This window comes from Alicyclobacillus shizuokensis NBRC 103103, from assembly GCF_001552255.1.
Classification (GTDB): domain Bacteria; phylum Bacillota; class Bacilli; order Alicyclobacillales; family Alicyclobacillaceae; genus Alicyclobacillus_G; species Alicyclobacillus_G shizuokensis.
In genome coordinates, this window is the sequence record NZ_BCQV01000013.1 from 1 (window position 1) to 115343 (window position 115343).

General features: G+C 61.0%; 112 protein-coding genes, 2 pseudogenes and 1 riboswitch. Of the genes and pseudogenes, 40 read left to right on the forward strand and 74 right to left on the reverse strand.

Features of this window, described 5'->3' with window-relative positions; genetic code table 11:
* Positions 1 to 163 precede the first annotated feature (163 nt).
* The 5 genes from ASH01S_RS06520 to ASH01S_RS06535 form a co-directional block, all read right to left on the reverse strand.
* Complete coding sequence (locus ASH01S_RS06520; protein WP_067925407.1) at positions 164 to 361, reverse strand: hypothetical protein; 198 nt, start codon at positions 359 to 361, stop codon at positions 164 to 166.
* Positions 362 to 863: 502 nt separating this feature from the next.
* Positions 864 to 1001 (reverse strand): hypothetical protein, encoded by a 138-nt coding sequence (locus tag ASH01S_RS18450; protein ID WP_157067028.1) that lies wholly within the window; start codon positions 999 to 1001, stop codon positions 864 to 866.
* Between the two features lie 93 nt (positions 1002 to 1094).
* Positions 1095 to 2462: an NCS2 family permease gene (locus ASH01S_RS06525; RefSeq protein WP_067925410.1), complete on the reverse strand. Its 1368-nt coding sequence runs from the start codon at positions 2460 to 2462 to the stop codon at positions 1095 to 1097.
* An 8-nt stretch (positions 2463 to 2470) separates the two neighbouring features.
* Positions 2471 to 4006, reverse strand: a complete 1536-nt coding sequence (guaA, locus tag ASH01S_RS06530) for a glutamine-hydrolyzing GMP synthase (protein ID WP_067925413.1) — start codon at positions 4004 to 4006, stop codon at positions 2471 to 2473.
* A 290-nt stretch (positions 4007 to 4296) separates the two neighbouring features.
* Positions 4297 to 4397, reverse strand: a riboswitch (purine riboswitch).
* A gap of 87 nt (positions 4398 to 4484) precedes the next feature.
* Complete coding sequence (locus ASH01S_RS06535; protein WP_067925416.1) at positions 4485 to 5285, reverse strand: class I SAM-dependent methyltransferase; 801 nt, start codon at positions 5283 to 5285, stop codon at positions 4485 to 4487.
* Between the two features lie 266 nt (positions 5286 to 5551).
* Between ASH01S_RS06535 and ASH01S_RS06540 the strand changes: the two genes are divergently transcribed.
* A complete protein-coding gene (locus ASH01S_RS06540; RefSeq protein WP_245628958.1) occupies positions 5552 to 6385 on the forward strand; it encodes a DUF2935 domain-containing protein in 834 nt (277 codons plus the stop codon).
* Positions 6386 to 7078: 693 nt separating this feature from the next.
* Here ASH01S_RS06540 and ASH01S_RS19485 read toward each other — a convergent pair.
* Together ASH01S_RS19485 and ASH01S_RS06545 are read right to left on the reverse strand one after the other, a co-directional pair.
* Positions 7079 to 7207 (reverse strand): hypothetical protein, encoded by a 129-nt coding sequence (locus ASH01S_RS19485; protein WP_281178202.1) that lies wholly within the window; start codon positions 7205 to 7207, stop codon positions 7079 to 7081.
* Positions 7208 to 7358: 151 nt separating this feature from the next.
* Positions 7359 to 8744 (reverse strand): amino acid permease, encoded by a 1386-nt coding sequence (locus ASH01S_RS06545; RefSeq protein WP_067925419.1) that lies wholly within the window; start codon positions 8742 to 8744, stop codon positions 7359 to 7361.
* Between the two features lie 545 nt (positions 8745 to 9289).
* On the opposite strand from ASH01S_RS06545, the gene ASH01S_RS06550 reads away from it, so the two are divergent.
* Positions 9290 to 10591, forward strand: a complete 1302-nt coding sequence (locus ASH01S_RS06550) for an Nramp family divalent metal transporter (protein ID WP_067925422.1) — start codon at positions 9290 to 9292, stop codon at positions 10589 to 10591.
* Positions 10592 to 10916: 325 nt separating this feature from the next.
* On the opposite strand, the gene ASH01S_RS06555 is transcribed toward ASH01S_RS06550, so the two are convergent.
* The 17 genes and pseudogenes from ASH01S_RS06555 to ASH01S_RS06630 form a co-directional block, all read right to left on the reverse strand.
* A complete protein-coding gene (locus ASH01S_RS06555; protein ID WP_067925425.1) occupies positions 10917 to 13340 on the reverse strand; it encodes a transglutaminaseTgpA domain-containing protein in 2424 nt (807 codons plus the stop codon).
* Entirely contained in the window at positions 13324 to 14559 is a 1236-nt protein-coding gene (locus ASH01S_RS06560) for a DUF58 domain-containing protein (protein WP_067925428.1), read from the reverse strand. Before ASH01S_RS06560 ends, ASH01S_RS06555 begins: the two co-directional genes overlap by 17 nt.
* A complete protein-coding gene (locus ASH01S_RS06565) occupies positions 14556 to 15542 on the reverse strand; it encodes an AAA family ATPase (protein WP_245628959.1) in 987 nt (328 codons plus the stop codon). Before ASH01S_RS06565 ends, ASH01S_RS06560 begins: the two co-directional genes overlap by 4 nt.
* A 105-nt stretch (positions 15543 to 15647) precedes the next feature.
* Positions 15648 to 16934, reverse strand: a complete 1287-nt coding sequence (locus tag ASH01S_RS06570) for a murein hydrolase activator EnvC family protein (protein ID WP_067925431.1) — start codon at positions 16932 to 16934, stop codon at positions 15648 to 15650.
* Positions 16935 to 18162: 1228 nt separating this feature from the next.
* Positions 18163 to 18525, reverse strand: a complete 363-nt coding sequence (locus ASH01S_RS06575) for a phage head closure protein (RefSeq protein WP_067925434.1) — start codon at positions 18523 to 18525, stop codon at positions 18163 to 18165.
* Between the two features lie 15 nt (positions 18526 to 18540).
* Positions 18541 to 20181 (reverse strand): terminase large subunit, encoded by a 1641-nt coding sequence (locus ASH01S_RS06580; protein WP_067925437.1) that lies wholly within the window; start codon positions 20179 to 20181, stop codon positions 18541 to 18543.
* The gene (locus tag ASH01S_RS06585) at positions 20178 to 20522 is read right to left on the reverse strand and encodes a hypothetical protein (RefSeq protein WP_245628960.1); all 345 of its coding nucleotides are present in this window, start codon (positions 20520 to 20522) and stop codon (positions 20178 to 20180) included. The genes ASH01S_RS06580 and ASH01S_RS06585 overlap by 4 nt, the downstream gene beginning before the upstream one ends.
* Positions 20523 to 20564: 42 nt before the next feature.
* Positions 20565 to 20903 (reverse strand): HNH endonuclease, encoded by a 339-nt coding sequence (locus tag ASH01S_RS17865; RefSeq protein WP_083516880.1) that lies wholly within the window; start codon positions 20901 to 20903, stop codon positions 20565 to 20567.
* A 1-nt stretch (position 20904) separates the two neighbouring features.
* Positions 20905 to 21186, reverse strand: coding sequence for a head-tail connector protein (locus ASH01S_RS06590; protein WP_067925721.1), 282 nt, complete (start codon positions 21184 to 21186; stop codon positions 20905 to 20907).
* Between the two features lie 68 nt (positions 21187 to 21254).
* The gene (locus tag ASH01S_RS06595) at positions 21255 to 22478 is read right to left on the reverse strand and encodes a phage major capsid protein (RefSeq protein ID WP_067925443.1); all 1224 of its coding nucleotides are present in this window, start codon (positions 22476 to 22478) and stop codon (positions 21255 to 21257) included.
* Complete coding sequence (locus ASH01S_RS06600; RefSeq protein WP_067925445.1) at positions 22478 to 23059, reverse strand: HK97 family phage prohead protease; 582 nt, start codon at positions 23057 to 23059, stop codon at positions 22478 to 22480. The genes ASH01S_RS06595 and ASH01S_RS06600 overlap by 1 nt, the downstream gene beginning before the upstream one ends.
* The gene (locus ASH01S_RS19490; protein WP_281178203.1) at positions 23046 to 23726 is read right to left on the reverse strand and encodes a phage portal protein; all 681 of its coding nucleotides are present in this window, start codon (positions 23724 to 23726) and stop codon (positions 23046 to 23048) included. Before ASH01S_RS19490 ends, ASH01S_RS06600 begins: the two co-directional genes overlap by 14 nt.
* A gap of 55 nt (positions 23727 to 23781) precedes the next feature.
* Positions 23782 to 24246 (reverse strand): annotated as a pseudogene (locus ASH01S_RS19495) (phage portal protein); the annotation flags it as partial.
* A gap of 487 nt (positions 24247 to 24733) precedes the next feature.
* Positions 24734 to 27301 (reverse strand): phage NrS-1 polymerase family protein, encoded by a 2568-nt coding sequence (locus ASH01S_RS06610; RefSeq protein WP_067925448.1) that lies wholly within the window; start codon positions 27299 to 27301, stop codon positions 24734 to 24736.
* A 589-nt stretch (positions 27302 to 27890) separates the two neighbouring features.
* Positions 27891 to 28205 (reverse strand): FliH/SctL family protein, encoded by a 315-nt coding sequence (locus ASH01S_RS06620; RefSeq protein WP_169794192.1) that lies wholly within the window; start codon positions 28203 to 28205, stop codon positions 27891 to 27893.
* The gene (locus ASH01S_RS06625; RefSeq protein ID WP_067925457.1) at positions 28178 to 28483 is read right to left on the reverse strand and encodes an excisionase family DNA-binding protein; all 306 of its coding nucleotides are present in this window, start codon (positions 28481 to 28483) and stop codon (positions 28178 to 28180) included. Before ASH01S_RS06625 ends, ASH01S_RS06620 begins: the two co-directional genes overlap by 28 nt.
* Positions 28476 to 28667 carry a helix-turn-helix domain-containing protein gene (locus tag ASH01S_RS06630; RefSeq protein WP_067925460.1) on the reverse strand — a complete coding sequence of 64 codons (192 nt, stop codon included), beginning with the start codon at positions 28665 to 28667 and terminating at the stop codon, positions 28476 to 28478. The genes ASH01S_RS06625 and ASH01S_RS06630 overlap by 8 nt, the downstream gene beginning before the upstream one ends.
* Positions 28668 to 28799: 132 nt before the next feature.
* Here ASH01S_RS06630 and ASH01S_RS06635 point away from each other — a divergent pair, with 132 nt between their 5' ends.
* Together ASH01S_RS06635 and ASH01S_RS06640 are read left to right on the forward strand one after the other, a co-directional pair.
* Positions 28800 to 29363, forward strand: coding sequence for a helix-turn-helix domain-containing protein (locus ASH01S_RS06635; RefSeq protein WP_067925463.1), 564 nt, complete (start codon positions 28800 to 28802; stop codon positions 29361 to 29363).
* A 3-nt stretch (positions 29364 to 29366) separates the two neighbouring features.
* Positions 29367 to 30539, forward strand: a complete 1173-nt coding sequence (locus tag ASH01S_RS06640; protein WP_067925466.1) for a site-specific integrase — start codon at positions 29367 to 29369, stop codon at positions 30537 to 30539.
* A 76-nt stretch (positions 30540 to 30615) separates the two neighbouring features.
* On the opposite strand, the gene groL is transcribed toward ASH01S_RS06640, so the two are convergent.
* The 6 genes from groL to ASH01S_RS06670 all read right to left on the reverse strand — a co-directional run bounded on the left by groL (position 30616) and on the right by ASH01S_RS06670 (position 36152).
* The gene (gene groL, locus ASH01S_RS06645) at positions 30616 to 32241 is read right to left on the reverse strand and encodes a chaperonin GroEL (RefSeq protein WP_067925469.1); all 1626 of its coding nucleotides are present in this window, start codon (positions 32239 to 32241) and stop codon (positions 30616 to 30618) included.
* Positions 32242 to 32287: 46 nt separating this feature from the next.
* On the reverse strand, positions 32288 to 32572 hold the full coding sequence (gene groES, locus ASH01S_RS06650) for a co-chaperone GroES (protein WP_067925472.1): 285 nt from the start codon (positions 32570 to 32572) through the stop codon (positions 32288 to 32290).
* A gap of 287 nt (positions 32573 to 32859) precedes the next feature.
* Positions 32860 to 33720: a DUF421 domain-containing protein gene (locus tag ASH01S_RS06655; RefSeq protein ID WP_067925475.1), complete on the reverse strand. Its 861-nt coding sequence runs from the start codon at positions 33718 to 33720 to the stop codon at positions 32860 to 32862.
* 103 nt (positions 33721 to 33823) lie between these two features.
* The gene (tatC, locus tag ASH01S_RS06660) at positions 33824 to 34555 is read right to left on the reverse strand and encodes a twin-arginine translocase subunit TatC (protein ID WP_067925724.1); all 732 of its coding nucleotides are present in this window, start codon (positions 34553 to 34555) and stop codon (positions 33824 to 33826) included.
* A gap of 71 nt (positions 34556 to 34626) precedes the next feature.
* On the reverse strand, positions 34627 to 34938 hold the full coding sequence (gene tatA, locus ASH01S_RS17870) for a twin-arginine translocase TatA/TatE family subunit (RefSeq protein ID WP_083516881.1): 312 nt from the start codon (positions 34936 to 34938) through the stop codon (positions 34627 to 34629).
* A 179-nt stretch (positions 34939 to 35117) separates the two neighbouring features.
* Positions 35118 to 36152 carry a sigma-54 interaction domain-containing protein gene (locus tag ASH01S_RS06670; protein ID WP_067925478.1) on the reverse strand — a complete coding sequence of 345 codons (1035 nt, stop codon included), beginning with the start codon at positions 36150 to 36152 and terminating at the stop codon, positions 35118 to 35120.
* A gap of 330 nt (positions 36153 to 36482) precedes the next feature.
* Here ASH01S_RS06670 and ASH01S_RS06675 point away from each other — a divergent pair, with 330 nt between their 5' ends.
* The 3 genes from ASH01S_RS06675 (at position 36483) to ASH01S_RS06685 (ending at position 40231) form a co-directional block, all read left to right on the forward strand.
* Complete coding sequence (locus ASH01S_RS06675; RefSeq protein WP_067925481.1) at positions 36483 to 37853, forward strand: glutamine synthetase family protein; 1371 nt, start codon at positions 36483 to 36485, stop codon at positions 37851 to 37853.
* A gap of 13 nt (positions 37854 to 37866) precedes the next feature.
* Complete coding sequence (locus tag ASH01S_RS06680; protein WP_067925483.1) at positions 37867 to 39246, forward strand: APC family permease; 1380 nt, start codon at positions 37867 to 37869, stop codon at positions 39244 to 39246.
* 118 nt (positions 39247 to 39364) lie between these two features.
* Positions 39365 to 40231: an acetamidase/formamidase family protein gene (locus ASH01S_RS06685; RefSeq protein ID WP_067925727.1), complete on the forward strand. Its 867-nt coding sequence runs from the start codon at positions 39365 to 39367 to the stop codon at positions 40229 to 40231.
* 9 nt (positions 40232 to 40240) lie between these two features.
* Here ASH01S_RS06685 and ASH01S_RS06690 read toward each other — a convergent pair whose 3' ends face one another.
* Genes ASH01S_RS06690 through ASH01S_RS06700 form a run of 3 tightly spaced genes read right to left on the reverse strand, consistent with a single transcriptional unit; the run spans position 40241 to position 42581 of the window.
* The gene (locus ASH01S_RS06690) at positions 40241 to 41230 is read right to left on the reverse strand and encodes a molybdopterin-binding protein (protein ID WP_067925486.1); all 990 of its coding nucleotides are present in this window, start codon (positions 41228 to 41230) and stop codon (positions 40241 to 40243) included.
* Complete coding sequence (gene mobA, locus ASH01S_RS06695; protein ID WP_067925490.1) at positions 41227 to 41979, reverse strand: molybdenum cofactor guanylyltransferase; 753 nt, start codon at positions 41977 to 41979, stop codon at positions 41227 to 41229. Before mobA ends, ASH01S_RS06690 begins: the two co-directional genes overlap by 4 nt.
* Positions 41955 to 42581, reverse strand: coding sequence for a 5-formyltetrahydrofolate cyclo-ligase (locus ASH01S_RS06700; RefSeq protein WP_067925493.1), 627 nt, complete (start codon positions 42579 to 42581; stop codon positions 41955 to 41957). Before ASH01S_RS06700 ends, mobA begins: the two co-directional genes overlap by 25 nt.
* Before the next feature lie 102 nt (positions 42582 to 42683).
* Here ASH01S_RS06700 and ASH01S_RS06705 point away from each other — a divergent pair, with 102 nt between their 5' ends.
* Positions 42684 to 44783: an ABC-F family ATP-binding cassette domain-containing protein gene (locus ASH01S_RS06705; protein ID WP_245628961.1), complete on the forward strand. Its 2100-nt coding sequence runs from the start codon at positions 42684 to 42686 to the stop codon at positions 44781 to 44783.
* Between the two features lie 355 nt (positions 44784 to 45138).
* Here ASH01S_RS06705 and tsaD read toward each other — a convergent pair whose 3' ends face one another.
* Genes tsaD through ASH01S_RS06735 form a run of 6 tightly spaced genes read right to left on the reverse strand, consistent with a single transcriptional unit; the run spans position 45139 to position 50719 of the window.
* Positions 45139 to 46176 carry a tRNA (adenosine(37)-N6)-threonylcarbamoyltransferase complex transferase subunit TsaD gene (gene tsaD, locus ASH01S_RS06710; RefSeq protein ID WP_067925734.1) on the reverse strand — a complete coding sequence of 346 codons (1038 nt, stop codon included), beginning with the start codon at positions 46174 to 46176 and terminating at the stop codon, positions 45139 to 45141.
* A gap of 5 nt (positions 46177 to 46181) precedes the next feature.
* Complete coding sequence (rimI, locus tag ASH01S_RS06715) at positions 46182 to 46688, reverse strand: ribosomal protein S18-alanine N-acetyltransferase (protein ID WP_067925737.1); 507 nt, start codon at positions 46686 to 46688, stop codon at positions 46182 to 46184.
* Complete coding sequence (gene tsaB, locus ASH01S_RS06720; protein ID WP_083516883.1) at positions 46675 to 47451, reverse strand: tRNA (adenosine(37)-N6)-threonylcarbamoyltransferase complex dimerization subunit type 1 TsaB; 777 nt, start codon at positions 47449 to 47451, stop codon at positions 46675 to 46677. The genes rimI and tsaB overlap by 14 nt, the downstream gene beginning before the upstream one ends.
* Positions 47439 to 47939, reverse strand: coding sequence for a tRNA (adenosine(37)-N6)-threonylcarbamoyltransferase complex ATPase subunit type 1 TsaE (tsaE, locus tag ASH01S_RS06725; RefSeq protein WP_067925500.1), 501 nt, complete (start codon positions 47937 to 47939; stop codon positions 47439 to 47441). The genes tsaB and tsaE overlap by 13 nt, the downstream gene beginning before the upstream one ends.
* Before the next feature lie 45 nt (positions 47940 to 47984).
* Positions 47985 to 49073 (reverse strand): thiamine-phosphate kinase, encoded by a 1089-nt coding sequence (gene thiL / locus ASH01S_RS06730; RefSeq protein ID WP_067925503.1) that lies wholly within the window; start codon positions 49071 to 49073, stop codon positions 47985 to 47987.
* A complete protein-coding gene (locus ASH01S_RS06735; protein ID WP_067925506.1) occupies positions 49070 to 50719 on the reverse strand; it encodes an amidohydrolase in 1650 nt (549 codons plus the stop codon). Before ASH01S_RS06735 ends, thiL begins: the two co-directional genes overlap by 4 nt.
* A gap of 81 nt (positions 50720 to 50800) precedes the next feature.
* Between ASH01S_RS06735 and ASH01S_RS06740 the strand changes: the two genes are divergently transcribed.
* From ASH01S_RS06740 to ASH01S_RS06755, 4 genes are all read left to right on the forward strand, one after another.
* On the forward strand, positions 50801 to 51487 hold the full coding sequence (locus ASH01S_RS06740; protein WP_157067030.1) for a DedA family protein: 687 nt from the start codon (positions 50801 to 50803) through the stop codon (positions 51485 to 51487).
* On the forward strand, positions 51484 to 51768 hold the full coding sequence (locus ASH01S_RS06745) for a DUF1450 domain-containing protein (protein WP_067925512.1): 285 nt from the start codon (positions 51484 to 51486) through the stop codon (positions 51766 to 51768). The genes ASH01S_RS06740 and ASH01S_RS06745 overlap by 4 nt, the downstream gene beginning before the upstream one ends.
* A gap of 169 nt (positions 51769 to 51937) precedes the next feature.
* Complete coding sequence (locus ASH01S_RS06750) at positions 51938 to 52165, forward strand: DUF1659 domain-containing protein (RefSeq protein ID WP_067925515.1); 228 nt, start codon at positions 51938 to 51940, stop codon at positions 52163 to 52165.
* Positions 52166 to 52203: 38 nt separating this feature from the next.
* The gene (locus tag ASH01S_RS06755) at positions 52204 to 52425 is read left to right on the forward strand and encodes a DUF2922 domain-containing protein (RefSeq protein WP_067925518.1); all 222 of its coding nucleotides are present in this window, start codon (positions 52204 to 52206) and stop codon (positions 52423 to 52425) included.
* Between the two features lie 78 nt (positions 52426 to 52503).
* Here the strand turns inward: ASH01S_RS06755 and ASH01S_RS06760 are convergent, their stop codons facing one another.
* A complete protein-coding gene (locus ASH01S_RS06760) occupies positions 52504 to 52827 on the reverse strand; it encodes a helix-turn-helix transcriptional regulator (RefSeq protein ID WP_067925521.1) in 324 nt (107 codons plus the stop codon).
* A 407-nt stretch (positions 52828 to 53234) separates the two neighbouring features.
* On the opposite strand from ASH01S_RS06760, the gene ASH01S_RS06770 reads away from it, so the two are divergent.
* Together ASH01S_RS06770 and ASH01S_RS06775 are read left to right on the forward strand one after the other, a co-directional pair.
* On the forward strand, positions 53235 to 53774 hold the full coding sequence (locus ASH01S_RS06770; protein WP_067925527.1) for a hypothetical protein: 540 nt from the start codon (positions 53235 to 53237) through the stop codon (positions 53772 to 53774).
* Between the two features lie 147 nt (positions 53775 to 53921).
* The gene (locus ASH01S_RS06775; protein WP_067925530.1) at positions 53922 to 55046 is read left to right on the forward strand and encodes a molybdopterin-dependent oxidoreductase; all 1125 of its coding nucleotides are present in this window, start codon (positions 53922 to 53924) and stop codon (positions 55044 to 55046) included.
* Between the two features lie 70 nt (positions 55047 to 55116).
* Here the strand turns inward: ASH01S_RS06775 and ASH01S_RS06780 are convergent, their stop codons facing one another.
* The 3 genes from ASH01S_RS06780 to ASH01S_RS06790 all read right to left on the reverse strand — a co-directional run bounded on the left by ASH01S_RS06780 (position 55117) and on the right by ASH01S_RS06790 (position 58571).
* On the reverse strand, positions 55117 to 56538 hold the full coding sequence (locus ASH01S_RS06780; protein WP_067925533.1) for an amino acid permease: 1422 nt from the start codon (positions 56536 to 56538) through the stop codon (positions 55117 to 55119).
* Positions 56539 to 56779: 241 nt separating this feature from the next.
* Positions 56780 to 58360 carry a sigma-54 interaction domain-containing protein gene (locus tag ASH01S_RS06785; protein WP_067925536.1) on the reverse strand — a complete coding sequence of 527 codons (1581 nt, stop codon included), beginning with the start codon at positions 58358 to 58360 and terminating at the stop codon, positions 56780 to 56782.
* Positions 58347 to 58571 carry a hypothetical protein gene (locus ASH01S_RS06790; protein ID WP_067925539.1) on the reverse strand — a complete coding sequence of 75 codons (225 nt, stop codon included), beginning with the start codon at positions 58569 to 58571 and terminating at the stop codon, positions 58347 to 58349. Before ASH01S_RS06790 ends, ASH01S_RS06785 begins: the two co-directional genes overlap by 14 nt.
* A 227-nt stretch (positions 58572 to 58798) precedes the next feature.
* Here ASH01S_RS06790 and pruA point away from each other — a divergent pair, with 227 nt between their 5' ends.
* The 4 genes from pruA (at position 58799) to rocF (ending at position 63976) form a co-directional block, all read left to right on the forward strand.
* Positions 58799 to 60349, forward strand: a complete 1551-nt coding sequence (gene pruA, locus ASH01S_RS06795) for an L-glutamate gamma-semialdehyde dehydrogenase (protein ID WP_067925542.1) — start codon at positions 58799 to 58801, stop codon at positions 60347 to 60349.
* Between the two features lie 166 nt (positions 60350 to 60515).
* Positions 60516 to 61727 (forward strand): ornithine--oxo-acid transaminase, encoded by a 1212-nt coding sequence (locus ASH01S_RS06800; protein ID WP_067925545.1) that lies wholly within the window; start codon positions 60516 to 60518, stop codon positions 61725 to 61727.
* On the forward strand, positions 61724 to 62995 hold the full coding sequence (locus tag ASH01S_RS06805) for a Glu/Leu/Phe/Val family dehydrogenase (RefSeq protein ID WP_067925548.1): 1272 nt from the start codon (positions 61724 to 61726) through the stop codon (positions 62993 to 62995). Before ASH01S_RS06800 ends, ASH01S_RS06805 begins: the two co-directional genes overlap by 4 nt.
* Before the next feature lie 84 nt (positions 62996 to 63079).
* The gene (rocF, locus tag ASH01S_RS06810; RefSeq protein ID WP_067925550.1) at positions 63080 to 63976 is read left to right on the forward strand and encodes an arginase; all 897 of its coding nucleotides are present in this window, start codon (positions 63080 to 63082) and stop codon (positions 63974 to 63976) included.
* Between the two features lie 31 nt (positions 63977 to 64007).
* Here rocF and ASH01S_RS18460 read toward each other — a convergent pair whose 3' ends face one another.
* From ASH01S_RS18460 to ASH01S_RS06825, 5 genes and pseudogenes are all read right to left on the reverse strand, one after another.
* A complete protein-coding gene (locus ASH01S_RS18460) occupies positions 64008 to 64157 on the reverse strand; it encodes a hypothetical protein (RefSeq protein ID WP_157067031.1) in 150 nt (49 codons plus the stop codon).
* A gap of 11 nt (positions 64158 to 64168) precedes the next feature.
* Positions 64169 to 65074 (reverse strand): N-acetylmuramic acid 6-phosphate etherase, encoded by a 906-nt coding sequence (gene murQ, locus ASH01S_RS06815; protein ID WP_067925553.1) that lies wholly within the window; start codon positions 65072 to 65074, stop codon positions 64169 to 64171.
* 159 nt (positions 65075 to 65233) lie between these two features.
* Positions 65234 to 65443: pseudogene (locus ASH01S_RS19655) on the reverse strand (ACT domain-containing protein); the annotation flags it as partial.
* Positions 65444 to 65495: 52 nt separating this feature from the next.
* On the reverse strand, positions 65496 to 67142 hold the full coding sequence (locus ASH01S_RS06820; protein ID WP_067925556.1) for a CocE/NonD family hydrolase: 1647 nt from the start codon (positions 67140 to 67142) through the stop codon (positions 65496 to 65498).
* 4 nt (positions 67143 to 67146) lie between these two features.
* Positions 67147 to 68406 carry a C40 family peptidase gene (locus ASH01S_RS06825; RefSeq protein ID WP_169794193.1) on the reverse strand — a complete coding sequence of 420 codons (1260 nt, stop codon included), beginning with the start codon at positions 68404 to 68406 and terminating at the stop codon, positions 67147 to 67149.
* 185 nt (positions 68407 to 68591) lie between these two features.
* Here ASH01S_RS06825 and ASH01S_RS06830 point away from each other — a divergent pair, with 185 nt between their 5' ends.
* A complete protein-coding gene (locus ASH01S_RS06830; RefSeq protein WP_067925563.1) occupies positions 68592 to 69200 on the forward strand; it encodes an exo-beta-N-acetylmuramidase NamZ domain-containing protein in 609 nt (202 codons plus the stop codon).
* Positions 69201 to 69227: 27 nt separating this feature from the next.
* Complete coding sequence (locus ASH01S_RS06835) at positions 69228 to 70283, forward strand: serine hydrolase domain-containing protein (protein WP_067925567.1); 1056 nt, start codon at positions 69228 to 69230, stop codon at positions 70281 to 70283.
* Between the two features lie 74 nt (positions 70284 to 70357).
* Here the strand turns inward: ASH01S_RS06835 and ASH01S_RS06840 are convergent, their stop codons facing one another.
* Entirely contained in the window at positions 70358 to 71365 is a 1008-nt protein-coding gene (locus tag ASH01S_RS06840) for an N-acetylglucosamine kinase (RefSeq protein WP_067925570.1), read from the reverse strand.
* Between the two features lie 168 nt (positions 71366 to 71533).
* Between ASH01S_RS06840 and ASH01S_RS06845 the strand changes: the two genes are divergently transcribed.
* On the forward strand, positions 71534 to 72388 hold the full coding sequence (locus ASH01S_RS06845) for a MurR/RpiR family transcriptional regulator (RefSeq protein WP_067925573.1): 855 nt from the start codon (positions 71534 to 71536) through the stop codon (positions 72386 to 72388).
* 90 nt (positions 72389 to 72478) lie between these two features.
* Here ASH01S_RS06845 and ASH01S_RS06850 read toward each other — a convergent pair whose 3' ends face one another.
* The 8 genes from ASH01S_RS06850 to ASH01S_RS06885 form a co-directional block, all read right to left on the reverse strand.
* The gene (locus ASH01S_RS06850; RefSeq protein ID WP_067925575.1) at positions 72479 to 73936 is read right to left on the reverse strand and encodes an amino acid permease; all 1458 of its coding nucleotides are present in this window, start codon (positions 73934 to 73936) and stop codon (positions 72479 to 72481) included.
* Between the two features lie 120 nt (positions 73937 to 74056).
* On the reverse strand, positions 74057 to 74833 hold the full coding sequence (locus ASH01S_RS06855; RefSeq protein WP_067925578.1) for an IclR family transcriptional regulator: 777 nt from the start codon (positions 74831 to 74833) through the stop codon (positions 74057 to 74059).
* Between the two features lie 137 nt (positions 74834 to 74970).
* Positions 74971 to 76326 (reverse strand): MFS transporter, encoded by a 1356-nt coding sequence (locus ASH01S_RS06860; RefSeq protein ID WP_067925581.1) that lies wholly within the window; start codon positions 76324 to 76326, stop codon positions 74971 to 74973.
* 138 nt (positions 76327 to 76464) lie between these two features.
* Complete coding sequence (locus ASH01S_RS06865; protein ID WP_067925584.1) at positions 76465 to 77724, reverse strand: FAD-dependent oxidoreductase; 1260 nt, start codon at positions 77722 to 77724, stop codon at positions 76465 to 76467.
* Positions 77725 to 77817: 93 nt separating this feature from the next.
* Positions 77818 to 78930 carry a cupin domain-containing protein gene (locus ASH01S_RS06870; protein ID WP_245628963.1) on the reverse strand — a complete coding sequence of 371 codons (1113 nt, stop codon included), beginning with the start codon at positions 78928 to 78930 and terminating at the stop codon, positions 77818 to 77820.
* A gap of 39 nt (positions 78931 to 78969) precedes the next feature.
* Entirely contained in the window at positions 78970 to 79821 is an 852-nt protein-coding gene (locus tag ASH01S_RS06875) for a fumarylacetoacetate hydrolase family protein (RefSeq protein WP_067925587.1), read from the reverse strand.
* Between the two features lie 82 nt (positions 79822 to 79903).
* Positions 79904 to 80701 (reverse strand): gamma-glutamyl-gamma-aminobutyrate hydrolase family protein, encoded by a 798-nt coding sequence (locus ASH01S_RS06880; protein ID WP_067925590.1) that lies wholly within the window; start codon positions 80699 to 80701, stop codon positions 79904 to 79906.
* Between the two features lie 46 nt (positions 80702 to 80747).
* Positions 80748 to 82004 (reverse strand): adenosylhomocysteinase, encoded by a 1257-nt coding sequence (locus tag ASH01S_RS06885; RefSeq protein WP_067925594.1) that lies wholly within the window; start codon positions 82002 to 82004, stop codon positions 80748 to 80750.
* A 188-nt stretch (positions 82005 to 82192) separates the two neighbouring features.
* Here ASH01S_RS06885 and ASH01S_RS06890 point away from each other — a divergent pair, with 188 nt between their 5' ends.
* Positions 82193 to 82687, forward strand: coding sequence for a nitroreductase family protein (locus tag ASH01S_RS06890; protein WP_067925597.1), 495 nt, complete (start codon positions 82193 to 82195; stop codon positions 82685 to 82687).
* Between the two features lie 65 nt (positions 82688 to 82752).
* On the forward strand, positions 82753 to 82905 hold the full coding sequence (locus ASH01S_RS18465) for a hypothetical protein (RefSeq protein ID WP_157067033.1): 153 nt from the start codon (positions 82753 to 82755) through the stop codon (positions 82903 to 82905).
* Here the strand turns inward: ASH01S_RS18465 and ASH01S_RS06895 are convergent.
* From ASH01S_RS06895 to acpS, 8 genes are all read right to left on the reverse strand, one after another.
* Complete coding sequence (locus tag ASH01S_RS06895) at positions 82902 to 83270, reverse strand: type II toxin-antitoxin system PemK/MazF family toxin (RefSeq protein WP_067925600.1); 369 nt, start codon at positions 83268 to 83270, stop codon at positions 82902 to 82904. The genes ASH01S_RS18465 and ASH01S_RS06895 overlap by 4 nt on opposite strands.
* A 4-nt stretch (positions 83271 to 83274) precedes the next feature.
* Positions 83275 to 83547 (reverse strand): CopG family ribbon-helix-helix protein, encoded by a 273-nt coding sequence (locus tag ASH01S_RS06900; protein WP_067925602.1) that lies wholly within the window; start codon positions 83545 to 83547, stop codon positions 83275 to 83277.
* 56 nt (positions 83548 to 83603) lie between these two features.
* Complete coding sequence (gene alr, locus ASH01S_RS06905; protein WP_169794194.1) at positions 83604 to 84821, reverse strand: alanine racemase; 1218 nt, start codon at positions 84819 to 84821, stop codon at positions 83604 to 83606.
* A gap of 107 nt (positions 84822 to 84928) precedes the next feature.
* Positions 84929 to 85141: a hypothetical protein gene (locus tag ASH01S_RS06910; RefSeq protein WP_067925608.1), complete on the reverse strand. Its 213-nt coding sequence runs from the start codon at positions 85139 to 85141 to the stop codon at positions 84929 to 84931.
* Between the two features lie 8 nt (positions 85142 to 85149).
* Positions 85150 to 86088 (reverse strand): Rpn/YhgA-type helix-turn-helix domain-containing protein, encoded by a 939-nt coding sequence (locus tag ASH01S_RS06915; protein ID WP_067925610.1) that lies wholly within the window; start codon positions 86086 to 86088, stop codon positions 85150 to 85152.
* Positions 86089 to 86563: 475 nt separating this feature from the next.
* Positions 86564 to 87568 (reverse strand): LolA family protein, encoded by a 1005-nt coding sequence (locus ASH01S_RS06920; RefSeq protein ID WP_067925613.1) that lies wholly within the window; start codon positions 87566 to 87568, stop codon positions 86564 to 86566.
* A 51-nt stretch (positions 87569 to 87619) separates the two neighbouring features.
* On the reverse strand, positions 87620 to 89134 hold the full coding sequence (locus tag ASH01S_RS06925; protein ID WP_083516893.1) for an NAD(P)H-hydrate dehydratase: 1515 nt from the start codon (positions 89132 to 89134) through the stop codon (positions 87620 to 87622).
* Positions 89135 to 89184: 50 nt separating this feature from the next.
* Positions 89185 to 89574 (reverse strand): holo-ACP synthase, encoded by a 390-nt coding sequence (gene acpS / locus ASH01S_RS06930; RefSeq protein WP_067925616.1) that lies wholly within the window; start codon positions 89572 to 89574, stop codon positions 89185 to 89187.
* A 118-nt stretch (positions 89575 to 89692) separates the two neighbouring features.
* Between acpS and ASH01S_RS06935 the strand changes: the two genes are divergently transcribed.
* Positions 89693 to 90481, forward strand: coding sequence for a hypothetical protein (locus tag ASH01S_RS06935; RefSeq protein ID WP_067925619.1), 789 nt, complete (start codon positions 89693 to 89695; stop codon positions 90479 to 90481).
* Positions 90482 to 90523: 42 nt separating this feature from the next.
* Here ASH01S_RS06935 and ASH01S_RS06940 read toward each other — a convergent pair whose 3' ends face one another.
* A complete protein-coding gene (locus ASH01S_RS06940) occupies positions 90524 to 91219 on the reverse strand; it encodes a DUF190 domain-containing protein (protein ID WP_067925622.1) in 696 nt (231 codons plus the stop codon).
* Between the two features lie 85 nt (positions 91220 to 91304).
* Between ASH01S_RS06940 and ASH01S_RS18815 the strand changes: the two genes are divergently transcribed.
* Positions 91305 to 91520 (forward strand): hypothetical protein, encoded by a 216-nt coding sequence (locus tag ASH01S_RS18815; protein WP_067925625.1) that lies wholly within the window; start codon positions 91305 to 91307, stop codon positions 91518 to 91520.
* A 19-nt stretch (positions 91521 to 91539) separates the two neighbouring features.
* Here the strand turns inward: ASH01S_RS18815 and ASH01S_RS06950 are convergent, their stop codons facing one another.
* Positions 91540 to 93132, reverse strand: coding sequence for a gamma-glutamyltransferase family protein (locus ASH01S_RS06950; protein ID WP_067925746.1), 1593 nt, complete (start codon positions 93130 to 93132; stop codon positions 91540 to 91542).
* Positions 93133 to 93379: 247 nt separating this feature from the next.
* Here ASH01S_RS06950 and ASH01S_RS06955 point away from each other — a divergent pair, with 247 nt between their 5' ends.
* From ASH01S_RS06955 to map, 3 genes are all read left to right on the forward strand, one after another.
* Positions 93380 to 93874, forward strand: a complete 495-nt coding sequence (locus ASH01S_RS06955; RefSeq protein WP_067925627.1) for an Lrp/AsnC family transcriptional regulator — start codon at positions 93380 to 93382, stop codon at positions 93872 to 93874.
* Positions 93871 to 95037, forward strand: coding sequence for an aminotransferase class I/II-fold pyridoxal phosphate-dependent enzyme (locus ASH01S_RS06960; RefSeq protein WP_067925630.1), 1167 nt, complete (start codon positions 93871 to 93873; stop codon positions 95035 to 95037). The genes ASH01S_RS06955 and ASH01S_RS06960 overlap by 4 nt, the downstream gene beginning before the upstream one ends.
* 116 nt (positions 95038 to 95153) lie before the next feature.
* Complete coding sequence (map, locus tag ASH01S_RS06965; protein ID WP_083516895.1) at positions 95154 to 95900, forward strand: type I methionyl aminopeptidase; 747 nt, start codon at positions 95154 to 95156, stop codon at positions 95898 to 95900.
* Positions 95901 to 95962: 62 nt separating this feature from the next.
* Here the strand turns inward: map and ASH01S_RS19220 are convergent, their stop codons facing one another.
* Positions 95963 to 97117, reverse strand: a complete 1155-nt coding sequence (locus tag ASH01S_RS19220; RefSeq protein ID WP_245628964.1) for a VIT1/CCC1 transporter family protein — start codon at positions 97115 to 97117, stop codon at positions 95963 to 95965.
* Positions 97118 to 97189: 72 nt separating this feature from the next.
* Between ASH01S_RS19220 and ASH01S_RS18470 the strand changes: the two genes are divergently transcribed.
* Entirely contained in the window at positions 97190 to 97444 is a 255-nt protein-coding gene (locus ASH01S_RS18470; RefSeq protein WP_157067034.1) for a DUF488 family protein, N3 subclade, read from the forward strand.
* Positions 97445 to 97546: 102 nt separating this feature from the next.
* On the opposite strand, the gene ASH01S_RS06975 is transcribed toward ASH01S_RS18470, so the two are convergent.
* Positions 97547 to 97909, reverse strand: a complete 363-nt coding sequence (locus ASH01S_RS06975; RefSeq protein WP_373278549.1) for a toprim domain-containing protein — start codon at positions 97907 to 97909, stop codon at positions 97547 to 97549.
* Between the two features lie 225 nt (positions 97910 to 98134).
* Here ASH01S_RS06975 and ASH01S_RS06980 point away from each other — a divergent pair, with 225 nt between their 5' ends.
* From ASH01S_RS06980 to panC, 6 genes are all read left to right on the forward strand, one after another.
* The gene (locus ASH01S_RS06980) at positions 98135 to 98599 is read left to right on the forward strand and encodes a Rieske 2Fe-2S domain-containing protein (protein WP_067925635.1); all 465 of its coding nucleotides are present in this window, start codon (positions 98135 to 98137) and stop codon (positions 98597 to 98599) included.
* Positions 98600 to 98654: 55 nt separating this feature from the next.
* Positions 98655 to 99245, forward strand: coding sequence for a hypothetical protein (locus ASH01S_RS06985; protein ID WP_067925637.1), 591 nt, complete (start codon positions 98655 to 98657; stop codon positions 99243 to 99245).
* Positions 99246 to 99413: 168 nt separating this feature from the next.
* Positions 99414 to 99797, forward strand: coding sequence for a hypothetical protein (locus ASH01S_RS18475; protein ID WP_157067035.1), 384 nt, complete (start codon positions 99414 to 99416; stop codon positions 99795 to 99797).
* Between the two features lie 114 nt (positions 99798 to 99911).
* Complete coding sequence (locus ASH01S_RS06995) at positions 99912 to 100919, forward strand: DUF2520 domain-containing protein (protein WP_157067036.1); 1008 nt, start codon at positions 99912 to 99914, stop codon at positions 100917 to 100919.
* Positions 100916 to 101779, forward strand: a complete 864-nt coding sequence (gene panB / locus ASH01S_RS07000; RefSeq protein ID WP_067925646.1) for a 3-methyl-2-oxobutanoate hydroxymethyltransferase — start codon at positions 100916 to 100918, stop codon at positions 101777 to 101779. Before ASH01S_RS06995 ends, panB begins: the two co-directional genes overlap by 4 nt.
* A gap of 58 nt (positions 101780 to 101837) precedes the next feature.
* Complete coding sequence (panC, locus tag ASH01S_RS07005) at positions 101838 to 102707, forward strand: pantoate--beta-alanine ligase (RefSeq protein ID WP_067925649.1); 870 nt, start codon at positions 101838 to 101840, stop codon at positions 102705 to 102707.
* A 76-nt stretch (positions 102708 to 102783) separates the two neighbouring features.
* Here the strand turns inward: panC and ASH01S_RS07010 are convergent, their stop codons facing one another.
* Together ASH01S_RS07010 and ASH01S_RS07015 are read right to left on the reverse strand one after the other, a co-directional pair.
* Positions 102784 to 103035, reverse strand: a complete 252-nt coding sequence (locus tag ASH01S_RS07010) for a hypothetical protein (protein ID WP_067925652.1) — start codon at positions 103033 to 103035, stop codon at positions 102784 to 102786.
* A gap of 212 nt (positions 103036 to 103247) precedes the next feature.
* Positions 103248 to 104456: a M20 family metallopeptidase gene (locus tag ASH01S_RS07015; protein ID WP_067925755.1), complete on the reverse strand. Its 1209-nt coding sequence runs from the start codon at positions 104454 to 104456 to the stop codon at positions 103248 to 103250.
* Between the two features lie 228 nt (positions 104457 to 104684).
* On the opposite strand from ASH01S_RS07015, the gene ASH01S_RS07020 reads away from it, so the two are divergent.
* The 3 genes from ASH01S_RS07020 (at position 104685) to ASH01S_RS07030 (ending at position 110261) form a co-directional block, all read left to right on the forward strand.
* Complete coding sequence (locus tag ASH01S_RS07020; protein ID WP_067925655.1) at positions 104685 to 105611, forward strand: tyrosine-protein phosphatase; 927 nt, start codon at positions 104685 to 104687, stop codon at positions 105609 to 105611.
* Positions 105612 to 105746: 135 nt separating this feature from the next.
* Complete coding sequence (gene mrdA / locus ASH01S_RS07025; protein ID WP_067925658.1) at positions 105747 to 107903, forward strand: penicillin-binding protein 2; 2157 nt, start codon at positions 105747 to 105749, stop codon at positions 107901 to 107903.
* 153 nt (positions 107904 to 108056) lie between these two features.
* Positions 108057 to 110261 (forward strand): penicillin-binding transpeptidase domain-containing protein, encoded by a 2205-nt coding sequence (locus ASH01S_RS07030; RefSeq protein ID WP_169794195.1) that lies wholly within the window; start codon positions 108057 to 108059, stop codon positions 110259 to 110261.
* A 107-nt stretch (positions 110262 to 110368) separates the two neighbouring features.
* Here ASH01S_RS07030 and ASH01S_RS07035 read toward each other — a convergent pair whose 3' ends face one another.
* On the reverse strand, positions 110369 to 111304 hold the full coding sequence (locus ASH01S_RS07035) for an NAD-dependent epimerase/dehydratase family protein (RefSeq protein WP_245628965.1): 936 nt from the start codon (positions 111302 to 111304) through the stop codon (positions 110369 to 110371).
* A 272-nt stretch (positions 111305 to 111576) separates the two neighbouring features.
* Between ASH01S_RS07035 and coaA the strand changes: the two genes are divergently transcribed.
* Positions 111577 to 112533, forward strand: coding sequence for a type I pantothenate kinase (coaA, locus tag ASH01S_RS07040; protein ID WP_067925761.1), 957 nt, complete (start codon positions 111577 to 111579; stop codon positions 112531 to 112533).
* 24 nt (positions 112534 to 112557) lie between these two features.
* Here the strand turns inward: coaA and ASH01S_RS07045 are convergent, their stop codons facing one another.
* On the reverse strand, positions 112558 to 112911 hold the full coding sequence (locus ASH01S_RS07045) for a hypothetical protein (RefSeq protein WP_067925664.1): 354 nt from the start codon (positions 112909 to 112911) through the stop codon (positions 112558 to 112560).
* 327 nt (positions 112912 to 113238) lie between these two features.
* Here ASH01S_RS07045 and ASH01S_RS07050 point away from each other — a divergent pair, with 327 nt between their 5' ends.
* The gene (locus ASH01S_RS07050; protein WP_067925763.1) at positions 113239 to 114789 is read left to right on the forward strand and encodes an MDR family MFS transporter; all 1551 of its coding nucleotides are present in this window, start codon (positions 113239 to 113241) and stop codon (positions 114787 to 114789) included.
* Positions 114790 to 114797: 8 nt separating this feature from the next.
* Here the strand turns inward: ASH01S_RS07050 and ASH01S_RS17875 are convergent, their stop codons facing one another.
* A complete protein-coding gene (locus ASH01S_RS17875) occupies positions 114798 to 115160 on the reverse strand; it encodes a cupredoxin domain-containing protein (protein ID WP_067925667.1) in 363 nt (120 codons plus the stop codon).
* Positions 115161 to 115343 lie beyond the last annotated feature (183 nt).

Below are 115343 nucleotides of genomic sequence, written 5' to 3' on the forward strand. Positions count from 1 at the left end.
CTCTGTACCATCTCAGAACTAATGTTCGCGTTTTTAGTATACACCTGAGGTATGTGCATAACCAGAACATCGGTTCTACATGCCAGCGCCCCTGCCACATAGGACAAATGATTGGGTCACGACCTCTTACGACGAAATTTGCGTCTTCTCTATACTTCGATTTTCAGCGATATTTTAAGACAACAATCGCGATAATGACCAGAATCATGACGATACCCAATACCTTCCCAAAGGGTGTGGCAAAATTAATGGTGAAACCGAACCCCATGGTTCGCCTGACAAAGGTTTTTCGATTCTCTGGGTCATAATGAATGATTCCGCGCAACCACCGTCGGCTCTTGTTTCGCTCGTCGTCTGCCATTCAGCATCCTCCTACAATACCTTCAAAAAGTTGTCTATCTTTCAAGCATGACCTCTGCCCGAAACCATCGCCCGCATGAGCAAAACCTCAACATGAACGGAACCTCCACTCAGAGCACGGGGGCTTATTTATATATATGATATATAACTAATATTATATTTGGATCAAATCACTTTCAAGCCAGCCAGATAGCGGCTGATCTCGGTGTTATCCTGCAGTCATCTTCAGGTTTGTGCGAGAAGCTGTCACAAACGACATGGAGCGGCTATGATACGAGAAGAGTTTGGAGATTTTTGGCGGCCAACGTGCCGTATGCGTGCCATAGAGAATATATGGGGATACACAGAGATGCGTACGGTACGCTGCATGTTCACGACAATGTTCATGTCGAAACCAACAAGTGATTCCCAACAGCCACGGGCATCCCGAGATGCAACAAAGACCACGAACGGCCGCCCAACGGGCTATACCGCCCAGAGCGGCCGTCCTTGTCCACAGCTGGTCAGGACCGGTACCTATCGTCCGACTGCTGAAAGCGAATCAACGTTGTGACAATCCAGCCAATCACGCCGAAGACGACCACAGCCAGTGGAAAACTGACCGCCAATCGTTCGGCCGCTGGCGTCTTCCCCCGTGGCATCCTGAATCCCCCCAACATCAACCCTCTCGTCCCTCAGTATGAGCCATGAAGGAGGATTGTATGAGAGCGTGCCATCCGATCCTGCAAAGCGCCTTAGACGTAGAAAATATACCGCCACAAAGCGAGAATGACGATGATGATCATCAGCCAATGGATGCGCGTATACTCCTGGCGCCGGAACAGCCACAGAATCGCGTTGATGATGACAAACGCGGTAAAGCCGACGGCGATGCCGTTGGAGATGCTGTAGGTCAAGGGCATCGTCACGATGGTCAGGAAAGCCGGAATGGCGATGCCCATGTTCTCCCAGTCAATCTCCCGCACTGCCTGCATCATCAGCACGCCGACAATCACCAACGCCGGGGCGGTGGCCTGGGACGGGATGATGAGCGCAATCGGCGCGATGAACAGCGAGAGCAAGAACAGTACGCCGGTCGTCACCCCGGTCAGGCCGGTGCGTCCCCCCGCCGCGATGCCAGATCCGCTCTCGACAAAGGCGGTGATGGTGCTGGTTCCGAACAACGCGCCCAGGCTGACACCGGTGGCATCGACAAGCATGGCGCGTCCGAGCCGCTTCTCGCCTTCCTCACCTTCGAGCAGGCCCGCCTTGTTTGCGGTCCCGACCAAAGTGCCAAAGGTGTCAAACAACTCCACAAACGTGAACGTGAACAACGCGCTGATGAGACCGTAGTGAAACACCGACGCCAAATCGAACGCGGCGAAATTCATCTGCGAGAAGTCGGGTACCCAGGAGGCCTTGCCGAGCCCCGATACATCGGTCACGCCCATGGGAATGCCGATGAGGGTGGTGACCAGGATACCGATGATGATGGCGCCCGGCACGCGTAGGGCCATCAGCACCGCAATCAGGAGCAGGCCGATAAACGTCAGGTCCACGCCCGGATCGCGCAGGGAGCCCAGCCCAGGCAGCCAGTCGGAGTTGTTGATGAACACGCCTGGATTGAACTTGCCCGGGGCCGAACCGACAAACTGCATCGTCATGATGCCGCCGTCCTTCAACCCGATGATGGTGATGAACAGTCCGATGCCGACCGTGATGGCCAGCTTCAGCGAATCGGGCACCGCCACCACCAGGAGCTGGCGGATCTTCGTGATAGTCAGGATGATAAACACGATGCCGGAGATGAACACGCAACCGAGCGCCGTCTGCCAACTCATCTGGCCGCCGTGCGACGCAGCCACGGTGGCGAAGTAGGCGTTCAGGCCCATGCCGGGGGCGAGGGCAATCGGATAATTGACAAAAAGGCCCATGAGCAGCGTGACGATGCCCGCCCCCAGCGCGGTCGCCAGGAACACCGCCTGCTCGTTCATCCCGGTGCCGCTTAAAATCTGCGGATTGACGAAAAGAATGTACGCCATCGTGACAAAGGTGGTGATGCCTGCCACAATCTCGCGGCCCACCGTGGTCTGGTGCCGCGTCAAGCGAAACAGAGTTTCCATATCCCCCATTACTCCCATTCAATCGTCGCCGGAGGCTTCGATGTGATATCGTACACGATCCGGTTGATGCCCGGGACCTCGTTGACGATGCGCGTCGACACTCGCTCCAGCACATCGTAGGGCACGCGCGCCCAGTCGGCCGTCATCCCTTCCTCGGAGACCACGGCGCGAATCGCTATAGCGTTTGAATAGGTGCGCTCATCCCCCATCACGCCGACACTCTGGATGTTGGTCAAGACGGCGAAGTACTGCCATATCTCCTTGTCCAGCCCGGCCTTTGCCACTTCCTCGCGCAGGATGGCGTCGGCCTCGCGCACCTTCGCCAGCTTGTCCTCCGTCACCTCGCCGAGGATGCGGATCGCCAAACCTGGACCTGGGAACGGCTGCCGCCAGACCAGTTCCCGCGGCAGGCCCAACGCCTCGCCGAGTGAGCGCACCTCGTCCTTAAACAGCTCGCGCAGCGGCTCAATCACCTCAAACTGCATATCCTCAGGCAGGCCGCCGACGTTGTGGTGCGACTTGATGGTCTGCGCCGTCGCGGTCCCGCTCTCGATGACGTCGGTGTACAGCGTCCCCTGCGCCAGGTACGCAAACGGTCCCAGCTCCTCGGACGCCGCCTCGAACACGCGGATGAACTCCTCGCCGATAATCTTGCGCTTGCGCTCCGGATCGACCACGCCTTGAAGCCGGCCGAGGAATCGATCCGCTGCGTCAATGCGCACCACGTCGACGCCGAGCCGGGCCTTGAGGCTGTCCATCACCGCGTCGCTCTCGCCTTTGCGCAGGAGTCCGTGATCGACAAACACCGCTGTCAGCTGCGATCCGATGGCGCGATGCATCAGCGCGGCGGTCACGGAGGAATCCACCCCGCCGGAAAGCGCGCAGAGCACCCGTTCCCGGCCGACCTGCTGACGGATGCGAGACACCGCCTCGTCAATCAGCGAGTCCATCGTCCAGTCGCCCCGGCAGCCACAGACCTGAAACAGGAAATTGGCGATGAGCTCCTGTCCGTACTCGCTGTGCCGCACCTCGGGATGGTGCTGCACCGCGTACAGGCGACGGCTGGCATCGCTCATCGCGGCAATCGTCCCGTCCGGGGTCACCGCGTCGGCCGAAAACCCGGCCGGAACCTCCACCACCGCGTCGCTGTGGCTCATCCACACGGTCTGCTGCTGCGGCTGCCCGGCGAACAGTGGGTGGTCAGCCCTTGTCACCTCAAGGCTCGCCCGCCCATACTCGCGCACATGGCCTCGCTCCACCTTGGCGCCGAAGCGCTTGGCCAACAGCTGCATACCGTAGCAGATGCCGAGCACCGGCACGCCCAGCTCGAAGATGGCCGGGTCTACATCCGGCGCCCCGGGCTGAAACACGCTGTTGGGTCCGCCGCTGAAGACGATGCCTTTGAGGTTTCTGCGCCGGAGTTCCGCCGCCGGCGTGCTGTGCGGCACCAGTTCGGAGTAGACATGCTGCTCGCGAATGCGCCGGGCTATCAATTGGTTATACTGGCTGCCGAAATCGAGCACCACCACAGTCTCGTGTTGCAACGCCCCACACCCCTTTGTCCACCTAGTATTCAACCGGGCCGACCATTTGAATCGAAGCCGCTCTTTGTCCAAGCTGACATCCCCCTCGGGGGATTGTCTGAGTGGCCCTGAGCCGCGGGACCACGGGGGCCGATTGGACGGACGGCCGCCCATTGGACAAAAAGAAAAATCCCGCCGCCTCACAAACACTCAACTGACGGAACCTAGTGCACCGACTCCGCCTGATTGTGAGGCTGACGGGACAAACAAGCCAAGCGGGTGCGCCAGCATGGCGGGCGCATCCGTACGGCGAGTTTACGCATCGGCCTCGTAGTCGGACAATTTCCGGTTGTCCGGTAGAGACTGCCGAGCCCATTCCCGGCATTATACGAGACAGCAAGACGAACTCCGACACAATTCTACTCATGGAATCGGATGAGGTCAATGATAGAATAAGCAGCTTCACGGACACGTACGTCAACGAAGGAGCGAGCATTGTTCAACCGATTTTGCGGAAGGTAAGGCAGTATAAGCGCCTGCCGCAGATGTCCTTAAGCCGTACGTCCGCCACGTTGTCCGGCAGCAAATCGGCGATGGATGCGCCGTTTACAGACTCGGATCGGCCGGAAAAGTAGCGCCGCATCCACGGAATCTTTTCGTAGGCGTTCTGCACGTGCTCTTCATTTTCGTCCACGACCATCACTTTGGAGCCCGGCTTCGCAACTCGGACCATCTCCCGCAGGGCCTTGCTCCTGTCATTGAAGAAATTGATGCCGCCCACATGGAACACGACATCGAACACGTTGTCGCGGAAGGGCAGGTCTTCCGCATTGCCGTGAAACAGGACGGCTTCCTTGCGCCAAGCTTTCAGGTGCCGCCGGCAGGCTCGAAGCATGCCCCACGACAAATCCAATCCGTACAGACGAACATCGCCATCAATGAAATGGAAATTGTCGCCGGTTCCACAGGAAATCTCAATCACCCGGTCCCCGTCCTCGATCTCCAGCTCGCGAAGAAACTCGTTTCGATACGCTTTCTCTCCATTCCATTTGATGGCATGGTAGGCTTTGTTGGCGAGGTTGTAAACCGGCGCGATGCGGTCGTACAATTCTTGGTACTTTTTGTTCAACCCGTGCACTTCTTCCGGCACAAACGAGAAAATCCCGTCGGTTTGCCGATATGATGCATGGGAGTTGCGGTTTCGCAATTGGAGACTTCCATCGCCGCCGAAAATTGGCTGCAGCGGCTCTTTCGTCAACGGATCGCACAGCAATTCCAGAATGACATCCAGTTCTTCCACTGTGTATCGTCCTCTCTCCGGAGCTGTCCATTCACACGTGAACGGCGCTCATCCTCGTCTCAAGATCCCGTCAGGCAGTGCGTTCAATCCGTAGTTGAACTGCTCGTCTGGCCGATTGAATTCACGCTACATACGGAAGATTGAATGAACGATGATAAGCGTACATAAGTTTGGAAAAAGGATGGAACGAACACGTGACGCGCCCGACCATCACTTGAGCGTCCACTATGGAGAGTACGGCGCCGTCTTTCAAGGGAGGAATCGTCTTGTCAACCGCCGACTTTGTGCGCGCCGCAACGTTTGAACACCGTTTCTGGTTGCAGGTACTTGGTGATCATGCCCGCTTCATCCATGAGAGCTTGTCTCCACGAGAGAACCGGGAAATCGCACGAGCGCGGCATTTCATCGAGGTCTTTGATGAACTCCTCCAGGAAGCCCGACGCCCGGATGTCGGATCCCGTCTACACCTGTTGACACAGCGCGCGAGCAACTACGCGGAACAGATTCGCGAGTTCAAGCTCCACTTGCTCCGGCGTCACCTGTTGGGTGAGGTTAGCATCCTCTTGCCGCCGACGTTCCTCAACCACACGGTCAACGAAGTCGAAGAGTACATCCGGGTTCTTCACTGTTTGCTCGCCGGCGAAGTCCCGCCACCGGTACACTCCGTTCACCACCATCTCCTTTGGCTGCCTGACGCGGCCACACACGCCGACATTATCAAAAACAGTGTTGATTTTGTGGAAAAGGACCTGATCGCTCGTAGCAAACGGTTCAGTCACCATTTTGAGGCGTATTACCTACAGGCCCTGGAACTGGCTGGGTACCTGCGTGCCAACGTCGATCAATTCCCTGCCTTAGACCGCTTCAACCATATGGTGGGCCTCGAAATGCGGTTATTCCGGGGTTTTTTGAACGAGATTCAAGAGCTGGAACTGTCTGATCAGGTGCTCGGCACACTGTCCATTCTACTCCCCGATCACATGGCCCGTGAAGAATGCTATTACCTGATCAAGCTGGCGCAGACGGCAGGCGGACCGACGCCGGATTGCGATCCGACCACGTCGCGGGCCGAAGAACGGAATCGGGACAATGAAAATTGACTTTTCGACATGTTGGCAGTACTAAAGCAGCTTGACCAGTGGCTGTGGTATGCCGTTCCTGTGCCCGTTGGGCATTCATTCTCGGTGACTGGGAAGGAAAACATCCCTGCACGAAAAGAAAAAGGCACCCATAAATGGATGCTCTTTTTCTTGCACATGTTTAGTACACAGATAGTAGTTGTTATTGCTGCTCCGTACAGGAATAAAGATAAAGAGAACAAAAATAATCAAGAATATGGTTTTACCACCAGGCCCACGGACCAAGCGCCGCGAGTGCGAGAAATGGGAAGAATAGAAATGGAAACCAGGCCTCTTGAACGTCTTCCGTGGACTGGGACATGTTCTGCAGTACATCAACGTTTGCCGGATTGACGTTCGTGTCATTCGCAAGACGAGTCGTTCCGCCACCTACCGGACGTACGTAAATTCCATCATGTGTTACGGAATGGAGAATTCCATGGTGAATTGCGCCATCTCTCGTACGAAAGACGATATGCTGTCCAATATACCGCATGCAATGATCACGTGTAATCACAGTCTCCCCCCCTTTCATTGATAAACAGACGCCCTTTAAGGGCTGTCCATCAACTCGTGAACTTGTTCTTTACCACCAAAGAGCAAATATTCAGATTGAACGGAAAGAATGGTTGTATAAGAAAATGGTGATACATGGATTCCTTTTTCTTGCACATGTTAGCACACAGTAGTAGTTGTTGTTACTGCTCCTCCATATCCGTATCCAGGCACCAACAAGAAGAACAGAACGAAGATGATGAGAAACACCACGGCCCAGCGGGTGTAGCCGCCAAAGACCCCGTACATTCAACTCCCCCCCTCCGTCGGTCGATACATTTAATGTCTTCGGGATCGTCATGTTAAAGGATATATGTCCTAGAAAATCGGCCCTTTTTCTTGTCAAGTCGCGACGTTAGTGAATGAAAGGGCTGCAGTTTTAGGTGATTGTGGGCCTCCCTCAACGGACAGATTCGTTGCGCTGGCGTGTGAACCACGGTTTCAGCGCGTAAAGGATCAGCAGCACCACAACACTCACCAAGCTGAGGACGAGCTGCGACCGATCCGTCGGGTTGAAGGCCATCGACACAATCACCACCAGCATGCCCAGTATGCACACGTAAGTTAGGTACGGATACGCCCACATGCGGACCCGCAGCTGCTCCGCCGCCTTTTGCTCTAAGTTCCGACGCATGCGAAGTTCCGATACGGCAATCAACAAGTAGATGAACAGTCCGACCGCGCCGGACGAGTTGAGCAGAAACATAAAAACGTGCTGTGGCGAGACGTAGTCCATGATGACAGACAGGTAACCGACCACCGTGCAGGTCAAGATGGCCCGCACTGGCACACCGCGGCGATTGAGTTGCAGCAGGCCTCGTGGCGCGTTACCCTGGTGTGCCAGCGCGAACAGCATCCGGGATGCCGTGTACAGCCCTGAATTCAGACAGGACAAGACGGCTGTCACCACGACCAGGTTCATAATCGTCGTCGCTCCCGGAATACCGAGCACCTTCAACGCACTGACGTACGGGCTCATCATCGCTTTCGAATCGTTCCACGGCAGGATCGTAACAACGAGGAAGATGGACAGGACGTAAAACACGAGCACGCGCCAGATTACCGAGTTCGTGGCTTTCGCGACTGCCCGGCTCGGTTCGGCCGATTCAGCCGCCGCGATAGTGACAATCTCAGACCCAAAAAAGGAGAAGATGAGCGTCGTCACACTCGCAAACAACGCGAGCACTCCGAATGGCGCAATCCCCCCATGAGCCGTGAGATTAGAGAAATTCAGCGTGGCATGCGGCCACAGTCCGAGCACATACAGCGAGCCCAGGATGATAAACACGGTGATGGCCCCGACCTTGATAGAGGCAAACCAGTATTCAAATTCGCCGTACGCGCGGACCGAGAAGACGTTCGTCGCCGTCAGCAACACCAGCAGAATCAGCGACAGCAGCCACAGTGGCACTTGCGGAAGCAGCCAGTTATGCAACGTCAGCGCACCAGCAGTTGCCTCCACCGCTACGACAATTACCCAAAAGTACCAGTACAGCCAACCTATCAGAAAACCAGCCCAATTTCCGATTGCGATCCGTCCGTACTCCGCAAACGATCCCACGGACGGATGTGCCACCGCCATCTCCCCCAGCATGCGCATGATCAAGATGACCAAAACACCGGCCAGCGCGTATGACAAGACAGCAGCCGGCCCCGTCGATTGGATGACAGCCCCACTGCCGACGAACAATCCCGCGCCGATGACGCCGCCCAGCGAGATCATGGTCATGTGGCGCATTCGCAACTCTTTGTGCAAGGATTTCTGTTGTGTGTTCTGCTCCTGCATTGAGATGTCCTCCGCTGAATAAGGTGGAAAGCGCTCCGACGCAGACAAACGACCATCCGTCCGTCCAGGCATATCATGGTCATTGTGAGAAACATCAATACACTCACGCCGTCAGCCCACAGATGCCCTTTCGCATGTACCATGCCCAGTCATCGTCTGGCAAGCGCTGTTCAACTGAAAACTGCCCGGCGCCGTAGGTCGCTGACTCGCGGCGCCAGCTTTCGGTAGCGTGACAACGCGATTTTTCCAAATTGAGAATCGAGGTCGCTCCAGAGCAAGAGCCCGTCAGGCGATTTTTGAACCTCCGTATAACCGGAAATTCACCATATAGAGTGGCCAAGAACCCTGGTGCGACAAGGGATTTACCGAAAATGTTTCCCGTAACTAAAAGTCTTTCTTAGGAGAAATTTTTTTGTGTACATACAACTTTCGCCCGTATTGTTGTATAATAACGACACAAAGGTTTCCCTAGGCTAAAATTGTTGCCTTGAAGAAACTTCTTTCTAGAGGGGAAATATTCACTATCACGAAAGGTGGTGTCAACGGTGAGTACACCGTCGTTACAGCTGCGAAAGCAAAATAAAGCCCTCATGGCTGCACGTGCGTCAATCTCTCAGCAGAGAAAGGGATTCCGTGCCCTGTTGCCATTCCTTGGACCCGCATTCATCGCTTCAGTGGCGTATATGGACCCAGGAAATTACGCAACCAACATTCAAAGTGGCTCCGAATTTGGATACAAGCTGTTGTGGGTTGTGGTCTTAGCGAACTTGATGGCGATGTTAATCCAGAACATGTCCGCCAAGTTGGGGATTGCGACGGGCAAGAACCTTCCGGAAATGTGCCGTGCTTATTGTCCTAGATGGTTGTCTTACATCATGTGGATGTTCTCTGAAGCAGCTGCAATGGCAACGGACATTGCCGAATTCCTCGGCGCAACTCTCGGGTTAAATCTGTTGTTTCACATTCCTATGCTGGTCGCGACGTTCCTGACAGGGTTGACAACTTACCTCCTGCTCACTCTTGAGCGTTTGGGTTTTCGACCGTTAGAAAAGTTCATCGCAGCCTTTGTATCGGTTATTGCCGCCTGCTATGTCGTTGAAACGGTACTTGCGAAACCGCAATTCAGCCAAATTGTATATCACAGCATTGTTCCCTGGCTGGGAAACAGTGACGCAGTCCTATTGTGTGTAGGTGTCATTGGTGCAACCGTCATGCCGCATGCGGTTTATTTGCATTCAAGCCTGACGCAAAGCCGCGTGGTCCCCCGAAATGACGCAGAAAAACGCAGCATCTTCCGATTTCACACAAAAGAAGTCGTAATCGCAATGAGTCTTGCGGGGCTGATTAACCTGTCCATGATGTTCATGGCAGCTTCCGCATTTCATGGCTCAGGTCGCACCCAAATTGCGGATATACCTTCCGCTTATCAAACTCTGACTCCTCTCCTTGGTCCAGCTTCCGCAGCCGTGTTTCTGGTTTCGCTTTTGGCTTCCGGTATCTCAAGTTCAGCAGTTGGCACGATGGCAGGACAGGTTATCATGCAAGGCTTTGTCGGCTTCACCATCCCGTTGTGGCTCAGGCGCGTACTGACGATGTTACCGACCGTGATCATTGTTGCACTCGGCATTGACCCCACCCAGACGCTGGTCATCAGCCAAGTCGTCCTGAGCTTGGTGTTGCCAATGCCAATTATTTCTCTGATCTATTTTACAAGACGACGCGATATCATGGGGGTTCTCGTCAACAAGCGAATTGTAACACTCACCGCAACACTCAGCGCCATCGTCATTCTAGCTCTAAATGTTTTGCTCCTGTACCTGTCCTTTGGTGGCTCGTTACCGTTCTGATGCTGACCGGAGACATCAGGAGCATTCCTGTAATGCAGGAATGCCGGGTTTGAGGCAATAAAAACTCCTGATGAGTTGGGGTCGTCGAAAAATAGACCACTCATCAGGAGGTCGTACAACAACATGAGTATAACGAGAACCGCAAGGTCTGCCGAATTACAGATTCAACCTTCGTTATCTTCAACCTTGGTTGTCGGTGCAGACATTGCCGGAAAGGTTCACGTTGCTCATGCGAGGAATGCGCGCGGTGTCGGGTTTGGCAAGCCCTTGTCCTTTGACAACACAGTAGACGTGCCTCGCGACATGACGCTTTGACTCCGTGCTGTTACCGCCGTTCTACCTTCCCGCCAGCGATGCCGCGGGTGCGAAGCCAGGTGGAGCCGCCAATCCTGAGGCGCCCAAACCGCGGGCGCCACCGCGCTCTCTGCCGGTAGACAGCCGTCAACCAACGCTGCCAAATCCTTCGTGCAGCCATCAACTCTTCATTCGTCGGTGTAATACCGCCGTACCAATAGGCCTCAGCCAAGCGCAGCAGGCGGTCGCTGTCTTCCCTCGGGATCTGCCAACGCTCGGCCTCATACGCCAAGTCGCGCAAGGTGCGCTGGCACCATCCCCTGTTCGTGCGGGCAACCTCCGTTGGGTGGGCGGCCAGAGAGCGAATCAAGACACGCATGGCCGGGGTGAAGCCGTCCAGCGGCGCCGACTTGGGCCAGCGCCATAACCGCCAAGCCAGCAACAGACGCCGATGCAGGACGACCATCCACACGACAACAAGGGCCCCCAGGCCCATCAGCACATCGTTTCCCCATCGCGGCCAGGTCAGCGACAGGCCGACTCTCCCGCCGCCGGTCGCTGGAGAGGTATCGGCCTGCGCCGAAGCAGTTGGCTGCTTCGGCGTCGGCACCGGCAATTGGGGACTAGTCTGATCAGGGGTCTTCGCCGGCGTGACCTTCGGCGGGGCAAACGGCATCGTGAAACCGGGCGTCGGATCAAACGGGATCCACCCGGCTTGCGGGAAATACACCTCGACCCAGGAGTGCGCATCGTCGTTGCGTATAATGTAACGCCCATCCTTGCCCGTATAGGAGGTATCGAGATCGCCGCTGGCAAACCCGGTGACAAACCGCGTCGGAATGCCAATGGTGCGCAGCATCACGGCTAAAGCAGAGGCAAAGTTGTTGCAATAGCCGCGGCGCGTGTCGAAAAGGAACTGATCCACGTAGTCGGTATGCGGTCCGGGCACGGGAATGTCGTCCGTTTGGTAGGCGTAATTGTCCTGCAAATAATTGATGATCCGCTCGACCACTTGATATTCGCGGGTCTCGCCGTGGACCACGGTTCGCGTCAGCTGGTCCACGCGCGGCGGCAGGTCCTTCGGCAGCTGTAGGCCCTCCAGCCGCACGGACATCGGCCACGTCTGTACACGCTGACTCACATCCTTGGGCAGAGGCGGAAGTTTCTTGAGCGCTGCCGTCGGATCCACCAATTCCAGGCTGGTCACACTGTACGTGTTTCCCTTGTGGTCCCACGGCCCCAGCACCGTGCCGTCGTCCGCATCAGCCGCGACGAACGCAGCCCGTTCGCTCCGGTCGCCCGAATTCACTCGCACCGTCTGATACGCGCCGAAGACGACCCCCGCGTGAAACGTACCGGACAGGATGTGCACCGTCTGCCGCACGGAACGGGTCGGAAGCGAGCTGGAGAACGACGCATCCGGCTGCAGAGGCACACCCCCGCCATCGTCCAGCGGCTCTACCGAACTCTCTCCCTTCTCCCAACCTTTCCCTGTGTACGTGTACAGCACCTGTCCGCGCAGGTAGGATGGATAGGGAGTGACAACGGAGAGCACGGGGTCGTCATTTAACACGAACGATCCGCCCAGATGCGAGCTGTCGGTCTGGTACCCGATGACCTTGGGCACGTCCCCTCTGGCTCCCTGCCCGCCGGATGTGTTGTGCTGGAACGGGTTGGCCCAGGCGGCGGCCGGTTTCGGCAATGCCAAGGCCACCAAGGTCACGGCGGCCGTCACCACGGCAAGCGGCGCTAGCCCCCCAAGGCCCTGTGTGGGCTTATCCCGCCGCCGGACCCATGGCTGGGCCAGATTCTGAGAAGCCGCCGCAGGTCCGGGAACCTGCTGCGACATGGGGAGGTGTTGCTGGTGGGCGCGGGCCGGGAGATGACCCGTAAGGGGGTGGATGGATGAAGGCAAGGCGTCCAAGCCGCCCACGAGCATCGCCAGGACGCAGAGTACAACCAGGGCACCGTCCGGGTGAACGCTCGTATTGCCGTCGATCACGGCCAGTACGCACACACCGAGCGCATTGTACAGCCACCACAGGCGCGGGCGTTTGGCCGCGTAGGCGACGAGCCAGTAGAGGACGGCCAGTGTCCACAGGAAGGCGTGGGTGACGAGCGGATCGGCCGCGGGTTGACCAGCCAACCGGGCGCGCAGCTGCACCAGGTCGGTGTGCAGCAACCAAGCCAGACCGGCCGTCCACGTGTGAACTGGGCTGAAGTAGTGGACCATGTACCAGGTCGAGGCAAGCAGAGCCGTCACCACACGAATGGTCTTCCATGGCAGACACTGGGCGAGAACCAAGGTGGCCAGGACCGGGTACAGCGTGGTCTCCCCCTGCAACAAGTGCAGCTGTGCGAATGGCGGCAGGAACATCCCCAACCAAATCCCGGCCGCCACTGCCCGTACGATATGAAGGCCGGCCGCCATCACCCATTCAGATGCCGTGCGCACGCTCCACACCTCCCCGTCCCAACCGCCCCAGGGCGTCCGGCGACGCCAGCAGGTGCACGCGCACACCGACTTGCCGCAGCAGGCGCAGCGCGCGCTGGAAGGATGCATCCAGCGTTGTCTGGGCGAGCGGGACGAACCACTCCACGGACATCCGGCCAACCAGCTCGCCCACGGCCACTGCCGACTCGGGGCCCAAGGCCGGGGAGATGACCACTATCGCGCTGCCTGCCGGCGCGCTATGGCCGATATGACGCAGCCCCTGGACAAACGGAGTGTCTCCACCCGGGTTGGCGCGCGCCAAGGCCTCGAGGCAGTGCCGGTAGTGCGCCTCATCCAGACCCTTTCCGCTGGTGGCCAAGCTGGCACCGCAAATGGCCCAGGCAAAGAAGCGCCGCATGTCGTAGGTGTGTTTGACGAGCGAAGCGGCGATTGTCATCGCCAGCTCGAAGTGGAAGGGGGCTGCGTCCGGGTAACTGCTCCGGGTCGCGTCGATACAAAACAGGATCTCGTCGCTGACGTGCCGCTCGAACTCCTTGGATTGCAGGACGCCACGCCGGGCGCTGGCGCGCCAGTGGATGCGGCTGAAGCGGTCACCGGGCGTATAGTCGCGCACCCCCAGCACGGTGGTGGAGTCCTCACTGCGCTGCCGCGTGGCCTCGCGCAGTCCCAGCGTCTCCGGCCGCAACGATAGCCAACCGCGGACGGGAACGGCCTTTGGATAGACCACGACTTCCGTCTGACCGGCCACCAAACGGTGTCTGTGCACGAGACCAAACAGGTCTAGCGAACGAATGACAGCCGGGCCGATGGTATAACATCCGCGCGCGAGCCCGGGCACTTCATAACTGAAGGTGAGGCGCCGCGTCCACAGCGGCACAAGGCGGCGCTCGGCGCCGGCGGCCGACCGCCAACGACTCGGGAGCTGGTCGGTCACCGCCAGCCAAACGAACGGCCAGGTGGAGCCGCCGGTTTGCACCGTCAGCTCGACGGACAGCGACTGGCCGGCGGCGAGACGAGTGGCGCGCACCTGGCGGGAGACCGACACCCCACGCAGCGACAGACCCCAGGTCCCCCACTCGTACAGGGCAAGCAGGATGCAAACGTAGAGCAGAAACCACGGGAAAAAGCCGCCCTGCACGCGGGCAAACACAAACAAGCCGCCCAGCGCCGCCAGGGCAGAGCCGCCCGCCGCCGCGTGCCGCCAGGGAATGCGCGTCATCGCCAGGTTGCCCCTTTCGGCATCGGCACGGGCACGCTGTCCACCAGCTCCAGGATGAGGAGCTTCGTCTGCACCCCCGACAACCGCGCGTCCGGGGTCAGCAGGATACGGTGCTCCAACACGTATGGCGCTAGGTAGCGGATGTCGTCCGGTACCACAAACGTGCGTCCGGACAACAGCGCCAACGCCTGAGCCGCCTTAAACAGGGCCAGGCTGGCGCGCGGACTGGCACCCAGGTAGACACTGTTGTGGGCACGCGTGGCCTGGACGATGCGGACCAGGTATTCCCGCAGTGCCGTCTCCACGTACACGTCCGCCCTCTGCCGCCGCCACTCCAAGACATCGTCCGGCCCAGCGATGGGCTCCAGCTGATCAATGGGGTTTTGCTTCTGTTGTCGATCCAGAATGGCCATCTCGTCGGCCAGGCTCGGATACCCCATGGACAGCTTCAGCAGAAACCGATCCAGTTGGGCTTCGGGCAGCGGAAACGTGCCTTCGAAGTCAATCGGGTTTTCCGTGGCCAGGACGAAAAACGGCTGTGGCAGTTCATGCCGCTGCCCGTCCGCCGATACCCCTTGCTCTTCCATCGCCTCCAGCAGCGCTGATTGGGTCTTCGGGGAAGTGCGGTTGATCTCGTCCGCCAAAACCACCTGACCGAAGATGGGGCCGGGACGAAATTCGAACTCTTGCGTTTTTTGGTTGTAAATGGAGGTTCCGGTGACATCGGAAGGCAGCAGATCGGGGGTGAACTGAATCCTCCGAAATTCGCAGCCAAGGGTGCGCGCAACCGCCCGCACCAAGACGGTCTTGCCGACACCCGGGACATCTTCTATCAAGCAGTGGCCCCCCGCCAAGAGCGAGACGAGCACCAGGCGGACGACCTCTTCTTTACCCACAACAGCTTTGGAGATGTTTTCATACAAGGGTAGAAAAGCCGGGTTCCATTCGAATGCATCAGTGGTCTGGGCGTACGGTTTCGCCAAGTGTGTCCCTCCATCCCCATATGCCTAACATCAGGATACTATATGTGGATATGAATGGACAGATGGCACAAGGCGGTCCCGGTTGGCGCCCAGACGTCGCTGGGGTCACGGGTGCACGTAGTTCAGCGGATTGGTCGGAACGGGCAAGCCGTCGCTGCCGACCAAATTCGTGGATACCTCGAAGTGCAGGTGCGGGCCGGTGGATTCGCCCTCGTCGCCGATGCTCGCAATCTGCTGGCCCGCGTGCACCGTCTGCCCAGGCGACACAAGAATTGACGAGGCCGTCATGTGGCCGTAGATCTCGTACAGATTGGGAGCCGACTGGACCACCACCCAGTTGCCGTATCCGCTCGCCGGACCGGCGTAACACACAGTGCCGCCGGTGGCCGCGACAATCGGCGCGCCATATGCACCAGGGATGTCGATTCCCGGATGAAAGTCCCGTACCCCGTTCAGTATACGATATCCATACCCGGAGCTGATGCTGTGACAACTGGGCACAGGCCACACCCAGCCGGAGCCCTGCGGAGCGGACGTTGCAGGCGCGGATGTGGAAGAATGGGCGGATGCGCCCGTCGGCGCCATCTGGGTGGTCGGCGAGGTGGACGACCGCGATGCCGCCTGTTCCTGCGCCTTCCGCTCTGCCTCCTCCTTCCGCTTTTGCTCCGCCTCCATCTTCTCAATCGTGGCAGTGATGACGGCCAGCGCCGACTGCTCGTCCTCTAAGTCCTGCTGCGCCGACACTTTGGAAGTGTGCACCTGCTGGAGGAGCTTTTGCTCCTGCGCCTCCTTGGTCTTCTGCTCCTGCTGTTTTTCCAGCAAGGCTTCATAGACTCGCTGCTGCGCCGATTGCTGCGCGCGCAGGTCTTCATTCTGGGCCTTCAGTTCTTCTTGACGGTCTTGAATTTGCGCCATCATCCGTTGGTTTTCCTCCGCAATCCCGGAGAGCAGCTGGAGACGGCTGATGAGTTCGGAGAAGCTGGTGGATTGAAACAGCACACTTAAATAACTGGTGTGGTCGGTCTCGTACATTACCTGCACGCGCTCTTTCAGCTGCTGGTATTGTTGCTTCAACTGCTTCTTGGTTTCGGCGATTTGACTCTCAAGTTCTTCTATCTGCTGATTCCGCTCCGCAAGGTCCTGCTGGAGACCCGCGATGTTCTCATGGAGTGAAGACAGCTGCTGTTCCACCTGGGCCAATTGCGCCCGAACGGCTCGCTCCTTGGCCGACAACTTGGCAATCTTGGCCTTTGTTTCCTGCTGTTTCTGGCTCAATCCGGCCGCTTTTTCCTTGGCGGCGGACAGGTCATCCGCTTGCACCACAGCCGGCCCGAGCAAAGCTGTGGTAATGGCAGCCGCGTTCCATATTGAGAGGTATCTACTGTGAGCCATCGCCGCGTACCCACCCTCCAGTCTAACTTGCCAGCGGACTAGCTGACGTTCCAATGACTTGGTTCGACACGCCTGTCCTTAGTTCGACGTGAACGGGTGGAATCCTGCCCGGTTCAAAAACGAAAACACCCAGGCGCGGACACATTTCCACGCCTGGGCGCAACACCAAGACGGCAACCACCGCCCTGGGAAACCTCGGTGGAATCCGAGGATTACATCATGCCGTCCATGTAATGTAGACCCCCATGAGCATGAATGAGGGCCAAAAAACCGCGCCACTAAAGGGTTTTTGATTTTGCTGACTCAGTCCGAATGAGCCATTTTGAGAAAAAACATGAGCAAAACATGAGCACTCACCCCAGTTGTGGGGCAAGGGTACTTCTATTATGAGCACCCCATGGGTGAGGGTGTGAGTTCAATTCACACCCCGATGAAGATGACCTAACCACCAGTTACCCCATCGCCCTGGGTGAGGGTGTAGGTTCAATCTACACCCCTTTCATAGGGTTGGGATTAAAGCCCGTCCCTTTGAACGCCATCATGAGCAAAATCCCTGCTGGCTGCTAAGGGTCTGCATTGAATACAGGCCCTTCTCGTCCTAGGGAGGGTTAAATTTGACCCCCCTTGCTTCAGCAGTCTGCATTGAATACAGGCCCTTCTCGTCCCCTCAAAACCCCTAATGTCAATTGAACTGACTTTTCCGTTAGACGAAGATGAAGTCATGCCCGTCAAATTGACGGGCATGAACATGAAGTCAACCGTCACTACCGACAAAAGTTCCTTCCACGGGCTAGGTTCAACCTAGACCGACGCAACACCCCGTGGACGCGCCTACCTATCTTCAAGGTATAAAACTATTGCCCCACATACAAAGGCGCCTTATAGGCGAAAATAAAGCGCTTACATTATGGTGCGGATACTTCTTATGGGAGAATGGAGGTCGGCTTGATTAGACGAAAAGGGTGTAGCTTTAACCGACACCCTGTTCTGGATACTGCCTAGGATTCATGACAGGTAACACACCCTTTTCGTCATCATCTAACCGTGATATAACGTCATGAAATGAGCCCGCGGCACCAGCCACGGGCAGAAAGGTGAATGAAGACATAGACCCGAAAGAGCGAGACCTGAGAGCGAAACTGGCGGACAAGCTGGATTCAGCCTGACAGCTAACGATTGCCTCAGCGAGGGCTCTAGGTCTCATCTCCCTCTTAGCTCCATTATACCCTTACTGACCCGTTGTGCACTCATTGCCGGTCGACTTCGCATAAATCCTCAGTGTATCCCGATAGCCTTCAAAATCGTCGATACGCGTGATGGTATATTCCTTCCCGTGAAAGCATATCCGCATAGTTTCATCAAGGTCATTCCGCCATGCTATCTCGAACATCGCATCTATCTGCACATTGACTGCGGCGGCCTCGTAAAACTCTGAAGCAGAAGTCTGCCGATAATAAGCCCACAAGGTCATTAGAGGTTCCCAGGTCTCTACCGGAAAACCATCGTCCGATGTGGACACCAATTTCAAAATCGTTATGCGCTTATCCCTCAAACGCTGTCGGGACAGATTCGTATTGCTTACGCGTTGCATCCCATCTCACCGCCTTCAGCATGCTCTCAAAAACTCTTCGTAGTGCTCAAACAGGCCGACATACGCGTCCAGCAAAGACGCCATGCCATCTATCCGCATCTTAGCCGCCTGGTTCTTCACTGGGACAATGTTCCCGTTCCGGTCGTATTGAACGCCGGTATTCGTCAGGCACCATTTGAGAATCGGGCTGTTGTTATAGACAACCTTTTTCGCCGCAAGGTCCGCGCCTAGCATCTGCATAGGCAGGCTGAGCGTTTTTGCACCCTGGATGCACCGCACCATCTTAAAGCCGTGCATCTCCATTTCTTCTACCCAGTATTTGGCAGAATAGGAATCATAGTATATCCACAGTGGGGTTATCTCGTAATCGTTCAGCATTTCGAGAAACCAGGCTGTTACGTCACCGTAGTTGATTGTATTGCCATTGCACAGTCGAAGCAGGCCGCGTTTATGCCACACGTCATAGGGAATCTTATCCAGCTTCACCCGAGTCTCGAAGTTGTCCCTGGGCAACCAGTACATTTGGTGGACATACCGCTTTTCCGTCTCGGGGTCCAGCATCAGCAAAGTCGCGCAGGTCAAGTCGTTCGTGATACTCAGGTCCGCGCCGCCAATGGCATAACAGCCCTTAAAGCGCTCAATATCGAAGGTCTCTTCGTTATTGATTGCGTCGAATGTCAGCCATGCGCGGGTTACGGTCTCCCGAATGTTGAAGTCCTTCGTGAGCAGGCCGGTTATCTCGTTCGGGTTGTTCTTCGCCCGCTCCACTTTCAGAACCAGGTCATCAACCTTCTTGATCGTCCCCAGGCCAGGGTTAGCCTTCTGCCACTTGTCCGGGTCCGTCCATTCCTCGCGGTCGTCCAGTTCATAAAGTACAGGTAAAAAACTGTCATCCTGAATCGTTCCGTCTGCAACTCCACAGGCGTAGGAATACATGTCATCGAAAATAGCTTCCCGCACCGTTCCCGCCGTGGTAATCATGATTAAAAGCGGTTGTCGACGCGCTCCCATTGCCTGGCGCATGACTTCGTACAGGTTACGGTCGGTAATCGAATGCAATTCGTCGATAATCACACAATGAGCGTTCAGGCCGTCTAGCGTATTCGAGTTTTTGCCCAGCGGTTGAAACTTACTGAATGTGGCCGGGAAGTATAGGTCACTCTTCCGCTTCTTCGTATGCCGGGATAGCTCGGGGCTCTGCTGAATCATGTGGTAGGTCTCATCAAACACAATCTTGGCCTGGTCGCGCTTTGATGCTACCGAATACACCTCAGCACCGGGCTCCCGGTCGGCAACCATCATGAATGCGGCGAGACCGGCAAGCAAGGTCGTCTTACCGTTCTTCCGTGCCACATAGAACATGGATTCCCGAAAGCGTCTCAGCCCTGTTTCTCGGTCGATGAACCCAAATAGGGCTGCGAGATAGGCCTTCTGAAATAATTCGAGCCGGACCGGTTTCCCCGCCCATTCGCCCTTGCTATGACGGCAGAACTTTTCGATGAACTCAATCGGGCGGTTTGCCTTAGTTTCGTCGAAAGCAAACTTCTCCGAGTGCTGAGTCTGTTGATATAGGGTTTCATAGACCTTCCCCACCCTCTTTGAGACCACAACCTCGCCGCGCTCAATAGCATGCCAATACTCTGCGATATGGTTCATTGCTGGATGAATTCGAGCAATTCGTCTTGCTTTTGTTTTCCATCGACGCGCGGCAGAAGGTCAATCAGTTGTTTGTAAAGCTGGCCATAGCGCTGAATCGTCGTGTTGTATGCCTTCAGCGCCGGGTGCTCCCTCAGGAATTCCTGCTTGCCCTGCTTGAACATCGAAACCGGGCCTTCCTCTTCAATCTGAGCTTTCAGGGTTTCGAGTGTCCGCGCCATGAAGACAAGCTCCTTGTAGAGACTGTTGGCAACTGCCTGCCGTTCCTGGGGGACCTCTTTCAGAAGGCGCTTAAGTTTTTTGAAGTCCGTGGAAATGTCGGTCATCTTTTTGGAACTCATCAAAATCCCTCCCATAATATGGAAATCAATGGAGAGGTTCAGTCAAGGCCCCGGGCGGTCATCCGAGCGAGCGCTCCATTTGCAGACCCGGGGGGTCTGAACTAAATTTCCATTCGTGTCAAACTTTAGTCCGTCCGCACAGATTGGCTGACTGCACATGTGCTCCGCATTATGACAGTCCTGACATAATGCTTCTAGATTATCCCAATTCAAAGTTATGGTTGGGTCGTCAATGTTTCCTGGCGTGAGATAGACCTTGTGATGAACAATCTTCGCCAGGCCGCCGCACCGCTCGCAAACGTAATGCTTGCTCTTCAGGTATGATTCCCGACAGCGCAACCAGGCTTGGCTATGGTAGAACGCACTCGCAAATTCCCTCATCCTAACTCATCGACCTACCGATATTTGTCAATGCAGTCAACAAGCTATCAATTGACTTGTCCAAGCGTGTGGTATTCGTGTCCTGAGGGAAATACCACAGTTGCAACAAAAACTTCGCTACCGTCTGCGCCAATGGATGAATCGGGTCGTCGGCATCCCAGCGTCGCCCAGTGGCAACCTCTACGTAGCTGGATATGGCGTTGAGTAGGTCCTCGATAATGGCATCGTTATCCGTGCCGTCTAACCTCAGCGCATCCCGCGCCTGCTCCATCGTCAGTAGCATCGAATCATCAACCCCTTTGCTAAGCAAGGGCATCCACAGTGTGGACACCCTCACCCAGCGCCGTTTGCTTAGGCCGTCGCTTCGCTCAGCTTCACAAACGCTTCACCGACAAGCGGCTTAGTATCGGCAATGGCCATCGCCCGATAATCAATCAACCCGCTCTTAAAGCTGGAATCCCTGGATACTTCCACCATGATGCCGTCCGGGATGTTATAGCCCATGTATTGGAAGTTCCCGAGAATGATTGTATTGTCCGGCATGTAGTCATCAACGATTACCGGTCGCCCGAGAATGAAGCCCACAGATTGGTTTTGCGCGTCATTGATAAACAGCGGGCGCCCGTTGCTGTCCTTCAAGGCATAGGCCGTGTTAAGCAACGTCGCATGGTTCATCACCCAGGCCGCGCCTGCGCTATATCCGCGCTTCAGCATGGCCAGCGCCTTGGTGTAGTCCTCCCAGGCTGGCACTCCACCAGAAGCCCAGGTGAAGGAATTCGAGGAATCCCATGTGACACCGTTGAGCACGCCCGTGCCTTGCCCTTGGCCCGTGCCGTTGACCAACGCATCGGCAATCGTCCCGAGCACGCAATTGGTCAATTCATCCACAACGTACCGCTCGAAGGCCGGGACAGACATTCGGCGAGCGGCGACAGACAGGCTAAACACCTTCAGAATCTCATAGGCTGCGAAACTCACATTGGAGACGTTCGCACTCTCGCTGTCCACCGCCGCGCCTTCCGAATGCCATGCTGCTTTGCTGCTTGGCGTTCCAATGGGCACAGACAGGTTCGCCGGGATATTGAATGCCCGGCAGGCTGAGATTACGCCGCCCATTGTCCGCGCCTTAGAGATAACCTCATTGAGCGTCTGAGTCGGCAAGACGGCGGCTGAGTTGCCGGTTGTATTGAAGCTATCCGCCCGCTTCTCCGCCTCCTGCATGGCCCGTGTAAACGCGCGGCTTTCAACCTCCGTGAGCTTCTGGCCCAGGAGATGCTTAAAGAAAGCGCTCCGATATTCCGCGCTGGCAAAAATATCGCCCTCAGGTTGTGGGCTTGCGTTGAAGCTCATCGACGCGCCAGGAACGGGCTGGAATTGGCCGCGTTGCTGCCCCGCGCGTTGCTCCAGATTGGCCTTAGCTTCTCGAAGCCCATCCAATTCGATGTTTAGAGCATTGACGTCCACAGTGGGGTCGGTGTCGACCAACTGCCGAATCTCAGCGGCCCTTTGTTCAATCTGCTCCAATGTAAAATTGCGATAATAGTTAAATGCTTCAGCGACGGTTTGGAATTTCATTACATTTCACCTCTCAGGAGAATCTGATTGATTTTGATTTTGAGTTGCTGTCGTTCAGGCGCCCTCAGCTTCGCCCAGCTTTCCTCAATCACACTCCGCGCTTCTACCGAAGTCTGCGGATAGGCAGGAAATGGAACAATAGAGACTTCATAGACCTTGGCGATACGCTTAATGGTCCGCGTGTTCGTCTTAGGGTCCCATTCGTCGCCGCCCTGGGGCACCGTAAACGCAAAGCTCATCCCGGACAAGTCGCCGCGTCCCACTGCCGTGTGAACGCTGCGCCCATCCTCGGTATTGGGCAAGCTGGCCCGCATCGTCAGCCCTGCCGGGTCAACGCTCAGGGTCAGCGTTTTAGGAGTCCGGGCCAGTGGTATGCGGTTCGTGTCGTGATTGTAGAGCAAGCGCACATCCGACAAGTCCGCTCCGTCCAACGCACCGGCCCGGATAATCTCCGTGAATTCGCCAAACGGTTCCTTAATCGTGGTCGGCTGGTCGTAGACAATCGGTCGGCCTTCTAAGATAAGCTCGTTATTGCCGTCGATATTGGTCGCTCGAATTTCGGCAATTCTAAATTCCTTCATTCGCGTTTCCCCCTTGTAGCTGATATTGGTCGGCCTTGTCCGCGTTTACCACGTTGAGCGTTTGCAAACGCCGGTCCCCGTCCTCCACAGAAGGCAAGTTGAGAATTTCCAACGCTTGGTTGACGGTAAACAAGCCAAGCGGCATCAACTCTTTAATCAGGGTCGCCTTCGTCGCCGCGCTCGCATATTGCAGGCGGTTGGATTCAAACAAAATGGCATTCCCAAAAGCCTGTTCCCGCTCCGTGAAAATCTTGTCCGTCATCTCCAAAGAGAGTTGAACAGCTAAGGGCTCAATCACACTCTCATAAAAGGCGGACCACTGTTCCTCCGTGAATGTGGCGTTCACAATGGCCTCGTTGATACCCAGATACTCATAAACCTTCGTCTTGACGGCCTGAAGTTGCTTCTCATCAATCGCCACAGGGTTCATTTGAAGCGGCTGAAACTCGGCCTTGCTATCCAGAACGGCAATCCCGCCATTGTTGGAAATATCCATGTAATCGGCAATGAAGGCATCCCGCTCTTCTTTGAGCTTGGCCGGGGCCAACGCCTGACTGAACCTCAGAATGCCCCTGAGCGTCGCGCTGGACGTGATTGCGTTCTCTAACGCCTTGCATTTGCGTGTTCGCCAGGTCAAGAGCCGGGAAAATGGCGCTGTTGTCGTCACCAAGCAGGTCATTTGAATTGAAATGCCTTCGTAGAATGAGCACATCCGAGAACGGCAGAATCACGCTTCTCGATTCCGCGAACATGAAGCGGCAATAGAGTGTTCCGGTCGGGTCCGTCACAAACTCCATATACTGCGGTCTCAAAGGCCATATGGCCTGAAGGTTCCCCCGCTCGTCCTTCTGCAAATACGCAAACGCGTTATTGAAAAGATAGTAATGTGTTACAAGTTTATACAGCCCATCATAGGCGGTCATATATGGGTTCCAGCGTGTCTGGAGAATTCGGTTTAATCCGTTGTCCCCAGGCTTGCGCTGACCTTGATTCGTGACAACATGAACGCCCCGCAGCTTGGCCGCGTTTCGGGCAATAGCATCCACAGCGGCGCGGTAAATGTCGCTGGCGTATGCGTCCCCCGAAAACGGGCTGAAATATGCAGTTGAAGCGCTTAGCACTTGTGCGCGTTCCGTGTCTTTTGGTTGTCTTATGCGCCCGAAAAGCCGGGCGAATAGTCCAGGCATTGGCTAACCCTCCCATTATTTAGAATACACTTTTTCCTAGCGAATGCAATCCTGATAGCATTTTGAATGTATGAGACTAAATTCCACAGGTGGTGATATTGACCCTAACTTCAAATGAGGGTCAGCGGTAACAGAGTAACAGGTACAGTAACAGGTCATTTGTTACCGAAAAATCCAGTCGTGGCGCGGGTTTTCGGGCTGCGGTAACAGGAGTAACAGGTTTTTTGAAACACATATATACATAGAGTTTTTTTTGCGTTGAAGAGTTAGCATTTTTCAGAAAACCGGTGACTTGAATTATAGGTATATGCTTTTACCTGTTACTCCTGTTACCCCATATAAAAAGGGGCTATAAACCCGCGTGGTTAAAGGATTTTTGCGGTAACAGGTCACCTGTTACTCTGCTGTTACTCCTGTTACCGCTACCCCTGATATTTCCATCTACAGGTAAATAAAAAGGACACCTAAAGGTGCCCCCCAGTGTGGACTAGTTTCCGAGCACTTCATCCTCAGTTTCGTCCGCGTTGAATTCTACACCTGCGGCCTTCATGTCGATGCATACGCATCTGCTCTTCTTTCCCCGAATCGACGTCAACTTTTTATTAGCACCGTCATTGCCGATGATTAGCCATCCCCGATTCCGCCAGGATTTTAAGATCCCCTCCGGTGAGAATCCGGCGTTGCTTATCATCTGCTCCCATATGTAACCAATGATTGCAATCTGGTTTTCATCAATTCTACCTAGTGTTTCGTGTCCAAGCGGGACGTGCGTTCCAACAGCGAAACAGTCGCTATTTGCCGTCACCCATCCGATTGTCGTGTCTAACGCTTGCTGCGGCCTGTCGTATTCCTTCAGCCCGCTAAGGATATCCAGCCATTCGCCATACATATGGGCAAAGTCGTAGATTCGCACGTTGAAGCATTCATCACACATCCGCCCAGCGACATCCAGCACTGCCATATGCTCAGCTAAACGCTCCGCCACCGCGCCTTGCCCCTTCGCCTGCTTTCTATACTCCGCCTTGGCTTGGCTGACTTCCTTGGCAATGACTTCTGCGCCCACGTCAGCTAGATAGGCTATCCAAGCCCTCGCGGCGTGCCCGTGGCTCTCTTCAATGGCCGATTTAATCCATTCCAGTGTTTCCGCCGTCGCTTCGCTTCGCTCTCCGAAAGGCGGGTTTTGTAGAACCAGGACACGCGCGGTCGCGCCCCCGGCTTTGCTGAGGCTCACAATCGGCTCTTCTCCCGTGGTCAATAGCACTGTCCGCCAGGTGTCCGCCTTCCGCGTCCCCTGCAAAGAGCCGCGCCCCTTGCCCATGTTCGTTGAGAATTGATAGATAAACTCGGGCAACAGGTCCTTTTTTGGCGCGGCGTTCGTCTCGTCGTAAAACATGGGCAAATGGTTCATCAGCCCTGCATACCGCTCGAAGGCCACACGCGTCGTATTCCACGACATGAGCATGCGGTCAGGGTGCCCATATAGGGACGCCGCCAGCTTCAGCACCGTGGTCTTTCCCTGGCGGGTCTCACCGGCAATGTCCACGGCAAACGAATCCGCGCCTATCATATGTAGCATGGGCGCTGCCAGGGCCGCGTATATGACTAGTTTGGCTGTCCCAAACGGGGCCAACTTCGTCAGGATTTCCGCCGTCCGGTCTGTCCCTGAAGCCCTAAGCGCTTCAGTCATCCGCTTCGCACCGTCATCCTCCGAACGAAACTCTATGTCTCCGCCAATGCACTCTTCGCCAATGAGGAAACCCGCGCCCGTGTCGCCAAACTTGTCACTGTATGTCAGCGTCGGAATAGCATCTCGGTTTGCAGCCTCGAAGGCGACAAGGTATGAGGACAACGCCCGCGCGGTCTCCGAGCCCACAGGTAGGCCCATGTCGGCAAGTTTAATCAGCTTACTAGAGTCGAAAAACACGCTCTGAGGGGCCGTCACGCCACCGCCGCGCCACTGCACGCTGAGCATGTATGTGTCCCCTCTGACATGCCGATAGCGGCCTGTAATCCACACCGGACATGTGCATACGCGTATTTTGACGTCCTCTTTCTTCCGCTTGACCAATTTGAACAGGCTCCCATTCTCGAAGAAAAACGGCTTAGGGATAACCATGCCCTCGGGCAATTCCTCAAACCTGTCACGCTGGCCGTACCAACTTTTCAAGTCTGCAATGGCCTTCTGAATGGTCCGTTCGCGGTAATCGTCGCGCTCCCACTTGTGTTCGCGATACAACCCGCTTCGCCGAAACAGGCGGTCAATCTGTTCAGGATCTTGCGAGAAGAATGCGAACATGTTGCAAAGCGCTTGGTCCGCTTCGCTTTGACTCTTGTAGTATTCTTCCCATCGTCCCTCAAATAGGTCCGCGAATTTGAACCCGTTTTTTGCCCCGTATGCCAAGCGCAGAATCGTGTCGTCGTCCATCGGCGGGCTTTTCGGTTCCACAGAAGCAGATTCCTTCTTCTCGCCACTGTCCAGGAATTCCCGATAGACTGCGTTTATCTCTTCCTGGCGCTCTTCAATCGTCGTCGGCGTCCCTTCCATGTGTTTACCCGTTACCGTGAAGAATCGCTTGCTGTCGTACATCTCTATGTTCCCGCGCCGGTGCCGTGTTCCCGGAAGTTGCGCACGGACAAAGATATGTACACCCTCACCGCTTGGGCTAAGCTCCGTATAGCTGTTCAGTCTTTCAACGATTGCCATAGCATCGTCCGTGAGCTTTCCATTTTGCGTACAGTGGTCTAAGTCCACGCCTGTATATGGGTCATCATCCGAGAAAACATAGCCGATGCCGTCATATTCCTTGCTCTTCAGCTTAAGCTCCGTCGCCGCGTTCCCGTAGGCCGTCCAAGTATTCGGGTCGTCTACGCTGGCCTTCTTACGTGTCCGGGCGTCATAGAGCACCTTTCTAGGCTTATCCTCGCCAGGCACGAGTTCGTATTTCCACAGAACCCATTGCTTGCGTTCTTTCAGTTCGTTCGGTATGCTCTCAAACATCATTTTCTCTCTGTATTCCCCCTTGATTTTCGGTTCGTAAATTGATACGTTGTTCATAGTAGTTTCACCTCGCTTCGAGCAGTCGTAGTTGAACCTCTCGCCGCACAGTTGTCATACGTCCAAGTTTTGGTATACTTGGGTTGTGGCTGAGGATTGCGCCGCCTCAGTCAAAGCTGCGTGTGGTCGTCTCCACGGAACGGCTCATTTTGAAGGCGCGGGCTTGCATAAGCCCAGGTTGGTTCATCTCCTTTCGTTCATTAAAGTGAAGTTTTCTGGCACCCCGCCGACAAGATAGTCAGCGGGGCACTTTCTTTTTTCGGCCTATCTGCGGCCTGCCTTCGCTTCTGCCAGTACGGTCTCTAACCAGCGCTGGATAGGCGCTCCTATCTCCCGTGTGGACGTGCTATACTGTTTGCGGGATGAATTTTTGTGGGAGTCTCCCCTGGCCGGGAGGCTCTTTTTTAATGCTCTGAACATGGCCGTTCCTCCTTTACGCGGCGTGCTGTCAGATATGAGATTCCGGTCCACGGGTCGGACGGTCGCAACCCGAACATTTTGCAGTACCTCCGCTTGGCGTCTCGCGAATTCTTGGCCCAAAGCCGTAACCAGTCACCGCCCGGCTTGCGCACCTCGTACAAGCTCAGCATCAGTCGTCCTCCTTGCTTTCTGAATGCCAGTCTTCATACCCATCCTCACGTCCAGCCTCATACCCATCCTCAAAACCTTCAGAGTGCCCGGCTTCAAATCCAGCCTCATACCCATCCTCAAAACCTTCAGAGTGCCCGGCTTCAAATCCAGCCTCATATCCCGCCGCAAAACCTTCAGAGTGCCCGGCTTCAAATCCCGCCTTATATCCCGCCGCAAAACCTTCCGAGCGCTTGGCCTCAAACTGTCGTTCCAGAATCTCATTCAGAATCCGCTCACGCTCTGTTGTCACTTTTCCATCCTCCTTCTGACGCATTTCAGGTTTCGTACTGGCCCATCCAGCGACGCGCAAAGCTCATCCATAAACCGGTCAATCTCGTCGCGTTTGAACAAATATTTCGTTCCGAGTCGGTAGAACGGCAATCCTCTAGGAATGAGCGTGTCCTCAATGGTTCTTTTTGACAGATTCAGGTATTTCGCCAACTCAGCAAATGTCAAAAAATACTTTTGTTTGGCCAGTTCATCCACGCGGGCCTGAATGGCCTGTTCGAGCATGGCTCGCACGGTCGCTTCGTCCACGTGGATATCAAGCATGCGGCTTCACCGCGTCCACGGTTTCACCGCGCAGCCACGCTTCAATTGCATCGCGGTGAAACATAACGCGCCTGCGAATCCGAACGTGTGGGATCTGTTTGTCCCGAACCATGTAGTAAATGGTCACAGGAGAGACGCCAAGCAACTCAGCCACTTCCTGCACCGACAGCGTGATTTTGTCCACAGTAAGTAGCACCTCCATTTCCTTGGTACAAGTAAACAATAGCACGTTCCCTAATTAATATCAAGCACACGAATTCAGTTTACTTGCTCATAATTAGTGGGTACTATAGAAAATAAAAAAGGCGGGAAACAGATGAACGATGATTTCATGGATGATTTAGACCTAGGGCCTGAGGATGTATCCGCGTCAGCGCGGCCTTTTGTTGACTCAGGACCTTTAGACGTAAAGGAATTCGGAAAATGGCTGAAGGCATTACGCGAAGAGCAGGGGCTAACGCTCACACAATTAGCAGATAAAGTCGGTTATTCAAATCCGTACCTATCTCAAATTGAAACCGGGAAAAAGAAAAATCCACCTTCGCCAGAACTCCTCGCGAAACTCGCTGAACATCTTGGCGTTCGGTATTCGGACATGCTCCGCATGGCCGGATATACGGACCTGGCGAAAGGAATAGCTCTGAAAGAAGCACAGTCGGATTTTTCTGATACAGCGGACGAATATCGGCTTCTAGAGCTAAAACAACAGGCTAGGCTGATTCAGGAGATTGCAGACCTGAAAACCTTCCTAAACCGCAAGGTTTCGCCATTCCCAAAATACAACGGGCATGTTCTCACTGAGCAGGACAAGAAACGGATATTGGATATGCTCGCCTTGCTCTTTCCACAGTATCAAGAGCCGCCGTCTGAGAGGAAATGATAAATGGCACGAGTATATAAACGAGGAAAAAAATGGGCCTATGTGGTCTACGCGGGCAAAAATCCAGTCACCGGGAAGGACAAGCAGATTACAAAGTCAGGCTTTTTGACCAAAAAGGACGCGCAGCTAGCGGCGGCAATCGTTGAGCGACAGCTTCACAATCGGGAATACCTTGAACCCTCGAACATCACCTTCGCTGACTTGTGTGGAGACTGGGAACGGCATTATCAGGCCCAGGGAGCTAAGGCAAGTAGCGTCAGGGCACGAAAAATCGCCCTAAAGCATGTCATCAATGCCATTGGACAAGTCCCAGTCCAACGGATAACGAAAAAAGCATACCAGGATATGATTGATAGCCTAGCCGACAGGTTCAGTCCAAACTACGTGTCCAGCATCCACACGTCCGCGCACATGGTCTTTACCTACGCCCAGGAAACTGGGCTTATCCGAGACGTGCCGAGTGCTGGGGTACGCCTGCCTAAAAGGCGCATGACGGTTGAAGATATTGAACAGGAAAGCGCCCTGCCGGACAAGTTTCTCGAACGGGAAGAGCTAGAGGAATTTCTGTTAGTCGCCAAACGGGAAGGGCTAGAGGGAGACTTATTGGCCTTCACCATGCTGGCCTACACCGGCCTGCGCATTGGCGAATTGGCAGCGCTGAAATGGTCGGACATTGATTTCGACAATCTCACCCTGAGAGTGGCACGCACCTACTTTAATCCGACAAACAGCACTAAAAAATTCCAAGTTCTACCGCCGAAAACGAAAAGCTCAATCCGTACCATTCCCATAGACCCGGTTTTGGTGCCCTTGCTTCGGGCACATCAGCGTGAGCAAGAACAACTGAAAAAGTCACCCTTCTACCAGGACCAAGGCTTCATTTTCACCACGAATGAAGGGTACCCGAAAACCATCAAGCACTTTCACGTCCGGTTAAAGCGCCTGTTGAAAAAGACAAGCATCACGAAAAACATCACACCGCACTCGTTCCGGCACACCCATACGTCATTGCTGATTGAGGCGAACGTGCATATCAAGGAGATTCAGGAACGCCTGGGCCACTCCGATATACAGACCACAATGGACATCTACGCCCACATGACCAAAAACATAAAAAGAGACGCCGCGCAGAAGTTTGGCGACTTCATGCGGGACGTCTCTGATAAACTGCTCTAAAACATGAGCAAAAGCATGAGCATTTTCAATGCCCGGCCCTTAAAAACCCTTGTGTATCAAGGATTTTGGGCTTTTCTTACATCATGCCGTCCATGCCGCCCATACCGCCGCCGGCCGGGTTGGCCTTCTCCTTCTCCGGCTTGTCGGCAACCACCGCCTCGGTGGTCAGGAACATGGCCGCCACACTGGCCGCGTTCTGCAGGGCAGAGCGCGTAACCTTGGCCGGATCGACAATACCAGCCTGAATCATGTCGACCCACTCGCCGGTCGCGGCGTTGTAGCCAATACCGACCGCTTCCTTCTTCAGACGCTCGACGACGACGGAACCCTCGATACCCGCGTTCTCGGCAATCTGCCGGACTGGGGCTTCCAGCGCCTTGCGGACCAGGTTGACGCCGGTCAGCTCGTCGCCCTCCGCCTTCAGGCTCTCCAGCGCCTTGATGGCGTTGATCAGAGCCGTGCCGCCGCCCGGGACAATGCCCTCCTCGACCGCTGCGCGGGTCGCGTTCAGGGCGTCCTCGATGCGCAGCTTCTTCTCCTTCAACTCCGTCTCGGTCGCCGCGCCGACCTTGATGACGGCGACGCCGCCGGCCAGCTTCGCCAAGCGCTCCTGCAGTTTCTCGCGGTCGAAATCGGACGTGGTCTCCTCAATCTGCACCTTGATCTGCTGGATGCGGGCATCGATTTCCTTCTTCTCGCCCGCCCCGTCGACGATGATGGTGTTCTCCTTGCTGACGCGCACCTGGCGAGCGCGGCCGAGTTGATCAATCGTGGTGTTCTTCAGCTCAAGGCCGAGTTCTTCGGAAATCACCTGGCCGCCGGTCAGGGTGGCGATGTCGCCGAGCATCGCCTTGCGGCGATCACCAAAGCCCGGGGCCTTGACCGCCACCGCGGTGAACGTGCCGCGCAGACGGTTGACAACCAAGGTCGCCAGCGCCTCGCCCTCGACATCCTCCGCCACAATCAGCAGCGGACGGCTGGACTGGACGACGCGCTCAAGCACCGGCAGGATCTCCTGGATGTTGCCGATCTTCTTGTCGGTAATGAGGATGTACGGGTCTTCCAGAACGGCTTCCATCTTGTCCGTATCCGTGACCATGTACGGGGAAATGTAGCCACGGTCAAACTGCATACCTTCGACGACTTCCAGTTCGGTGGTGAAGCCCTTCGACTCCTCGACCGTGACGACGCCGTCGTTGCCGACCTTCTCCATGGCGTCCGCAATCAGCGCGCCAATCTCCTCATCGCCTGCCGAAATGGCGGCCACCTGAGCGGTGTTCTCGCGGCCTTCGACCTTCTTGGAGATGCGACGGATCTCCTCGACGGAAGCGTTGACCGCCTTCTCAATGCCCTTGCGCAGGACCATCGGATTGGCTCCCGCCGCCACGTTCTTCAGTCCTTCGCGCACCATCGCTTGCGCCAAGACGGTGGCAGTGGTGGTGCCGTCGCCCGCAACGTCGTTGGTCTTGGTGGCGACCTCTTTCACCAACTGGGCGCCCATGTTCTCGTACGGATCTTCCAGCTCAATCTCCTTGGCGATGGTCACACCGTCATTGGTGATGAGCGGCGATCCGAACTTTTTCTCGAGCACCACATTGCGGCCCTTCGGGCCGAGCGTGACTTTCACTGTATCCGCCAGCACGTCGACACCGCGCAGCATGGCGCGACGGGCTTCTTCACTGAACTTGAGCTCCTTTGCCATTCGGAAAACCCTCCTGTTTGCCTATGTAAGTATCAGCCAACGCCGCTTACTTCTGTACGACAGCCAGGATGTCGCTCTCACGCAAGATGAGCAGTTCTTCGTTGTCCACCTTGACCTCGGTGCCAGCGTACTTCGAGTAAATGACGCGGTCGCCGACCTTAACCTCCAGCTCAACCCGCTTCCCGTCCTCGACTCGACCCGGGCCGACGGCGATGATTTCGCCTTCCTGCGGCTTCTCCTTGGCGGTGTCGGGCAGCACAATGCCGCTCGCGGTCTTCTCTTCCCGCTCCAGCGGGCGCACCACGACGCGATCTGCGAGTGGTTGAAGCATGTAAAACCCTCCTCGATAGTGTCATGAAGGATGCTGCGACCGGCACCCCCGTTGTGGACGAGTGGGCAGACGGGCCGGCCACATTATTAGCACTCAAGACGCACGAGTGCTAACGCCACTGATTATATTAAAGGGTCTTCACGGGGATTGCAAGCGAAGAAAAGCGAAGAAAATCGTGGGTATCCATACGGACAGGACCTGCGGGCAGCTAAGCCCCGACCTCGCGTACCAACGCGGTCGGCGTGAAGCCCACTGCCCCCCCACGTGCCCATTGCGGGCACGCCGACCTACTCGCGCAGGTACGGCGCCACCTTGTCGATCATCTCCTGCAGCGTCTTGGCCATCTCGGCGTACAGTTGCTTGGCCTCTTCGCTTTGCGTCTGGAGCGAGAACAATTCGATATCCGCCTGCATCTTTTTCAGGTTGGCGAGCACCAGCGGTTTTGCCTTCACTTGTGGCTGGGCCACCGAATCGTGGTAAAGGTCCACTACCAGATTGCCGGCCGAGTCGAACTGGGCTACGGCCACGTCACTGAAGTTGTTGGCGCCTTGTTTGCGGATCTCCGCCAGCAGCCAGTCTTTGCTGTAGCCCATGTGATGCAGGGTTTTCTCCAGCACTTTCCCATTGCGGATAACCATCTGGGGCAACGCTTGCGGTGACTTGATCATGCCGATGTCGCGCGGGGTCAATGGGTTCAGGTCGGGCTTTTTCATGACGCTCACCTTGCCGTTGTTCTCAAAGACGGCATATTCCACGTCGGATACGTCGAAGATGTCCTTTTCCCGCAACAGCAGCAGCATCTCCTCCTGAGAGAGGTTACTGCGTTTGAGGTTTTGTTCTTGTACCTGCCCGTTTTGTATCAAAACCAGCGGCTTGCCGTCCAGCAACACGCCCAGCTTGTACCATTTGCGCTGAACCACCGCGAGGAGAATCGTCAGCGCCGTCCAGACGACCAGGCTGATGATAGCGTGTTCAATCTTGGTGTCATCCAGGGAGAAGCTGGCAGCGATGTTGCCGATGGTGATGCCCGCGACATAATCGAAAAACGTGAGTTGTGCAATTTGGCGTTTGCCCATAAGGCGGGCGAGAAGGAACAGGACGATGAACGCAACGATGGATTGGACGGCGACTTCAACAACCTGTGGCATGGCTTCTCCCCCGTACGCGGACCAATTTCGCTAATAGTGTGTCCGAGCACGGAAGAAAAGATGAGGCCACACCGCTTATCGGCGACTCTCGCGCAAGCGCCCGTTACGGCAACGCTTGCTCGGCCGCCCCGGCGCGTCGGGCCTTGCGGCGCTCCACCAACCGCGAGAGAAGGATGCTGGCCTCGTACAGCGCAATCATCGGCAGCACCACCGACAGATGAGAAACCAACTCCGGCGGACTGATGAGCACGCCGATGACCGAGCAGACAAAATAGGCGTACCTGCGGATGCGGCGCAGAAACCGAGGACTAATGACGCCGATGCGGGTGAGGAACACGACCACAATCGGAAGTTCAAAGATGAACCCAAAGGGCAGACAGATGTCGGTGACAAATCCGAAATACGCCTGAGCCCGCAGCTGAACATTGAAATTGGCCTCGCTCAGGTGGATGAGGAAATGGAATATGGTGGGAAAAATCAAAAACCAGGCGAACAATACCCCAAGCACAAACATGATGAGCGCCGCCGGCAACAGACGCAGAGTGTACCGTCGCTCCGTGGGCGTGAGCCCCGGGGCGACAAACCGCCAAATGTGATACAGCGCAAACGGCAGCGTCAGCCCGACGGCGACAAGAATGCTGATGAGGAAGTAAACCGTAATCACCTCGCCCGGCGAGATGACCATCAGCCGCAGCCCCGCCTCAGCCACCGGCCGGGTGAGGTAGCGATAAATATAAGAAATGAATATCAGGCTGGCCGCAAACATCACGGCCAGCGTCACTAAAATATAGATTAGGCGCCTGCGCAGGTCGGCCAGGTGTTCGACAAACGTCATCTTTTGCAAGGTGAAAGCCTCCGGGGCTCGTACTCTCGCCGTCGTGACACACCGCTCACCGTATCCCTCGCCTATTGGCGCGGCTGCCTGTCCCCGCCAGCATCGAGCGTGTCGTCCTCCGACTCCTGAAGTTCTATGGGCTCAACGTTCCCTGCCGCGCCGTGGGCCTCCCCGTCCTTGTTGGACGCGGACGGCCTGCCCTTGCCTTTCGCGTCTTCTTTGCCTTCCTGAAACCCTTCCGCCAGGCCGCTGGTGGCGTTGCGAAACTCGCGCAGCGAACGCCCAAAGGCACGGCCAATCTCCGGCAATTTGCTGGGGCCGAATATGAGCAAAAGGGCGACCAGAATGATGACCAGCCCCGACCAACCGATGTTGGACAGCATACCGTCTCACCTCCGAGCGCCCGAAGCGCCCGACATTCTGCCCAAGACTCCATCAGAGACAGCATTCACCCCCATCATACACGGGCAACAGAAGCCCAGCAAGGCGAAGCCACCTCGTCCGGGCGCAGGCTGGGCCGCGCGCGGACGCCGAAGGAGAGGCAGCACGCTCAGCAGAACCCTCAGTGGGAGAACACGCCCTGGCTTGGCGGTCCCGATAGTCCGTGCCGCGCCATTTTCCGCAGCAATGTGGAATGGCTCAGCCCCAGCGCCGCCGCAGCCTGCCGGATGCTGGCCGCGGACGCCAGAGCCTCCATCAAGACCTGTTTTTCAGCCCTAGCCATCGCCTCCTGGAAAGAGCGCACCCCCCCACCACCGCCGGCCTGCTGGCTGGCCTCGGTGTGCGCCGGGCCGCAAGCGCCCGCTACCGCTCCCGGGGTCACCCCGGGCTCCGCGGCTGGGGAGCTTGAAGGCAACACGGCCGCCACATCCTCCGCGCCGATCCGCTCGCCATCCATGGTGACACAGAGCCTCTCCATGACGTTGCGCAACTCGCGGACGTTGCCGGGCCACGGGTACGCCACCAGGAGGCGCTCCGCCGCTCGCGACAGCCGCCGAACCAGGCCATAGGCTTGACAGAATTCGGCCAGGAACGCGTGGCAAAGCGGCACAATGTCGGCCGGGCGATGCCTCAGGGGCGGCACCCGCAGGTGCACGACCTGCAGCCGATAGTACAGGTCTTCGCGAAATCGCCCCTGCTCGACCAACGCACGCAAATCTCGGTTGGTGCAGGCGACCACCCGCACGTCCACCGCCTTCGACCAACTCCCGCCTACCCGCCGGATCTCCCGCTCCTGCAGGACGCGCAGGAGTTTGGCCTGGATGGACGGCGAAAGCTCACCGACCTCGTCCAGCAACAGGGTGCCTTGATTGGCCAGTTCAAAGAGTCCCGTATGGCCCTCGCGTTTGGCGCCCGTAAAAGCGCCCCGTTCATATCCGAACAATTCCGACTCAAACAGTTGCTCTGGAATCGACGCACAGTTCACCTTAACGAAAGGCTGGTTCCGCCGCGCACTGTGCTCGTGCACATAGTCGGCCAGCACTTCCTTGCCGCTCCCGGTTTCCCCCTCAATCAAGAGGGTGGTCGGAAACGCGGCCACTTTGCGCGCCAGTTTCAGCAACGCACGCATCTCTTCACTCTCCGCGACCGGCTCCATCCCCTGTATTCCCCTTTCCTGTACGCAGTGTGCCGCGCCTGCGGTCGCCGGACTCTGTGCATGTCCCTGCCGATGCGGTGCATTATTGCACCATTCCTTCCGCTTGTGAACCACTTGCCCCGAACTATCGCATAACCGACACGGTTTGTAAATGCCTGTCTTGTCCTGAAATCCCCCGGTCCGCAGCAGCAGACCATGGATTTCATCGTTTTCAGGGTCATTGGCACGAAACTTGCTTTGGAAACTTGCGTTAGAAGTCTTCACATCACCGGCGACCTGTCGAATTTCACGGGTGGGTCCCGGTCCTTCAGCGACAGGAGGTGAAAAGGCATGCGACCGACAGAGCCGACCACGGCGGAGGAATGGCGCAACCATGTACACGCGGTACACGCGCTGGTGCGCGAGCATCAGATTCAGGCCGTCCGCGTGTGCGTGCAGGATCTGGCCAACATAGCGCGCGCCCGTTACGTATCGACGCGCCACTTTCTCGAACAGTTGGAGGCTGACCAACTGTCCTTCCCGTCGGCGTTGTTCGGCCTGCCCGCCTCGTCCCGCCTGGTGTCCGGCCCGGAGGGGACCTCGTTTCCCGCCGGCTTCCCCAGCTGGCCGCTGCGGGCAGACCTGGGCACGTTTTCGGTGCTCCCCTATGCACCGGGCGTCGCGCGGGTCATTGCCGACATGTATAACCCCGACGGTCTTCCCCTGCCACATGCCCCGCGCGAGGTGCTCCGCCGCGCGCTCAAACGCCTGGCGGAACGGGGGTGGCGGCTGTGCGGGTCCTACGAGTACGAGTTTTACCTGCTGCGCCGGACGGACGACGGATGGGAGCCGGCGTGGAGCGGTCTACAGTGTTTCTCCGAGACCGTACAAGCGCAGCTGGAGCCTGTGCTGCTGGACATCCTGCAGACGCTGCAGGAATTGGGCGCCGGCCCCGAGGTGGCCAACACCGAGTACGGGTCGGGCCAGTTCGAGGTTTCCAATGCCCCCTTCTGGGATATCGAGATTGCCGACATGGCCTTCTACTACCGTACCAGCATCCGGGAAGTGGCGGCCAAACACGGCTATCTGGCCACGTTCATGAGCAAGCCTCGAGCCGGCATGAGCGGAAGTGGTGCACATCTGCACCACAGCCTTCACGATGCGAATGGAACCAACCTGTTTTACGACGAGAAAGCGCCGGACGGGTTGTCCGCCATCTGTCGCTGGTTCATGGCCGGACAACTCGAACACGCTTCCTCCATCGCGGCCGTGACCTGCGGAACGCTGAACGCATTCAAGCGGCTGCGCGCCCATTCCTTCGCCCCAACCCGTGTTTGTTGGGGATACGAACACCGTGGCGCGATGATCCGTGTGCCCCGGGCGCGCGGCGAACAGACCCGGTTGGAAAACCGCGTGCCAGGCGCGGACGCCGATCCGTACCTCACCCTCGCCGTCATCCTGGCCGCCGGCCTGGATGGCATAGATCGAAAGTTGGAGCCGCCCCCGCCCGTGCGGGCGGATCCCTACGAGTCGCCGGATTGGCGGCAGCTCCCCCGCACCTTCGAACAGGGGCTGCAGGTGCTGCGCACCGATGCATGGCTGCGTGAGGTGTTGGGCGATGCTACCGTAGACATGCTGGTTTCGCTGCGTGAGGCGGACTACGAATCGTTTCTGGATTCCATCACCGATTGGGAGTGGCAGACGTACCAGGACGTGTTTTGAAGGGAGGCATCTTATGAACTCGCATCAACAGGGAACGGACGACACGTTTCCATCTGTGGAACAATACGGATACAAGCAGGAATTAAAGCGGTCCCTGTCGTTTTGGGATTTGGTCGTCTACGGTCTCATCTTCATGGTCCCCATCGCACCGATGGGCATTTACGGGCAGGTCGTGCAGACCGCGAACGGGATGGTGGTATTCGCCTACTTCATCGGCCTTGTCGGCATGATTTTTACCGCCTACAGCTACGCGCGAATGTCGGAAGCGTTCCCCGTCTCCGGATCGGCCTACGCCTATGTGCAGCGGGGTTGGAACCCGTACATCGGCTTTTTTGCCGGCTGGATGATCCTGCTCGACTACATCCTGATTCCTTCGCTTTTATACCTGGTCTCCGCATCCTGGCTGGGCGAGCTGGTCCCGGATGTCCCCACCTGGGTCTGGATTGTCGTGTTTGTCGCCATCAACACCGTCATCAACGTGCTCGGCATCCAGCTCACCAGCCGCGCCAATTGGGTGATCTTGGTCTTCGAGTTGATCACCTTCGCTTTGTTCTGCATCATGGCGTTCGTGTATGTGGCGAGCGGCCAAGGCCACACCGCCTTCACGGCCGCCCCCCTCCTCAGGCCGCACGCGTTTAGCTGGAGCATGGTGGGCGCCGCCACATCCATCGCCGTGCTGAGTTTTCTGGGCTTTGACGGCATCAGCACGCTGTCCGAGGAGACCCGCGGCGGGCGACGCACGGTGGGCCGCGCCACGGTGACGGCCTTGGTCGTGGTCGCGGTGCTGTTCATGTTGCTGACCTACCTGGCCGCCTCCGCGTATCCCGACTTCAGGCACTTTCCAGATCCGGATGTCGCCTTTTACTTTGTCGCCGAACGCGTCGGGGGCACTTGGCTGAAGGTCTTATGCTTGGTGGCGACGGTCATTGCCTGGGGCATCGCCAACGCGCTGGCTGCCCAAGCCGCTATCTCTCGGCTGCTCTTCAGCATGGGCCGCGACCGCGTGCTGCCGAGCTTTCTCGCGAAAGTCCACCCGCGCTACAAGACGCCGTACACGTCGACCTTGCTGGTGGCCGTGGTGTCGATTGCGGTCAGTGTCTCCAGCTCCATCGGCCAGCTCAGCTCACTGGTCAACTTCGGCGCCCTGACCACATTCCTGCTGCTCAATCTGACCGTGATGATCTATCATTTCATCAAGCGCCGATCCGGACGTTGGTTCGCCCACCTGGTCATGCCGCTGCTCGGGTTTGCCGTACTGCTGTACGTGTGGCTCAACTTCGACCGCTTTACGCTGCGCCTCGGCGCCGCCTGGGCCATCGTCGGCGTCATCGTGCTGGCCATCAGCAGCCGCGGTTTCCGCCGGGCGCCCCAGGCCATGCGGCTGGAAGAGTGAACCTTTTCCTCTCTTCGCCCGTGCCGGGTGTGCCCGGCGCGGCGCAGGATACACCCGACCATGCGGAGGAGGATGCCCTGTGACAACCCGCTTGTCCAACGCACACCTGATTTACGCCATGGCTCCAGACAACCCGCCGGTGTTGCGGGTGGCGAATGGGGCGATTGTGGAAATCGCGACCTGTGACTGCTTCGAGAACCAGATCACCGACGAACACCAGGATTTCGGGACCCTCGACTGGGAGCGCATCAATCCCGCCACCGGTCCCATTTACGTGGAGGGAGCCGAGCCGGGCGACCTGTTGGTGGTGCACATCCAGGATATTCGCCTCGCGGAGCGCGGCGTGATGACCACCGGCCCCGACCTGGGGGTGTTTGGCGACGAACTCCATTCCAACGTCATCCGCATGATCCCCATCCGCGACGGAAAGGCCGTCTTCTCCGACCGCGTGCAGCTGCCCCTGCGCCCGATGATTGGCGTCATTGGCACAGCCCCCGCCGAAGGCCGGGTGGCCTGCGGGACACCGGGAGAGCACGGCGGCAACATGGATTGCACCCGCATCACCACGGGTGCCCGTCTGATTCTCCCGGTCAACGTTCCCGGCGCCCTGTTGGCGCTGGGCGACCTGCACGCCGCGATGGGCGACGGCGAGGTGGCCGTATGCGGCGTCGAGATTGCGGGAACGGTGCAGGTTAAGCTGCATGTGCTCAAGGAACGTCCATGGCCGGTACCGATGCTCGTCGACGATGAGGCCGTGATGACGATTGCGTCGGCCGAGCTGCTCGACGATGCGGCGACGCTGGCGGCCAAGCGCATGGTACACTGGCTGGAGCAGGAATTGGGCCTGGAGCGGGCGGAGGCCGCGCTCCTGCTCAGCGCGGCCGGACAACTGCGCATCTGCCAGGTGGTGGACCCGCGCAAGACGGTGCGCATGGAAGTCCCCCGCAGCGTGCTCCAACCGCTCGGATTCATGTTCCCGTACTGAGCGCGGGGTCTATGGATTCAACCACCCGCCTACCCCCAAGCGGGCGATGTCGTCCTCAGTGATGCGCATGCCAGCGAGCACCCGCGGCAGGAGCACGTCGAATCCCGTCTTCGCGTCGTGGATGACCGCACCGGGCAGGCCGAAGATGGCGGTCTGCCCGCGATACGCCAGCATTGTCATGGAACCGGGCAGGAGCGGCATGCCGTAGCGGATGACCGTGTCCGCCGCCCGGCGGATGGCGCCGGGGGAGCGGTCGTCCGGATCGACCGACATGCCGCCGGTCACACAGACGATGCTGGCGCCGTGTTGGCATGCCTCGACAATGGCCGTCACAATCGCCTCCACCTCGTCGCCGGGAAACACCTGGCTTATCACCTCGACGCCAAAGCGGGCAAACTTCTCGCGCAAAACCGGCCCCGACCTGTCGGCGACACGGCCGCTTTGAATCTCGGTGCCGGTGGTGACGATGGCCGCCCGGTGTGGCTGGTACGGGAGTACGTCGATGACCCCTCTGTCACCGGCGCCCGCTGCCAGCGCCTCCACCCGCTCCACTTTTGCCCGCTCCACCAGCAGCGGGATGGGCCGCACCGCGCCAATCGACGCCCCTTCGGCGACGTCGACAAGGGGCGTGCGGGTGATGACCGCGATGTCGGGAATGCGGTTCATCTCGGTGACCGTCTTCACGTCCACCCACAACAGGCCGTGCGCCGCCGCGTACAGGATCACTTTGCCCTCGTGCACCTCGCTCAACCGCACCCCGGGACCCGCCACCGCCTTCGCCATGCGCAGAGCCCCCTCGTTTTCGTGCAGTTCATCTTCATCTGGCTCCAGCACATAAATGTGGCGCTTGCCCATGTCCAGCAGCCGGGGGATGTCCTCCTCGCGGATGACGTGCCCCAGCTTGAACGCGACGCCCTTGAACTGACCGGGGATAATCTGCGTCAGGTCGTGCGCCAGCACCATGCCGACGGCCTGCTCCACCGGTACCTCCCGCTTCATGTCGCCCCACCTCCATGCATCCTCGTGTACTCGCGCCAAGCTGCCAGATCTGCCAGGGTGTGCAGCGGCCGCGTCCACCAAGACGGCCAGCCTTGCGCATCCGCGTCCACGCCGGCCAGACGCAAACCGTTCAACGCCCGCATCAGCCGCGTCTCGCCGCTCGCCACTGCCGCCCGCCAAATCCGGCCCGCGGCCGCACTGTAGCACCCGATGAGCGGCTGCCAGCGCCCGTCCCGCATCACCAGCACCGCATCGCACGCACGCTGCTCCGACAACACCTGGTAACGCTGCCATAGAACCTCCAACACGCGTGGCACCAAGCCCGGCAGGTCCCCCGCCAAGAGGAACACCGGATGCTCGGCCGCCAACGGTCCGCCTCCGTAGAGTGCGGCACCGCAGGGTCCGGTGGCGGCTGCGGGACGGACGCCGCCCGCCCGTTCGGCCCCTGGGCCTTCTCCTTCCAGCTGCGGCCACACAGCCGCCAGGGCGGCGAGCGGTCCTTGGTGCGGGCGCGCATCCAGGTGCACGCGAACATCGGCCATCCCCGCCAAACGCGCCTGGCGGATGACAGCCTGCACGTCCGCCCCAGGCGCCGCCAGCACCGCCGCCTCGCGCGCCACCGGGCGCACCGCCGCCAACACCGCCCCGAGAACCGTGAGCTGACTTCCCGGCCGCCAGGGCAGCGCCAGTTTGTCCACGCCCATCCGGCGGCTGCCTCCGCCCGCTAAGATGAGCGCGCGCGGCTGCATCCCACAACCCCATCCTCCGTGATGAGGATATCGACAGGCTGGTCGAACGGATCGACCGGCCAGGCGGCCGACGCCGTCACCTGAACGGAAAACGCCACACCGACGCGCAGCGCCCGCACGCCCGGCTGGGCCAAGTAGGTGTCGTAATAGCCGCCGCCGTAGCCCAGGCGATAGCCCGATTGGGTGTAGGCCACGGCGGGGATGACCAGGATCGACAGCTGCGCCGGCGGCACCACCGGCGCGTCCGCTGGTGGTTCCAAAATATGAAACGCCCCGGGCGTGAGCTCCCACTCGTCGGCCACGCGATGAAACGCCATTTGGCGGGGCCCCTCCACGCGCGGGTACGCGACGAGACCGCCCAGTGCGCGCCAGGCTGCCGCCGCGGGAGCCACCTCCGGCTCCCCGCGAATGGCGGCGAAAAGGCCGGCTGTGCCCACGTCCTGGCGAGTGGACCACGCCTGTGCCATCACGCCTGCCAAATACTCCTGAATGGCGTGTTCCGCGCGGGCCCGCTCGTCCACGGGCAGGGTCCGCCGCAATTGCAGAAAGTGCCGCCGGGCCGCCGCCTTATCCGACTGCATGGGAGTTCGCGCCGCCTGCATCCCTGTTCACCCCGCAAAGCTTGTGCATCCATTGTACCGCAAACCGGCTTCGCCTTGTCCGGCCGCACGAAAACTGGTTAAGTAGAGGAGAACGCCGGTCGCGTGCCCGCGTTGCGGCGCGCCGGCGAGACCAAAGGTGGGAACGCAACGATGATTGTCCTGCAGGCGAATCAAATCGAAAAACAATACGACGGACACCCTGTGCTGCGGGGAGCCAATCTCGTCCTGCAAGAGCGGGACAGGGCAGCTGTGATTGGCAAGAACGGCGCCGGCAAGACCACCTTGCTGCGCATTCTCGTCGGCCTGGAGCCGTGCGACGCCGGCAGCGTCAGCCTCGGCCGCGGGGTCTCCATCGGTTATGTAGCGCAATATGTGGAGGCGGACGGCAAACAGACGGTGTTTGACTTCGTCGCCGGCGCCTTTGCCAGGCTACGGCGAATGGAGGCCGAGATGCGGGCGGCGGAAGCGCAAATGGCCGATCCGTCCGTCTACGCGGACCCGCTGCGCCTGGAGGCTGTCAGCCAGCGCTACGCGCGCCTGCAACAGGAGTTTGAGGAGGCGGGCGGGTACGCGGTCGAGGCGCGGGTGCGCCGGGTGCTGGACGGCCTGGCGTTTCCCGCCGCGATGCACGGCCAGAGCGTGCAGAGCCTGAGCGGCGGACAGAAGACGAGGCTGTCGCTGGCGCGCCTGTTGGCGATGGAGCCGGACATCCTTGTGCTCGACGAGCCGACCAACTACCTCGATACGGAGCGCTTGTCCTGGCTCGAATCGTACCTGACCGGGTACCCCGGCGCAGTGCTGGTGGTCTCGCATGATCGCTACTTTCTGGACCAGGTGGCCACTGTCACGTATGAACTGGCGGACGGTCGCACAACACGGTACGAAGGAAACTACTCCCGCTACATGGAGCAGCGGGCGGACAGGATGGAGCAGGCGCAGAAGCGATACGAGGCCCAGCAGCAAGAGATTGCCCGCATGGAGACGTTCATCCAGAAGAACATCGCCCGTGCGTCCACGACCAGACGGGCGCAGAGCCGACGCAAGCTTCTGGAGCGGATGGAGCGGTTGGAACCGCCGCGAGCCGACGACAGGCGGATGGGGCTGCGGTTTTCGGCGGCCCGCGCCAGTGGGCGCGATGTGCTGAGATTGGAGGACGTGGCGGTGGGATTCCCGCATCGGCCGCTGGCAGGGCCCATCAACCTGCACCTGCTGCGCGGACAGCGCCTGGCCATCGTGGGGCCCAACGGGATCGGCAAGTCGACGCTGCTGAAAACCCTGGTCGGGCAAGTTCGGCCGCTGGCGGGCCACATCCACTGGGGACAACATACCCACATCGGGTACTACGACCAGGAGCAGGAGGACCTGGACGAGAGCAAGACCGTCTTGGCGCACATTCACGACGAGTTTCCAAGCCTTGACCTGACCAGCGTACGCACGGCGTTGGGGCGGTTTCTGTTTCGCGGCGAGGACGTCCAGCGGCCGGTCGCCGGACTCAGCGGCGGTGAGCGCAGCCGGCTTGCCCTGTGCCGGTTGATGCTGCGTCGGCCCAACGTGCTGCTGTTGGATGAACCGACCAACCACCTCGACCTGGACAGCCGGGAAGCCCTCGAGGATGCCTTGGCTGACTATGACGGCACGATTCTCTTCGTTTCGCACGACCGCTACTTCATCGACGGTCTCGCCACCCACGTCCTGCACATGGACGCCGATGGGGTGCGGTTATACCTGGGCAATTACAGCGAGTATATGCACAAGAGGGACGAGGAGCAAAGGTGGGCGGCGGAGCCTGTAGCGACACCCGCTGCGACGCCCGCCGCAAAGACGTCCGGGCCCGGCGCGAGGAGGGATAGCACGGACCGATTGGCCCCCACGCAGGCGGCGGGCGGAGATCCGGAAACAGCCGCCGAGGCATCGGGGCCAGCGGCCACTGCGCCGGGTCCTGTGCGGGTGCGCTCGGCCGACCTGCGCAAACTGCGGACCCGCGTATCGGAATTGGAACAGCAGATAACGACCATTGAGGAGCGAATGCAAACCGTGAACGAAGACCTGGTGCGAGCCGCGCAGGACCAAGACTACGAAACCGGGCAACGACTGCAGGCCGAACATGAGCAGCTGCAGGACCAGCACCAGCAGCTGCTGGCCGACTGGGAACAGGCCGCGGGTGAGTTGGAGGCGCTGGAGCAACAGGCGCAGCAGCCCTGACCGGAGCACTCCGGCGGCGGTGTAGAGTGGCGGCGCGAATCTTGGCTACTCGGACACTCCGCCCACTTGGCGGCTCCGGCCCATCGGCCCCCGGCCCTGTGGAAAACCGTTATCCACCGATTTATCCACAATATCCACACGGTTATCCACAGGCCGAGAGCCCACCCCGGTTGACCTGAGCCCAGTTGTGCACACCGTCCACAGGGATGCCCATCCACAGTATGCACAGGTTATCCACAGGGCTGTCCCCAGCTTCCCCCCAGGCCGTACCCGAGCCGGACATCCCCGTCTTCCGGCCAGAGCCAGCGTGGGCGGTCGACCCTCACGCGCGCTCCACCCGGCCGCTGCGCAGCGTTCACACCACCCGGCCGCACTGCCAATCGGCCAGCGACACGGTGGCATGCGCGTTCAGGCGCAGGTCGTGGCGCAGCCCGCGGCGCATGGCGAAGTACCCGGCGGCGGCAATCATCGCCGCGTTGTCTGTGCACAGCCTGAGCGGTGGAAACACCACTGTGAATCCGTCCTCCGCCGCCCGCTCCGTAAGCGCCCGGCGCAGCCCTTGGTTGGCGGCGACCCCCCCGGCCACAACGACGCGGTGCAGTCCGGTCGCAGCTACCGCGCGCGCGGTCTTTTCCACAAGCACGTCGCACACCGCCTGTTGAAAACTCGCCGCCACATCCGCAATATCCACAGCCTCTCCCTTTTGCCGCCGCCGGTTCAACTCGTTGGCCACTGCGGTTTTGAGGCCGCTGAAGCTGAAATCGAAGTTCGCCGCATCTATCAACGACCGCGGGAAGGTATAGGCCTCTGGATTGCCCGTCAGAGCCAACTGATCCAGCTTGGGTCCGCCGGGATAGGCAAGCCCGAGCAGGCGCGCCACCTTGTCGTAGGCTTCGCCGGCAGCGTCGTCGATGGTGCCGCCCAACCGGGTGAAGCCGAACCGCTCGTCCACCTGTAGGATCTCCGTATGCCCGCCGGATACGACCAGGGCCAGGGCGGGCAGCCGCGCGCCCGCATCCGCCTCGTCCGCCAACAGGGCGGCGGCCACATGGCCGGCGATGTGGTGAACCCCCACCAACGGCAACCCGCTGGCCAGGGCCATGCCCTTGGCGGCAGACACGCCGACCAACAGCGCCCCAAGCAGGCCGGGTCCATAGGTGACGGCAATCCCGTCCAAATCGGCAAAGACCAGGCCGGCTTGGGACAGCGTGTCCGCCACCACGCGCGTGACCACGGCCACATGCCGGCGCGAGGCCACCTCCGGCACCACGCCGCCGAATCGTGCGTGCACATCCATCTGCGAAGCAATGTTTTGTGCTAAAACAACGCGACCGTCGCGGACTATCGCCGCGGCGGTCTCGTCGCAACTCGTCTCGATACCCAACAAGAGCAAGCCGTTCACCCTTTCTTGGCCGCCCCGTCCAGGCTCGAGAGCGGCGGCAGATTCGCCCACATGATGAGCGCGTCCTCGTGGTTGTCGGTGTAGTAGCCCTTGCGCACCCCGACCCCGTGAAAGCCGAATTTCTTGTACAGGTTCTGCGCCACCGCGTTCGACACTCGGACCTCCAGCGTCATGCGCAGGATGCCGTTGGCCGCGCAGATGGTCATCAGCGCGCGGAGCAGCGCTTCGCCCAAGTGGCGGCCGCGAAAGTCCGGATCGACCGCGATGTTGGTCACGTGGCCCTCATCCACCACCAACCAGACCCCGGCGTAGCCGACCACCGTGCCGTCCCGTTCCGCGACCAGGTAGCGCGCGAACTGGTTGTCCAGCAACTCGGCCAGAAACGCCTGGCGTGACCATGGGCTCGTGAACGAGCGCTGCTCCACCCGCATCACCTGACTTATGTCACGAACTGTCATCGGGCGCAGGTGAAACTCGCCGGCCTCGAACTCATACTTGGCCATGGCCACGCCCTTTCGCCTCCTCCAGTTTGACCTCAGCTTCGACAGCCAAACCATACATCGGCTCAATCTCGTGCACCTCATCCCCGCGTCTCCACGTCGCCGCCCCGGCGGCGGCAAGCCGCAGCAGCGCCGGGCCCAAGCCGCCCGCGACGGCCGCCAGCGGTGCCCGCATGTGCACAGGGGCGAGCCTTAACTCCGGCAGCACGTGGTGGGATTCGCGAAAGTCGTCGGTCACCAGGCAGAGCGGCGGCCCCTCGGGCTGAGACAGGCGGGCCGCCTGTGCGGCCATTCGGCTGGACCACTCTTCCACCGCCCGCACCCGCTCTTCCTCCAGTGTCCGCCACACACCAAACTGTTTGTGGTACAGAGCGCCGAAGGCGCGCCGACGGCGCGCGTAGACGAGCGGCATCACCAGCCAAGACGCCGCCGTTTGGTCCGGGCAGGACGCCTCCGCCAGCGCCCGCAGTGTCGACACGGGGAGCACCGGCACACCCAACACCAGTGCCATCGCCTTCGCCGTACTGACGGCCAGCCGCACGCCCGTGTACGATCCCGGTCCCACCCCAACGACGATGCCTTCAAGCTCCCTGGGCTCGATACCGGCGGTCTGGCAGACCTGCATGGCCAGCGGCTGCAGCAGCCGGGAATGGCCGCGCGGCACCAATGACGCGGCTGCGGCCGACACCTCCACCGCGCCGTCTTCAATGCGTCCGACCGCCACAGACAGCGCGTCGGTGGCCGTGTCCATGGTCAAAACAACCATCTTTTCACCCACTCATCCAGGCGCTGCCAACTGCGCGGCCCGAGCGCGCGGCACGAGAACGCCCGCTCGTCGACACGCGGCAGCGGCTGCCGGGCGATATGGACGGTCAGGGCGTCCTCCATCTCCCCCAAGACCGCCTTCGGCCACTCAATCAGCACCGCCGCCCGCCCCTCCAGGTAGTCGGAAAAACCAATCTCATCCAGCTCGGCGGCCATCGGCCCGCCTTCCTCATACAGACGATACAAGTCCATGTGCACAAACGGAATGCGGCCGTCCTCGTATTCAGCAATCAAGGTGAAGGTCGGACTCGTGACCTCCTGACCAATCCCGAGCCCCTCGGCCACCCCCTTGGCGAACGTCGTCTTGCCCGTGCCCAAATCGCCGGACAAGAGCACCACATCCGCAGGTTTGAGCAGGCGCCCCAACACGCGGCCTAACTCTTTCGTCTCTTGCGCAGATTGGGTGGTAAAGGTCATCGCATCGACCATGACCGGCTCCTTCCGCCAGGCTGTCGAACCAGGCCCTGACTGCCACTACTCTCTGAAATGATTGTAGCCCCGCGGCTCCAGGATGTCCAAACGGCCGTCCGGGTGCTCGACAATCACCCCATCGCCCGCCTCGACGCGGCCAATCTGGGTAAGCTTCACACCCTGCGCCTCCAGCTGCGCGAGCGCGCGGGCGAACGCCAACGGCGGAGCCGTGCCGACCAATTCGAAATCTTCGCCCCCGTACCAGGCCCAATCAGGCGCGGGCACCCCAAAGCGGCGCGCCGCGTTGACCGCCGCCGGGTGCAGCGGCAGTTTGTCGGCGCGCACCCGCAACCGCACTTGACTGGCCTCCGCAATCTCGTTCAACTCATTCGCCAACCCGTCGCTGATATCGTTCAACGCGTTCGATCCGCACGTGCGCAGCACCTCTCCGGCCAGCACCTGGGGCACGGGGCGGCGGTGCGCCCGCACCAGGTACTCCACCTCGTCCGGCGCCAACCCGCCAAGCCCGACCGGCCCAACGGCGGGCTCCGCTCCCTCTGTCCCGCCAATCGGCGACATTCCACCGCCCGCTTTGGCCCGCTCCAATCCAGCCAGCCGCCGCAGCACCTCCAGGCCGGCGGCCGATACGCCCACCCAGCCGGTGACAAACACCACATCCCCAGGCTGCGCCAGAGAACGCAGCCGCGCTCCCCCGGCCGGGACGGTGCCGAACACGGTACTGGTCAGCACCAGCGGCCCCGCGGTGCCGACCGTGTCGCCTCCGACGAGCGGGCAGGCGAAGGTTTGGCAGACCGCCGCCACGCCGTCGTACAAGGCGGTCAGACGCTCGACAGGCCACCTCCCCTGTTTGGGGACCGCCACGGCCAGCACCGCCCCTCGCGGCCGGCCGCCCATCGCCGCGATGTCGCTGATGGAGACCGCCAGCGCCTTCCACCCCACATCCTCCGGGCGCATTGTGGCGTCGAGAAAGTGCACCCCTTCCACCAAGGTGTCGGTGCTGACCAGCCACTGGTCACCGTCCACTCCCGCCAGCACCGCCGCGTCGTCGCCGATACCGGTCACCACCCCCGGCGCCGCCTGTCCCAATCGGTCCGCCAAGGTGCGAATCAAGGCAAACTCGTCCAGGTTCACCGCAACCTCTCCATCCTCCCATTGTGTGCATACGCCACACATCCGCCGACCACCGTCCACAGCACCCGCGCTTCCAGCAGCGCGTCCTCCGCTTCCGCCAGCACATCGCGGCTGAGTACGGTCAGGTCCGCCCATGCCCCCGGTCGAATGACCCCTTTCACCGCCTCGCGTCGGTTGGCGCGGCACGCCCCGCGTGTGAACAGGCGGATGGCCGTCTCGCGGTCCAGCACTTGCGACAGCGTAAAGCCAGGGCCCTGGGCATGCGGTGGCCGTCGCGTAACGGCCGCGTGAATCCCCAGCAGCGGGTTGATGGGTTCCACGGGCGCGTCCGATCCGCCACACAACCCAATCCCTGCCTCGGCCAGCGTCCGCCACGCGCACACTCCGTTTAGCCGTGCCGGGCCCAGCCGCTCCTTAACCCAGGGGAAGTCGCTGACCGTAAAGCGCGGCTGAATGTCGACGATGATGCGATCCCCCAAGGCTTGCATCCGTCGCACCAAGTCCGGGCGCACCAGCTCCGCATGAACGATGCGATCCGGAAGGCCGGCGCCGCCTCGTCCCTGCTCCAGGGCGGTGAGGGTCATGTCGAGCGCGGCATCCCCGATGGCGTGCACGGCGGCCGCAAACCCGAGCTCGTGGGCCGCCCGGACGCGCGCGGTCAACTCCTCGGGGCTGTACACGGGCATCCCCCGCCAACCAGGAGCGTCCGTGTAGTCCTCGGCCAGCCAGGCGGTGCGCCCGCCCAGCGCCCCGTCCGAGAACAGCTTGGCCGCCCCGACCTCCAGCCACTCGTCCGGTTTTGGCAGATCGGCCAGGGAATTCCGGCATTCCTCCAGAAATGAGCTGTCCACCAGTTCGTGCACGCGCAATGCCACCCCGTCCTGGTGAATGAGTTCATGATACAGCGTCCAGGTGGCGGCAAAGCCGCCGAACGTACGCGTGTCGTCCGTATGCACGGCCGTGATGCCGTTGACCAGAGCCGCCTCCATGCCCAGCCGCAACATCTGCTTCTCTTCCGCCCGGGAGCGCGGTGGAATGGCTCGCAAGATGGGGAAAATCGCGTTGTCGTGCACTAACCCGGCGACTTCGCCGCGCTCGTCGCGCACGAACCGGCCGTCCTTCGGATCGGGGGGCATAAGGCCCAAGCCTGCTTCCTGCAGCGCCTGGGTATTGACCAAGTACGCGTGGTGGCAGACACGCGTCAAAACCAGCGGCCGTCCCCCGGCCGCCTCGTCCAGCTCTTGTCTGCTCGGCCAACAGGCTTTATCGAAGCGGTTTTCATCCCAACCGGCGCCCAGCAACCACGCGCCGGGCGGCAGCGCCGACGCGCGTTCACGCACCTGTTGCAGCAGCTCGCACTTGGACTGGACGCCGGTCAAATCCAACTGCATCGCCTGCTCACCCACCGCGCTGACGTGCAGGTGGCTGTCCACAAATCCCGGCAGGACGGTGGCACCCTCCACGTCCAACACGGCGTCCACGCGCGCCCCCAGCTGCAGCCGCAGCTCCTGACATTGCCCAACCGCTGTGATGACCCCGTCCTCCACGATCAGCGCGTCAAAGCGCGGCTGCCTGGGATTTAAGGTGTAGCCGTTTGCTCCCACCAACATCCACACCGCCGTTTCCCCCCTCGGTCGCTCCAACATCCTCGTGCCTGCTTCCTTGTGCCTTATGATAGCAGGCGATGCCAGCCGGCGCATGACCGTCCCCAGGGGACATGTTTGCCGGTGGACGGGCGTATGTATGACAGGGGAGCAACCTGCGCGCCGCCGGCCGCGGTGCACACGCCAAACCTGGGGAGTGACCCGGTTATGCTGGCTTGGTTCAGCCACATCCTGGAAGGCGTCTTTCGCGTCGGCTACCCAGGCATCGTCCTGGCGCTCATCGTCGAGGGCCTGGGCCTGCCGTTCCCCGGGGACGCCGTAATGGCGTTCTACGGTTTCGCCGCCGCCGACGCCAACTTCCGTTTAGACGGCGTCATCGTGTGCAGTTTCATCGGCTATATGTTCGGGTCCACCCTGGCGTATGCGGCCAGCCGCCGCTTTGGCCGCGGGATGCTCGACAGGCTGGCCCGGCTGCGCTGGTTCAGCTCCGGCAGCCTGATGCGCACCTCCCGCCTGATTGACCGCTTTGGCCCGCTTCTGCTCGTTCCCGGCCGCTTCCTCCCCGGGGTCCGCTCGGTCAGCCCCTACGTGGCCGGGATGGGCGGCATGGAAATGGAACCGTTTCTGTTTTACACTGGCCTTGGCGCGGCGCTGTGGTGCACCGCCTGGGTCTGCGTGGGCTATTGGTTTGGCGAACACCTGGACTGGATTTTGCATGTCGCCCAGTCGTCGCTGGCGTACGTCACCGGATGCGCCCTGGTCATCGGCGCGGCCTATTGGCTGTGGCGCCGCCGCACCATGGGGTCATGATTGGACTGGAAAGCGGGATCGTGAGCGTGGAAAGCCGTCTCAACAGCCAACCCGTCATCGAAGTGTGCCGTGAAAACCTCGAACTGGGATCCGGCGCTGTGCTGAAGCGCCTGGAGGCCGCGGGCCCGGACCTGCAGGTCCACTGCCTCGCCTGCACGGAACAGTGTGAGCTGTGCACCCGCCGCCCGTTTCTGTGGCTGGACGACGAGCTGGTGGAGGCCCGAGACGCGGCAGACCTGTGGTCGCAACTGACCCTCCGCCTCCCCTCGCTGCATCGGTGAAGGCCTGTCCTGTTGCGCCCCGCAGGGATGTCGCGGCGCCGTCCCACTGGTTGTGCAATCGCGGCAGGGCGAAATCCCGTAATTCCCCCAGAGCCCTGTCCCCCCGAATCCTGCTGTCGCTGCATTTCCCGAGGTGCGCGACGCTTCGCGCGGAAGGGAGGAGCCAACGATGGCCAACGTCAACCCACTCTCGAGCCGGCTGCAGATTCAAGTGCAGACCGGGACGATGGCGGACGGATCGCCCAAGATTGGCACCTACAGCTTCGCCAACGTGTCGCCCCAGGCATCGGACGATGACGTTTTGGCGGTGGGCCAGGCACTGGGCGCTTTGTTCGCCGAACCGACGCTGCAGGTGGTGCGGGTGAACCAGGATGCGCTCTCCGGCGCGTCGGCCTGACCGGCAGCGGATTGAACCGAGCGAGGGGGTGAAATGGCATGGACAAAAGGGTGGTCTTGCAGCTTCTGTTTCGCACCGACCAGGATAAGACGGTGCGGATCTCCATCCGCAACCCGAAGCAGCCGGTCGATGCGACGGCGGTGACCAACGCCTTGGACCAGGTGGTCCAGCACAGCGCCGTCTTCGCCTTCAGCCAGGGCAAGATTGTCGCCAAGGCGGGCGCCAACCTGGTTGAGACGGACACCACCGCGGTGGTCTGACACACCGCCTTGTGCGAACCCGGTACGCTTGCTTGTAGCCGCCCCCGCCCGACTTGGACGGGGGCGATGGCTGCTGCATCAGGTGGATGGAGGCACCGCGCGATACTGAGACATCCTTGCGTCAAATGCAGCGACCCACTTTTGCCAGAAGGCTTGCAGGTCAAAACCATCCGGCCGCTGGAAACGTGTCTCGGTCAGCCGGACGGTTTCGATACGTGATATGCGATACGCATGAACCCCTTTGACCGTGGAACCAACCGCAGGTCCCACCATGAACCAGATGCCAGCTTTGCATACGAGTCCATACGGCTGGATGGTCAATTGCACGATGTCGCCATTTGCCGGGCGATAGACGAGCTCCACTTGTCGTTCGGTCAAAACGGCTTGCTGCACGACCTTCACAAACTCTGTTTGTCGGGAGTCTCTGGACCATGCCACCGAATCAAGATATATTCTCCCCTGTATCCACTTGGCTTCTGCCTGCTTTTGCTCTGGCAATTCTCCTTTGCCGTCAATCTGCCTTCAGTCCGCAAGCTCATGATGATGCCCAGGAGTCTATCCGCCCTCATTGCGCTCTGCTTCATCATGCTGATGACCGCGCTGGTGACCGTCACTACGGCGGAGTGGAACCACTGGTTTCCGAATGCCGCCAGGATACGCCCGTTGGTCCCATTGACAGTTGTGATTGTGATTTTTGCGCGAAGTTGGTGGTAGATAAAATACGGCACTCGAAACACGAGGCCCGACGGCGCGTGGCACACGCTTCGGTCACACTTGCGCAGACATCGGCACCAGGGAGAACTCAGGCTGTGGCGCAACTGGCCAATGTCATGAACGGAGCAGCCGTCGCGCTTGCCAGCACGATGACCTCCTACTGGTTTTCAGTCCGCTTTGACGCCCCTGAAGCACTCATCGGACTGGTGGTATCCGCATCGTACATCGCCACCGGGATGGTGGCGCTGGCCGCTGTGCGCCTGGCGGACCGTTTTGGCCCGGTTCATGTGATGCTGTACATGCAATTGTGCGGCATCTTGTTTGTGCTGGCTTTGCCTTGGGCGCGATGGTTCTGGTTGGCGGCCGTTTTGAACATGGGCTGCATGGCTTTGAACCTTGGCAGTCGGGGCAGCCGTTCGGCCATCGCGGCCGCAGGCACGCGCGGCCAGCGTTCCTGGCAGCGGAAAGTCAGCACGATGATTGTCCTGAGTCTGACGACAGGCGCTTGGCCGAGCGCTTTTGGTCGGATGCTGGAGGAAGGCGAGTATGTGCTACCGTTTTGCGTTGCCGCTTCGGCCCAACTCTTCTCGACGATGTGGTTCCGTGCTGTCTATCGACGCACGCCAAACTCGTAGGGTTCCCCCTCCCCGGCAGGACGGCGGCGTCTTCGACCCCAGCACGGGGCCGCCCGTTTGTTATCATGTGCTTGTGCTGAGTTTTTGCATTTTTCGAGCCTCAAACCCGCTTGGCCAAGCGCCACGCGCAGAGGAGGAGGCGCAGATATGGGGAAACGTTGGTTCAAACATGGGAAATGGCCGCGGTGGATGGTGTGGCTGCATTCGTACACTATTATTTCCTTTGTCCTGTTGATGCTGACCGGTGTGGCCCTGTATGCACCCGGCGTGCACAGCATGCTTATCCCTTATCTAATGATACTCTACTATGTTCACATTGGGCTCGGCATTATCTTCGGCATAACGCTGCTGGTACCGCTATTGGTACGCCTGCCCATCCGGAAACTCATTCGCCGTTTGGATTGGTTGTTCCCGCTCGTGTTCGGTGCCATGGTTGTGGCCACAGGGGTCCTCCTCTGGCTGGTGACCGTGTTTCCAACGACATGGCGCAGTCGGGCTTTCACCTGGCATGGATGGCTGTCCTACGTACTGTCCGCATGGCTGATCATCCATGCCGTCTACAAAGCGTTTGCTTATCAGCCGAACAAGGAGGGGATAAACGCCCAGGTTGACCCCTCCCGGAGAATGTTCCTGCGCTGGTTGGGCACCGGAATCGCCGGCGCCGCCGTCTTGACCGTGATTGATCCGGTAGGGACGCTCAGGCGCTCGTTCGCCTCCCTGAGCACAGAGCAGAAAAACGACGGCAACGGGGCTGACTTTGGCGCCTATTACACGGTGACAAACGGATACCCCACTCTGGACCTTGCCCGCTACCGCCTGATCGTGAACGGTTTGGTGGCCAATCCGGTGACACTCAAATGGAGCGATGTCATGAACCTGGCTGCCCAGCAGGAAAAGACAGACTTCCACTGTGTGACAGGTTGGAGCGTGGCGAACGTGCGGTGGCACGGCATGTCCATGCAAACTCTCGTGGACTTGGTGAAGCCGTCGCGGCAAGCGAAGTATGTGCACTTTTACTCGTTTGACGGCGTGTATACAGAGTCGCTCTCCTTGCCGGAAGCGCTGGATCCGACCGTTCTTTTGGCCTACAGGCTGAATGGCCAGCCCCTGCGTCAAGAGCAAGGATTTCCGTTGCGCCTGGTCGTTCCCAAGATGTACGGATATAAATCCATCAAATGGGTCAATCGGATAGAATTCGCCGACAAACCTCTGGTCGGTTATTGGGAGGCGCGAGGATATCCAAACGAGGCCTATGTGGGCCGCGGTATTTAGACCAGCCCCATCGGCGGATGAGGCTGGTCACCGCCTTTTTGTCCCTTACGCCAACTGTCACGGCAGGTGTTCAAGCGGCTCCGCCTTGACGCGTGGAACCGACTCCCCTGCGCAACATGCGCGGCCGATAAAACAGGTAGTAGCAGATCATGATGACGGCCATAATTGGCAGGCCCGCGTAAATCGCGATGCGCTGGTCCGGGATGAAGATGAGACTGACGGCAATCGCCAGGTTCAGCACCACCCCGGCCAACGGCAGCCACGGATAGAACGGCGTGCGGTAAGCCAGGTCGCGCACCTCTCCGCCCTGGCGCACATACTGGCGGCGAAACCCGATTTGCGCCATGCAGATAATCGCCCAGTCCACCACCGCCACCAAGCCGATGCCCGAGACAATCCACAGGTACAGCGTGTTCGGGGAAACCTGGTACAGCCAAAGCGAGAGCGTACCAATCAGCAGGGTGACCAACACCGACCACACCGGCACCCTCGCCCGGCTGAGGTTGGTCAGAAAGCGCGGCGCCATCCCATCCAACGCCATCGACCACAGCAGGCGCGAGGACGCGTACGTCCAGGACGATCCGGCCGACAACGCGGACGTGATGACGATGATGTCCATCACCATGCGCGCGTACGGAATGCCAGCAACTTGGAAAATGGTCGCAAACGGGCTGTCATTGACGCCCGCCTTCTGCCACGGGATGATGCCCACCAAGACGATCATCGACACCACATAGAACAGCAGAGTGCGCACGCTCGTACTGCGGATGGCGCGCGGCACCGATTTCGCCGGGTCTTTGCTTTCCCCCGCAGCGATGCCGATAAGTTCCGTACCGCTGTAGGCAAAGCACACCGGCACCAGCGCCATCGCCACCGCTCCCAGGCCGTGCGGGAACAATCCACCCTGCCCCAGGTAGTTCTTGGCGCCTATTGGCGCGTGCCCGGTCAGGCCCAAGATGGCGCCCAGCCCTACAATGCACGCCGCCACAATGCCAATCACCTTCACACTGGCAAACCAAAACTCCGACTCCCCATAAACCCCGACGGCGGTCACGTTGAGCGCCAGGTAGATGACCGCAAACAGCGCGTACCAGGCCCACAACGGCACACCGGGCAGATACTGATGGATGATGATGGTGGCCGCTATCCACTCGCCGCCGATGGTGAACGCCCCGTTCAGCCAGTACAACCAGGCGCTCAAAAACCCTACAGAAGGACTGATGAACTCCTGCGCGTACGTCTTGAACGATCCGGCCACCGGCATGGCGGTGGCCAACTCTCCGAGACACATCATGACGATGGATACAATGATGCCGCCGATGACGTACGCCAGGACCGCGCCCCCGGGCCCCGCCTGGTTGACCGTGTAGCCGGAACTGAGAAACAGGCCCGTACCAATGACGCCGCCAATCGAGATCATGAACATGTGGCGACCCTGCATGCCGCGTCGCAGTTGCGATTCCTTTTCGACGATGTCCTCCAGTTGCTGCACAAGTATCCTCCTTCAGAATCTTAGGTAGCGCTTTCATAGCCCGCCATGGCGGTCACGCTGATTCTATACGATTTTCACTAGCAAATCTTGTGCCAAAACTTGCATGCCGCGAACCGGCGCGAAATCTTTAGATCCATGACGAATTTGCCTGCAAATTTCCTTTGCACCTGCAAAACTCACTGGCACTGTGCTCCGTCACAGGGCTCGCGCCAGACCGCTTCCCGGCTCCCGCCGCTATCCCTCATCCCCGGTACCGCCCCGGCGTGATGCCCAGCTTGCGCAGCCAATACTGCAGGTTCTGGCGGCTGAGACCCAACTCCCGCGCGGTGGCGGACACGTTCCCCTGGTTGCGGACCAGCGCCTGCTCAAACACCTGACGCTGTGCCGCCTCCATCTGCGCCTTCAAAGAACTCCCCCCGCCTGCCGGCACAGGACGCGTTTCCGCCACCTGCATCCCCCCGGCACTGGATTCGTTCGCCGCCCCGACCGGCGATGCAGGTTGGACCGCGGGCCCAACAAGCGGAGCGGGATGGGCGGCGGACGCAACGGGCGGGACGGAGCCCGTCGCGGGATATGGCTCCAGTGCGCCGCGTCCACCGCCATCCTGGATTGCGCTCTCCAGGCGCCGGCGCATGGGGAACGGCAGATGCGCAAAGCCAATCACCCGCTCCTCCTGCACCAGGTTCATCGCGCCTTCGATGGTGTGCTCCAACTCACGCACGTTCCCGGGCCAGGTGTACTGCAAAAACGCCTGCATCAAGCCGGCATCCAACCGCTCGATGCGCAGACCAAACCGCTCATTGTACTTGGCGATGAAGGTGTCCACCAGGCGCGGGATGTCCTCGACGCGCTCACGCAAGGGCGGAAGATACAAAGTGACCACGCTCAGGCGATAATACAGGTCGTTGCGCAGGTGGCCCGCGCGAATCGCGTCGAGCGGGTCTTCATTGATGGCGGCGAGGATGCGCACATCAATCGCCCTGTCCTGCAGCTCGCCCACGCGGCGGACGGTCCGCTCCTGCAGCACGCGCAACAGCTTCACCTGCAGCTGCGGGCTGAGCGAGTTCAACTCATCCAGCAACAGCGTGCCCCCGTCGGCCTGCTCCAACAAACCCGGACGGTTGATGGCCCCTGTGAACGCGCCGCGCGCCGTGCCAAACAAGAGCCCTTCCATCAGCGACTCCGGCAGGGCCGCGCAGTTCTGGGAGACAAACGGCCCTTTGGCCCGCCGGCTGGCGGCGTGCAAACTCTGTGCAAACAGCTCCTTTCCGGTGCCGGTCTCACCGACAATCAGCACCGACGAATCGGTCCGCGCCGCCCGCCGTGCTTGGTCCAGCACATCGGCCATGGCGCGGCTGGTCCCGACGATGCTGTCGAACGTGTAGCGTACCCCGGATTTAGCCAAGATGTGCTTCTGCAGACGCTCGACTCGGGTGACATCGCGGGCAATCTCGACCGCCCCCAACACCCGGTCCTCGGCGAGAATCGGATACGTGTGGTTAACGGTGGTGATGGCCACCCCGCGATTATTGAAATACGTCTGTTTCACATTGTCGCTGGCGCGACGAAAGCGGATGGCCTGAAGCAGGGTGCTCCCGGACGCATCCGGGAAGGTGAACACGTCCTCAATGCTGCGGCCGAGGACATCCTGGGGCCGCATCGCTTCAATGTCGGCCATCTTCTGGTTGTAATAGACCGTCACCCCGTCCGCGTCGACCACATGCACCCCTTCTTCAAGCCCGTCCAGCACCGCCTCCAGCAGCTCCAGACGCTGCTCCGCGGCGCGGTTCTCGCCTCCGCCCGATGGGTCATGGCCCGGCATGTTGGCTGCCCCCTTCGACATATTTCCATTGTTGGCTTTCCGTTGGCCTTCCGTTGGCTTTCCGGCTCTGACCGGCACAGACCGCGCTGACATCTGTGCTGGCAGGGCCAACCTGTCCGAAGTCGCCAGCGCCCCAGCCGATAGATCCGACCACCTGCCCCAGGCCGACCGCTTCCGACATCGTTCCCGTCATCGGATGACGCGACCGCATTCGGCATGCATCGACTCCCTTCGCCAGAGTAACGGGTACGGGCGGATCGTGCAAATGCGTTTTGCAGCCTGTCTCCCGCGGTGACTGCAGGAATTCCGAGCCAAACCCCGAATTTCAAGGTTGGCATGCTTCTTGCTTGAGACTTTGCGTCAGATGTGTTGTTGGGGTGGGCGGTCCAGCCCGCGGTGTTCCGTCACCCCTCACGGCATCGGAAGGAGGATGTATTCATGACCCCATATCGCCCAGAACCATTGACCGATTTCACCGTCGCCTCCAACCGGCAGGCGTTCGACGAGGCGCTGGCCCGCGTAAGCCAGGAGTTGGGCCGGACCTATCCGCTCCTTATCGGGGGCGGGGCCATCGACACCGGCCGCTACCTCGAATCGCACAACCCGTCCGCGAAGAGCGAATTGATTGGCCGCGTGGCCAAGGCTGGCAAGGAACAGATTGAATTGGCCATCCGCACGGCGGAAGAGGCGTTCTCCACCTGGTCCGAGATGCCCGCGTTTGAGCGGGCCGGCGTCCTGTTCAAAACGGCAGCTATCCTTCGGCGGCGCAAGCATGAGTTTTCCGCCTGGATGCTGCTGGAAGCCGGCAAGAGCCGCGCGGAGGCGGACGCCGATACGGCGGAGGCTATCGACTTTCTGGAGTACTACGGCCGGCAAATGCTCGATTTGACACGACGCGGGGACGACCTGTTGACCCCGCTCGCCGGCGAAGACAACCACATGGAGTACATCCCGCTCGGGGTTGGCGCCATCATCCCGCCGTGGAACTTCCCGCTGGCGATTGTCACCGGCATGACCGTGTCGGCCGTGGTGGCCGGGAACACGGTGCTGCTCAAACCGGCCAGCCAGACGCCTGTCATTGCCTATAAGCTGGTGGAAGCGCTGACGGAAGCCGGCCTCCCGCAAGGCGTCGTCAACTTCGTCCCGGGCGATCCGGACGAAATCGGCGACTTTCTTGTCGAGCACAGGGATATCCGTTTCATTTCCTTCACAGGATCCAAGAATGTGGGGCTGCGGATGAACGAACTGGCCGCCAAGCGCATCCCCGGCCAGCGCTGGATTAAGCGGTTTGTCGCGGAGATGGGGGGCAAGGACGCGATTGTCGTCGACGCGGACGCGGACCTCGAGAATGCCGCGCGCACCATCGTCAACTCGGCGTTCGGCTTCTCCGGGCAAAAGTGCTCCGCCTGCTCCCGCGTCATCGCCCACGAAGCGATTTACGACGCCCTGCTGGACAGAGTCGCGGCCCTGACGCGGGAGCTGTCGGTCGGTGATGTGCGCGACCCCGGACACTTCACCGGACCGGTGATTGACCAGAAAGCATTTGACAAAGTCACCCGTTACATTGAAATTGGTAAGCAGGAAGGGCGCCTGGTTGTGGGGGGCGAAGCCTCGGCAAACAAAGGGTACTTCGTGCAACCCACGGTGTTTGCCGATGTGACGGCCGACGCGCGCATCATGCAGGAGGAGATCTTTGGCCCGGTGGTGGCGTTCACCAAGGTCGCCAGCTTTGCGGAGGCCATCCGGGTGGCCAACCAGACCGAGTTTGGCCTGACGGGATCCGTCTTTACCAAGAGCCGCGAGCATATCGCGCTGGCACGCCGCCAGTTCCACGTGGGCAATCTGTACTTCAACCGCAAGTGCACCGGCGCCATTGTGGGGGCACACCCGTTCGGTGGGTTCAACATGTCCGGCACTGACTCGAAGGCGGGCGGCCCCGACTACCTGCTCTTGTTCACCCAGCCGAAGGTCAGCTCCGAACTGCTGTAAGCAAGCAAAAGGCGCGGCGCGCGGCCGCGCGCCTAGGCTGCCGCTGGGCGGGCCTGTTCCTCTGCTCTTGCGGCGTCAAGAAAGAAGGCGGGGAAGGGCGGGTTGCGGCGCATCGCCCGCCCCCAGCCTATGCACATGAACTGACCGTCAGAAAGGATGAACCGATATGACCGAATCACGGCATACCTCCAATGCGTTGTGCCTGGAGGAGGAATACGGCGCGAAAAACTACCACCCCCTGCCAGTGGTGTTGGTCAAAGGCGAAGGCGTGTGGGTGTGGGACGAGGAAGGCAACCGTTACCTCGACATGCTCAGCGCCTATTCGGCGTTGAACCAAGGACACCGCCACCCGAAGGTCATCCAGGCGCTCAAAGACCAGGCGGACGCCATCACGCTGACCTCGCGGGCGTTTTGCAACGATAAACTGGGGCTGTTTTACGAACGGCTGGCCAAACTGACCCACAAGCATATGGTGCTGCCGATGAACACCGGCGCGGAGGCGGTCGAGACGGCCATCAAGGCGGTGCGCCGCTGGGCGTACGACGTCAAAGGCGTGCCGGACGACAAGGCGGAGATCATCGTCTGCAGGGGCAACTTCCACGGCCGCACCACTACCGTCATCTCGTTCTCCTCGGACGCCGAGTACCAGCGCGGGTTCGGCCCGCTGACGCCCGGCTTCCGCATCATTCCGTACGGGGACATCGAGGCGCTGAAGGCGGCCATCACCCCGAACACGGCGGCGTTTCTGGTCGAGCCCATCCAGGGCGAGGCAGGCATCATCATCCCGCCTGAAGGGTACCTGCGCCAGGCGTTTGATCTGTGCAAGAAGGAGAACGTGCTGTTTGTCGCCGATGAAATCCAGACCGGGCTGGGCCGCACCGGCAAGCTGTTCGCCTGCGACTGGGAGAACGTCATCCCGGACGTGTACATCATCGGCAAGGCGCTGGGTGGCGGGGTCTTCCCGGTGTCGGCCGTGGCCGCGGACAAGGACATCCTCGGCGTGTTTGAACCGGGATCGCATGGATCCACATTCGGCGGCAACCCGCTCGGCGCGGCGGTCGCCTTGGCGGCGCTGGATGTGATTGAAGAAGAAGGGCTGGCGGAACGCTCGCGCACGTTGGGTGAATCGTTCCTGGCGCGCCTGAAAACCATCCACAACCCGGCCATCAAGGAGATTCGCGGGCGCGGGTTGTTCATCGGCGTGGAGCTGCACACGAAGGCGCGTCCGTATTGCGAACGACTAAAGGATGAAGGGCTGCTCTGCAAGGAGACGCACGAGAACACCATCCGCTTCGCGCCTCCGCTCGTCATCGAAGAGCCGGACCTGGATTGGGCGTTTGAGCGGATTGCCCGCGTGCTGGGTGAGGTGTCGAAATGAACCCACAAGCCCTCGTGCAACAGGCCAACCGGGAGCTGGACGTGCTGCAGTCAGCGCAGCAGGTGATTCGCGATGCGCTGCAAGAGCTCGGTTACGGCCCCGAATACTACGAGCTGCTCAAAGAGCCGATGCGCATGCTGACCGTGCGCTTTCCCGTGCATATGGACGACGGCAGCGTGCGCGTCTTCACCGCCTACCGGGCCCAGCACAATGACGCCATCGGCCCGACCAAAGGCGGGGTGCGCTTCCACCCGGACGTGACCGAGGCGGAGATCAAGGCGCTGTCCCTGTGGATGACGATTAAGTGCGGCATCAACGGGCTTCCGTACGGCGGCGGCAAGGGCGGCGTGGTGTGCGATCCGCGCGAGATGTCGTTCTCCGAGCTGGAGCGTCTGAGCCGCGCCTACGTGCGGGCCATCAGCCAGATTGTGGGGCCTACGAAGGACATCCCGGCGCCCGACGTGTTCACCAATTCCCAAATCATGGCCTGGATGATGGACGAATACAGCCGCCTGCGCGAGTTCGACTCGCCCGGCTTTATCACCGGCAAGCCACGGGTGCTGGGCGGATCGGAAGGACGGGAAACGGCGACGGCGCGGGGCGTCGTCATCTGCATCGAGGAAGCGGCCAAGCGCCGCGGTCTCAACCTCGCGGACACGCGCATCATCATCCAGGGCTTCGGCAACGCGGGCAGCTACCTGGCGAAGTTCCTGTACGACCTGGGCGCGCGCGTGGTCGGGATCTCCGACGCCTACGGGGCGCTGTACGATGAAAAGGGGCTGCCCATTCCCGACCTGTTGGAGCAACGCGACTCGTTCGGAACGGTCACGACGCGGTATAAAGACACCATCACAAACAAGGAGTTGCTTGAAAAGCCGTGTGACATTCTGGTCCCGGCCGCGATTGAAAACCAAATCACCGCCGCCAACGCCCAGCGGGTGCAGGCGTCGATTGTCGTTGAAGCGGCCAACGGCCCGACCACCCTGGAGGCCACCCGCATCCTGAGCGAGCGTGGGGTGCTGCTGGTGCCCGACGTCTTGGCCAACTCAGGCGGGGTGACGGTCTCCTATTTTGAATGGGTGCAGAATAACCAGGGATACTACTGGACGAAAGAGGAAGTGGAGCAGCGCCTGGTCCAGGCGATGCGGCAATCGTTCGACAAAGTGTACACGACGGCCCAGCGGCACGATGTCGACATGCGTCTGGCGGCATATATGACCGGCATTGAACGCACGGCGACCGCCCTGCGCCTGCGCGGCTGGTTGTAGGGCACATGCGCGGCCGGCTTGGCGGGCGCTGCGCGAGGGTGGGGGCCCGCGGCCGGATCGCGGAACGTACAGGAGGTTCAAGGCATGAAAGAGATTCACATCATCGGCGTGCCGTCCGACTACGGGCAGGGCCGGCGCGGCGTGGACATGGGCCCGAGCGCCATCCGCTACGCGGGGTTGAAGGAAAAGCTGGAGCGGCTTGGATACACCGTCAAAGACCTCGGGGACGTGCCGGTACCCACCCCGGAGACGCGGCGCATTGAGCACGAGAAGTTGAAGTACCTGTCCGAAGTGATCTCGGTGTGCGAGGCGCTGGCCGACAAGGTGCGCGAGGTGGTGGCGGCGGACCGCACACCGGTGGTGCTGGGCGGCGACCACAGCATCGCCATCGGCAGCCTCGCCGGTCTGGCCACGGCCGGGAAGAACTTTGGCCTTATCTGGTTCGACGCCCACGGCGACATGAACACGCACGAGACCACCCCGTCCGGCAACATCCACGGCATGCCGCTGGCCGCGAGTCTCGGCCTTGGGCACGAATCGCTGACACGGCTCGCGGGCGTGAGCCCGAAGGTCCAGGCGGACCGGGTGGTGCTGGTGGGAGCGCGATCGATTGACGGCGACGAGGCCAACCTGATTCGCCAATCCGGCATCCATGTGTTCACGATGGCCGAGATTGACCGCATGGGCATGGACGCGGTGATGCAAAGGGCGATTGAAATCGCCGGCGACGGTACAGACGGCATCCACCTCAGCCTCGACCTGGACGGGCTCGATCCGATGTTCGCCCCGGGTGTGGGCACGCCAGTGAACGGCGGTGTGACCTACCGGGAAGGCCACCTGGCGATGGAGCTGCTGGCGGCCTCCGGCAAGCTGCTGTCAGTGGACGTGGTGGAGGTCAACCCGATTCTCGACCACCGCAACCAGACCGGCCGCATGGCGGTGGAACTGGTGGAGTCCCTGTTTGGCAAACGGGTACTGTGACGCATTGTTCGGAGATGCGGCGTAGGCTGCGTCAGCCGGCGAATCGGCCGTCTGCAACGCCTGGAATGTCCACGGGCAGACGGCCCTCGGCCGGCGCACCGAATAATGCGGCAACGCCGGCCCGCACCATCCAGGGTGTATATTCGTACAAGGCCAATTCTCGCACTTGCTGCCTGGTCATGAGCCCACCCCTTACTCGCGCCTCTCGAGAACTTGGCGCAGGCGGCCTTGGGCAGCCGCCAACAAATCCTCCGCCTGCTCTCTGGGCACATGTTTCTCGTGCATCACAATCGCGGTCTTCACACTGCCTCCAGCGTCAGCCAAAAGCTTGGCGGCGTCCACGTACTCCAGCCCAGTGGCCAGCATAATAATACGCTTAGAGCGTTCCACCAGCTTTTCGTTGGTCGCCCGCAAGTCCACCATCAGGTTTTGATAAACCTTTCCCAGGCGCACCATCGTCGCCGTGCTGAGCATATTGAGAACCATCTTCTGCGCAGTGCCGGCCTTCATCCGAGTGGACCCCATCAACACCTCCGGTCCGGTGACAACCTCAATCGCCACTTGCGCATACCGGCTGGCGATGGCGTCCGGATTACAGCACAGCGAAATGCGGCCCGCGCCCACGCGCTCGGCGTATTGAAGGCCGCCGATGACATATGGGGTGCGGCCGCTCGCGGCAATCCCAACCAGTACATCCTGGTTGCTTAGGCCCAGCGATTGAAGATCCCGTTCCGCCCATTCCGGGTGATCCTCCGATTCCTCGACGGCTTCAAACATCGCCTGTCGCCCCCCAGCTATGACCGCCCATACCAACCCTTGGGGAGTGTTGAAGGTCGGCGGACATTCCGCTGCGTCCAACACAGCCAATCGGCCGCTGGTGCCGGCGCCGAGATAGATAAGGCGGCCGCCGCCGTGCATCCGTTCCACAATCAAGTCCACCGCCCGCGCAATCTGCGGCAGCGCCCGCTCCACAGCCAGCGGTACTTGTTTATCCGCTTCATTCATCAGACGCAGAATACCCAGCGTGGAATGCTCATCCAGGTCTCTATACCGTTCGCTCGCCTGCTCCGTCTGCAGCCGCGTCCAAATCGTGTCCATGCTCTCCACTCCCGTATGCCCCACCTGCTCTCTACAAGACTGCGGTGGCCAGCCATCTAGACAAAGGATGATTTCGTCATCTTCGTCGGTTGCCCCAAAGTGTAGAGGTAGAAGAAAACTACGGACACCAAGCAAAAAACTCATCGTGCACAGCACCTGGATGGCAGTTCCCAGTTCATCCCCAGGAATTAGACACGATATCTCCATCTCCGAAGTGATGACCATAATTATGACGATACCTGCATCACTCAGCGTGCGAAACATCTGACAAGCAATTCGTTGGTTGCTGAATACCCCCACACCGAGAAGCGAAACCTTGGCTACATTGTCTTGGCACTCGATTCTCGAATACCCTAAGCTATTCTTCATCCGCTTGAGGATGTCCACAACCTGTTCAAGGTCTTGCTGATTGACTAAAACCCTACCGCTTGATCACGGGTAAAATCACGGCGGACGGCCGCAGGGCGTCATGATACACCGTTTGCTCGGCGCATTCGACCCGCTCGGACAGGCCAAGCGCGTCCTCCGTATTGGGGTTCCTGTCGTACTTGGGGAACGCGCTGGACGCGACGTGTACTCGAATCCGATGGCCGGGCAGGAACACATGGCTGGTGTTCCAGCAGTCGATGGTCAGCCTCATCACCTCGCCAGGTTGCGTGAACACGGTCTTGTCCATCCCGTGACGGTACCGCACGCGCACCATCCCGTCACACAGGCGCTGCACATAACCGTTCGGCCACACGTCGTGCAACTGCGCCATAAAATCCGTGTCCGGCGCACTGGTTGCCGCATACAACTGCACGCAAACCGGCCCCGTGATTTCCAGCTCTTCATGGACCGGATCGCTCGTGTATACCAGCACATCCTCTCGTAGATGCACCTCGCGGTAGTCGTCCGGGCCGCCGATCTGTTCCGACGTTGGTTGGGTGAGAAACGGTACTGGATTCCGTGGATCATATAGATACTGATCCGCCGGCTCCTCCACACTCGGTTCCCGTGTCGACAGGGTTCCGTCTCCGAACGATCCGTTCGCATTCCCGCGGCTGTGGAAATACCAAGGGACGTACGCGGTGTCAGGTAGCGGCCAGGCAGAAGCGTCGCGCCACTCATTCTTGCCCATGAGAAAATAGCGCACAGGCGGCTCACGGTCGACTCCGTTGTCGATGCCCTTCAACCAGCGATCAAAAAACCGCAGTTCCAAGCCGAACAAGTCAATGACCGCCTCTGGCCCAAAGTCCACATCCCCGATTCGGGTCGATTCATTCACCTGATGCGGCCAGGGCCCCATGACAAGCCGCTGTGCGGCCCGCGCCCGCGCGCTCGGCGCGCGCGTCGTCATGCCCACAAAGTTGCGCAGCGTCCCCACCTGTTCGTCGTCGTACCAGCCTGAGACGTGCAACACAGGCAGGTCGATCTCGCCAAAACGCTGTTGGTAAGAAATTTCCTGCCACCACGCATCCAAAGTGGGATGCGCGAACTCTTCCCGCCATTGGGGAATCACCCGCCCAGCCGCCTTGTCCATCGTGTAGAGCGGAAGGTGCCAGTAGATGTTCTCCCAGTCGAGCGCGTGCGTGTTCTGCACCGTCCGTCCGCTGACCAGGAACAGCCAACACAGGTGGGAGGGGACAGGCGTCCCGGTGGGCCATTCGACAAACGCGTCCGACGGCGAGACCAGGGTAACCATGGCCTGGAGGTGGGGAGGGTGTTCCAAGGCGCAGAGCCACTGGCACTTGGCCAAATAGGACCCGCCGAGCGTCCCCACCCGTCCACTCGCGTACGGCTGGGCAGCCGCCCATTCGACCGTATCGTAGCCGTCCCTTCCCTCGTTGCGGTACGGTGTGAACACGCCTTCACTATCGCCCCTGCCACGCACGTCCACGTTGAGCACCGCATAACCGTGGCTGGCGAAGAAACGCGCCTGTTGAATCAGAGCCTGGGACTGGCGACCGTAGGGTGTGCGTACGACAATCGTCGGCATTCTATCCTCAGTGGTATCGGGCAAAAACAGATCCGCGGCCAATTGCATACCATCCCGCATGGGAATCGAGATCCCCCATCGTTCCGCCATCTTCTCACCCCTCCCACAGTCGTCCAGCGAACGGATCGAGCGCTCCCGTAAGGGATTCCAGAAAGGTCATTCCGGTTCTGGTTTCAATCTCTAGCGGCGACACCATAACAGCGTCGACCGACACATACCGTGCCCTGCCGTTCACCCGGTCCACGTAGCCGGCGAAACCGTGAATCACGTAGTGCTTACCGCCCTCCGCACCCAGGTACATCATGACGTGTCCCGGCATAAACAGCAGATCGCCTGCCGAGAGTCCTGCCAAGATGTCCATTCGAGCCGTGATGGACGCCTTTTGCGGAATGACAATCCGATTGGGCAGGGCGACCTCCTGCATGGCGGCGTCGCGCGGCAGCTGGACGCCCACGGTGCGATACACATCCATGACGAAGCTGGAACAGTCGTGCATGCCAAAGGCGCCGCCCCAACCATACCGCTCGCCGAGCAGTCGAAAGGCCACACGTACGATGCTCTCGCGTGTGAACGGAAGGTATCCGACCTGGGTCCTGCCGTTGTCACGAATCGACGCCATCATCGGGGTGAGTGTCCCTGCCTCGCTCCGGCACGGCCAGGCCACATGGATACTGCCAAACTCCCTTTCCGCGTCCCACAGCGGCAAAACCGCCGCGAACTCCACCGCCTTGTTGGAGACAGCAGGATGATATGGATTGGGCTGCGTAGCCACCCCGGTGTCCGCCACCACGAGCACGTGTTGCGGGTGAGCCCAGCGTTCAAACTCCGCCTGGGTCATATCGGCGACATCGTGATCCCGTACCCACCCGGCATAGGTGCGCGATATCACATAGCGCCACTCTCGGTCCCGGCTGAGTCCAAAACTCAGCAGCGGTTCAAAAGTGTGCAGTGTGGTATCCTGAAACTGGTCATCCACACGGTCCTCCGGCGTCCGAAACGCCTTTGCAGCCGTTGGAAAGCGACGAAGATCCGTCTGCCGGACCGCGACCCCGGGTATGCAAGCCAAGACGGACGCTGAGGCGTTGTCCTCCACTTCGGCCCAGAATCTATCGCCCAGAGGCTCGCCGGTCTCGTCAAACAGCGTCCTTGCATCTCGTTGGACCGGTGGAATGGGCCGGTCAAGCACCGGCGCAGCGAGCAGCGCCGTCAGGTCAGTCAATCCCTCGCTGAAGCAAGCCAGGGCTTGGTTGCATGCGTCGCGGTCGCCGCTGCCGTGGCTGTCCGAGGGAAGACGGTCAAGCCAGTATTCAGGACAGAGATGTTCATCGCGGACACCCCGGATGTATTCAGCCACCATGGACCCCTCCCATGTCAGAACGTCGTCGATGGCCAACCCTGTGAGAGAACGACAAACACCTCATGAAATTCTGTTTCAATCCATTCACTCATTCGATTAAATATATTATCATATCATTGATTTCATTGGTCAATTCACAATATACGTTCAACCCATTCTGTCTATTTGCCAGGAGGATAATCATGGACGCATCCTTTGGGGTCGAAGTCCTTCTGTCCAAACGAACTGATCTCCTTCGCGACAAGCAAATCGGAATTGTCTCCAACTACGCCACCACGGAGAGGCATTTCCGACCGACGATCAACCTGCTCATCGAAGTGACGGAATGGCGAGTGACGACCTTGTTGGCCCCCGAGCACGGCCTCATGGGCTGCGCGAAGGAGGGCGAGTTCGTTGAATCCCAAACTGATGCTCACAGCGGTCTCACAGCCTACAGTCTCTATGGGAAACACCAAAGGCCGACCCGAGAGATGCTGGCGAACGTGGATGTTCTCATCATCGACCTGGTGGATATCGGGGTGCGTTACTACACGAACATCGGCATCGCTGTCAATTGCCTGGAGGCCTGCGCGGAGCTGGGTCTTCCAGTGGTCGTGCTGGATACACCCAACCCTCTAAACGGAGTGACGCGGGAGGGAAACATTTTATCGGCGCCGTTCGTTTCCCTGGTCGGGAGACTGGCCATTTTCAAGACTTGGAGAAATTCAACGAGCATATTGTGCAGTTCTATCTCTACTAGAGACTGCGCCAACGTGGCGCGTTTCCCGACGCTGCTCTTCAGCCGCATATGACAATCTTACTGTGGCAGGTGACGTGAGGTGTGTATTCGCAGGGACAGGCTCACAGCTCTTGGCAGCCGTTTGCAGCAGGAAGTGGAATCATTTCGGATTCCCGGGGCAGTCGTTGCACTGGGGATTCGGCAAGAGATTGTTTATTACGAGACATTCGGATACGCAGAAAACCGCAACGGCACCGTCCGGAAGATGTCGCCAGACACCCTGTTTGACCTCGCTTCCCTGACAAAGGTTGTAGCCACGCTGCCATCGTTGCTCATGCTGATGGATGACGGGCGCCTGCGTCTCTCAGACAAGGTGGTGGACTTTATCCCCGAGTTTCCTGACCACGAAGTCTGTGTCCTACACCTGCTCACCCATACCTCAGGATTGCCCGCCTCTCGTCCCTACCATCGAATCTGCAAGACTCCAGATGACATCTGGCATCGGGTTCGGACAGAAACCCTGGAGTACCGACCAGGCACTCGCGTCGTTTACAGCGATGTCGGATTCATGCTGCTGGCCCAGATCATCCAAGTTGTGGGCGGTCAACCGATCGACGAATACGCCCGCCAGCACATCTTCCAACCGTTGAAGATGAATCGAACGATGTACTGCCCACCACGCGAGTTGCAAAACCTGTGTGCTGCAACCGAAGCGAGTCACGACGGACCGGCCAAAGTCGGCATAGTGCATGACGAGAACGCCGAGGCCATGGGCGGAATTTCTGGCCACGCTGGCCTGTTTGCCCCCATGACGGACCTCATCCGTTACGTCCAGATGTGGACGTCCCCCCAGTACGCCCTGCTGTCATCCGCAGTGCGTCGTGTGGCCGTCCGCTGTCACACCGCAGACCTGGACGGCCGTCGCGGCTTGGGCTGGGTGTGCCGAGGAGACAGATACGATCACATGGGCGATACGTGGCCGCAAACAGCCGTTGGGCACACCGGCTTTACCGGCACCAGCCTCGCGTTCGACCCGGAAACCGGCCTATGGATGATACTGCTCACCAATGACGTCCACTACGGAAGGGAAAACCGGACCATCGTGAGGCTGAGAAGCTTGTTGCACAACATAGTGGGCAGCGCCATGGTGCCTTGACGCACGCAACAGGGCGAAGGGTTGGCGGCCGATAGGCGTCGCCGTCCCGTCGTTCCCTGCCCAACGACAACCCTTCAGACGTCTCTCTGTTGGGCCGTAAGCGCCAATCGTCGCGCGATGTCAGCCTGACCCCTCACGGCGGCGTGGGAACCCTCGCTTGCCGCCTGCCATAGGCGAATGGCGCGCAGAACCGAGCCTGCGGCCGGCGCACGCCGCAAGACGGAGCACACACCCCCTCCAGGCAACAATCGGACAAGCCGCTCCCGAAGGACATCGGTTCGCGTGAACAGGCTGCCGGCAAGCACCACGTTCCTCGGTGTATCTGGGGGCAGTTTTTGCCACACCGCTTCAATCAAGTGCTGATGATCCACCACAGCGGCGTCCGTGATCGCTTGGGCGACCGGATCGGCATGAGCGTGGGCAGCCTCAAGCACGACCCGAGCAAAGGCGGCCACCGTGGCCACCGGCTGGGTGGATTCGTAAACACGCGAAATCAGGTCCGAGGCCTCGCGTACACGGAACCACCGCTGAGCCATATCCCACAGGATGGTCTTGGGCCCCCGCCCTTCGAAGGCCTGAATGGCAGCCATCAGGCCCTTGCGGCCCATGTCGAAGCCACTGCCTTCGTCGCCTATCAGGCTGCCAAAACCGCCTGCGCGCACGACGGTCCCGTCCGCCGTCTCCCCGAGCGCGATTGACCCTGTCCCGGCAATCAAAACCGTGCCAGGGCGGCCTTCGGTACCCGCAGCGAGAGCAGCCAAACCATCGTTCACAACCTCCAGCTTGGCTGGCTCAAGTTGCTCCTGCATGGCTGCGCGAATACGCTCCGCCTGATGGGGCCTGTCGACGCCTGCCAAGGCCAGCGAAACGGAATCCGGCTGAGGCAGACTCTCTTTATGTGGCTGAAGCTTTCGCAGCACCTCCGCGATGAGCTGGGTAATGACCTCCACACTTGTCTCAAGCCCCACCCCCTGCGGGTTGCACCCTGCACCGACGGCCGTCGCCACAACGGACGTATCGGTGTCCACGGCCATGACCTCGGTTTTGCTGCCACCGCCGTCCACCCCGACGAATATGGCCATTCCGGGTTCACCCCCCCGAGCCGGATCGCTTTTATTTTGACACTTCGGCAAAATGCCGCTACACTCATAGTAACTCGTTTCATGATTTATCGGCAATGCTTTGAAACAAAAGTTCAGTGATGAACTCAGCGGAAAAGCGTCGCGTTGTCTGCGGGAGGCAGTCATCCTATGTACATTCCCGGTGGAGGGCTCGTGCGGCTGAGGGAATCGCTCAGCTCCCTGGCTGAATCGGAAGCACGTATCGCAGAATACATCCTTTCCCATCCCTCCGAGTTTCTGCACCTGACCGTGCAGGAACTGGCGCAACGCAGCGGTGGGAGCACAGCGGCTGCGGTGCGTCTTTGGAAATCCTTGGGCTTCGATGGGTATCAGGACTTCAAGCTGCGGGTCGCCAGCGACCTGCAGTCGCATATGCATGAACCATACCGTGAATTAACCATCGGCGACTCGTTTGCATCCATCGTCCAGTCGGTGCACGACAGTCACATCGCATCCATCCAGAACACCTTGCGGCTGCTCAAAGAGAATGACCTGCATGCTGCGGCGGATGTGCTGATGAAGTCGCGCCACATCCTGTGTTACGGCGTCGGTGCGTCCAGCATGGTAGCCGCAGACCTGGCCCAGAAACTGACGCGCATCGGGCTTTGGGCGCAAGCGGCGTGCGATTTTCACACGGCCGCGGTCACCGCCGCCGCGTTGCGCCCCGGCGATGTGCTCGTGGCCATCTCTGACTCGGGGAAGACCTCGGATGTGGTGGAAGTGGCACAGGCCGCCGCCGGAGCGGGCGCCCACATCATTGCCATTACGCGCTTTGGCGACACGCCGCTGAGCCAAATCGCCCATACCCGCCTGTACGTGAACGCCGTGGAACCTCAGCCGCGAGTCGCCGCCACCGCTTCCCGCATGGCAGCCTTGGTCGTAGTGGATACGTTGTTCATCTATCTCGTCAACCAGCACCAGAATGAAATCTATCCGGTTCTGGAAGCCACCCGCCAGGCGGTGCAGTCGCACCGATTGTCCTAATTCAAAGCAAGCGCACGGCGCGTTGCCGTGCGCTTGGCGTGTGCGTCAACTCGACGACACAGGCGGATGATACCGATGCAGGCGTTCGCCTCACGCATCGGCCGACGGTGAATCCGAATGTGGAGATCCCGTCTGCAAACCGGATCGGGAACCCTTCACCAGATGCCACAGTCCGTAGAGAAGACTCAACATAACCAACCAGAGAACCCCGAACACAATCGCCGCGTGAAACGGTCCAGTAAACCACATGCTGACAAACACGGCCAGGAGCATGAGCAGCCCGAACACAGGAAGGTACGGGTAGCCGGCCATTCGAATGGGCAACCTGCGACTCACCTGCCGCGCCCAGGCCCGGCGGAAAAATAGATGGGTGAGCAAGATGATGAACCAGGTAATCAACGCCCCAAACAGGGCCAACCCCATCAATATCGTGTAAGCGACGCTGGACGTGTTGAGCGTTAAGAGCGCCGCCAGCACGACACCGAACGCCGAAACGGCCAGTGAGGCTGCCGGCACTCCGCGCCGCGTCAGGCGGCCAAACAGCTTGGGCGCGTAGCCACCGCGCGCCAGGGAAAACATCATGCGCGTGGTGGCGTACAACTGCGCATTCATGGCCGAGAGCGCCGCCGTCAGAACGACGAAGTTCATCACGCCGGCGGCACCTGGGATGCGCAGGATCTGCATCACCTTTACGAATGGGCTTTCGTCCGTTCCCGCCTGCTGCCAGGGCACCACCATCAGCATGATGGCGATGGCCAGCACGTAGAACAAGACCAGCCGCACCACCGTCCAGCGGAACGCCTTGGGCACCGCCCGCTCGGGGTCTTTGGCTTCACCGGCGGTGATGGCGACCACCTCAAAGCCGATGAAACTAAACAGGGCGACAAACCCGCCAACCCACGTCCCCCACGCCCCATGCGGGAAAAATCCGCCATGATTGACGTAGTTGGCGAGGCCGGTACCCGGCACGCCCAGGCCGAAGACGACGTAAGCTCCGACAAGAATGAACAGGATAATCGCGGCCACTTTGATCATCGAGAACCAGAACTCGAACACGCCAAACAAACGCACACTGTACGCATTCGCGGCCAAAAGCAAGGCCCCGAACAAACCAATCCACAACAGTCCGGGCGAGTCGGGGAACCAGTACTTCATATAGATGGAAATCGCCGTCACTTCGCCGCCGACGGCCACCGCGTTGGCCGCCCAGTACGAATATCGGATGATAAAGCCTGCCCATGGGTGCAGATACTGTTCAGCAAACATCCCAAACGATCCGACGGTCGGATGAGCGACGCTCATCTCAGCCAGGCATCCCATCAGCACAAAGATCACACAGGCGCCAATCAGGTAACTGATGATAATGCTCGGCCCCGCACTCCCAATGGCCGATCCGCTGCCCAAAAACAGCCCGGTGCCGATGGCACTGCCCAGCGCAATCATCGATAGTTGCCCCGTCCCAAGACCGCGCCGCAAACCCTGCTCGCGCGCCTCGAACGGATTTTCCGCACCCTGGCCGGGTGCGGATGGATGCGCATTTGTCGCCATTCACAATTCCTCCTGCTCCGCTCATCTCGGCTCATAAATAGCTTACCGTGCTATCGTACCATCCGAGCGGGCCAAAAGGCACCTGACGACTCTACCAGTTTCTTCAATGGCACCCATGCCTCAATTTGACCCGGGGCAGCCGAGGCGTCGGGAAATCTCCCGCGTTGCGTTCAACAATTGTTGCTTGGCGTCTTCGAGCACGGGGCCTCGAAACTGAACGGCCGGCCCAATAATGCCAACCACGGCGGCGAGTTGGCTGTTGGCGTCAAAAACCGGCGCGGCGACGCCGCTGACGCCCATGGTGGTCTCGTCTACGTCGACAAACCAGCCATCCTGCCGAATCTGCTGAATTCGCTGCCGGATGGCGCCGACGTCCGTCATGGTCTTTTCCGTCCAGGCCGGCAAAGGTTGGCGCAGAATGCGCTCCCTATCCGCTTCTGGCAGATAAGCCAGCATGACTTGCCCCACGACGCCGAACGGGATGCGGCGACGCTGCCCGAATAAGGATGAATACTTGAGCCCTTGTGCATTTTCGCGACGAAATACGTAGACCATTTCATCGCCTTCGCGCACCACCATCAACACCGTTTGCGCCACGCGCGCCTGCAGCTCGACCAGCACGTCTTCCGCCTCACGGCTGACGTCGAAGGTGGCCGACAGGACACCCGCAAACTCCAGCAATCCAAGCCCCAAGCTGTAGCGGGCGGTAGCCGGGTTATACCGAATCAACCCACGCCGTTCGAGCGTGTACAAAATCCGGTATGCCGTGGCTTTCGGCAGCTTCGTAGCTTCCATCACTTCGTCAATGGTCATCTGCGGGCGTTCCACTGTAAAAGCCAGCAGGACGTCCACAGCACGATCCAAAACGCGAATCGGATTTAACTGAAGCTCGCGCATGTTCTCTGTCCTCGATAGGTTTGTCTTGGAAAGGGCACTCATGAGTCCGAGTGACTCCTGAACACACCATGAACATACCACGGAGAACAGGCCAGCTCCAACGGAGCCAGCCCGAAAAGCGCTTTCAAAGCAACGAATCAGAGTGGTTGCTGCTCGGCGGACACATTGGCTGCCGCCGTTTCCAAAGACCGCATACGCATGCCAAGGGTGGCAAGACCGGCGATGAGTGCGGGAACGGCGGCGACAAGAAAGATGGTCTGCAGGCTGGCGTGCGCCGCTATCAAGGAACCGCCAATCAGCGGGCCCACAATGGAGCCGATGCGACCGATACCCAACGCCCAGCCGACCCCTGTGGATCGCACCGAGGTCAGGTAGATGCTCGCTGCCAAGGCGTTGATCCCAAACTGAGTCCCCACGACGAGCAGTCCGGAAATGAATACCATCGTCATCACACTAGCGAGCGTGTGCATGGCGCCCGTCACTGCGAGAGACACGGTTCCCACCAAGAAAGCGACGGCCAATACAGCGCGAATGCTTTTCCTGTCTCCCAAACTGCCGATGAGAATCCCGCCAACCACTCCGCCACCCTGCAGCATGACGACGCCGATGATGGCTTTATCCAATGGCAGACCGGCGTCCTCCAACAAAGTGGGCATCCAGTTGCTGACGAAGTAGATGATCATCAAGTTCATGAAGAAGACAATCCACAAAAGCACGGTGTTCACAGCGTAGCCAGGGCGAAACAGATGCTTGACCGGTATGCCCGGCTGCGGAGGCTCCGAGAGATAAAACGTCACCCGGTCAGCCACCGCCACGGACGGAGAGATCCGCGACAAGATGCGAGCGATTTTGGGAGATTCCGCATGCTTGGTCACCAGGAAACGAATCGACTCAGGGAGAGCGCACGCACTCAATAAAGCGATGGCCATGGGTATGATGCCGCCCAGATAGAACAGCGACTGCCAACCTAAAGCCGGGATCATCGACGTCGCCAGCAGTCCGCCAACCACAGCCCCGACCGGCAAGCCACAGAACATGGCGGAGATCATCGACTTACGGACGCGCTCGGGCGAATATTCGGCAGTCAAAGAGATAATGTTCGGCATGGAACCGCCGAGACCCAGTCCCGTGAGAAAGCGGAAAACCATCAACTCACTGGTGTTGTGAGACAACACGGTCAGCAGGCTGAAGACGCCAAACGCCAGCGACGAGTACGTTACCACCATTTTGCGCCCCGCCCGGTCCGCAATCGGGCCGGAAATGAGCGCCCCCAGCATGAGTCCGAGGAGGCCAATGGAGAACACCGGCGCCATGGCCGACTCGGCCAGTCCCCATTGCTTGGAGAGAACCGGCGCGACAAATGAGATGGCCTGTAGATCGTATCCGTCAAGCATGGCGACAATCGCGCACACAACAATGATGAAGACCTGAAAGCCGCTGATAGGACTGTTGTCGATCACCTCAGATACATTGACTCGATCCGTCTGCCTCATCGACATCCCCCTTCCAACTCGCATCTATGGCATCGCAACACCAGTCAAGGCCCGGGCATCCGGGCGGCCTCACGCGCCGCATCCGCATGCGTCCGTACCCGGCCGCCCAAAACCGTCCAAAGTACAAGCCCGCTGTTCTCAGCTCACCTGGCGCTTCGGCGGAGTGCCAATCCCCTGCTCCCGCACCGCCTGCAGCAGCGTCGAGCGCAACAGCCACTGCCGAGCGCGCACAGGGTCCGCCGCTTCCGCGGCCATCTCCTGCTGCAACTGCAGCCGGCGCACCGGGTCCTTTTCGGTGAGGACATTGGTGTTGCGCTCGCTGATTTGACGCACATAAGCCAACGCCACCTGGCGGCGGACCTCGGAGTACGTCTCCAGTTCTTCGACGATCCGGTCGAAATCCCGGTACTCGGCGATGCGCAGGAACCGGCGCCCGAGGTCCACCGCGTCGTGAATGCCGCTGTTGAGCCCCAGTCCCCCAAGCGGACTGTTGACATGCGCGGCATCCCCCAGCAGGATGACGCGACCGTCGTAAAAGCGCTCCGAGACTCGTTGGTGCACGCGGTAAATCATGCGTTCCACAATCGGGAAGCGGTCTTCAGTGCCCAGCGCCTGCTGCATGGAGGCCTGAATCGGCTCCTCAGCCAGGGCCGCTTCATCCGACACCTCGGGTGGCACCGGATACAGCAACCGCCAGGCCTCCGGCACGCGGAGAATGAAGAGGAATTGGTCCGGATTGGAAATGTAGTTCACATAAGCGATGTCAGGAAGATATTGGTTGAATGAGACGGGGGTGCCGATGAGCAGGAAACGCTGCTCAAGGGTATACCCGGAAAACGCGAACCCGAGCCGTTTGCGCACGCTGCTGCGGGCGCCGTCCGCGCCGAGCAAAAACGAGGCGCGGATTTCCTCCCGCCCGCTCGGCGTGTCCACCTGAACCGTCACGCCGTCGCCGTCCTGGGTGAAATCGACCACCTCCGCGTTGAACCGGATGTCAGCCGACGGACGCTGCTGCAGGCGTTCGTAGACCACCTGCACGTAGGTCGACTGCGGGCACTGCAGCCGAAACGGGTATCGGGTCTCATCGCGGATGAGAGAACAGTCGAACTCCGCGAACAGCCCGCGCACGCGATCCCGGTACTGCACCGTTTCAGCCTTCAGCCCGCGCGAGACCAGTGCCTCCGACAACCCGGTGGGTTCCAGCAGTTCGAGGGTGGCCGCGTGGAACGTGGATGCGCGCCACTCCTTACTTGGGGTTGAACCTTTCTCCAGAACGGTCACGGGTATGCCCTGGGAAGTGAGAATCTCCGCCACCGTCAGCCCGACGGGGCCGGCGCCGACAATCACCACAGGATGGTTGAACAATCGGATCACCCGTTTCTGTGTGAATTTCTCCAAAACCGGACACCATAACTTGTTACTTCTGGTTCACATCATGAACAGACAAGAACATAAGAGACTCCCACCCGCGAGGACGCGGGGCAGGCTTCTTTACCGAGCGGACGGCACGTCGTCCGGCAGGAGCGGCACAAAAGTCTCCCGCACCTCCTGATGCCCGTCACCCGCCGTCAACATCTCCTCACGCTCAAAGTCGAACGCCTCCATGATGGGCAGGTCATTGACCGAGAACAGGTAAGCGGGTTCACTGCCGGTGTTGACATGTTCGTGCCAAGCCCAGGTCGGGACCACGAAGAAGTCTCCGGCCTGCCACTCAAAGCGGACGCCGTTGATCACGGTATACCCCTGCCCCCGGTAGGCGCAGTACACGGTGCTGTGGACGTGGCGGTGCGCCTTGCCGGCAAACCCGGGGGGCAGACACTGCATGCGCGCGCCGATGCGGCCGTCGGCATCGCCGCCTGTGGCGGGATTGATGTATTCCACGGCGTAGGCGTCACACGCGTCGGGAGGCAGGGCGGCCATGCGCTGCAGCGCCTGCTCGGTCGGCTGCCAGCGATAGGCGGTCAGTGGCGAGCGTTTCCGATTCCGATCCGAAATCGGACGCACCATGCCGCCTCCGTAACGGAGCACGCTGTAGTTGTCCGGCACCTCTAGCGACTGCTGCGCCTGGTCAAGGAACTCCGTGAAGCACACGCCCAGATACAGGGTGAACGGCGTGTCCAGGCAGTCCATCCACAGGACCGTCTCGTTGCCCGGGTTCATGTGGTCATGCCAACTGCCCCCCGGGGTGATGAGATAGTCGCCGGGCGCAAAGTGCAGACGTTCGCCATCCACCGTCCCCATCGCCCCGTGTCCTTCGAGGACAAACCGCAGGGCCGACGTGGTATGGCGGTGCGCCGGGGCCACTTCGCCGGGCCGGACCGCCTGCACGGCGACGTACAGGGTCTGGGTGGCGCCGCCCCACCCCACCGGCTCCAGGGCCTGCATGCCCGGGTTGATGAGGAACACCGCCCGGCGCTCGGCGTCCTTGCCGACCTGCAGCCGCCGTCCCGCCTCTTCCAGGTAGTGCCGAATCAACTGCGATTTCCAGAGATACGGGACGGGACGAGACACCGGCTCCACCGTGTTCAGCTGCTGGATGGATGCCCACAACGGGCCGAGATGGGCCTTGGCCATCTCCGCGTGCAGGCTTTGCAGTTCGTCCACAACCGCTCCTCCTTTCGTTTCCACGCCACCATCACGGACTCACCGCTCCTGGCTCCGCTCCGCCTCCACAGCGACCGAAAACTCCCCAATGCGCTCAATCTGGATGCGCACGGTGTCCCCCGGTTGTATCGGCCCCACGCCTTCCGGCGTGCCGGTGGTCAGGATGTCGCCCGGTTCCAGCGTCATCACGCTGCTGGCCAAAGCAAAAAATTGGTAGCTGTCGTAGATTAGGTCGCTCGTGTTCGCGTCTTGCCGCAGGTCATCGTTCACCCACAGGCGCAGGTCCAATTGATGAGGATTTTCGACCTCATCGGCGGTCACCAGCCAGGGCCCAATTGGGGTGAAGGTATCGAACGATTTGCGCATCGGGCGGTCTTCCATGCCCCGCATCGTGATGTCCATGAGGGCGAAGTAGGCGAAGATGTACTTGTGCGCGTCGGCGGCCGAGACATGGCGCGCCCGACGGCCGACGACAAACGCCAACTCGGCCTCGTGGTCAAATCGCCGATCCGCGTGGGGAAGCTGCACCGCGTCCCCCGGCCCAATAATGGAAGAAGGCGCTTTCAAAAAGAAGCCAAGTTTTTCAATCGTGTGCTCGGCGTTGTTGAACTGACGGTTCATTTCGTCCTGGTGGCGGTAGTAGTTCACCGGGGCCGCGACAATCTTGCTCGGCGCCGGCACCGGTGGGCGCAGCCGGACTTGCGCAAGCGGCTGGGACGGGGCTTCGGCAAACCCCTGCAGCCGAGAGGAAACCTGGTCATAGGACGCCATCAGGCGCACTAACGACTCCTGCGGCTTCTCCGCCCGCCAGTTCACCCACGCCCCCACGTCATAGACGCGGCCTTCGCTCACAACACCGAGTTGATAGTCGTTGAACAAGGCAAGCTTCATGCATCCACCTCCGATGTAATTCACATTGTGAATTTATAGATTCACTTTATGAATCCAGTCTACAGGAACACCACTCCGTCCGTCAATCCGATCTCCCCACAGCCGTCGATCCGCCCCTCTGCGCGGCTTCTACCAGTCCTTGAAACAATGCGAGAAACTCGGATTGTTCCTGCCACAGGTTTTCCGGGTGCCACTGCACACCGAGCAGAAACGGTGCGTCAGGGTGCTCCACCGCCTCTATCAGCCCCTCCTCGTCCCACGCCACGGCGCGCAGCCCTAAGCCCACGTCCTTGACGGCCTGGTGGTGGAACGAGTTCGTCCAGACGCTCGTGCGCCGGCCCAGCAGGCGGTAGAGATGGCTGTGCGGATCGATCAAAACCCTGTGGCTGCGGTGGGCGCGCGGGGCGTGCTGCATATGCTGTATCCGCCCCGGCCACTGCCGCCCGAGGTCCTGGTAGAGCGCGCCGCCAAAAGCCACGACGAGCACCTGGACGCCCCGGCAAATCCCGAGCACCGGTTTGCCCGCATCCACCATCGCGGCCAAGAGGTGAAGTTCCAGCAGGTCACGCTCCGGGACCACGGTGCCCAGGCCCCGCTCCGGCGCTTCCCCGTACAGGGCGGGGTCCGGATCTTCCCCGCCGGCCAACAACAGTCCGTCCATCCTCTGCGCCAGCTGTTGGACGGTGTCCCCATCGCGCACGTAGGGAACCACGAGCGGCAGGCCGCCGGCCGTCTCCACCGCGCAGGCGTAATCGTCCGCGGAGACGAGGGCCGGGAGCGAGGCCCCCGCCCCCACGGCAATCTGATGCCTGCTGCCGGTGACGCCAATCAGCGGCCGCCACCCGGTGTGCGACGAGAGGGACCCACGGAAGCTGGGCATACGCCATCCCCCCGCTGCCGAATTGGATTTCCGACCATCGGATGAACTACTCGGCCTGCCAGCTGTCCAGGTACCGGCGCTGCGCGGGGGTCAGTTCGTCCATTTGGACACCCCACGCCTCAAGCCGCAGGCGAGCCACCTGTTCATCCATCTCCCTCGGCAGGTTATGCAGGCCGGGCGGGTAGTGCCCCTCCACCACCGCGCGCAAGGCCAGGGCCTGCAGAGCGAAGGTGAGGTCCATGACCTCCGCCGGATGGCCGTCGCCCGAGGCCAAGTTGACCAGCCGACCTTCGGCCAGCAGGTACAGCCGCCGCCCGTCGGCCAGTTGGTACTCCTCCACATTGCGCCGGACGGTGCGCACACCGACGGCCAGACTGGCCAGGTCCGGCTTGTTGATCTCGACGTCGAAATGGCCGGCGTTCGCGAGCACCGCCCCGTCCTTCATGACCTCGAACGCCTCCTTAGTGATGCAATCCCGATCTCCGGTCACGGTAATGAAAAAGTCACCCTGCTTGGCCGCTTCGACTACCGGCATGACAGAAAACCCGTCCATCACCGCCTCCAGCGCCTTAATGGGGTCCACCTCGCAGACAATCACGCGGGCGCCGAGGCCCTTCGCGCGCATCGCTACACCCTTTCCGCACCAGCCGTAGCCGACCACCACCGCCGTCTTTCCAGCCACCACGAGATTGGTGGTGCGCATGATGCCGTCCCACACTGACTGACCGGTGCCGTAACGGTTGTCGAACAGGTACTTGCAGTACGCGTCGTTGACGGCCATCATCGGGAACCGCAGCGCGCCCTGGCGCTCCATGGCGCGCAGGCGCAGGACGCCGGTCGTGGTCTCCTCGCAGCCGCCGATGATCTCCCGCGTCTGATCCGGCCGCTCACGATGCAAGGTGGCTACCAGATCCCCGCCATCGTCGATGATGGCCTGCGGGTGAAAGTCGAGCAGCTGCTGCAGGTGCTGATGGTACTCCTCGGCCGTGGCCCCGTGCCAGGCGAACGCCGTGACGCCGCGGTCCACCAGCGCCGCGACCACGTCATCCTGGGTGGACAGGGGATTGCTCGCCGCCACGGCCACCTCGGCGCCGCCCGTCTGGATGGTCAGCGCGAGGTACGCAGTCTTGGCCTCCAGGTGCAGGCAGATGGCCACCCGCTTGCCGGCAAACGGCCGGTCCTCTTGAAACTGCTGGCGCAGCCGGTTGAGCACCGGCATGTGAGCGGACACCCAGTCTATCTTGAGCGCACCCTCCGGAGCCAGTGAAATGTCGCGAATGGAGGATTGTCCGATGGGATTCATCCAGTTTCTCCCCTTCCGGGCCTTGCGGCTGGGATGTTCCGTGCAGAAAATTAGGCGCGTATCCCGTGCGGATCGCCTGAACCCATGATAGTGGCTGAGGAACGACAAGGAAAGCACTCCGGCCCACCACGTTGACGGACGGTGGAGGTTTCGGGGAAAATAGGCAAGCAAAGGAGGGTGTCGGATACATGAACCTGGAAGACCTGCGCGAGGTGGTCTTGACCCGTCGCAACATCAAAGTCTTTAAGCCGGATCCGGTCGACGAATCGCTCGTCCTCTCGCTGATGGAGATTGCCAAATTTGCGCCCAACCACCGCATGACCCAGCCGTGGCACATCGTCTTTATCGGCCCACAGACGCGCCGCCAGTTGAACCACAAGGCCGACTTCGGCGGGGCGCCGTTGGTTGTCGCCATCCTTTCGGAAGGCGCCGCAAAGGACGAGGATAGAGTGGAACAGATTGTCGCCACCTCGTGCTTCATACAAAACTTCTTGCTGCTCGCGCACACCGTGGGGCTGGGCGCGCGCTGGACGTCCATTGGCGCGCAGCCGCAAAACCGCGCCTTGCTCCAGGTGCCGGAAGGATACGATGTGCTGGGTATCCTCGGTATCGGGTACCCGGCGGAGGTCCCGCACGCCAAGGACAGGACCCCGATTGTGGACAAGGTGCGACATATGCCGTGAGCGCCCTGCGGCCGCGAAGACTGCTGGATGGTCGGCCCGAACCTGGGGCACGGGGCACACGGCGTGTGTATCGGCGAAACATGCGGCCCCGTGTCGGCTTTGGGTTTGTGCGCCAAGACGGAGAGGGCGCGCTGGCCCCCAAAAAGCGCGTGGCCAGGTGGATGACCTACCTGGCCACGCGCTTCGCCATTTCCCGAGAACAAAGCCTGCGGAATTAAAAATCAACAAGTCCAAGACTAATCTGCAGAGCTTCGTTCACCCGTTTCATCATGGCTTCGTCGAGGTGCGTGATCTTGTCCGTCAAACGCTGCTTGTCTATCGTCCGCAACTGTTCCAAGAGCACGACGGAGTCCCTGTCCAGCCCGTACCGATCCGCCGAAATCTCGACATGGGTCGGCAACTTGGCCTTTTGAATCTGGGCTGTGATGGCTGCGACGATGACGGTGGGGCTGAATCGGTTGCCGATGTCGTTCTGAATCACCAACACGGGCCGGAAACCACCTTGTTCCGAGCCCACAACCGGCGACAGATCCGCAAAAAAAATGTCGCCCCGCTTGACGCCCTCCGCGCGTTTGACGTTCAACCAGTTACACCCCGCTCACGAGTCGCTCGACGGTACCTCCCGCTTCCTGTTCGAGTGGAAACGCCTCCGACGCCAGGCGCAGATTGAGATGCGCCATTTCCATGTACCCTTGCTGCATGAGCGTCCGGATATCGCGCTTGTACTGTTCCGCCAGGTACATCTGCATTGCCTCGCGGATGACCTCGCTCCGGTTGGTGCGCGCTCGTTCTGCGATGCCATCCACTTGCTCAAGCAAGTTCTGTGGAACATAGACTACGATGCGCTTAGTTTCCGACACGCACGGCACCTCCACTACACTGCGTTGCAACTACCATATCCAACCGCTATTATACGTTATTCAATTTCCCCGAGTCCAATGTACAGGCGGGGCACGCGCGCGGATACAGCACACAAGAGTTCATAAGAAATGGTGCCAGCGAGACGCGCCAGTTCATCTGCCGGCAACACCGGCAAGCACGCGCCCTTGGCGGCGGCAAACCCTGTTTCCATCAGGGACTGTCGCTCCCCGGGCTGGGCGTTCAGCACCGTCTCCGCGTTCCACGCGTCCGGAGCGGCGCGCCCGAACAGCGTCACGCAGTCCCCCGCCCGCACCTCGGGCACATCCGTCACATCCAGCATCAGCTGGTCCATGCACACATTGCCGACAACCGGGACCCTGCACCCGCGCACCAGTGCGTGCGCCCGGTTCGACAGCACCCGGTGATACCCATCCGCGTAGCCGACGGGCAAAGTGGCAATACGAGTGGCCCTGCGGGCGGTGAAGGTGGCGCCGTAGCCAACCGTCTCTCCTGGGGAAATCTCCTCCACCCGCGTGATGAAGCTGTACACGTGCATCGCAGGCTGCAGCGCAAAGGGCAGGCTGTAATCCCCACTGGCCGGGTAACCGTAGGCGCTGATGCCCACACGCACCATGTCGAAGTGCCAATCCGGCCGCCGCACGGTGGCCGCGCTGTTGGCGGCGTGGACGAGCGGCGGCTCCAGACCGGCCGCGCGCAGCGCATCCAGGACGTCCCGAAAGCGGCGAATCTGCATCTCACTGTGCTCCAGCGAGGCGGCGTCGGCGCAGGCCAGATGAGTAAACACGCCGGCCCACTCAAGCTGCGGCTGCTCCTCAATCCAACGCGCCAGACGCACCACGTCCTCGGGACATCGCAATCCCAGGCGGGTCATTCCGGTATCGACCTTGATGTGGACCTGCAGTGGGGATTCACACGGGGGAACGCGGCTAGGGGATGGCCCGTCGGCCATCGTTACCGCCACGTGGTGACGGGCCGCCAGCGGAAACGCGGTCACGGGAATCGGCCCCAACACGAGAACCGGAGCTTTAATGCCCGCCCTCCGCAGCTCCAGGGCCTCCTCCAGCGACGCGACACCCAAGTCCGTGGCTCCGCCGGCGAGCGCAGCCCTTGCCGCCACCTCCGCCCCGTGCCCGTAGCCGTTGGCTTTGACCGCAACCAAAAGTCGGACACCGTTGGCCAGACAAGCCCGCAAATGCGCCACATTGTCCCGAATAGCGAGCGGATCGACAATCGCAAAAGTCCCTCTGTACACACCGGGCGCCTCCTCGTTTGTCCCCATTCTAGCAATTTCCACCTCGGCACGAAAAAGAACGGCCGCGATGCTGGGAGCAAACCCTGACGCACCGCCCGCCGCCAACCTCACATGTGCTGAAGCATTCGGTGAGAAAGCATCGTTGTTGCGCCGCCGTTCCTGGACGGCTTGACAATCCGCCCGGCATCGGCGGGCTCTGCGATGGCCGCGCCCTGGTCCTCCGCCTGAAGGACGAACCACTCGGCGACCATGTCACGCGGGAAAAATCGAACCGCAATGAAGTCGGGCGGAGACATCCCGCCCGATTTTCGTATCTGCATGCAATTGCCTACTGTTGTTGCATCCGGAGACTTTCAATTTTCTCTCGACTGAACCCGGTCGCCTTGGCAATGACGTCCACGTCGATACCCTCAGCCAGCAAGTTGCGCGCCACTTCCTTGGCCTTCCTTTCCGCCCCTTCCTTGAGGCCTTCTTGGCGGCCTTTTTTGAGACCCTCTTGACGACCTTCTTTACGGCCTTCTTCGCGTCCCTCTTGGAAACCGGCCATAAGCCCTGCCTGATGGCCTTTTTCCCATGCCTCTTGCTCAATCTCCTGCACGAGCTCGCGAACCACGTCGGTCATCCTCATCATCTCCTTCAGGAGCTGTTTCTGCCCGTCCGTCAGGCTGCGTCCGCTCAGACCGAGAATCAACGCAGTCACATAGTTTTGTTCCGCCTGATCGACAATTTGCCGCGTCAACTCCAGAACTTCCACAAACGCTTCGTCTCGCGACCTCTTCTCAAACTGCATGTGAAACGCAAACGCTAAACGAATTCGGTCCTGCTCCGACCACTCACCACGCGCCAGATGCTCCTTCACAGCATCCAGGGCATCGTCCCCATTGAGACGATTCAGAAACAGATTCTCAACACGGTACTGGACACTCCCCAAATCCAGCATGTCCATCCCGGAATGTACATTGCCGGTATACAGTATGACCGTCCGAATCTTTCGATGAAAACGTTGGGCCAAGGCCACATCATAGGCCAGAAAACGATTGAGTGTACGTTCACGGCTCGATTGAAACTCCAAATGCAATATTTCACCGGTGCATAACTCAAAAACGATATCCGTGAACTGCTGGCGTATCACGACCTCGTACAATTCTGTGGGCAAAGCACGCAAAACGGGAGCGTGCCGGATGCCAATGACGTCCAGAACCCCGTCCGGGCAAGCGCCGGTCAGATGCTTGGCCAACACATCGTTGGCGTTACGGACACTCTTCACCGCTTCACCCGCCTGTCGCCAGTATAGTCCAGAATTCGAGCCCTGTCACCAGACCACAATGCCCGCCACCAAGACACCTAACCTGTCCACGACCGTAAAGCTCGACCCACTGCCCAGACACGTGGCGGCATGCCGAGCAGAGCCAGCACCAGATTCATTCCACACCCTGCCTTTCATCTATCGAACATACGTTCGTCTCCATGATTCATGATTATAGCAGGTGGAGGCCGCTGTGGCCAGGCATGGTAGGCACGGGTGACCCCATCGCCGTGAGTCGACACGGTCTGGGGCAACCTGCGTCTGCACCGGCAGGGGATCTATACCGGCTGAGAATCGGCGGGGTAGTGAAGGCGCCGCCACAACCAAATGATGGCCGACTCGGGCGAGTCGGCCATCGACTGGCAGCCACCTATTTGATTTGAACTCGACAGGCGGGTTTCTCAGTCCGCGCGTATCCTCTTCCCATTCCAACCAGTCACTTTCCAACCTGGTCAAACGTGGACACGGCGAGGCTTTCCATCTGCTCCAACGAGAGGTCCTGGCTGGTCAACCCAAACTCGACACCGTTATGCACCCAGACCAGCCGTTTGCTGTCGCCAGACCCGTCGTACAACGCGGGTACACCGTACAAATCCACCAGTTGGGCATCCGCCAGACCGCTGTCGCCAGGGCTCGGGCGCTGCTCGCTGAGCGTGAACGCGTGCGATCCGCCGTAGCGCAGGATGACCGTGTCCTGGCCCTTCGTGTCGATGAGCGCCTGCAGACGATCCCCCAGCCCGTCGATGTCCGGCCGAACGTAGCCGAAGTCCGAGTCCGAGACCTCGGCCATCGCCTGCTTCGTGCCGCTCTCCGCAATCTTCTGCGGGTTGAAGTCCGACTCGCCGAAGCGCACGCCGGTCTGGAATTGGGTGAACTTGATGGTCACCATCGCCTTACCGTCCCCGTCGTACAGCACGACCTGGCGGGGATGCATGGTTTTCGGGTCAATCGTCACCTGTTCCTTGCTGACCACGTCGTTTTTCGGCGTGACCGGCATGTCGAACGTCCAGGCGTCGCCCGTGTGCTTCATCTTGACGTGATCACCAGCGAGAATCTGCTGCAAGATCTGATTGTAGAGATAGATATGCCCCTGGTTCTGCGCCCAGTTGCCATTGAAGCGGAACACCTTTTGCAACGACGGGCTGACGATGAACATCCCGGTCTTGTTCTTGACAATCACCTGGTTGATGTTCTTCTGGTCGTCCCCCAGCTTAATCAGATAGACGTCCGGGCCGTCATACCAGGTCTCGATGTAGTACGTCTGCGCCCCGTTGTCCATCTGCACCGTCATCATCGCGGTGCTCTTATAATTTTTGTCGGCCAGTGTCTGCATCTGCGACTGCAGCTTGGCATTGACGCTCCGCTGTGTGGGCGCCCCGCAGCCCGCTGCGACCGTCAGCACCAAGCCGACGGCTGCTGCCCAGCCTATGGCTTTGCCCATACTCCACCTCGCCTCTCTTCGACACACTGTGCAACACGGTGCACCCTCGGGCTATCTGTCGAAATGGAGGTGTATTGCGCGGGAAATGTTGTCGATCACGTCCGACGCCATGACGCTGGCTGGTCCCATCGCTTCCCCGGCCAGTTCGCCAGCCCGCCCGTGAATCCAGGCCCCGGCGGCGGCCGCGGCAAACGGGGGCAGCCCTTGCGCCAATAGCCCGCCAATCAAGCCGGCCAGCACGTCGCCCGTGCCCGCCGTGGCCAGTGAAGCGTCTCCTGTCGGATTGACGGCAATCCGCCCGTCCGGATGCGCGACAATCGAATGGTAGCCTTTCAGGAGGACCACGGCTCCTGTCTGCCGAGCCAGGGTGGTGGCCGCTGCCAAGCGCCGTCCCTGCACGTCCGCGGTTGTCCAGCCTAGGAGACGAGCGCACTCCTTCGGATGCGGCGTCAACACCCAGCGCGGCTCTGCAGGATAGCCCTCCACGGGTGGCCGCAAACGCAAGAGCCGCAGACCATCCGCATCCACAACCACCGGCCCCTCAAACTTGGCCAGCACCGGCTGCCACAAGTCCACGGCATCGCCCAATCCCGGTCCCAGTACCAACGCCTGGCAGTCGGACACGGATGCCGCCAAGTCCGGGGCCCCAGCCCGCACGACGAATTCGGGAGGAACAGCCAAGGTAGGCTGGTCAGGCCCCGTCAACGCCACCAACCCAGCGCCGCCGCGCGCCGCTCCGAGGCCCGCCAGCACCGCCGCTCCCTGCATGCGGCCGATGGCGACAGCCACCCGGCCGTACGTTCCCTTGTGCGAGAGCGGTCCGCGCGCCGGAAGCCAATCCCTGACGGCCGTCTCCGTCACCCACACGGCCAGCGGTCCAGCCACCTCGCCGGGTTCGATACGGATGCCGATGTCCGCCACGTGCACCCGGCCCGCGTACTCGCACCCGGGGCTGACAGCGGTGCCCAGCTTCTGCGCGGCAAACGTGACGGTCTCGTCCGCGCGCACGGCGAGGCCGTCGACACAACCGGTCGAGGCGTCGACCCCGCTCGGAACATCGACCCCCATCACCCAGCCGTCGACCTGGTGGAGAGCCGCAATGACGCGTCCGATGCGCGAATCCGGCGCCACCGGCCGGTTGCTGCCGGTGCCCAGTAGCGCGTCGATGTACACATCCGCCTGCGGCAACCGGAGGCTTCTTTCCGTCGCGTCCGCCGGCTCACACCCCATGGTCGGCTCCAACTGCGTCAGCGACCGCTGCGGCACGCCGGCACAAAGAGCCATTTCCGCCGCCAGCCGCGCGTCCCCGCCAAGTTCGTCAGGATGGACGACGGTCAGCACTTCCACCGCCACGCCCATGTGATGCAGCCAGCGGGCGGCCACCCAGCCGTCGCCGCCATTGTTGCCCTTGCCGCACAACACCACCACGCGCTTTGGCCGCCTGGCCGCCGCCCGTTCAGCCACCGCCCTTCCCGCGTGCTCCATCAAGACAATCCCCGGTACACACAGTGTTGAGATGGTCCGTTGGTCGAACAACTGCATTTGCTCGCTCGTCACCAGATACACGAAGCACCCTCCCCGAGGATTGATATATGGATATTCCGCCTGTCCGACGTTTATGAAGGGTTGTCTGGGCTGACCTCCCGCACCGCCACCGCCATCGCCACCGTTTGGCTGTGGGAAATCGACACCCACCAGCGCCCGCGGACAAAGGCGGCGTGTTCCAGGACAGACGCAAAACGGACGCGCAGACCACCCTCCTCCAGCACGATGGCCACATTCTGCAGGCCCATGACGCCAAGACCTATCCCCGCCGCCTTGGCGACCGCCTCTTTGGCAGCGAAGCGCCCGGCGACAAATTCGGTCAGCCGCTCTGCGGGAAAATTCGCAGCCATATTGCGTTCCAGCGGATGCAGGACGCGACGGACAAACCGGTCCCCGTACCGCCGCAGCGCCGCCGCGATGCGGGATATCTCCACCACGTCCGTGCCGATGCCACCAATCACAGGCCATTCCTCCCCCATCGGCAGGTCCAATCACCGTTGCATTGAAAAGTCCGATTTCGTACGCGTACAATGAACCTTGACAAGAGCGTGAAGAGCCTGGACGAAGGAGGCGGAGCCTGTGCTGCAGCGGTTTTGGCGCACGATGGCCGGACTTTTCCTGGTAGTCGTCGTGTTTACCCTTTTCTCCTGGCTCGTCCTCGCTGCGCTCGGGTTCCCACTCAACAGGCCCAATCCGGCCATGGCGATTGCCCACCTGCCGACCGATTTCCCGTCGCTCTGGGACCTCGTGAGCCCGTCACCCCAGGCGGCGAGCTGGGCGGCGCCGGTGGCGGTGCTGCTTGTCCAGGTGCTGCTGAGCGGAGGGCTGTACGGATCGCTCCTGCGGGCCAACTTGACGTCCACGGTCAGCCCGGGCAGCTTCCTCAGCGACGCCCTGCGCTCGTTCTGGCGTTTGCTCTGGTGGAACCTGCTGTGGGCTGCGCTCTACCTGGTGTTGGGAACGCTGAGCAGTCTCGGGCGCGGTCTGCCCAAGGCCGACATCGTCTTCGGCCTGCCGGTGCTCATCCTGCGCTTTCTGTTCCTGTTTGCCGACGCGGCCCTGGTCGCAGAGCGGCGCGTTGCAGCGCTGACCGCCATCGCGCGGGCGGCCCGGGCCTTGCTGGCCGGTTTTGTGCCGATGCTGCCGTACGCCGTAAGCCTGGCTCTCCTGGCGGATGCCGGAACGGCCGTCGCCCCGCGCTTGTCCCATGCCGGCCTGCTCGCCGCCGGAATTGTGTACAGCCTTGTGGTGACCTGGCTCCTGCACATGGTCACCGCGCGCTACCTGTACTTCTCCGCTTGGCGATCCGCCCCCGCGTCGGCCAGCCGGCCTCCGCAGACGGAGTCCCTCCCGCCGGCGGGCAGCTGAGCCGCAACGGGTGGCGGCACCCGAGCGGGCTGCCTTTGGCCGTCAGGGGTGGTGCCAGTGCACGACAGTGGACACCACCACCCCTTGCTTCGACACCAATTCTACCAGTTCGGGCAGGTGCTTATCCATGCGCTCCACCGTGTCGAGGATGGTGATGATGATGGGGACCTCGTCCTTGCGCAGCCACCATCCGGGCTCATGCCAACGGCCGCCGTCCCCCAGCCCGCACAGTCCGCGCGTCGTCGAAAGCCAGAGCAGGCCCCGGCGGCGCGCAAACTCGGCGACCGCCTGGTACAACGGCCTGCCCTGGCACCTGCACCGTTCCAAAGTATAGATGTCCACGCGCCGGCCCAACCGGGATGCGCCTTCGCCGCGGTCGGTCTCCTGTGACCCCGGGCTTCGTTCCATCACCATCACCCCGTGTCCGCCCACCAGCTTGGCGGCCCTGGGCAGCCAAGGAAGAAGCCGCTGCGGATGAGCGACAAAGTCGAGCAAGAGCGGCAGTTCATTCGAGGCGACCTCGCTCTCAACGCTGCGAAAGGCGCCCCGCGCGTGACCGCCTTCCACCCCGCGCCAGACCGTCGCCCCCGTCAGGCCGCCCGCCTTTGCGTCCAGCAACAAGCGCCGATACAGCGGCATACCGCCGACGGTCGCGGCGCCGTTCCACAGCCCGATGCGCAGCGTGGCCACCTGCGCGTACCCGTGCTCGCCTGCAGAGGTTTCCGATGTTGCGGCCATTCTGTCACCCCGCTTTGGTTCCAACCTATGCCCGTTTGTGGCACAATAGTGCGCAGATGCCCTGGGATAAAGGACGGATTGCCACATGCCAAGCACACTCTCCGTACTCCTCGACCACGCCGGGACAGCTCTGTTTGTCCTCGTCATCGCCGCCACCTTCTGTCTCATCATGGCCATTCGCCCGGACGCTCGCACACCTATCAAAAAGACGACCGTGTTCGTCTGCGCGGTCGTCGGAATCGCGATTGGGCTGCTGTTCTTGTCCACATATTCCCTGTATACCCAAACCAGCACGTCCTGAAACCCCAGCAAGGCGCCCGTCAGCGGGCAGCGATGCTCCCGTCGGTGCGCGGCTCGGTACCGCCGATGAGCACGCCGTCATGGCGGAGGATGATTTGCCCGCGCCCAAACGATCCGCTGTCACGGGCGATACGGATGTCGTGCCCGCGCCGGGCCAGCGCCTGCGCCAAGTGCGATGGCCACGTGGGCTCCACGTCGACACGCCGACCCTCCACCCATTGCCAGCGCGGCGCATCCAGCGCAGCCTGTGGATTGAGGCCAAAGTCCAACAGGTTCATCAGCACCTGCACGTGCCCCTGAGGCTGCATGAAGCCGCCCATCACGCCAAACGGCCCGACGGGCTCCCCGTCTTTCGTCAAAAAGCCCGGGATGATGGTGTGATAGGGCCGTTTGCCCGGCCGCAGGCAGTTGGCGTCGCCGGGTTGCAGGGAAAAACTGTGGCCCCGGTTCTGCAGCGCGATGCCGGTACCCGGCACCACCAAGCCAGACCCGAAGCCCATGTAGTTGCTCTGAATCATGGAGACCATGTTACCCTCACCGTCGGCGGTCGCCAAGTAGACGGTGCCGCCCCCGGGCGGGCGTCCGGGTGCTGGATCTCGGGCCGTCTTGGCAATCTCCTTGCGTCGTTCGGCCGCGTAGGCGGGCGACAGCAGGTCCTCCACACGCACCCGCATGTCGGACGGATCTGTAATGAATCGGCGGCCGTCGGCAAACGCCAGCTTCATCGCCTCAATGGCCAGGTGCTGCGTCTCCACCGCTGCCCAGGCCGAAAATTCGAACCCAGACAGGATGTTTAAGGCCATCAGAGCGACCAATCCCTGGCCGTTGGGCGGCAGTTCCCAGACGTCGAAGCCACGGTAGCGCACATGCACCGGGCACACCCACTCGGGGCGGTATTCGGCCAAGTCAGCGAGCGTGAAAAACCCGCCCGTCTGTTTGGAAAAGCGGACGATGGCCGCAGCCAATTCGCCTTCATAGAACGCCCGCGCGTCCGTCTCGGCGATGACCCGGAGGGTGCGGGCATGGTCCGGGGATCTCCACACCTCGCCGACGCGGGGCGCCCGGCCGGCCGGGGCGAAGACGCGAAACCATTCGGCGAACATGTCGTCCCGCAGGTGATGCTGGTAGGCCTGGTGCGCCAAATCCCAAACGTGGCCGAGCACGGGTGACAGCGGGTAACCTCGCTCGGCATAGTGGATGGCCGGGGCCAGCGTCTCTGTCAGGGGCAGGCGGCCAAACCGCGCGGACAGCTCCGCCCAGGCGGCCGGAGCGCCGGGCACGGTGACCGGAAACCAGCCGAACCTGGGCATGCTCGTGAGGCCTTGCCGCGCGGCCTGTTCCAGGTCGAGAGCGCGCGGCGCATAGCCGCTGGCGTTCAGGCCGTGCAGGCGGCCCTCCGCCCAGACGAGCGCAAACGCGTCCCCGCCGAGACCGTTGGAGGTCGGCTCCAGCACCGTCAGGGCGGCCGCCGTCGCCACGGCCGCGTCGATGGCGTTGCCGCCCCGCTCCAGCATGCTGAGACCGGCCTGTGCGGCCAGCGGCTGGGATGTGGCCACCATGCCCTCTTGGGCCACTACACACACCCGCCGCGAAGGGTGGGGATGATACAACATATCAAAGTCCAACACTCGCACACCTTCCCCACACAGGTTTAGCCGATGGCTGTTGGCCGTCCGCGGACCGCTCAGTCTGCGAACTTCCGACCAACCTCTGTCGGTTCCATTCTACTGTACAGGTTTTCATCCGTGGTATGATCGATAGTAAGGAGTCGCCCAATCTTTCGCCAACTCCCGTGCCTGCTTCCGCTCGACCGAACGCAAGCATGGTGGGTACCATCCGCGAAGGGAACGAGGTGTACAGATGCTGGAGCACCGCAAACTGGAGATCTTGCACATCCTGCACGAAAATTCACGCCTGTCGATTGAGACGATGGCCAACATGCTGGGCGAATCGCCGGACGATGTGGCGGCGGCCATCGACGAATTGGAACGGGACAACATCATCCTCCGCTACTCGGCGGTCATCAACTGGGACAAAGTCGAATCGCGGCGCGTCACGGCGGTCATCGACGTGAAGGTAACGCCGCAGCGGGAGGTCGGATTTGACGCGATTGCCGAGCGAATCTACCGCTTCCCGGAGGTCAAGTCGGTCACCTTGATGTCCGGCACCTACGACCTGCAAGTCATCGTAGAGGGCCACGACATCAAGGAGGCGGCCCGCTTTGTCTCGGAAAAGCTGTCCACGATTGAGAACGTGAATTCGACGACCACCCACTTTTTGCTCAAGACCTACAAGACAGACGGGGTCATCTTCGATGAACGGGACGGCGACAAACGGCTGGTGATCAGCCCGTGAAGACCCTGACCAGCCGGCTTTCGCCGATTGTGCAGAACCTGCCCCCATCCGGCATCCGCCGCTTCTTTGACCTGGCCAACCAGATGGAGGAAGTGATCTCGCTCGGCGTCGGCGAGCCGGACTTTGTCACCCCGTGGCACATTCGCGAGGCGGGCATCTACGCACTGGAGCAAGGATACACCAGCTACACCTCCAACCGCGGCCTGCCTGAACTGTGCGAGCAGATTGCCCTGTACCTGGAGCGCTTCGGCCTGACCTACCGCCCGCAGCGCGAGATCTTCGTGACCATCGGCGGCAGTGAGGCGATAGACCTGGCGCTGCGCGCCCTCGTCTGCCCCGGAGACCAGGTGCTGATTCCCGAGCCTACGTACGTGTCCTACCGGCCGTGCGCTCTGTTGGCCGGGGCGGAGGTGGTCAGCGTGCCGACGCGGGCGGAGGACGAGTTTCGGCTCACCCCGGATCTGCTCGCCTCGCGCATCACCCCGCGGGCGAAGGTGCTCGTGCTGTGCTTCCCCAACAACCCGACCGGATCGACCATGGACAAGGAGGATTTGGCGGCCATCGCCGAAGTCGCCGTCCGCAACGATCTGTTGGTGATCTCGGATGAAATCTACGCGGAGTTGACGTACGGGCGGCACCACGTCAGCATCGCCTCACTGCCGGGCATGAAGGAGCGGACCATCGTCATCGGCGGGATGTCCAAGGCGTATGCGATGACCGGCTGGCGCATCGGCTATGCGGCTGGCCCGGAGGACATCCTCGACGCCATGCTGAAGATCCACCAATACACCATCCTCTGCGCGCCGGTGACGGCCCAGCTGGCGGCGCTGGAGGCACTCAAACACGGTGAAGCGGAGAAGCGGAAGATGGTGCACAGCTACGACCAGCGGCGACGGTTGATTGTCCAGGGGCTGCGCGATATCGGGCTGCCCTGCCACGAACCGAAGGGGGCGTTTTACGCGTTCCCGGACATCCGCCCGACGGGACTCAGTTCCGAAGCGTTTGCCGAGCGCCTCTTGACCAACGAGCGGGTGGCGGTGGTGCCGGGGAACGTATTTGGCGAATCGGGAGAAGGCTTCATCCGCTGTTCGTACGCCACGTCGGTCACCCAGATTGAGCGGGCACTCGAGCGCATGCGGCGTTTCGTGCAAACCCTTCGTTAGGGTTTTCCGGCCTGCTGTGATACAGTGGAAAGCGTGAACCCAGGCCCTCGGGTGGGTGCTCCACAGGCAGCCGTTTTCAGCCTTCCCGGGGCAACCTGTGACTAGGGGGAGACGGCGTGATTGTCACCAAAAGCCAATACGAGATTGAGATCATGCGCGAGGCGGGCAAGGTCATTGCCGAATGCCACGCCGCGCTGAAAGATTTCATTCAGCCGGGCGTCACCACCAAGCAAATTGATCACTTTGTCGAGACGTTCATTCGCAAGCACAACATGATCCCCGCCCAGAAGGGCTACAAGGGGTACCCGTTCGCCGCCTGCACGTCCGTCAACGACGTGGTCTGCCACGGCTTTCCGGGTCCCTATCGGCTCAAGTCGGGCGACATCATCACGGTCGATATGGTCACCCTGTACAAGGGGCTGCACGCCGACTCGGCCTGGAGTTACGCGGTCGGAGAGATCAGCGACGAGGCGCGGCGACTGATGGAAGTGACCGAGAACGCGCTGTACAAAGGGATTGAACAGGCGGTCATCGGCAACCGGCTGAGCGACATCTCGCACACCATACAGACGTACGTCGAAAGCGAGGGGTTCTCCGTCGTGCGCGACTTCATCGGCCACGGCATCGGCCGCGAGATGCACGAGAGCCCGGAGGTGCCGCACTTTGGCCCGCCCGGGCGCGGCCCAAAGCTGAAAAAGGGGATGACGTTCACCATCGAACCGATGGTCAACGTCGGCGGCTACGAGGTCACGGTGGACGACGACGGGTGGACCGCCCGCACCGCCGACGGAAGCCTGAGCATCCAGTACGAACACACCATCGCCATCACCGAAAACGGTCCGGACATCCTGACCAAACTGTGATGCCCGGTCCCAGAGGACAAGCGCAGGGCGGCGCTTCCTGGCGCCGCCTTGCGCCCTCGGGCTCAGCCGAGCAGCACGGACCCCAACATCCCCAGTCCGTACGAGACAACGCCGACGATAAGCCCCACCACGGTCATCTCAAAGCCGCTCGCCCACCACGAGCGCACCGTGATCAGGCTCTTGGCGGCGCCCACCGCGAAGTGCGCGGCCAGGCTGACGACGGCCGCCACCCACATGGCCACAAATCCCGAGAGGAAAAAGAACGGTACGAGCGGAATGATGGCTCCGATGAACGTCGACAGACCGCCGAACAGGGCCGATTTCCACGGGTTGCCCTTGCTCGTCTCGTGGATGCCGAGTTCTTCCTGCGCCATCGTCTCCAGAAACTGGCCAGGATTGGCCGCGATGCGCCGGGCCACGGCCGCCGCCTCCTGGCTTGAGAAGCCCTTCAGTTCGTAGAGCAGCGCCAACTCTTCCAGCTCGTGCTCCGGACTGGCGGCAATCTCCGCCCGCTCATGCGCCATCTCGGTTTCCATCAGCTCGTTTTCCGACTTGGTCGCCAACCAAGCCCCCGCCGCCATCGAGAGCGTGCTGGCCAGCGCCCCGAAGAATCCAGAGATGAGCACCGTCTGGCTGCTATCGGTGTAGCCCGCCACACCGGCGATGATGCCGAAAATTGCACCCAGGCCGTCATTGACGCCGTAAATCGCGTCTCCCACCCAGTCCCCCGTGCGCTGGCGGTGCCAGCGCTCCGCCCCCCATATCGACTGCAGGCGGCTGCGCCGTCCTTTTCCGACAGGTTCGGGGCGGACATGTGGGGACAGATCGAGGTCCGCATGCTCCGCCTCGTCCCGGTCGATCCGGTCGATGATGGCGGTCAGGGACGGATCGTCCAAGACCTGGCGCAGTGACTGGTACCACTCGGCATTGCCGCGCTCCACTGCCTCTATCCTGTCCAGCGCCTGTTTGGGTGTAAGCTGGGCCAAATCGTCGCCCGTCGGCGCGTCCGGAAGCGCGACGCCCAATTCCTGCAGCTTCTCCTGCCACCAGCGGGCGTGGTCTGCCTCCAACTGGGCCAGGCGCGCAAACACGCTGCGCCGGCGCTCGTCCGCCTCCCGCTCCGCGCATAACTGGTATAGTTTCGCCGCCTCCCACTCGCGGCGCCAACTCTCCTTCAGACTACGCTCCAGCAAACGTCTGTCCTGTGCCTGTGACAAAGGTTCGCCTCCTGTCTGCGGGCCAGGGGCCCGTCTCGTCTGCTCACCTGAATTATACACAGCGGCGGCCAGGTGGACGCGCGCCGTGCCCACAGCTGCGGCAGTGGTTGGGCCACCGGCCGGATTGGTTCACGGAGTTTTGCGCCCGCTACGAATCCAAACTTTTGCTCGATCCGTCCCACCGCGAGCAACTGGACAAGCTGTGCGCCATGGGCGCGTGCGGGCCGCGTCACGCTCGTGTACGCGGCCAAAGACGCGGTGCACAGCCACGTGGTCGTCCTGCAGGAGGTCTTGCTCCGCCGGGCGGAGGAGCTTGGGGAGGGGTGACCTGCACCAAGATCGACGCTGCAGGCCAGCGGCGTGGACCGGGGACGTGGCCCCACGCCGAGCCGGCGTCCCTGTTTCCGCTGTTCGACAGCGGCTGGGGGCTCATACGTCCGGGGCTTGCCAACGCTCGTCCACCTCGAAGTGGGCGCGCGCCAGGATGTCCGCCAGGTGCTCCAGCGGCGTTGTCGCCACCTCGCGGTAGACCTTGCGCGTGTACAGATGGCGGGCGTTGGGAAACTCCCGGCGCAGCTGGCTGCGCAGGCGATTCCCGGACTCGTCTGCGTCCACCAGGACATACACCTCGTCGTCCCGTATGCTTTTCAAGAGCGACTCCATCTTCTCATAGCCGAGCGTGCCGTGGGTGCAGATGATGCGGACGGGCTCGTCCAATACCTGTTCCAGCCGCCGCTTGTCGCTCTGGCCCTCGACGATGATCACCTTGCGCTGTCTGGCCCCAGATCCCAACAGCCCCATCTCCTTGCTGTCGCTGTTTCTCTCACTGTACGCCGTGCAGCGCCAGCAGGCAACCGGCGCGGCGCCGCCCCCCAGAGGCGCACGCTCTCTGCATGCCCGTCCCCCGAGGCCAGGGCGTGCGTCGGCGGGAACGGCGCCCGCATATACTGCTCCAAGCTGCGAACGCCGGCAAACTTCTGCAGGATGCCGGCTTCCAATCGGACGGAGGTGTCGCCTGTGCTTCGCCATGCATGGTACGCTGTCGCCGCTGGCGAGGAGGTCGCTGCCGCGCCCAAGGCCGTGCGGTTGCACGGAGAAGACCTGGTTGTCTATCGGGATCAGACCGGCGCAGTGCGGGCGGTCGCCGGCCACTGCCCGCACCGGGGCTGCAGCTTGGCGTTGGCCCGCGTGGACGGGGACGATTTGGTGTGCGCCTATCATGGCTGGCGGTTTGCGGCAGACGGACGCCTGCTCGCAGTCCCGGCCAACCGGCAGGGGGCGCCGCTGCCCCGCACCCGGGTCGCCGCCTACCCGGCACAAGAAGCGGCCGGCCTGGTCTGGGTCTGCGCGGCGGGGCCAGAGACCAGTCCCAGCGCCGGCGCCGACAGCGACGCCGATGCGCATCGCGGGAGACACGCCGGACCTCGCCCACTCCCTCCTCCCGATTTGCCCTTGTTTCCGGAGTTGACGGAAGAGGGGTGACATCCTGCCGTTTCGCTGCACCTGGCGTGCCCACTTCTCACGCGTCGTGGAAAGCGTGTTAGATGTCTCCCACCTGCCGTTCGTCCACCCAGAGACCACCGGGCGCAACGTGCCCCCGGTGGTGGAAGGGCCCTCGTTCGGGGTGGAAAATGGGGACATATGGATACACCCAACCCCGTTTGCGCCCGTCCACCCGATGGAACCCCTGCCCTATCCGCAGGACACCGCGGGCGCAGGCGCCGGTCGGGGAACGGAGATTGAACTCCTCTTCCCCAACCAGTGGATCATCCGCACGCCGATGGAAGACGGCCTCTTTATGTGCACATTCCTGACCTTCACCCCGACGGACGACGAGCACACCGACATCTTTGGCCTGGCCATGCGCAACTTTGACTTCACGGCGCCGCTGCTCGACGCGTTTCACCTCGAGCATACCCGGTTTGTCATGGAGCAGGACGAGGTGGTCGTGGAAAGCCAACGCCCCCGCGTGGCACCCCAGCCGCAGGCGGAGGCGCACGTCGCGTCGGACGCCCCCACCCTGCGCTACCGCAAGCTGCTGCAGCGGGCTTGGGCCGGGGAACAGCGGTCTAGCCAGCCTGTCCCGCCCCCGCATACGCTGGAGGAAGCACCTGACAAGGGGGAATGAGTGTGACCGCGAAGGCGACCAAACGGAGTCCTTCTGGGCGGCCAGGCCATGCATCCAAGCGTACCCGCTCCCGCCGCACGGAAGCGCCGGTTTCATACATCCGCGGGGAAGACATCGGAGCGGAACCGACCTTTCTGCCCCTCCTGCTGCTGCTCGGCGGGCTGTGGGGTGCCAAGCGGGCCGGCCGCGGCTGGTTCGGCGGTGGCGGTGGCGCTGCTGATGCTCCACCCGCTGGCTCTGGCGGGATGGGAGCACCTGGCGGCTTCGGCGGATTGGGGGGCTTGGGCCCATTCGGCGGTTTCGGCGCCAGGCCGGGTGCCGGGGCTGGCCCCGGCTTTGGCGCAGGGCAGGGCTTTGACGGATGGGGCCGCGGTCCCGATGCCGGGGGCCCGGGTATGTACGGGCAACGAGCCGGTGCGGGGGGTGCCGGCGGCTGGCCGTTCTTCTTTTGACCCCACCACAGCCAGCAAGTGCGAGGCAGCAGAGGCCGATCCGCACGTGAACCGAGCGGATCGGCTTTTGCTTGGACCGGGACCCGGGGCGTGTTCGTAAGACCCGTGCAGAAAGGCTTGCCATATTCAGAAACTATAGACAAAATAGAATCATCTTTGGTCCCGGGCAGGCGGTCTCCGTCGATACTGGAAGAAAGCCCAGCAGCCGTGACACGTGCGAGAGACCGGTGGGACGCGGGTGTTCTTTGATACAATGGACATGGACAGGAAAACTGCAGAAAGCGGGGAGCGCGTTTTGGCGAATCTGGTCATCTTTGGCCCGGGCCGCGTCGGTGCGGCGCTGGCCTGCAGCATGCAGGCCGCCGGACACCGGGTCTTGGCCGCCTACGGCCGGCCTGGCGGTGCCAGCGCGGAGCGGTTTGAGCAGCTCACGGGCGTTGCGGTCAAACCATCTCCCATCACGGCCGGTGCGCCGGATGCGGCTGGCGACGGAGAAGTCGGCCACACCGATCTCATTCCGACACCCGTCATCGACCTGACCGAGGCGCATCTGGTGCTGCTGTGCCTACCTGATCGGCTGCTGGCCACGGCCGCCCAGCAACTCGCCCAGTGTGCGCGGTTTACTGAGCAAGCGATTGTCGCACATACGGCCGGATCGGCCGATGCGAAGGTGCTGCATCCGCTGGCACGCCAGAGGGTGCGCACGGCGGCGATGCACCCACTACAGACGGTGGCGGCTGCCGGGGACGCGGGGGTGTTTCGGGGCGTCTCGTTCATCCTCGATGGCGAGGAAAGCGCCCTGGCCGAGGTCATCGGCTGGATCCAGCACATCGGCGGGCAGCCGGTGGTGGCCACGGGACTCAATCGCGCCCGCTACCACGCGGCGGCGGCTCTGGCGTCCAACGCCCTGGTGGCCCTGGCGGCGGTCGTCGCCGAGGTGTCCACGCTGCCGGGCGGTATCCAGCCGTACTTGCCGCTGATGCGCGGCGCCTTGCGCAACCTGGAGCAACTAGGGTTGCCCGATGCCCTGACCGGCCCCGTAGAGCGGGGCGATGTGCAGACGGTGGAACGGCACCTGGCGGCGCTCGCGGAGTTGCCGGAGGCTCTGGCGGTGTACCAAGCACTGGGACGCGTGACGATGCGCCTGGCACAGCAAAAGGGATCTGGGAATACCGCCGCGCAGACGGCGTTGCGTGAATTGTTTGGGGGGGATCTGGAATGACAAAACCGGTGACCACCCGCACGTTCCTCAGGATGAAACGAGCGGGCGAGAAGATTGCCATGATGACCGTGTACGACTACCCGTCCGCCCGGTTGTTGGAGGAGGCGGGCGTGCACGCCCTGTTGATCGGCGACTCGCTGGGTATGGTGGTGCAGGGAAACGAGACCACGCTGCCGGTGACGCTGGATGATATCATCTATCACACGCGTCTGGTGTCGCGGGCGGTGACCCGGCCGCTGGTGGTCGCGGACCTGCCGTTCATGACCTACCAAGTCTCGCCTGAGCAGGCGCTGATGAGTGCCGGCAGGCTGATGAGCGAAGGCGGCGCGCAGGCGGTCAAACTGGAAGGCGGCACCGCCATGGCGGAGACGGTGCGGCGATTGGTCGATGCCGGGGTGCCAGTGATGGGGCACATTGGCCTCACTCCGCAGTCGGTGCACGCCTTCGGCGGCTTTGTGGTGCAGGGACGGACCGCCGGGGCGGCCAAGCGGCTGCTGGAAGACGCCCTGGCCCTGCAGGAGGCGGGCGCGTTTGCGGTCGTGCTGGAAGTGGTCCCCGACGAGGTGGCCCAGGCCGTGTCGGAACGCCTGACCATCCCCACCATCGGCATCGGAGCCGGCCCCCACTGCGACGGGCAGGTGCTGGTGTTCCACGACGCGATGGGTTACACCACCGGGTACATCCCCAAGCACAACAAGCGTTTCGCCCAGCTGGCGGACACGATTCGCAGCGCGGCCGCCGCGTACGTGCAGGAGGTGGCGAGCGGGCAATTCCCGGGGCCAGACCAGACCGTGCAGTTGAAAGCGGAGGAACGCGCGGAATGGGAAGACCTGCTGCGCGGCGAAACGCGCGACTCGTGATCACCCGACGGGCGACGCAGGACAAGCCGTCAAAGCGAAGATGAGGTGCCTACATAGCATGCAGACGATAGAGACGATTGCTGAAGTGAGAGAAGCGGTGGCGGCGGCCCGACGTGAGAGCAAGACGGTGGGCTTAGTGCCGACCATGGGATTTTTGCACGATGGACACATGCGCCTGGTGGACACCGCCCGGCAGGAAAATGACCTGGTGGTAGTCAGCATCTTTGTCAATCCACTGCAATTTGGCCCCAACGAGGACTTCGACCGCTACCCGCGCGACGCCGAGCGCGACCAAGCGATGCTCGCCGAGCACGGCTGCGATATCGTGTTCATGCCGAGTGTGGACGAGATGTACCCGAGACCACCGGAGACGGTGATTGAGTTGCCCAGGATGAGTGAGACCCTATGTGGCCGGTCCCGCCCCGGCCACTTCCGCGGCGTGGCGATGGTGGTCTCGAAGCTGCTGCACATTGTCCAGCCCGACCGCGCCTATTTTGGCCGCAAGGACGCCCAACAGGCGGCCATCATCCAGCGACTGGTGGAGGACCTGAACATGCCGGTGCAGATTGTCACCGTCCCGACCGTGCGCGACGCAGACGGACTGGCGAAAAGCTCGCGCAACGTATATCTCACGCCTGAGGAACGCCGACACGCGACCGTGCTCTACCGCTCGCTCAACCGGGCCAAGGAAGCCATCCTGGCCGGAGAACGGTCGACGGCAAGATTGGTGCAAGACATGCGCGCCACCCTCGAAGCAGAGCCGGGCGTACGGCTGGATTACGCGGACATCGTGTCCCTCTCTGATCTGCAGCCGATGGACAAGCTGGAAGGCGAAGTGCTGCTGGCGGTGGCGGCCTATGTCGGCAAGACGAGGCTGATTGACAACTTGCAGATGAACGTCACTGAGACCCATGCGACGCTGATATAGTTCGCAGCCAGGCCCCAGGGCGGCCGACATCAAGTCCATGCTCGGGCGGCGTCTGCGGCGCGACGGCGCAGTGAACCTATCTGCGCCCGAACCAGCCCCGCCGACGCCGCTCCCCTCGCTGCGTCCCGCCATTTCCCCGCAACCAGCGGGCGCGCAGAGCGCGCACGCGCTCCTCCATCTCTGCCCGCTCACTCTCAGTCGTGCACTCGCCGACCAACTGCAGGTCTCGCCGACCGGCATGACAATACGGGCAAGCCGTATACATCTCGTAGGCGGCCGTGTCCGCTCCGCAGGACTTGCAGAAATAATAGTATATCTTCTCTGCCATGTGCCATGTTCCCTTCGTTCCCCTAGGACGTTTGCCTCGTCTTCTCTGTATCGGGTCCAGCCCCGTGTAGACGGACAGCGCCCTGACTGTCCCTCACCCCAAGTTGCCAAACTTCATCTTTAGTGCATTTTACCAGCTGCAAACAGCCTGGTTCCATAGGCCAATGTGTCGAGCCTTGTCAAATCGCGTTGAAGAACCAACGAGCATCCGCCTCACGCTTCCGTACGGTCCGTCCGCGTCGACGCGGTTTCGAGCACGCGCAAGGCGCCGGCGAGCATCGCCTTGACGGCAATCGGCAACGCCGCTTCATCGACCGTGAAGCGCGGGTGGTGGTGCGGGTACCGGATGCCCTTGTCCGGGTTGCCCGCTCCCACGAAGAAGAACGTGCCGGGCGCCGCCTGCTGATACGCGGAAAAGTCCTCTCCACCCATGGTCTGCACCGCATCCACCACGACGCCGGGACCAAACACGCGCGTCAACGTCTGGCGCAGGGTCTGCGTCAGCTTCTCGTCGTTGACGACCGGCCGGTATCCGTATTCGTAGCGAAATTCGTAGTCCGCCCCGTGCGCCTCTGTCACACCGCGGATGACGCGCTCCATCCAAACGGGCGCCGATTCACGCAGCTCCTGCTTGAAGCTGCGCACGGTCCCGCTCAGCTGCACCTCATTCGGGATCACATTGGTGGTACTGCCGCCCGCAATCTGCGTGACAGAGAGCACGAGCGGATCGAGCGGATCATTGTAGCGAGAGACCACATGCTGCAGGTTGGTGATCACCTGCGCCGCGACGGTGATGGGATCGACCGTCAGGTGTGGCTGCGCGGCGTGGCCGCCCTGGCCGCGTACGGTCAGGTAGAACGTGTCTGGAGCGGCCATCAAGTGACCCGGTTTGAGCGCCACCTGGCCGCATGGCAACGGTGCCCACAGATGCAGGCCGAGAACGGCGTCCACGCCCTTGAGCACACCCAGATCCACCAGCTCCTGGGCGCCGCCCGGATACACCTCTTCCGCGTGCTGGAAGATAAACCGGACCTCCCCGGCAACCTCCTCACGCATGCGGCTGAGCACCTTCGCGACGGCCAGCAGGACGGCGGTATGCCCGTCATGGCCGCAGGCGTGCATAACCCCTGGGTTTTGCGACACGAATTCGAACTCGTTCTCCTCCTGAATCGGCAGCGCGTCCATGTCCGCCCGCAACGCCACCACACCTCCCGGGGCCGATCCGATAAGGCGCGCGACGACGCTGGTGCGCGTGGGGCGCGTCAGTTCGAAGCCGCCGAATGCCTGCAGGGTGTGGTAGACAAACTGGGCCGTCTTGCGTTCTTCAAACGACAGCTCCGGGTGTTGGTGCAGGTGCCGCCGCCAGCGGACCACGTCACTCGCCACCGTCTCCACCAGGTGATCCAGGTCGTGCAGGACCATCGCCATGGTGAACCCCCCTTTTGTGCGTGTTGAACCGTTCCCTGCCACATGCTGAACCCGAACTCCTCGTTCTCGCTATTGTCGTCTATTATAGCTGTTTCGGTATTTTTCTGACTAGCATGGACCAGCCGCGGGCGATATTGTGTCCCTGGTCCGCCGTCGGTCGCCGTGTCCTCCATCGACGCCGGCGTGTGGTAAAGTGAGAGAAGATGGAGAGGATGGATGCGGATGAACCCTGCTGTCTATACGGATATCCACGCCCACGTGCTGCCGGGTGTGGACGACGGACCGGCGGACGTGGCGGCCAGCCTGCGGTTGTTGGAGGCGTTCTCCGGACAGCAAGTCGGCCGCATCTTCTGCACGTCTCATTACCTGAGCCCACATTTTACGGTCGACAAACAACAGCTGCGAGACGCCTACCAGGCGCTCCAAGACGTCCGAGCCATGGCTGTCGGTGTCGGCGCCCCCGGTTCGGACCGGGCAGAGGCCGAGCCCACATCCTCATCCGGCAGCGCGGCGGCTTCCGGCCCAGCGGCACCGGGTGCGGCCGAGACGGCTGCCGGCGAATCCCCGACCACCCGTGCCCAAGCGGCCTCAATCGAGTTGGCGCTCGGAGCGGAGGTACGGCTGACCGGCGACATCGTCGAAGACATTCGAGGCCAACAGGTGCCCACACTGGGCGGCACCCGCTATGTGCTGGTGGAATTCCCGAGCCACAACATCCCCGAGGAGGCACTGGCCTGGGTGTACGAACTCCGCATCCGCGGTTACCGGCCCATCATGGCCCATCCAGAGCGCAACCTGGAGGTCCAGCGGCACCCGGAGCGGGTGGCCACGCTCATCGAAGCCGGACTTTTGTTGCAGCTGACGGCCGCCTGCTTTGTCAGCCCGCCGCAGCACCGCCACCGGGCGGATGACCTGGCCTGGGACATCCTGCGCGCCGGCCAGGCCAGCCTCATCGCCTCCGATGCGCATGATGCACACCTGCGCGCTCCCCTGCTGGCGGACGCTTACACGGCCATCCGCGGAGAGTTGGGCGACGACGTCTGCGACGCGCTCATCGCCAACGCCAACGCCGTCTGGATGGACGAAAAGTGCCAGACCGTTCCCGCCGTCCCCGCCAAGCGACGCTTTTCGCTGCCGTGGCGGCGGTGAGCGCCCATCCCTGCATGCGCCCAGCGTTTTCCACAGACATTAAGCGACACAGAGCTGTCGCAGATGTGTCAATTCTGCCGTCCACCGTGGATGCTATGATAGACAGTGGCAATGGTCATGGAAGGAAGGTGCAGCATGAGCCGCCGCTGGAAGCGCCTGCGCTTCAACCCCCGCAGAGCCAACCGAAGACGGGCTGGCCAAGCCGAGGACAACGCTAATTCGGAGCGCTTGCTGCGGCCGCATAACCGCCGCATCAACTTTGTCTATGGCGTCGTCTTCGTCACCATGTCCGCCCTCGTCCTGCGACTGGGCTATGTTCAGATCAACCAGGGAGATTACTTCCGTCAGCAGGCCGCCACGGCCTCGCTGAACCGGGTGCCGGTCCTGCCGCCGCGGGGCTGGATCTACGACACCAATGGCAACCTGTTGGCCTACGACAAGCCAACGTACAGTGTGACGCTGACCAGGTTTGGCAACGACGAACAGGACTTCAACCGCATGGCGGAGCTCCTGGCGCCGGTCTTCCACACCTCCTGGAAGAAGTTGGCGCATACCATGCGGTACGAGAACGAGCAATACCAGGACATCACCCTGTTCAAGAACATCGACGACAAGCAGCTGGCGTTTATCCAGGAGCACCTGAGCCAACTGCCGGGCCTGTCGATCCAGACCAACGGCCAACGCACCTATCCGAACGGCGATCTGGCGGGTCAGGTGCTTGGATACATCGGACAGATTCCGAAAACGGAGCTCAAAAGCTACCTGGACGGCCAGTACAACGGCATCAAGTACAAGATGACACAGTACGTGGGCCGGACGGGCATTGAGAAGGAGTACGAAAAGTTACTCCAAGGCCAGGTCGGCGAACAGATTGTCGCCGTCAACGCACGGGACAAGTCGCAAAGTCAACTGGGGTTTTCCCCCGAGCCCGAGCCTGGCAAGTATCTGCAGCTGACGCTGGACGGCCATCTGCAAGCGATGGCGCAGGAGGCCGTAATCAACGAGGTCCAACACTCCAAGTACGCAAACGACATCAGCATGGCCTCGGCCGTCGTACTGGACGTCAAAACCGGTGGCGTCCTGGCCATGGTCAGCTACCCCTATTTCGATCCGAACTGGTACACACCGGGCAACGGCGGCTACCAGAAGCACGCGCAATACCTGAGTAATACCCTGGCCCAGATCAACACCACCATCAGCAGTGCGCAGCCGCCCGGATCGACCGTGAAACCGGCCAACCTCATCACCGGCCTGGAGGCGGGCGTCTTGTCCTCCACGACCGATTGGCTGGACGTGCCCTATCTCGACGTGGCCAACCAGATCATCAAGGACGACGCCAACCACGGCTGGGTGACCCCGGTAAAGGCGATCGCCGAGTCGTGCGATGTGTTCTTCTACCGCGTCGGGCTGGCTCTGGCGAACTGGGTCGGCTCGACCATGCATAACCCCGGCCATCCCGCCGGAAAGAGCTTGACCGACTGGCAAGAGACGGATTTCTGGAAAGGGTACGTGCGTCTCTTGGAGGGCGAGTGGCGATTTGGCCTCGGGCAGCTGACCGGCATCGATCTGCCGGGCGAGATTGCGGGTAAAGCCTGGATTGACAACTTTGAGACGGGCAAACCCCAGTACATTCAGTTAAACAAGGTGGCCCAGGAGCTCAAGGACAAAGGCAAGGTCGACCTGTTGGCCGCGCCGCCCGATGCGGCCTGGGCGGCCATCGGCCAGATGCAGCAATTCACGCCCATTGAATTGGCGCAGTACGTGGCGACGATTGCCGACAATGGCAAGCGGCTGCAGCCGCACCTGTTGAAGGCGGTTTACAACCCAACCTTGCAACAGCACCTGTCCAAGGACGCCAAGCCGATTGAGACCGTCAAGCCGAAGGTGCAGGCCGATCTCAAGATCAATTCGGCGTATCTGAAGCTGGCCCAGGAAGGCATGCGCGGCACCTGCAACACACCCGGGGGCACCGCCTACACGGTGTTCCAGGACGCGCCGTATGTGGCGGCCGGCAAGACGGGTACCGCCGAGATCAGCCTGCACAACCAGCGCATGGACAACTCGGTGTTTATCGGCTACGCGCCGTACAACAACCCCGAAATCGCAGTGGTCGTGATGGTTCCCGGCGCAGGCTTCGGCGCCGACACCGCCGCGCCGGTCGCGCGCCAGATCATGGACACCTACTTCCAGGAACACCACCAGTTCTTCCCCAAGAAAGATTGGCAGAACACGGCCATCCCGGCAAACTGGAAGCAGTCGGCCGCCTACAAGCAGCCGGAACAGGAGAAATAAGCCCCGTTCCGGCTTCTTTTCTCTTCACCCTGCCGACGCTGTCGAAACGCGCACACAGTTTGCTCAGAAATGCTATGATATGCCTAGATTTCGTCATCCTGTGTCTCGTCGTCTGATCTTGAACTTTCCGTACTTGGGGAGGGATAAATGCCGTTGGCACGTCGATCCCGCTCATGGTTTCTCTCGCACAAAAAGAGACACCGCTCCGCAAAACCGAACCCGCCACGGGCCCCGAAGCGGCAACCTGTCGAGGAGGAACCGACGGCGGCGCCGCACCGCCCCCACACAGCCCGCGTCAACTTTGTCTATGGCTTCGTCTTCATCGCCATGGGGTGCCTCATCCTGCGTCTTGGCTTTGTGCAAATCAATGAAGGCGCCTCCTTCCGCAAGCAGGCTTCAACGGCGTCCATCCAAAAGGTGGCCGTCCTGCCTTCGCGCGGCTGGATCTTTGACACCAACGGGAACCTGCTCGCCTACAACAAACCGTCGTATTCGGTGACGCTGGACGTGTTTTCGGATACCAAGCAGGATTTTCACAGCATGGCGCAGCTCCTGGCGCCCGTCTTTCACGTGAACGCCAAGAAGCTGGAGGACACCATGGAGCAAAAGGGTGTACCCACAAGTAAGCGCTTGGCCCAGATCAGCCTGTTCAAGGACATCAGCAAGAAACAGCTGTCGTTCATCGAGGAGCACCTGGACTCCCTGCCCGGCGTCGCCATTCAGTCGGACGGCATGCGCGAGTACCCGTACGGAGATCTGGCCGGGCAGGTGCTTGGCTACACCAGCTCCATCACCCAGGATAACGAAGACCAATACCTGCACCCCAAGGACGGCGGCCCAAAGTACCTGCTGAGCCAGAAGGTCGGAACAAGCGGCATCGAACAGGAGTACGAGCGGCTGTTGCAAGGCACCGTCGGTAAACAGGAAGTCCTGGTGGATCCGTCCGGAGACAGCCAGCAGCAGTTGGGCTTCAATCCGGCGCCACAGCCGGGCAAGACCCTGCAGCTGACGCTCGACGGCCACCTCCAGGCGGTGGCCCAAGAAGCGTTGTACTCGCAACTCTTACACACCAAAGACGCGAGCGAGATTCCGTTTGCCTCCGCCGTGATGATGGATGTGCACACCGGCGCGGTGTTGGTGATGGCCAGCTATCCGTATCTGGACCCCAACTGGTACACCCCGGGCAACGGCGGCTACCTGAAACACCAGGACTACCTGAACACACCCGGGGGGGCACAGACCAACCACGTCATCCAAGGACCGCAGACGGTCGGATCGACCGTGAAGCCGGCCAACCTGATTCTCGCTCTGGAGGCGGGCGTCATCACACCCTGGACGACCATCGCGGACTCCTACTACACGAACCTGGGCGGGTACATTGCGCATGACGATGCGAACCACGGGATCGTGGATCCCATCAAGGCGATTGCCGTCTCATGCGACACGTATTTCTACGAAATTGGCCTGCACTTTGCCAAGTGGTTCGGCGCGACCGCGCAAAACCCCGGTGCCCCGCAGGACGGGAAATCGCTTTTGTCCTGGGCGACGACCGACTTCTGGCAGGGGTACGTGAAGCTGATGATGGGCGAGTGGAGCTTTGGCCTGGGCCCGAAAACGGGTATTGACCTGCCCGGCGAGGACATGGGCAAGTGGTGGGTGGACGAATTGGGGAATCAGGCGAAGCAGCCAACGGTCGTTCCGGCTGAAGTCGCCAAGACGCTCAAGAAAAAGGGCCGTGTGGACATCCCCGCTTCGCCCGCGGACGCGGCGTTCATCGGGATGGGACAGATACAGCAGTATACACCCATCCAACTGGTGCAGTACACGGCGATGCTGGCCAACGGCGGCCAGCGCATCCAGCCGCACGTGCTGAAGGCGGTCTACCCCTCGGTGATGAAGCCGACCCTGCCCAAGGACGTCAAGCCGTTGCAGGTGGTCAAGCCACACGTGGAGTCGACGGTGAAGATCAAGCCGGAGTACCTGCAGATTGCCCGCGAGGGCATGCTCGGCGCGCTCAACAGTCCGGGGGGCACAGCCTACGATGTCTTTCACGACGCGCCGTACAAGGCCGCCGGCAAAACGGGTACGGCGGAGATCACCATCAACCAGCACAAGGTCGACAACTCGGTGTTCATCGCCTACGCGCCGTACGATAAGCCGCAGGTAGCGATTGCGGTGATGATTCCGGGCGCGGGCTGGGGCGCAGACGCGGCGGCGCCGGTGGCGCGCAAGATCCTCGATTCGTACTTCAAGGAGCACCACGCGTCGTTCTTCCCCAAGAAGGACTGGGAGAGCACGGCCATCCCGGCCAATTGGAAGCAGTCGGTCGCTTACAAGCAGCCGGAGGAGACGCATTAGGCCGGCGAGGGCGTGCAGGTGGCAGGCCAGTGACGCGTGCCAAGCCCGCTTAGCCCGCCGGGACGGCGGGCTTCACCAGAGCCTTGGTCGCGCGTGATGCGGGCGGATCAACGAGCGGGGCCCTGTCGCTGATAGTAGTCGAGCGTCTCGGCCAGGCCGGCGGCCAGCGTATACCGCGGCTCCCAGCCGAGACCCGCGCGGGCAGCTTCGTTGGCCAGCGAGCTGTGCCGGATATCGCCGGGGCGCGGCGGAGCGTGTTCGGGCTCCAGCTCCCGGCCCAACACCTCGCTCATGGTCCGCAACAGTTGGTTGACGCTCGTGCGCTCGTTGCGGCCGATGTTGAAGGTGCCTCCATCCCCCGCAGTCAATGCCGCCACATTGGCGGCTGCAACATCTTTGACATAGATGAAGTCGCGCGTCTGCTCCCCGTCGCCGAAGACGACCGGGCGCCGGCCCGACAACAGGCAATCGACGAACACCGATACCACCCCACCTTCGCCTTGCGGATCCTGACGGATGCCATACACGTTGGCGTAGCGCAGGATGGTGTGGCGCATGCCGACAGACTCGGCAAACATGCGGATGTACAATTCCGGCGCGTATTTGGAAGCGCCGTAGGGAGATATCGGCCGAATCGGGTGCCGCTCATCCACAGGCAGATAGGCCGGATTCCCATAGACTGCGGCGGAAGAGGCGTAGATCAGCTTGGCGACACCCGCGTGCAAACAGGCCTGCAGCAGGCGCAGCGTGCCGAGGATATTGACGGTCGCGTCCCAGACCGGGTCTGCCACCGACAGTGGCACGGAGATCTGGGCGGCATGGTGGATGACCACCTGCGGACGCTCCGCCGCGACAATCGCGTCCAAGTCGTCCCCCGCCAGATCCGCCTGGTAGAACGTCACCCTGGACGGCACATGTTCTCTTCGGCCCGTGGACAAGTTGTCCAGCACGGCCACCTCGTGCCCACTGGCGACAAGCGCGTCGACAACATTCGATCCGATGAAACCGGCGCCGCCGGTGACCAGCACTTTCAGTATGTTCACCCCTTTGGCGCGATATCTCTGTTCTCTCCCTATTCTAGCGGTGGCTGTGTGTGGCGGAAACCGCACCTGCCATGAAAATTTGCCCAAATGACTTGCATCTGCGGCCGCAGCAAGGCAAGATGTATCAGTGACCATGTGTCGAAACCGGGACTGTGTCCATCACTGCGGGTCACGCATGTGAGCGAGGCAACTTGCAATGTGGCCGACCAATTCTTGAGCGACGGCCGCGGGGAGGCCGACCAATGCATATCGGGATGGGAGTACGACAGGCCATGGGCATCCTCAGTCCACGCGTCGGGTTTTCACCATACATCTCGTTTGACCGCGACGAATGGGCCCGCCTGCGCGATGCCACACCCCTGCCGCTGACCGAGGAAGAGCTGGAAGGGTTGCGCGGCCTCAACGAAAACATATCGCTGGCGGAAGTAGAGGCGATTTACCTGCCGCTGTCGAGGCTGCTGAACCTGTACGTGGCCAACCGGCAGGACCTATACCGCGCCACCAGTGGCTTTTTGGGCAGCCAGAGCGCCGAAGTGCCGTACATCATCGGCATCGCCGGGAGTGTGGCGGTGGGCAAGAGCACGACAGCGCGCATCATACAGGCGCTGCTCAAGCGCTGGCCCAACCACCCCAAGGTCGACCTGGTGACGACCGACGGGTTTCTGTACCCCAACCGCATCCTGGAAGCCCGCGGTCTGATGAACCGCAAGGGGTTCCCGGAGAGCTATGACATTCGCCGTCTGCTTCAATTTGTCGCCGATGTCAAGTCGGGCAAACCGGAGGTTGTCGCGCCGGTGTACTCTCACTTGACATACGACATCGTGCCTGGGGAGTATGAGGTCATCCGCCAACCGAACATCGTCATCTTGGAAGGACTGAACGTGCTGCAGACCGGCACCTCGGATGGACGGCGCAGTCCGCGGGTGTTCCTCTCGGACTTCTTCGATTTCTCCATCTACGTGGACGCGGACGTGCGCTACATCGAGGAGTGGTATGTGGACAGATTTCATACCTTGCGCCGGACGACATTCCGGGACGAGCACTCGTACTTTCATCGCTACGCGTCCCTGACCGACACCGAGGCGGAGGCTGTGGCGCGGCGCATTTGGCATGAGATCAATGAGCCCAACCTGCGCGAGAACATCGCCCCGACCAAGGCGCGGGCCGACCTGGTGCTGGAGAAAGGGGAGGGCCATACCGTGCAGCAGGTGCACCTGCGTAAGCTGTGAGTGGACGGAGCCCCGGTCCGCGGGTTATTCCAGACCCAGTTCATCGCGTCCCGCGTCCACCCGCACAGCCAGGGTGCAAAAGCTGCACACCAGTTCGGTGATACCCTGCCGGCGCAATCGCTCAAGCGCGGCTTGGGCGGCTTGCTTCTGCTGCTGCCAACGGGCCGCGTCGCCGCGCACGGTGGCGAGCTGCATCATGGCCTCGGTGAGCCGGGTCACCTCGAGTTCGCGGCAGTAGTCCTCAAGCAAGATGTAGCGGCCGCGCGGCAGAACCACAGTGCTCGGCCACTGGCCGTGCTGGTCTTGATATTGTCGAACCTGCTCGTCAATCTCCCGCAGGAGTAAGTCGAACAAGCGATGCCCATGGCTTGCCGTCACAGCGCCACCCCACCCGTTGATCTCTCTGTGTCACGGATTCTTCCATGATTACCACGATTCGTGATGGGGAAACAAATTCCTGCAAGGAGCCCGCGGATTCAATCTGCGTGGATATAATGGGGAATGGAGCGTGGTCTCGAGTGGCCAGTTGACGGAGAGATGGCCATGTGGCATAGTTGCATTACGGCGACTAAACAATATAGCCACTAAACCATTTGCCAAGACGGAATATTGCCGCTTCGTGCGGCGAGAGTGGAGGAATGCTGTTTGGAACAGGAGAACGTCCTGCCCAAGGAGCAATCGGGCACGTTTATTCGCCACCGCGCGATGCTCATCACCGGCCTTATCATCGCGATGCTGTTTGGCGCGTTGGACCAGACGATTGTGGGTACAGCGATGCCGCGCATCGTCGGCGACCTGGGCGGCCTCGCCTACATGACCTGGCTGACCACCGCCTACATGCTGACGTCCACCACCGTGGTGCCCATCGCCGGCAAGTTGGCCGATTTGCTCGGCCGGCGCGTGGTCTACATTTCCGGGCTGGCGCTGTTCATGATAGGGTCCGCCCTGTGCGGGACGGCCCAGACCATGGACCAACTGATCATCTTTCGCGGCTTTCAAGGCATCGGCGGCGGCATCATGATGCCCATGGCCATGGTCATCATCGGCGACCTGTTTACCGGCGCCGAGCGCGCCAAGTGGCAAGGCGTCTTCGGCGCCATCTTTGGCCTGTCGTCCATCATCGGCCCGCAGATTGGCGGTTGGATTGTGGACGCACTGAGCTGGCGCTGGGTGTTCTACATCAATCTGCCGATAGCCCTCATCGCCATCGCCTTCATCGCCCTCGGCTTGGCCGGACATGAACGGCACGAGCGCGTCCAGTTTGACATCCTCGGCATCCTGACCTTGATTGTCGGCGTCGTCAGTCTGCTGCTGGCGTTCACGTTCGGCGGCAAGGACGCGCCGTGGACGTCCTGGAAGATCCTCGGCTTGTTTGCTCTCACGGTCATCGCCTTGGCCGCGTTTGTCTGGGCGGAGGCCAGGGCCAAGGAGCCCATCCTGCCGCTGCGCCTGTTCCGCAGCCGGATTTTCGTGCTCATCAACGGTGTCGGGTTCCTCATGAGCGTCGGCATGTTCGGCTCCATCATGTTCATCCCGCTGTTTCTGCAAGGCATCGCCGGCATCAGCCCGTCCGCGTCCGGGACCGCCATGACGCCGATGATGCTCACGGTCATGCTCGGCAGCATCGTGGGCGGGCGTCTGGTGACCAAGGTTGGCGTGCGCACCCAGACGGTGGCAGGGATGCTGATCATGGCGACGTCCTTCTACCTGCTCACGCACCTGAGCGTGCATACGGCCAGTTGGGTGGTTACCGTGTACATGATCATCCTGGGTCTGGGCCTGGGCCTGGTCATGCCGCTTTTGACCATCGCGCTGCAGGAGAGCTTCCCCAAGACCGAACTTGGGGTGGTCACCTCGTCCAGCCAATTTTTCCGCCAGATTGGCGGGACCTTTGGCATGACGATTCTGGGCGCCGTGCTCAACGCGCGTTCCAGCGCGCAGCTCACGGACGCGTTGGGGCCGTTCCTCAAGCAGGCCGGCAACAACCCAACCGTCGCCCATATTCAATCCATGATCACGACCAACGCGCAGGGGCTGTATTCGTCGCTCTTGAGCCCATCGGCGCTGGCCCAGATGCCGGCCGCGATTCGTAGGGCAGTCGTGCCTGTGCTCAAGTCCACCCTGGTGGATTCGCTGCACAGCGTGTTTCTCATTGGCATGCTGTTTGTCCTCTTGGGTGTGATCTGCGCCCTGTTCCTCGGACGCATCCACATCTCCAACTCGCGCGCGCCGCGGGCGAAACCGGTCGCCGAATAAGGAGAATGCTACTTCAGGCGCTGGGTGGCATCCACCACCGTCATCCAGCCCGTGAATTCAGCCCCACCGGCCCCGGCCGGATCGGAAATGTATTCAAAGCGGCCACTCGTCCAAGGGGCGAAGCCGATTGTCGACACCCGGCCAGGGGCTAAGGTCTCCGTGTAAATGCGGTAGTAGGGTATGGAAAACTGATGCTCCTTCTTGCCGACGTTGATCACACGCAGCTGCAGCGGCTGGTTCAGCGCCACCAAGATGTTTTGCGGGCGAAAGCCCGCGTCCGTGATGGCAATCTGCAGCGTACGCGGTTGGGCCTGGACGTGCGGAGCGGAGAGGGGAGAGAGCCCGGTTGCGGCGAACGCCGCTGCCGCCAAAGCCCAACGCCCCCATGTTGAACATCGATGCATAGTTACCACCTCAACCATAGATTTCCCGAATAGCCCGGAGGCATACGCGCCACTGGCCTCAGGAATCCGCAAATTCGTCAACGGTGAACACCCGGTCCTATAGAAATCGCTGGCTGTACGTGGTAGAGTATGTCTATCCATGTCGTTTGG

Bases quoted from the DNA above. Each gene is read 5' to 3' on its own strand.
- ASH01S_RS06690 (WP_067925486.1), bottom strand. From the start codon at position 41,230: ATGAAGCGGGAGGTACCGGTGGAGCAGGCCGTCGGCATGGTGCTGGCG.
- tatC (WP_067925724.1), bottom strand. From the start codon at position 34,555: ATGACGTTTGTCGAACACCTGGCCGACCTGCGCAGGCGCCTAATCTAT.
- ASH01S_RS07015 (WP_067925755.1), bottom strand. From the start codon at position 104,456: ATGGTCCTGCACGACCTGGATCACCTGGTGGAGACGGTGGCGAGTGAC.
- ASH01S_RS06875 (WP_067925587.1), bottom strand. From the start codon at position 79,821: ATGAAGCTTGCCTTGTTCAACGACTATCAACTCGGTGTTGTGAGCGAA.
- ASH01S_RS06525 (WP_067925410.1), bottom strand. From the start codon at position 2,462: ATGGAAACTCTGTTTCGCTTGACGCGGCACCAGACCACGGTGGGCCGC.
- tsaB (WP_083516883.1), bottom strand. From the start codon at position 47,451: ATGGTTGTTTTGACCATGGACACGGCCACCGACGCGCTGTCTGTGGCG.
- ASH01S_RS06845 (WP_067925573.1), top strand. From the start codon at position 71,534: ATGTACATTCCCGGTGGAGGGCTCGTGCGGCTGAGGGAATCGCTCAGC.
- ASH01S_RS06775 (WP_067925530.1), top strand. From the start codon at position 53,922: ATGGGGAAACGTTGGTTCAAACATGGGAAATGGCCGCGGTGGATGGTG.
- ASH01S_RS07050 (WP_067925763.1), top strand. From the start codon at position 113,239: ATGCTCATCACCGGCCTTATCATCGCGATGCTGTTTGGCGCGTTGGAC.
- ASH01S_RS07020 (WP_067925655.1), top strand. From the start codon at position 104,685: ATGAACCCTGCTGTCTATACGGATATCCACGCCCACGTGCTGCCGGGT.
- ASH01S_RS06585 (WP_245628960.1), bottom strand. From the start codon at position 20,522: ATGAGTTCCAAAAAGATGACCGACATTTCCACGGACTTCAAAAAACTT.
- ASH01S_RS06940 (WP_067925622.1), bottom strand. From the start codon at position 91,219: ATGGCCGCAACATCGGAAACCTCTGCAGGCGAGCACGGGTACGCGCAG.
- ASH01S_RS18460 (WP_157067031.1), bottom strand. From the start codon at position 64,157: ATGACCAGGCAGCAAGTGCGAGAATTGGCCTTGTACGAATATACACCC.
- ASH01S_RS18450 (WP_157067028.1), bottom strand. From the start codon at position 1,001: ATGCCACGGGGGAAGACGCCAGCGGCCGAACGATTGGCGGTCAGTTTT.
- ASH01S_RS06750 (WP_067925515.1), top strand. From the start codon at position 51,938: ATGGCCAACGTCAACCCACTCTCGAGCCGGCTGCAGATTCAAGTGCAG.
- ASH01S_RS06790 (WP_067925539.1), bottom strand. From the start codon at position 58,571: ATGCGGTCGCGTCATCCGATGACGGGAACGATGTCGGAAGCGGTCGGC.
- ASH01S_RS06735 (WP_067925506.1), bottom strand. From the start codon at position 50,719: ATGTTGGAGCGACCGAGGGGGGAAACGGCGGTGTGGATGTTGGTGGGA.
- ASH01S_RS06855 (WP_067925578.1), bottom strand. From the start codon at position 74,833: ATGCGCGAGCTTCAGTTAAATCCGATTCGCGTTTTGGATCGTGCTGTG.
- ASH01S_RS06635 (WP_067925463.1), top strand. From the start codon at position 28,800: ATGAACGATGATTTCATGGATGATTTAGACCTAGGGCCTGAGGATGTA.
- groL (WP_067925469.1), bottom strand. From the start codon at position 32,241: ATGGCAAAGGAGCTCAAGTTCAGTGAAGAAGCCCGTCGCGCCATGCTG.
- ASH01S_RS06850 (WP_067925575.1), bottom strand. From the start codon at position 73,936: ATGGCGACAAATGCGCATCCATCCGCACCCGGCCAGGGTGCGGAAAAT.
- panC (WP_067925649.1), top strand. From the start codon at position 101,838: ATGCAGACGATAGAGACGATTGCTGAAGTGAGAGAAGCGGTGGCGGCG.
- ASH01S_RS06890 (WP_067925597.1), top strand. From the start codon at position 82,193: ATGAACCTGGAAGACCTGCGCGAGGTGGTCTTGACCCGTCGCAACATC.
- ASH01S_RS07010 (WP_067925652.1), bottom strand. From the start codon at position 103,035: ATGGCAGAGAAGATATACTATTATTTCTGCAAGTCCTGCGGAGCGGAC.
- ASH01S_RS06595 (WP_067925443.1), bottom strand. From the start codon at position 22,478: ATGAAATTCCAAACCGTCGCTGAAGCATTTAACTATTATCGCAATTTT.
- ASH01S_RS06785 (WP_067925536.1), bottom strand. From the start codon at position 58,360: ATGCCGGGCCATGACCCATCGGGCGGAGGCGAGAACCGCGCCGCGGAG.
- ASH01S_RS06560 (WP_067925428.1), bottom strand. From the start codon at position 14,559: ATGACGCGCATTCCCTGGCGGCACGCGGCGGCGGGCGGCTCTGCCCTG.
- ASH01S_RS06820 (WP_067925556.1), bottom strand. From the start codon at position 67,142: ATGGCGGAACGATGGGGGATCTCGATTCCCATGCGGGATGGTATGCAA.
- ASH01S_RS06520 (WP_067925407.1), bottom strand. From the start codon at position 361: ATGGCAGACGACGAGCGAAACAAGAGCCGACGGTGGTTGCGCGGAATC.
- ASH01S_RS06610 (WP_067925448.1), bottom strand. From the start codon at position 27,301: ATGAACAACGTATCAATTTACGAACCGAAAATCAAGGGGGAATACAGA.
- ASH01S_RS06620 (WP_169794192.1), bottom strand. From the start codon at position 28,205: ATGCGTCAGAAGGAGGATGGAAAAGTGACAACAGAGCGTGAGCGGATT.
- mrdA (WP_067925658.1), top strand. From the start codon at position 105,747: ATGAGCCGCCGCTGGAAGCGCCTGCGCTTCAACCCCCGCAGAGCCAAC.
- ASH01S_RS06800 (WP_067925545.1), top strand. From the start codon at position 60,516: ATGACCGAATCACGGCATACCTCCAATGCGTTGTGCCTGGAGGAGGAA.
- ASH01S_RS06910 (WP_067925608.1), bottom strand. From the start codon at position 85,141: ATGCAGATACGAAAATCGGGCGGGATGTCTCCGCCCGACTTCATTGCG.
- murQ (WP_067925553.1), bottom strand. From the start codon at position 65,074: ATGGACACGATTTGGACGCGGCTGCAGACGGAGCAGGCGAGCGAACGG.
- ASH01S_RS06570 (WP_067925431.1), bottom strand. From the start codon at position 16,934: ATGGCTCACAGTAGATACCTCTCAATATGGAACGCGGCTGCCATTACC.
- ASH01S_RS06805 (WP_067925548.1), top strand. From the start codon at position 61,724: ATGAACCCACAAGCCCTCGTGCAACAGGCCAACCGGGAGCTGGACGTG.
- tatA (WP_083516881.1), bottom strand. From the start codon at position 34,938: ATGCTGTCCAACATCGGTTGGTCGGGGCTGGTCATCATTCTGGTCGCC.
- ASH01S_RS06625 (WP_067925457.1), bottom strand. From the start codon at position 28,483: ATGCTTGATATCCACGTGGACGAAGCGACCGTGCGAGCCATGCTCGAA.
- ASH01S_RS06680 (WP_067925483.1), top strand. From the start codon at position 37,867: ATGAACTCGCATCAACAGGGAACGGACGACACGTTTCCATCTGTGGAA.
- ASH01S_RS06675 (WP_067925481.1), top strand. From the start codon at position 36,483: ATGCGACCGACAGAGCCGACCACGGCGGAGGAATGGCGCAACCATGTA.
- tsaE (WP_067925500.1), bottom strand. From the start codon at position 47,939: ATGGTCGATGCGATGACCTTTACCACCCAATCTGCGCAAGAGACGAAA.
- ASH01S_RS06655 (WP_067925475.1), bottom strand. From the start codon at position 33,720: ATGCCACAGGTTGTTGAAGTCGCCGTCCAATCCATCGTTGCGTTCATC.
- groES (WP_067925472.1), bottom strand. From the start codon at position 32,572: ATGCTTCAACCACTCGCAGATCGCGTCGTGGTGCGCCCGCTGGAGCGG.
- ASH01S_RS06590 (WP_067925721.1), bottom strand. From the start codon at position 21,186: ATGCTACTGACGATGGAGCAGGCGCGGGATGCGCTGAGGTTAGACGGC.
- ASH01S_RS06840 (WP_067925570.1), bottom strand. From the start codon at position 71,365: ATGGCCATATTCGTCGGGGTGGACGGCGGTGGCAGCAAAACCGAGGTC.
- ASH01S_RS06670 (WP_067925478.1), bottom strand. From the start codon at position 36,152: ATGGAGCCGGTCGCGGAGAGTGAAGAGATGCGTGCGTTGCTGAAACTG.
- ASH01S_RS06830 (WP_067925563.1), top strand. From the start codon at position 68,592: ATGGACGCATCCTTTGGGGTCGAAGTCCTTCTGTCCAAACGAACTGAT.
- panB (WP_067925646.1), top strand. From the start codon at position 100,916: ATGACAAAACCGGTGACCACCCGCACGTTCCTCAGGATGAAACGAGCG.
- ASH01S_RS06880 (WP_067925590.1), bottom strand. From the start codon at position 80,701: ATGCCCAGCTTCCGTGGGTCCCTCTCGTCGCACACCGGGTGGCGGCCG.
- ASH01S_RS06950 (WP_067925746.1), bottom strand. From the start codon at position 93,132: ATGTTGTATCATCCCCACCCTTCGCGGCGGGTGTGTGTAGTGGCCCAA.
- rocF (WP_067925550.1), top strand. From the start codon at position 63,080: ATGAAAGAGATTCACATCATCGGCGTGCCGTCCGACTACGGGCAGGGC.
- ASH01S_RS17865 (WP_083516880.1), bottom strand. From the start codon at position 20,903: ATGAGGGAATTTGCGAGTGCGTTCTACCATAGCCAAGCCTGGTTGCGC.
- ASH01S_RS06685 (WP_067925727.1), top strand. From the start codon at position 39,365: ATGGCTCCAGACAACCCGCCGGTGTTGCGGGTGGCGAATGGGGCGATT.
- mobA (WP_067925490.1), bottom strand. From the start codon at position 41,979: ATGCAGCCGCGCGCGCTCATCTTAGCGGGCGGAGGCAGCCGCCGGATG.
- pruA (WP_067925542.1), top strand. From the start codon at position 58,799: ATGACCCCATATCGCCCAGAACCATTGACCGATTTCACCGTCGCCTCC.
- ASH01S_RS06580 (WP_067925437.1), bottom strand. From the start codon at position 20,181: ATGAACCATATCGCAGAGTATTGGCATGCTATTGAGCGCGGCGAGGTT.
- rimI (WP_067925737.1), bottom strand. From the start codon at position 46,688: ATGGCCAAGTATGAGTTCGAGGCCGGCGAGTTTCACCTGCGCCCGATG.
- ASH01S_RS06745 (WP_067925512.1), top strand. From the start codon at position 51,484: ATGATTGGACTGGAAAGCGGGATCGTGAGCGTGGAAAGCCGTCTCAAC.
- ASH01S_RS06600 (WP_067925445.1), bottom strand. From the start codon at position 23,059: ATGAAGGAATTTAGAATTGCCGAAATTCGAGCGACCAATATCGACGGC.
- ASH01S_RS06885 (WP_067925594.1), bottom strand. From the start codon at position 82,004: ATGAATCCCATCGGACAATCCTCCATTCGCGACATTTCACTGGCTCCG.
- ASH01S_RS18815 (WP_067925625.1), top strand. From the start codon at position 91,305: ATGCCAAGCACACTCTCCGTACTCCTCGACCACGCCGGGACAGCTCTG.
- ASH01S_RS19485 (WP_281178202.1), bottom strand. From the start codon at position 7,207: ATGTACGGGGTCTTTGGCGGCTACACCCGCTGGGCCGTGGTGTTTCTC.
- ASH01S_RS06700 (WP_067925493.1), bottom strand. From the start codon at position 42,581: ATGCAGGCGGCGCGAACTCCCATGCAGTCGGATAAGGCGGCGGCCCGG.
- ASH01S_RS06545 (WP_067925419.1), bottom strand. From the start codon at position 8,744: ATGCAGGAGCAGAACACACAACAGAAATCCTTGCACAAAGAGTTGCGA.
- ASH01S_RS06755 (WP_067925518.1), top strand. From the start codon at position 52,204: ATGGACAAAAGGGTGGTCTTGCAGCTTCTGTTTCGCACCGACCAGGAT.
- coaA (WP_067925761.1), top strand. From the start codon at position 111,577: ATGGGCATCCTCAGTCCACGCGTCGGGTTTTCACCATACATCTCGTTT.
- ASH01S_RS06860 (WP_067925581.1), bottom strand. From the start codon at position 76,326: ATGAGGCAGACGGATCGAGTCAATGTATCTGAGGTGATCGACAACAGT.
- ASH01S_RS06955 (WP_067925627.1), top strand. From the start codon at position 93,380: ATGCTGGAGCACCGCAAACTGGAGATCTTGCACATCCTGCACGAAAAT.
- ASH01S_RS06640 (WP_067925466.1), top strand. From the start codon at position 29,367: ATGGCACGAGTATATAAACGAGGAAAAAAATGGGCCTATGTGGTCTAC.
- ASH01S_RS06575 (WP_067925434.1), bottom strand. From the start codon at position 18,525: ATGCAACGCGTAAGCAATACGAATCTGTCCCGACAGCGTTTGAGGGAT.
- ASH01S_RS06920 (WP_067925613.1), bottom strand. From the start codon at position 87,568: ATGGGCAAAGCCATAGGCTGGGCAGCAGCCGTCGGCTTGGTGCTGACG.